Source organism: Pseudonocardia sp. Cha107L01, from assembly GCF_052566575.1.
Genome location: NZ_CP199579.1, coordinates 683874 through 793878 on the forward strand (window position 1 = coordinate 683874; position 110005 = coordinate 793878).

At 68.9% G+C, this 110005-nt stretch carries 114 protein-coding genes, 1 tRNA gene and 2 pseudogenes (2 of these 117 only partly in view); 47 read left to right on the forward strand and 70 right to left on the reverse strand.

Annotation, left to right across the window (positions count from 1 at the left end):
• Positions 1-90: the final stretch of a thiamine phosphate synthase gene (gene thiE, locus ACTXG6_RS03195; protein ID WP_445186261.1), read on the forward strand. It extends 591 nt beyond the left edge of the window; 90 of the gene's 681 nt are visible here — the last part of the coding sequence; its start codon lies beyond the left edge, outside the window; the stop codon is at positions 88-90.
• A gap of 63 nt (positions 91-153) precedes the next feature.
• Here the strand turns inward: thiE and ACTXG6_RS03200 are convergent, their stop codons facing one another.
• Positions 154-2190 carry a hypothetical protein gene (locus ACTXG6_RS03200; protein ID WP_445186262.1) on the reverse strand — a complete coding sequence of 679 codons (2037 nt, stop codon included), beginning with the start codon at positions 2188-2190 and terminating at the stop codon, positions 154-156.
• A gap of 70 nt (positions 2191-2260) precedes the next feature.
• Positions 2261-2959 carry a DUF3159 domain-containing protein gene (locus tag ACTXG6_RS03205; RefSeq protein ID WP_445186263.1) on the reverse strand — a complete coding sequence of 233 codons (699 nt, stop codon included), beginning with the start codon at positions 2957-2959 and terminating at the stop codon, positions 2261-2263.
• 125 nt (positions 2960-3084) lie between these two features.
• Between ACTXG6_RS03205 and ACTXG6_RS03210 the strand changes: the two genes are divergently transcribed.
• Positions 3085-3885: an SGNH/GDSL hydrolase family protein gene (locus ACTXG6_RS03210; protein ID WP_445186264.1), complete on the forward strand. Its 801-nt coding sequence runs from the start codon at positions 3085-3087 to the stop codon at positions 3883-3885.
• 50 nt (positions 3886-3935) lie between these two features.
• Here the strand turns inward: ACTXG6_RS03210 and ACTXG6_RS03215 are convergent, their stop codons facing one another.
• From ACTXG6_RS03215 to ACTXG6_RS03260, 10 genes are all read right to left on the reverse strand, one after another.
• Positions 3936-5111, reverse strand: a complete 1176-nt coding sequence (locus tag ACTXG6_RS03215; RefSeq protein ID WP_445186265.1) for an acyl-CoA dehydrogenase family protein — start codon at positions 5109-5111, stop codon at positions 3936-3938.
• 34 nt (positions 5112-5145) lie between these two features.
• A complete protein-coding gene (locus ACTXG6_RS03220; RefSeq protein ID WP_445186266.1) occupies positions 5146-6093 on the reverse strand; it encodes a VOC family protein in 948 nt (315 codons plus the stop codon).
• 27 nt (positions 6094-6120) lie between these two features.
• Positions 6121-6864: an enoyl-CoA hydratase/isomerase family protein gene (locus tag ACTXG6_RS03225; RefSeq protein ID WP_445186267.1), complete on the reverse strand. Its 744-nt coding sequence runs from the start codon at positions 6862-6864 to the stop codon at positions 6121-6123.
• A gap of 23 nt (positions 6865-6887) precedes the next feature.
• Positions 6888-8150: an acyl-CoA dehydrogenase family protein gene (locus ACTXG6_RS03230; RefSeq protein ID WP_445186268.1), complete on the reverse strand. Its 1263-nt coding sequence runs from the start codon at positions 8148-8150 to the stop codon at positions 6888-6890.
• A complete protein-coding gene (locus ACTXG6_RS03235; RefSeq protein ID WP_445186269.1) occupies positions 8147-9907 on the reverse strand; it encodes an AMP-binding protein in 1761 nt (586 codons plus the stop codon). The genes ACTXG6_RS03230 and ACTXG6_RS03235 overlap by 4 nt, the downstream gene beginning before the upstream one ends.
• A 107-nt stretch (positions 9908-10014) precedes the next feature.
• A complete protein-coding gene (locus ACTXG6_RS03240) occupies positions 10015-10407 on the reverse strand; it encodes an ectoine synthase (RefSeq protein WP_445186270.1) in 393 nt (130 codons plus the stop codon).
• Positions 10404-11693, reverse strand: a complete 1290-nt coding sequence (ectB, locus tag ACTXG6_RS03245; RefSeq protein ID WP_445189893.1) for a diaminobutyrate--2-oxoglutarate transaminase — start codon at positions 11691-11693, stop codon at positions 10404-10406. The genes ACTXG6_RS03240 and ectB overlap by 4 nt, the downstream gene beginning before the upstream one ends.
• A gap of 26 nt (positions 11694-11719) precedes the next feature.
• Positions 11720-12268: a diaminobutyrate acetyltransferase gene (ectA, locus tag ACTXG6_RS03250; protein WP_445186271.1), complete on the reverse strand. Its 549-nt coding sequence runs from the start codon at positions 12266-12268 to the stop codon at positions 11720-11722.
• A gap of 229 nt (positions 12269-12497) precedes the next feature.
• The gene (locus ACTXG6_RS03255) at positions 12498-13001 is read right to left on the reverse strand and encodes a hypothetical protein (protein ID WP_445186272.1); all 504 of its coding nucleotides are present in this window, start codon (positions 12999-13001) and stop codon (positions 12498-12500) included.
• 72 nt (positions 13002-13073) lie between these two features.
• Entirely contained in the window at positions 13074-13388 is a 315-nt protein-coding gene (locus ACTXG6_RS03260; protein WP_445186273.1) for a GrpB family protein, read from the reverse strand.
• Positions 13389-13603: 215 nt separating this feature from the next.
• Here ACTXG6_RS03260 and ACTXG6_RS03265 point away from each other — a divergent pair, with 215 nt between their 5' ends.
• Positions 13604-14017 carry a hypothetical protein gene (locus ACTXG6_RS03265; RefSeq protein ID WP_445186274.1) on the forward strand — a complete coding sequence of 138 codons (414 nt, stop codon included), beginning with the start codon at positions 13604-13606 and terminating at the stop codon, positions 14015-14017.
• A 260-nt stretch (positions 14018-14277) separates the two neighbouring features.
• On the opposite strand, the gene ACTXG6_RS03270 is transcribed toward ACTXG6_RS03265, so the two are convergent.
• Positions 14278-14550, reverse strand: a complete 273-nt coding sequence (locus ACTXG6_RS03270) for a hypothetical protein (protein WP_445186275.1) — start codon at positions 14548-14550, stop codon at positions 14278-14280.
• 52 nt (positions 14551-14602) lie between these two features.
• Complete coding sequence (locus tag ACTXG6_RS03275) at positions 14603-15202, reverse strand: TetR/AcrR family transcriptional regulator (RefSeq protein WP_445186276.1); 600 nt, start codon at positions 15200-15202, stop codon at positions 14603-14605.
• A gap of 716 nt (positions 15203-15918) precedes the next feature.
• Between ACTXG6_RS03275 and ACTXG6_RS03280 the strand changes: the two genes are divergently transcribed.
• The 4 genes from ACTXG6_RS03280 to ligD all read left to right on the forward strand — a co-directional run bounded on the left by ACTXG6_RS03280 (position 15919) and on the right by ligD (position 20918).
• Positions 15919-17640 (forward strand): ABC transporter ATP-binding protein, encoded by a 1722-nt coding sequence (locus tag ACTXG6_RS03280; RefSeq protein WP_445186277.1) that lies wholly within the window; start codon positions 15919-15921, stop codon positions 17638-17640.
• The gene (locus ACTXG6_RS03285; RefSeq protein ID WP_445186278.1) at positions 17637-18947 is read left to right on the forward strand and encodes a CYTH and CHAD domain-containing protein; all 1311 of its coding nucleotides are present in this window, start codon (positions 17637-17639) and stop codon (positions 18945-18947) included. Before ACTXG6_RS03280 ends, ACTXG6_RS03285 begins: the two co-directional genes overlap by 4 nt.
• Positions 18948-19097: 150 nt before the next feature.
• The gene (locus ACTXG6_RS03290) at positions 19098-19871 is read left to right on the forward strand and encodes a class I SAM-dependent methyltransferase (protein WP_445186279.1); all 774 of its coding nucleotides are present in this window, start codon (positions 19098-19100) and stop codon (positions 19869-19871) included.
• Between the two features lie 78 nt (positions 19872-19949).
• Positions 19950-20918 carry a non-homologous end-joining DNA ligase gene (gene ligD / locus ACTXG6_RS03295; protein ID WP_445186280.1) on the forward strand — a complete coding sequence of 323 codons (969 nt, stop codon included), beginning with the start codon at positions 19950-19952 and terminating at the stop codon, positions 20916-20918.
• A 43-nt stretch (positions 20919-20961) separates the two neighbouring features.
• Here ligD and ACTXG6_RS03300 read toward each other — a convergent pair whose 3' ends face one another.
• Complete coding sequence (locus ACTXG6_RS03300) at positions 20962-21504, reverse strand: TetR/AcrR family transcriptional regulator (RefSeq protein WP_445186281.1); 543 nt, start codon at positions 21502-21504, stop codon at positions 20962-20964.
• Positions 21505-21897: 393 nt separating this feature from the next.
• Between ACTXG6_RS03300 and ACTXG6_RS03305 the strand changes: the two genes are divergently transcribed.
• Positions 21898-22869 carry an aldo/keto reductase gene (locus ACTXG6_RS03305; protein WP_445186282.1) on the forward strand — a complete coding sequence of 324 codons (972 nt, stop codon included), beginning with the start codon at positions 21898-21900 and terminating at the stop codon, positions 22867-22869.
• 33 nt (positions 22870-22902) lie between these two features.
• On the opposite strand, the gene ACTXG6_RS03310 is transcribed toward ACTXG6_RS03305, so the two are convergent.
• Complete coding sequence (locus ACTXG6_RS03310; RefSeq protein ID WP_445186283.1) at positions 22903-23574, reverse strand: TetR/AcrR family transcriptional regulator; 672 nt, start codon at positions 23572-23574, stop codon at positions 22903-22905.
• A 133-nt stretch (positions 23575-23707) separates the two neighbouring features.
• Between ACTXG6_RS03310 and ACTXG6_RS03315 the strand changes: the two genes are divergently transcribed.
• Both ACTXG6_RS03315 and ACTXG6_RS03320 read left to right on the forward strand, forming a co-directional pair.
• The gene (locus tag ACTXG6_RS03315) at positions 23708-24223 is read left to right on the forward strand and encodes a DUF4863 family protein (protein WP_445186284.1); all 516 of its coding nucleotides are present in this window, start codon (positions 23708-23710) and stop codon (positions 24221-24223) included.
• Positions 24224-24240: 17 nt separating this feature from the next.
• Positions 24241-24996 carry a nitroreductase gene (locus ACTXG6_RS03320; protein ID WP_445186285.1) on the forward strand — a complete coding sequence of 252 codons (756 nt, stop codon included), beginning with the start codon at positions 24241-24243 and terminating at the stop codon, positions 24994-24996.
• Here ACTXG6_RS03320 and ACTXG6_RS03325 read toward each other — a convergent pair.
• The 3 genes from ACTXG6_RS03325 to ACTXG6_RS03335 are packed head-to-tail and all read right to left on the reverse strand — an operon-like array spanning position 24983 to position 28128.
• Positions 24983-25921 carry a fumarylacetoacetate hydrolase family protein gene (locus ACTXG6_RS03325; protein WP_445186286.1) on the reverse strand — a complete coding sequence of 313 codons (939 nt, stop codon included), beginning with the start codon at positions 25919-25921 and terminating at the stop codon, positions 24983-24985. The two genes, ACTXG6_RS03320 and ACTXG6_RS03325, sit on opposite strands and share 14 nt — an antisense overlap.
• A 21-nt stretch (positions 25922-25942) precedes the next feature.
• Complete coding sequence (locus ACTXG6_RS03330; RefSeq protein WP_445186287.1) at positions 25943-26893, reverse strand: MBL fold metallo-hydrolase; 951 nt, start codon at positions 26891-26893, stop codon at positions 25943-25945.
• The gene (locus ACTXG6_RS03335) at positions 26890-28128 is read right to left on the reverse strand and encodes an MFS transporter (protein WP_445186288.1); all 1239 of its coding nucleotides are present in this window, start codon (positions 28126-28128) and stop codon (positions 26890-26892) included. The genes ACTXG6_RS03330 and ACTXG6_RS03335 overlap by 4 nt, the downstream gene beginning before the upstream one ends.
• Before the next feature lie 78 nt (positions 28129-28206).
• Between ACTXG6_RS03335 and ACTXG6_RS03340 the strand changes: the two genes are divergently transcribed.
• Positions 28207-28815, forward strand: a complete 609-nt coding sequence (locus ACTXG6_RS03340; RefSeq protein WP_445186289.1) for a TetR/AcrR family transcriptional regulator — start codon at positions 28207-28209, stop codon at positions 28813-28815.
• A 109-nt stretch (positions 28816-28924) separates the two neighbouring features.
• On the opposite strand, the gene ACTXG6_RS03345 is transcribed toward ACTXG6_RS03340, so the two are convergent.
• On the reverse strand, positions 28925-29875 hold the full coding sequence (locus ACTXG6_RS03345; RefSeq protein ID WP_445186290.1) for a quinone oxidoreductase family protein: 951 nt from the start codon (positions 29873-29875) through the stop codon (positions 28925-28927).
• 103 nt (positions 29876-29978) lie between these two features.
• Between ACTXG6_RS03345 and ACTXG6_RS03350 the strand changes: the two genes are divergently transcribed.
• Together ACTXG6_RS03350 and ACTXG6_RS03355 are read left to right on the forward strand one after the other, a co-directional pair.
• Positions 29979-31757, forward strand: coding sequence for a sensor histidine kinase (locus tag ACTXG6_RS03350; RefSeq protein WP_445186291.1), 1779 nt, complete (start codon positions 29979-29981; stop codon positions 31755-31757).
• Positions 31758-31813: 56 nt separating this feature from the next.
• Positions 31814-33325, forward strand: coding sequence for a hypothetical protein (locus ACTXG6_RS03355; RefSeq protein ID WP_445186292.1), 1512 nt, complete (start codon positions 31814-31816; stop codon positions 33323-33325).
• Between the two features lie 49 nt (positions 33326-33374).
• On the opposite strand, the gene ACTXG6_RS03360 is transcribed toward ACTXG6_RS03355, so the two are convergent.
• Positions 33375-33614, reverse strand: coding sequence for a tautomerase family protein (locus ACTXG6_RS03360; RefSeq protein WP_445189894.1), 240 nt, complete (start codon positions 33612-33614; stop codon positions 33375-33377).
• Positions 33615-34015: 401 nt separating this feature from the next.
• Here ACTXG6_RS03360 and ACTXG6_RS03365 point away from each other — a divergent pair, with 401 nt between their 5' ends.
• Positions 34016-34705: a hypothetical protein gene (locus ACTXG6_RS03365; protein WP_445186293.1), complete on the forward strand. Its 690-nt coding sequence runs from the start codon at positions 34016-34018 to the stop codon at positions 34703-34705.
• A 36-nt stretch (positions 34706-34741) separates the two neighbouring features.
• Here the strand turns inward: ACTXG6_RS03365 and ACTXG6_RS03370 are convergent, their stop codons facing one another.
• Positions 34742-34906, reverse strand: coding sequence for a DUF1427 family protein (locus ACTXG6_RS03370; protein WP_445186294.1), 165 nt, complete (start codon positions 34904-34906; stop codon positions 34742-34744).
• 83 nt (positions 34907-34989) lie between these two features.
• Entirely contained in the window at positions 34990-35964 is a 975-nt protein-coding gene (locus ACTXG6_RS03375) for a quinone oxidoreductase family protein (RefSeq protein WP_445186295.1), read from the reverse strand.
• A 136-nt stretch (positions 35965-36100) separates the two neighbouring features.
• On the opposite strand from ACTXG6_RS03375, the gene ACTXG6_RS03380 reads away from it, so the two are divergent.
• A complete protein-coding gene (locus ACTXG6_RS03380; RefSeq protein ID WP_445186296.1) occupies positions 36101-36997 on the forward strand; it encodes a LysR family transcriptional regulator in 897 nt (298 codons plus the stop codon).
• Here ACTXG6_RS03380 and ACTXG6_RS03385 read toward each other — a convergent pair.
• Positions 36994-39327, reverse strand: a complete 2334-nt coding sequence (locus ACTXG6_RS03385; protein WP_445186297.1) for a phosphocholine-specific phospholipase C — start codon at positions 39325-39327, stop codon at positions 36994-36996. The genes ACTXG6_RS03380 and ACTXG6_RS03385 overlap by 4 nt on opposite strands.
• Positions 39328-39598: 271 nt before the next feature.
• Entirely contained in the window at positions 39599-39955 is a 357-nt protein-coding gene (locus ACTXG6_RS03390) for a hypothetical protein (protein WP_445186298.1), read from the reverse strand.
• 116 nt (positions 39956-40071) lie between these two features.
• Between ACTXG6_RS03390 and ACTXG6_RS03395 the strand changes: the two genes are divergently transcribed.
• Positions 40072-40353, forward strand: a complete 282-nt coding sequence (locus ACTXG6_RS03395; RefSeq protein WP_445186299.1) for a hypothetical protein — start codon at positions 40072-40074, stop codon at positions 40351-40353.
• A gap of 4 nt (positions 40354-40357) precedes the next feature.
• On the opposite strand, the gene ACTXG6_RS03400 is transcribed toward ACTXG6_RS03395, so the two are convergent.
• Together ACTXG6_RS03400 and ACTXG6_RS03405 are read right to left on the reverse strand one after the other, a co-directional pair.
• Positions 40358-40651: a hypothetical protein gene (locus tag ACTXG6_RS03400; RefSeq protein WP_445186300.1), complete on the reverse strand. Its 294-nt coding sequence runs from the start codon at positions 40649-40651 to the stop codon at positions 40358-40360.
• A gap of 111 nt (positions 40652-40762) precedes the next feature.
• Positions 40763-40891: a hypothetical protein gene (locus ACTXG6_RS03405; RefSeq protein WP_445186301.1), complete on the reverse strand. Its 129-nt coding sequence runs from the start codon at positions 40889-40891 to the stop codon at positions 40763-40765.
• A gap of 269 nt (positions 40892-41160) precedes the next feature.
• Between ACTXG6_RS03405 and ACTXG6_RS03410 the strand changes: the two genes are divergently transcribed.
• From ACTXG6_RS03410 to ACTXG6_RS03425, 4 genes are read left to right on the forward strand one after another with little or no spacing between them, the layout of a single operon-like run.
• Positions 41161-42294, forward strand: coding sequence for an ABC transporter substrate-binding protein (locus ACTXG6_RS03410; RefSeq protein ID WP_445186302.1), 1134 nt, complete (start codon positions 41161-41163; stop codon positions 42292-42294).
• A gap of 5 nt (positions 42295-42299) precedes the next feature.
• A complete protein-coding gene (locus ACTXG6_RS03415) occupies positions 42300-43226 on the forward strand; it encodes an ABC transporter permease (protein WP_445186303.1) in 927 nt (308 codons plus the stop codon).
• Entirely contained in the window at positions 43223-44038 is an 816-nt protein-coding gene (locus ACTXG6_RS03420) for an ABC transporter permease (RefSeq protein WP_445186304.1), read from the forward strand. Before ACTXG6_RS03415 ends, ACTXG6_RS03420 begins: the two co-directional genes overlap by 4 nt.
• Entirely contained in the window at positions 44035-45165 is a 1131-nt protein-coding gene (locus tag ACTXG6_RS03425; protein ID WP_445186305.1) for an ABC transporter ATP-binding protein, read from the forward strand. Before ACTXG6_RS03420 ends, ACTXG6_RS03425 begins: the two co-directional genes overlap by 4 nt.
• Here ACTXG6_RS03425 and pqqE read toward each other — a convergent pair.
• The 9 genes from pqqE to ACTXG6_RS03470 form a co-directional block, all read right to left on the reverse strand.
• Positions 45162-46256, reverse strand: coding sequence for a pyrroloquinoline quinone biosynthesis protein PqqE (gene pqqE / locus ACTXG6_RS03430; RefSeq protein ID WP_445186306.1), 1095 nt, complete (start codon positions 46254-46256; stop codon positions 45162-45164). The genes ACTXG6_RS03425 and pqqE overlap by 4 nt on opposite strands.
• Entirely contained in the window at positions 46249-46539 is a 291-nt protein-coding gene (gene pqqD, locus ACTXG6_RS03435; protein WP_445186307.1) for a pyrroloquinoline quinone biosynthesis peptide chaperone PqqD, read from the reverse strand. The genes pqqE and pqqD overlap by 8 nt, the downstream gene beginning before the upstream one ends.
• The gene (gene pqqC / locus ACTXG6_RS03440) at positions 46529-47218 is read right to left on the reverse strand and encodes a pyrroloquinoline-quinone synthase PqqC (protein ID WP_445186308.1); all 690 of its coding nucleotides are present in this window, start codon (positions 47216-47218) and stop codon (positions 46529-46531) included. The genes pqqD and pqqC overlap by 11 nt, the downstream gene beginning before the upstream one ends.
• Before the next feature lie 7 nt (positions 47219-47225).
• On the reverse strand, positions 47226-48116 hold the full coding sequence (gene pqqB / locus ACTXG6_RS03445; protein WP_445186309.1) for a pyrroloquinoline quinone biosynthesis protein PqqB: 891 nt from the start codon (positions 48114-48116) through the stop codon (positions 47226-47228).
• 77 nt (positions 48117-48193) lie between these two features.
• Entirely contained in the window at positions 48194-48289 is a 96-nt protein-coding gene (pqqA, locus tag ACTXG6_RS03450; protein WP_445186310.1) for a pyrroloquinoline quinone precursor peptide PqqA, read from the reverse strand.
• 43 nt (positions 48290-48332) lie between these two features.
• Positions 48333-50024: a PQQ-dependent dehydrogenase, methanol/ethanol family gene (locus ACTXG6_RS03455; RefSeq protein WP_445186311.1), complete on the reverse strand. Its 1692-nt coding sequence runs from the start codon at positions 50022-50024 to the stop codon at positions 48333-48335.
• 13 nt (positions 50025-50037) lie between these two features.
• Positions 50038-50499, reverse strand: coding sequence for an MSMEG_3727 family PQQ-associated protein (locus ACTXG6_RS03460; RefSeq protein ID WP_445186312.1), 462 nt, complete (start codon positions 50497-50499; stop codon positions 50038-50040).
• A 304-nt stretch (positions 50500-50803) separates the two neighbouring features.
• Positions 50804-53104, reverse strand: a complete 2301-nt coding sequence (gene katG, locus ACTXG6_RS03465) for a catalase/peroxidase HPI (protein ID WP_445186313.1) — start codon at positions 53102-53104, stop codon at positions 50804-50806.
• 37 nt (positions 53105-53141) lie between these two features.
• On the reverse strand, positions 53142-54536 hold the full coding sequence (locus ACTXG6_RS03470) for a LytTR family transcriptional regulator DNA-binding domain-containing protein (RefSeq protein WP_445186314.1): 1395 nt from the start codon (positions 54534-54536) through the stop codon (positions 53142-53144).
• A gap of 310 nt (positions 54537-54846) precedes the next feature.
• On the opposite strand from ACTXG6_RS03470, the gene ACTXG6_RS03475 reads away from it, so the two are divergent.
• On the forward strand, positions 54847-55638 hold the full coding sequence (locus ACTXG6_RS03475; RefSeq protein WP_445186315.1) for a class I SAM-dependent methyltransferase: 792 nt from the start codon (positions 54847-54849) through the stop codon (positions 55636-55638).
• 170 nt (positions 55639-55808) lie between these two features.
• Here ACTXG6_RS03475 and ACTXG6_RS03480 read toward each other — a convergent pair whose 3' ends face one another.
• The 3 genes from ACTXG6_RS03480 to ACTXG6_RS03490 are packed head-to-tail and all read right to left on the reverse strand — an operon-like array spanning position 55809 to position 58207.
• Positions 55809-56690, reverse strand: coding sequence for an alpha/beta fold hydrolase (locus ACTXG6_RS03480; protein WP_445186316.1), 882 nt, complete (start codon positions 56688-56690; stop codon positions 55809-55811).
• A 42-nt stretch (positions 56691-56732) separates the two neighbouring features.
• A complete protein-coding gene (locus ACTXG6_RS03485; RefSeq protein WP_445186317.1) occupies positions 56733-57998 on the reverse strand; it encodes a TMEM143 family protein in 1266 nt (421 codons plus the stop codon).
• Between the two features lie 53 nt (positions 57999-58051).
• Positions 58052-58207: a hypothetical protein gene (locus tag ACTXG6_RS03490; RefSeq protein WP_445186318.1), complete on the reverse strand. Its 156-nt coding sequence runs from the start codon at positions 58205-58207 to the stop codon at positions 58052-58054.
• Between the two features lie 101 nt (positions 58208-58308).
• Here ACTXG6_RS03490 and ACTXG6_RS03495 point away from each other — a divergent pair.
• The 3 genes and pseudogenes from ACTXG6_RS03495 to ACTXG6_RS03505 form a co-directional block, all read left to right on the forward strand.
• Positions 58309-58587: pseudogene (locus ACTXG6_RS03495) on the forward strand (methyltransferase domain-containing protein); the annotation flags it as partial.
• A gap of 562 nt (positions 58588-59149) precedes the next feature.
• On the forward strand, positions 59150-60082 hold the full coding sequence (locus ACTXG6_RS03500) for an LLM class flavin-dependent oxidoreductase (RefSeq protein WP_445186319.1): 933 nt from the start codon (positions 59150-59152) through the stop codon (positions 60080-60082).
• 186 nt (positions 60083-60268) lie between these two features.
• On the forward strand, positions 60269-60709 hold the full coding sequence (locus ACTXG6_RS03505) for a hypothetical protein (protein ID WP_445186320.1): 441 nt from the start codon (positions 60269-60271) through the stop codon (positions 60707-60709).
• 386 nt (positions 60710-61095) lie between these two features.
• Here the strand turns inward: ACTXG6_RS03505 and ACTXG6_RS03510 are convergent.
• The 3 genes and pseudogenes from ACTXG6_RS03510 to ACTXG6_RS03520 form a co-directional block, all read right to left on the reverse strand.
• Positions 61096-61850 (reverse strand): annotated as a pseudogene (locus tag ACTXG6_RS03510) (DUF427 domain-containing protein); the annotation flags it as partial.
• Positions 61747-62379, reverse strand: coding sequence for a TetR/AcrR family transcriptional regulator (locus ACTXG6_RS03515; RefSeq protein WP_445186321.1), 633 nt, complete (start codon positions 62377-62379; stop codon positions 61747-61749). The pseudogene ACTXG6_RS03510 and the gene ACTXG6_RS03515, both read right to left, overlap by 104 nt.
• 519 nt (positions 62380-62898) lie before the next feature.
• Positions 62899-63636 (reverse strand): SDR family NAD(P)-dependent oxidoreductase, encoded by a 738-nt coding sequence (locus ACTXG6_RS03520; RefSeq protein WP_445186322.1) that lies wholly within the window; start codon positions 63634-63636, stop codon positions 62899-62901.
• Positions 63637-64339: 703 nt separating this feature from the next.
• Here ACTXG6_RS03520 and ACTXG6_RS03525 point away from each other — a divergent pair.
• Entirely contained in the window at positions 64340-64591 is a 252-nt protein-coding gene (locus ACTXG6_RS03525; protein ID WP_445186323.1) for a YqaE/Pmp3 family membrane protein, read from the forward strand.
• A gap of 224 nt (positions 64592-64815) precedes the next feature.
• On the forward strand, positions 64816-65508 hold the full coding sequence (locus ACTXG6_RS03530; protein WP_445186324.1) for an ATP-binding protein: 693 nt from the start codon (positions 64816-64818) through the stop codon (positions 65506-65508).
• A 149-nt stretch (positions 65509-65657) separates the two neighbouring features.
• Here the strand turns inward: ACTXG6_RS03530 and ACTXG6_RS03535 are convergent, their stop codons facing one another.
• The 4 genes from ACTXG6_RS03535 to ACTXG6_RS03550 form a co-directional block, all read right to left on the reverse strand.
• Positions 65658-65975: a MerR family transcriptional regulator gene (locus tag ACTXG6_RS03535; protein ID WP_445183159.1), complete on the reverse strand. Its 318-nt coding sequence runs from the start codon at positions 65973-65975 to the stop codon at positions 65658-65660.
• Positions 65976-66106: 131 nt separating this feature from the next.
• Complete coding sequence (locus ACTXG6_RS03540; protein WP_445183158.1) at positions 66107-66556, reverse strand: hypothetical protein; 450 nt, start codon at positions 66554-66556, stop codon at positions 66107-66109.
• A gap of 37 nt (positions 66557-66593) precedes the next feature.
• Positions 66594-67058, reverse strand: a complete 465-nt coding sequence (locus ACTXG6_RS03545) for a DUF6292 family protein (protein ID WP_445183157.1) — start codon at positions 67056-67058, stop codon at positions 66594-66596.
• Positions 67059-67916: 858 nt separating this feature from the next.
• On the reverse strand, positions 67917-68348 hold the full coding sequence (locus ACTXG6_RS03550; protein WP_445183156.1) for an Hsp20/alpha crystallin family protein: 432 nt from the start codon (positions 68346-68348) through the stop codon (positions 67917-67919).
• A 384-nt stretch (positions 68349-68732) separates the two neighbouring features.
• Here ACTXG6_RS03550 and ACTXG6_RS03555 point away from each other — a divergent pair, with 384 nt between their 5' ends.
• Positions 68733-69101 (forward strand): STAS domain-containing protein, encoded by a 369-nt coding sequence (locus ACTXG6_RS03555; RefSeq protein WP_445189895.1) that lies wholly within the window; start codon positions 68733-68735, stop codon positions 69099-69101.
• Here the strand turns inward: ACTXG6_RS03555 and ACTXG6_RS03560 are convergent.
• Together ACTXG6_RS03560 and ACTXG6_RS03565 are read right to left on the reverse strand one after the other, a co-directional pair.
• On the reverse strand, positions 69013-69489 hold the full coding sequence (locus ACTXG6_RS03560) for an ATP-binding protein (RefSeq protein ID WP_445186325.1): 477 nt from the start codon (positions 69487-69489) through the stop codon (positions 69013-69015). The genes ACTXG6_RS03555 and ACTXG6_RS03560 overlap by 89 nt on opposite strands.
• Positions 69490-71381: 1892 nt before the next feature.
• The gene (locus ACTXG6_RS03565) at positions 71382-71867 is read right to left on the reverse strand and encodes a hypothetical protein (RefSeq protein WP_445186326.1); all 486 of its coding nucleotides are present in this window, start codon (positions 71865-71867) and stop codon (positions 71382-71384) included.
• Between the two features lie 294 nt (positions 71868-72161).
• On the opposite strand from ACTXG6_RS03565, the gene ACTXG6_RS03570 reads away from it, so the two are divergent.
• The 7 genes from ACTXG6_RS03570 (at position 72162) to ACTXG6_RS03600 (ending at position 75650) form a co-directional block, all read left to right on the forward strand.
• Positions 72162-72368, forward strand: a complete 207-nt coding sequence (locus ACTXG6_RS03570; protein WP_445186327.1) for a CsbD family protein — start codon at positions 72162-72164, stop codon at positions 72366-72368.
• A gap of 117 nt (positions 72369-72485) precedes the next feature.
• Positions 72486-72755 (forward strand): glycosyltransferase, encoded by a 270-nt coding sequence (locus ACTXG6_RS03575; protein WP_445186328.1) that lies wholly within the window; start codon positions 72486-72488, stop codon positions 72753-72755.
• Between the two features lie 592 nt (positions 72756-73347).
• A complete protein-coding gene (locus tag ACTXG6_RS03580) occupies positions 73348-73512 on the forward strand; it encodes a hypothetical protein (protein WP_445186329.1) in 165 nt (54 codons plus the stop codon).
• A 177-nt stretch (positions 73513-73689) separates the two neighbouring features.
• Entirely contained in the window at positions 73690-73812 is a 123-nt protein-coding gene (locus tag ACTXG6_RS03585; protein ID WP_445186330.1) for a hypothetical protein, read from the forward strand.
• A 329-nt stretch (positions 73813-74141) separates the two neighbouring features.
• A complete protein-coding gene (locus ACTXG6_RS03590) occupies positions 74142-74411 on the forward strand; it encodes a hypothetical protein (RefSeq protein ID WP_445186331.1) in 270 nt (89 codons plus the stop codon).
• A gap of 94 nt (positions 74412-74505) precedes the next feature.
• Positions 74506-74811, forward strand: coding sequence for a hypothetical protein (locus tag ACTXG6_RS03595; protein WP_445186332.1), 306 nt, complete (start codon positions 74506-74508; stop codon positions 74809-74811).
• Positions 74812-74816: 5 nt separating this feature from the next.
• Entirely contained in the window at positions 74817-75650 is an 834-nt protein-coding gene (locus ACTXG6_RS03600; protein WP_445186333.1) for an RNA polymerase sigma factor SigF, read from the forward strand.
• A 170-nt stretch (positions 75651-75820) separates the two neighbouring features.
• On the opposite strand, the gene mihF is transcribed toward ACTXG6_RS03600, so the two are convergent.
• Entirely contained in the window at positions 75821-76078 is a 258-nt protein-coding gene (mihF, locus tag ACTXG6_RS03605; protein WP_445186334.1) for an integration host factor, actinobacterial type, read from the reverse strand.
• 137 nt (positions 76079-76215) lie between these two features.
• Here mihF and ACTXG6_RS03610 point away from each other — a divergent pair, with 137 nt between their 5' ends.
• The gene (locus ACTXG6_RS03610) at positions 76216-76713 is read left to right on the forward strand and encodes a hypothetical protein (RefSeq protein WP_445186335.1); all 498 of its coding nucleotides are present in this window, start codon (positions 76216-76218) and stop codon (positions 76711-76713) included.
• Between the two features lie 176 nt (positions 76714-76889).
• The gene (locus ACTXG6_RS03615; protein WP_445186336.1) at positions 76890-77390 is read left to right on the forward strand and encodes a hemerythrin domain-containing protein; all 501 of its coding nucleotides are present in this window, start codon (positions 76890-76892) and stop codon (positions 77388-77390) included.
• Positions 77391-77570: 180 nt separating this feature from the next.
• Here ACTXG6_RS03615 and ACTXG6_RS03620 read toward each other — a convergent pair whose 3' ends face one another.
• The 14 genes from ACTXG6_RS03620 to ACTXG6_RS03685 all read right to left on the reverse strand — a co-directional run bounded on the left by ACTXG6_RS03620 (position 77571) and on the right by ACTXG6_RS03685 (position 93773).
• A complete protein-coding gene (locus ACTXG6_RS03620) occupies positions 77571-77879 on the reverse strand; it encodes a putative zinc-binding metallopeptidase (protein WP_445189896.1) in 309 nt (102 codons plus the stop codon).
• 940 nt (positions 77880-78819) lie between these two features.
• Positions 78820-79971, reverse strand: coding sequence for a glutathione-independent formaldehyde dehydrogenase (locus ACTXG6_RS03625; protein ID WP_445186337.1), 1152 nt, complete (start codon positions 79969-79971; stop codon positions 78820-78822).
• Between the two features lie 458 nt (positions 79972-80429).
• A complete protein-coding gene (locus tag ACTXG6_RS03630; RefSeq protein WP_445186338.1) occupies positions 80430-80597 on the reverse strand; it encodes a hypothetical protein in 168 nt (55 codons plus the stop codon).
• A gap of 830 nt (positions 80598-81427) precedes the next feature.
• Positions 81428-82183: a dienelactone hydrolase family protein gene (locus ACTXG6_RS03635; RefSeq protein WP_445186339.1), complete on the reverse strand. Its 756-nt coding sequence runs from the start codon at positions 82181-82183 to the stop codon at positions 81428-81430.
• Between the two features lie 583 nt (positions 82184-82766).
• Positions 82767-83609: a bifunctional methylenetetrahydrofolate dehydrogenase/methenyltetrahydrofolate cyclohydrolase FolD gene (folD, locus tag ACTXG6_RS03640; protein WP_445186340.1), complete on the reverse strand. Its 843-nt coding sequence runs from the start codon at positions 83607-83609 to the stop codon at positions 82767-82769.
• Positions 83610-83628: 19 nt separating this feature from the next.
• Positions 83629-84552: a formyltetrahydrofolate deformylase gene (gene purU / locus ACTXG6_RS03645; RefSeq protein ID WP_445186341.1), complete on the reverse strand. Its 924-nt coding sequence runs from the start codon at positions 84550-84552 to the stop codon at positions 83629-83631.
• A gap of 11 nt (positions 84553-84563) precedes the next feature.
• Positions 84564-85145, reverse strand: a complete 582-nt coding sequence (locus tag ACTXG6_RS03650; RefSeq protein WP_445186342.1) for a sarcosine oxidase subunit gamma — start codon at positions 85143-85145, stop codon at positions 84564-84566.
• A gap of 46 nt (positions 85146-85191) precedes the next feature.
• Positions 85192-88062, reverse strand: a complete 2871-nt coding sequence (locus tag ACTXG6_RS03655) for a 2Fe-2S iron-sulfur cluster-binding protein (protein WP_445186343.1) — start codon at positions 88060-88062, stop codon at positions 85192-85194.
• Positions 88059-88316, reverse strand: coding sequence for a sarcosine oxidase subunit delta (locus tag ACTXG6_RS03660; protein WP_445186344.1), 258 nt, complete (start codon positions 88314-88316; stop codon positions 88059-88061). The genes ACTXG6_RS03655 and ACTXG6_RS03660 overlap by 4 nt, the downstream gene beginning before the upstream one ends.
• A gap of 51 nt (positions 88317-88367) precedes the next feature.
• Entirely contained in the window at positions 88368-89519 is a 1152-nt protein-coding gene (locus ACTXG6_RS03665) for an FAD-dependent oxidoreductase (RefSeq protein ID WP_445186345.1), read from the reverse strand.
• A gap of 159 nt (positions 89520-89678) precedes the next feature.
• Complete coding sequence (gene glnT / locus ACTXG6_RS03670) at positions 89679-91034, reverse strand: type III glutamate--ammonia ligase (protein ID WP_445186346.1); 1356 nt, start codon at positions 91032-91034, stop codon at positions 89679-89681.
• Positions 91035-91062: 28 nt separating this feature from the next.
• Entirely contained in the window at positions 91063-92385 is a 1323-nt protein-coding gene (locus ACTXG6_RS03675; RefSeq protein ID WP_445186347.1) for an FMN-binding glutamate synthase family protein, read from the reverse strand.
• A 15-nt stretch (positions 92386-92400) separates the two neighbouring features.
• Complete coding sequence (locus tag ACTXG6_RS03680) at positions 92401-93096, reverse strand: glutamate synthase (protein ID WP_445186348.1); 696 nt, start codon at positions 93094-93096, stop codon at positions 92401-92403.
• A complete protein-coding gene (locus tag ACTXG6_RS03685; RefSeq protein ID WP_445186349.1) occupies positions 93093-93773 on the reverse strand; it encodes a class II glutamine amidotransferase in 681 nt (226 codons plus the stop codon). Before ACTXG6_RS03685 ends, ACTXG6_RS03680 begins: the two co-directional genes overlap by 4 nt.
• A gap of 181 nt (positions 93774-93954) precedes the next feature.
• Between ACTXG6_RS03685 and ACTXG6_RS03690 the strand changes: the two genes are divergently transcribed.
• From ACTXG6_RS03690 to ACTXG6_RS03715, 6 genes are all read left to right on the forward strand, one after another.
• The gene (locus ACTXG6_RS03690) at positions 93955-94683 is read left to right on the forward strand and encodes a FadR/GntR family transcriptional regulator (protein WP_445186350.1); all 729 of its coding nucleotides are present in this window, start codon (positions 93955-93957) and stop codon (positions 94681-94683) included.
• Positions 94684-94828: 145 nt separating this feature from the next.
• Positions 94829-95566, forward strand: coding sequence for a FadR/GntR family transcriptional regulator (locus ACTXG6_RS03695; RefSeq protein WP_445186351.1), 738 nt, complete (start codon positions 94829-94831; stop codon positions 95564-95566).
• A 77-nt stretch (positions 95567-95643) separates the two neighbouring features.
• Entirely contained in the window at positions 95644-95820 is a 177-nt protein-coding gene (locus tag ACTXG6_RS03700) for a hypothetical protein (protein ID WP_445186352.1), read from the forward strand.
• A gap of 105 nt (positions 95821-95925) precedes the next feature.
• Entirely contained in the window at positions 95926-96132 is a 207-nt protein-coding gene (locus ACTXG6_RS03705; protein WP_445189897.1) for an FCD domain-containing protein, read from the forward strand.
• 208 nt (positions 96133-96340) lie between these two features.
• The gene (locus ACTXG6_RS03710; protein ID WP_445186353.1) at positions 96341-97852 is read left to right on the forward strand and encodes an APC family permease; all 1512 of its coding nucleotides are present in this window, start codon (positions 96341-96343) and stop codon (positions 97850-97852) included.
• A 4-nt stretch (positions 97853-97856) separates the two neighbouring features.
• Complete coding sequence (locus ACTXG6_RS03715) at positions 97857-98372, forward strand: universal stress protein (protein WP_445186354.1); 516 nt, start codon at positions 97857-97859, stop codon at positions 98370-98372.
• Between the two features lie 96 nt (positions 98373-98468).
• Here the strand turns inward: ACTXG6_RS03715 and ACTXG6_RS03720 are convergent.
• Positions 98469-98543: transfer RNA gene (locus ACTXG6_RS03720), tRNA-Thr, on the reverse strand.
• 150 nt (positions 98544-98693) lie between these two features.
• On the opposite strand from ACTXG6_RS03720, the gene ACTXG6_RS03725 reads away from it, so the two are divergent.
• Entirely contained in the window at positions 98694-100193 is a 1500-nt protein-coding gene (locus tag ACTXG6_RS03725; protein ID WP_445186355.1) for a threonine/serine ThrE exporter family protein, read from the forward strand.
• A 26-nt stretch (positions 100194-100219) separates the two neighbouring features.
• Complete coding sequence (locus ACTXG6_RS03730) at positions 100220-101635, forward strand: alpha,alpha-trehalose-phosphate synthase (UDP-forming) (protein WP_445189898.1); 1416 nt, start codon at positions 100220-100222, stop codon at positions 101633-101635.
• Between the two features lie 3 nt (positions 101636-101638).
• Here the strand turns inward: ACTXG6_RS03730 and ACTXG6_RS03735 are convergent, their stop codons facing one another.
• The gene (locus ACTXG6_RS03735) at positions 101639-102742 is read right to left on the reverse strand and encodes a LacI family DNA-binding transcriptional regulator (RefSeq protein ID WP_445186356.1); all 1104 of its coding nucleotides are present in this window, start codon (positions 102740-102742) and stop codon (positions 101639-101641) included.
• 163 nt (positions 102743-102905) lie between these two features.
• Here ACTXG6_RS03735 and ACTXG6_RS03740 point away from each other — a divergent pair, with 163 nt between their 5' ends.
• From ACTXG6_RS03740 to ACTXG6_RS03750, 3 genes are all read left to right on the forward strand, one after another.
• On the forward strand, positions 102906-103850 hold the full coding sequence (locus tag ACTXG6_RS03740) for a metal ABC transporter solute-binding protein, Zn/Mn family (RefSeq protein WP_445186357.1): 945 nt from the start codon (positions 102906-102908) through the stop codon (positions 103848-103850).
• 146 nt (positions 103851-103996) lie between these two features.
• Positions 103997-104764: a metal ABC transporter ATP-binding protein gene (locus ACTXG6_RS03745; RefSeq protein ID WP_445189899.1), complete on the forward strand. Its 768-nt coding sequence runs from the start codon at positions 103997-103999 to the stop codon at positions 104762-104764.
• Entirely contained in the window at positions 104761-105624 is an 864-nt protein-coding gene (locus ACTXG6_RS03750; RefSeq protein WP_445186358.1) for a metal ABC transporter permease, read from the forward strand. Before ACTXG6_RS03745 ends, ACTXG6_RS03750 begins: the two co-directional genes overlap by 4 nt.
• Here ACTXG6_RS03750 and ACTXG6_RS03755 read toward each other — a convergent pair.
• The 5 genes from ACTXG6_RS03755 to ispD form a co-directional block, all read right to left on the reverse strand.
• Positions 105621-106094: a MarR family winged helix-turn-helix transcriptional regulator gene (locus ACTXG6_RS03755; RefSeq protein ID WP_445186359.1), complete on the reverse strand. Its 474-nt coding sequence runs from the start codon at positions 106092-106094 to the stop codon at positions 105621-105623. The two genes, ACTXG6_RS03750 and ACTXG6_RS03755, sit on opposite strands and share 4 nt — an antisense overlap.
• Before the next feature lie 175 nt (positions 106095-106269).
• Positions 106270-107262 (reverse strand): 23S rRNA (guanosine(2251)-2'-O)-methyltransferase RlmB, encoded by a 993-nt coding sequence (rlmB, locus tag ACTXG6_RS03760; RefSeq protein ID WP_445186360.1) that lies wholly within the window; start codon positions 107260-107262, stop codon positions 106270-106272.
• A 354-nt stretch (positions 107263-107616) separates the two neighbouring features.
• On the reverse strand, positions 107617-109017 hold the full coding sequence (gene cysS, locus ACTXG6_RS03765) for a cysteine--tRNA ligase (RefSeq protein ID WP_445186361.1): 1401 nt from the start codon (positions 109015-109017) through the stop codon (positions 107617-107619).
• A 166-nt stretch (positions 109018-109183) separates the two neighbouring features.
• The gene (ispF, locus tag ACTXG6_RS03770; RefSeq protein WP_445189900.1) at positions 109184-109660 is read right to left on the reverse strand and encodes a 2-C-methyl-D-erythritol 2,4-cyclodiphosphate synthase; all 477 of its coding nucleotides are present in this window, start codon (positions 109658-109660) and stop codon (positions 109184-109186) included.
• Positions 109661-109890: 230 nt separating this feature from the next.
• Positions 109891-110005: the final stretch of a 2-C-methyl-D-erythritol 4-phosphate cytidylyltransferase gene (gene ispD / locus ACTXG6_RS03775; RefSeq protein WP_445186362.1), read on the reverse strand. Its footprint extends 638 nt past the window's final position; only the last 115 of its 753 coding nucleotides appear in the window; its start codon lies off the right edge, out of view — the gene reads right to left on this strand; its stop codon occupies positions 109891-109893.

Below are 110005 nucleotides of genomic sequence, written 5' to 3' on the forward strand. Positions count from 1 at the left end.
CGAATCGTGGTGGTCCGCGCGATCACCGAGGCCGAGGATCCAGAGGCGGCGGCCAGAGTGCTCGCCGACCGGCTCCGCTCCATCGCCTGACCGCGCGCCGCGCCACCACGGCCACCGCCCGACCGCACGCTTCGAGCAGCGGCCCGGCGCAGGTCACTGGTTGTCGGACCGATGATCCCGCTGCACGTCCTGCTGCTGGGTCGGCTGCGGGAACAGGCCGCCGTTGGAGCTGGAGCTGCCAGCACCCAGCCCTGGCAGGACGCCGCGCTGGCTCGGTGGCACCGAGCTGGGCGGGGTGGAGTTCGAGTCCGAGCTCGGGCTGGAGCTGTTCGAGTCGGACGGCAGCAGGTCGTTGAGGCGCTTCTTCTTGTTCTTCTCCGATTCGTCGAGCGGGTTCTGGGAGTCACTCGAATCGCTGCTCGACTCCGGGCTCGACGAGTCGTCGCTCTGGGAGTCCTGGCTCGGCGGCGGCGGCGTCGGTGTCGAGCGCGGCTCCAGTACCCGCTGGACGCTCGTCCCGGTGCTGCCGCCGGACAGCGGTGAGCCCTTCGCCCACTCCACGCCGGTGACCAGCGCCAAGCCAATGAGGAAGATCATCAAAGTGCCCAGGACCAAGATCTTGACGGAGCGGCCTCCGGACCGGCCCGAAGCCGGCGCCGCCAGCTCGGGATCGAGCTGCACGGTGCGCTGGGTCTCGATCTTCGAAACGGTGGCGCTGTCGTCCCCGCGCCCGGCCACGATCTGCACCTTGGCCTTGACCGAGTCCCGGGTGTGCTCGATCGAGCGCTGGTAGAGCCTGGTCGCCAGGGTGGTGGCAACCGAGCCCACCGCCGCGCCGCCCACCGTGCCGAAGGTGCCGAAGTACGAGCCGAACACCGCGGAGGTCGCCGCCGCCATGCCACCGGCGAGCACCTTGCTCATGCTCAGCTGATCGGACGCCTTCTTGATCGGTCCGACCGGCCTGTCGGCCAAGTCGGTCGTCGCCGGCTGCTGCCCGATGAGCTGGTTCACCATCGGGGTCGACGGCAGCACCACGGGCGGCACACCCGGCGGCTGGATCGGCAACCGGACCGGCGGCTGACCGGCACGCGGCAGCGGGCGGGACGCCGCCGCCCAGCGCCGGGGTGGCCCGATCGGCGGCATCGGCAGCTGGTTCGGGTTCAGGTTCGGCAGCTGGTTCGGGACCGGCCGGCGCGGCGGCGGGAACGACTGGCCCGGTGTCTGACCTGGGCTCGGGCGCCTCGGCGCGGGTGCCGGCCTCGCTGGCTGGCTCTGGTTCGGGACCGGGAAGCGCGGCGGCGCTATCGGGCGGCGGGCATTCTCGCCGCGGAGTCGGGGGATCACGTTGGTGACTTCCTCAGCCGTGGGGTCCGGTGCGGTGGCACCGGACGCCGGCTCGTCGTGTTGCTCGTCGGCTTGCTTGTCTTCGTGCGTGTTGCCGTGGGCGGACCCGGCAGGCGGCGCGCTCTGGGCGTCCGGCTGCTTTGCGTCCGGCTGGACGCTGGAGGGCTGCTCACTGACTTCGTCGGGCGGCTCTTCATCGGCTGGTTGCTCGGCCGCCGGCCGCCCCACCTTGGCGGTGGGTCGCTCACCACTATCTCGCTCGGCACTGTCCGCGCCCGTCGCGGGTTCCGGTTCTGATGCCGGTTGCGTCGCCGCGGCCAGGTCCCGCATCGCCGCCGGGTCCAGCATCACGGTCGGTTCCAGTAGCCGCGCCGCCTCCGATGCCGGTACCGCCGCGAACACCCCGGCCGCTTCCGCTGCCGAGGCCTTCGACGCCGAGGCCGGCTCGGGTGCGTCCGCCGACTTCGACGCCGCCGGGTCCGGTGCCGCGACCGAGGGCCGTTTGGCCCGTGGCGTCGGTCTCGGCCTCGCCGGCGGCTTCGGCCGGGCGGCCCGTTTCGACGCCGCGCCCGACTCCGACCCCGTCTTCGAACCCGTGGTCGGCCCGGAACCCGCGGTCGGCTCCGATCCCGGGGCGGGCCGTGAAGCCGAGGCCGGCACCGCCACCTCGACCGGACCTGGCTCGGGCAGCTTCGGACCGGCCGGACCCGGCGTGACCGGATCCGAGTTGGTCGAATCGCCCGGCGTCGGGGACGCGGCCGGGTCGGGTAGCTGGGCCGGGGAGCTGTTGAGCTGCTCCTCGGCCCGGTTGGCGGGCTGGTCGGCTGGGTCGGGTTCGACGGTCATGGCTCCGAGGTGCGATGGATGTGGGCTTACCAGTGGTCAACAGGTCAGCCGCCCACAACTATCCGGATGATCACTGATCGTGAGTGGCTTCACCCGACCGCGTCCGAGGGTAACGGATCCCGGGGTGCCCGTCCGGCAGGGCGGTACGCATCACCGGCCAGGACAGCGCGACGCAGACGAGCACCGGAACCCAGGTGAGGGCACGGGCGATACCGAGCGCCACGACCTGGTCAGCCCGGTAGAGCGGGACGAACACGGCAAGCCTGACCAGGTACTGCGCCACCCACACCCAACTCGCCCTGGAGTAGCCCCGCAGCAGGTCAGGGTCGGCGCGCCACCTTGTTTTCTGGCCCAGCGCCAGGCCGACGACCACCCCCAGCAGTGGCCAGCGGACCGCGATGGACGCCACCCAGGCCAGCGCGCTCGCCGCGTTGGAGGCGATCTGCAGCAGGAAGAAGTCGGCCGCCCGCCCGGTGTACAACACCACCAGCGCTGCCACGACCACGCCGAGCAGGCCCAATGCCACTCCCGCCGGCCGGCGCCCCCTTGCCAACCGGACCCCGGCCAGCACCACGCCGGCCGCGAATGCCGCGCCGGCGCCCCACAGCACCCCGGCGGTCGAGGAGCCGTCGCCCGATGGCGCAACCACGCCGGCCACCGCCCAGGCTGTGACAAAAGCCACAGCTGGGATACCGGCGTCGAGGGCGCCCGTCCGACCACCCAGTACATCGGTCAGTGACGACCCGGAAACGTCCGGTTCGCGCGTCATGCCTTCACTGTGCCCTATCCGACCGAACGCACATCAAGAACACCTGGCGCACGCGTCCCGGAAGGGGAATCCTGGGAAGCCAGAGGGAGACCGGTCGGTTAACCGGTCCTGAACGAGGGGGAGGCGTGGTGCGGCCTGCCTGGACGAGCTACGTCGCGCTCGGCGACAGCTTCACCGAAGGACTCGACGACCTGCGCGACGACGGCACGCCCCGCGGCTGGGCCGACCGGGTCGCCGAACGATTGGCGCTGGACGTACCGGACTTCCGGTACGCCAACCTCGCGGTGCGCGGCAAGCTGCTGGACCAGGTCGTCACCGACCAGATCCCGGTTGCCGAGCAGCTGCGCCCGGACCTGATCACCTTCAGCGCCGGTGGGAACGACATCATCCGACCCCGCTGCTCCCCCGACTCGGTGGCCGAGCGGTTCGACGAGGCGCTGGGCCGGGTGATGGCCATCGGCGCCGACGTCGTGATCTTCGCCGGCTTCGACACCCGCCAGGTTCCGGTGCTCAGCCGCATCCGGGGCCGCATCGCCACCTTCAACGAGCTGCTGCGCGCCATCGCTGACAAGCACGGCTGCATGTTGGTGGACCTGTGGGCCATGGCTCCGCTGTCCGACCCGCGCTCCTGGGGTCGGGACCGGCTGCACCTGACCCCGGACGGACACCGCCGGGTGGCGCTGCGCACCCTCGAGGTGCTGGGGGTGCCGGTCACCGAGAACTGGCGGGAACCGCTGTCGGCGGCGATCCCGCGCCCGTGGCAGAACCGGCGCCAGGAAGATCTGTCCTGGGCCCGCGACTACCTGGTTCCGTTCCTGAGGGACTGGGCCAGGGGCCGCCAGACCGGCGACGGCTACGCACCGAAGCGCCCCGAGCTGCTCCCGTACGTGGAGGCCCTGCCCGGTACGAGCCCCCGCACGGGCTGACCCGCCGACCGCCCGGCCGGCTCAGTTGGCCCAGCTCACCCCGGCCCAGCTCACCCGGCGCCGTCCGGCAGGCCGATCGCGCTGGCCACCCGGTCGGTGTGGAAGTCCCCGTCGCCGAAGCGCAGCGCGGTGCTCGTGGCGTGCGCGGAGAACAGGTGCAGGTCGTGCTCGCCGGTGAAGCCGATCGCGCCGTGCACCTGCTGGCCCAGTGCACAGACCCGCTGGTAGGCGTCGGACACCCAGGCCTTCGCGGCGGCGACGGTCAGCGCCACCTCGTGCGGTGTGCCCGCGTCGGCGTTCGAGCCAGGACCGGACGACACCGCCAGCCGCCAGATCGCCTCGTACGCGATGAGCCGGGAGCCGAGCACGTCGATCGCGATGTCGGCGCAGTGGTGCTGCACGGCCTGGAAGCTGCCGATCGGGCGGCCGAACTGTTGGCGCTGGCCGGCGTACTCCACGGTCAGGTCGAGTACCCGCTGCGCACCGCCGACCATCTCCGCGCAGCTGGCGGCGGCGCCGTGCGCGTCCACCGCGGCGACGACCTGCTCGCCGCCGCCCACCTCGCCGAGCACCGCCCCGGCCGGCACGTCGACCCCGTCCAGGTGCACCCGGTACTGCCGGTCCGGGCCGATCACGTCCAGCTGCTCGGCGCTGATGCCCGGGGTGGCCGCGTCCAGCAGGAACACGGTGAGCCCGCCGCCGGTCGGCCCGTCCTCGACGTGCGCCACCACCAGCCATCCCTCGGCGGCGGCCGCCCAGGGTACGAACAGTGCGGTGCCGTCCAGCCGGAAGCCGGAGCCGGCCGGGCGGGCGGAGACCTCGGATCCGGTGGTACCCCAGCCGCCCCGGGGTGCCGCGCGGACGTAGCTGACCGCCCGCCCGGCGGCGATGGCGCCCAGCCACTCGGCGCGCTGGGCGTCGGTGCCGAACCGGGTGATCGCCGGCGCGGCGCAGGCCACCGTGGCCAGGAACGGGCCGGGTACCTGCGCGCCGCCCATCTCCTCGATCAGCAGGCAGACCTCGAGGAACCCCTCGCCCACCCCGCCGTGCGACTCCGGCACGGCGAGCCCGGTCCAGCCCAGCTCGACCATCTCCTTCCAGAGCTGCGTCGAGTGGCCCGCGCCGTCCCGCACCGCGCGCACGCCGGCCGCACCGGTCCAGGACCGCAGCAGGTCCCGCGCGGTCGACTGGATCAGCTGCTGGTCGTCGGTCAGGGTGAGGTCCACGGGGTTCTCCTGCTCGGGGCGCGAAGGCGGCCGGTCAGCGGGTCGATTCGACTGGCGGGATCTTGTCCGAGCGGACCCAGACGCCGGGCCGCTCCTCCCAGAACAGCTGCACCAGCACTCCACCGGCGTGCTTGGGGTGGATGAAGGTGTGCTTCCAGGCGGCGCCGTCCTTGACCCCGTCCTCGTAGTCGAAGGTCGGCACGTCACGCGCCTCGCACGCGGCCAGCGCGGCGTCCCAGTCGGCCACCTCGAAGGTGACGTGGTGCGCGGCGGCCCCGCTGCGGGCCAGGAACTTGTCGACGAACGAGTCCTCGCCGCGCCCGGTGATCACCTCCCAGCAGATGCTGGAGCCGGGGATGTTCAGCACCAGGTCCGCCATGTCCGGGATCTCGTCGTCCGCCGTACGCCAGACCTGTACGAAGCCGGCCAGTTCGGTGTACCAGTCGGCGAGCTCGTCGCGGTCGTGGAACGCCTGGCAGATGTGGTCGATGTTGCGGATGCCCAGCGCCGGTCCGGTCGGCTCCGGCGCGGACACCGGCCGGGCGTCCTCGTCGCCGAGCATGGCCAGGTTGCCCGGTCCGCGCAGCCGCCAGAGCACCCCGGGGCCGTGCTCGGGCGGGGACAGTGAGGCCTCCACCCAGCGGCCGGGCACCGAGTCGGTGATCTTGAGCCCGTGGCCCTCCAGCACCGTGACGGCGGCGTCCAGGTCGGGCACCTCGGCACCGACGTGGTGCAGCCCGGCGCGGCCGCCGTGGTCGTCGAGGTAGGCCTGCAGCGCCGAGTCGGAACCCGACGGGGAGATCACCACCCAGGTGTGCCCGGAGGTGCCCGGCACCTGCAGGCGCACCCCCTTCACGCCCGCCGACGGGTTGTCCCAGGCGTGCGTGCGGCGGAAACCGAACAGGCCCTCCAGCAGTGCGACCTGTTTGTCCAGGTCCGGCGCGACCGCCGCCACGTGGTCGATCCGATAGATGCGCAACATGTCTGTCCTCCTTCGTCGTCGGACGCTCTAGACCGGGTGCGGCTCGATCCAGTCGTAGCCGCCGGTCACCAGCTCCTTGACCAGCCGGAGGTTGTAGCGGTTCATCGCGGCGATCCGCTCGGCCAGCTCGGCCACCTTCGTGTCGAAGTCGTCGGCGGTGAACACGTCGTTGACCAGGCCGATCTTCAGCGCGCGCTGCGCGTCCAGCCGGACCCCGGTGAACAGCATCTCCTTGGCGATCGCCTTGCCGACCCGCGCCGGCAGCCGCTTGACCCCGCCCCAGCCCGGCGCGTTGCCGCCGAACTCGGGCTGGTCCGGGTCGCCGTCCTCGGTCATCTTCGGCCGGTACGGCGGGCGGGCCGACAGGGTGATCTCGACCAGGCCCATCTTGGCGTTCTCGTGGCAGACGATGAAGTCGGCGCCCAGCGCCAGCTCCAGGCCGCCGCCGACCGCGTAGCCGTGCACGGCGGCGAACACCGGGATGGACAGCCGCTCCATCATGGCGAAGGTCTTCTCACCGAGGCGGCCCTGCTCGATGCGGTCCGCCTTGGTCAGCGACTCGGACCACTTCAGGTCCATGCCGGCGCAGAACGCCCGCTCGCCGGCGCCGCGCAGCACGGCCACGCAGACCTCCGGGTCGTCGTCGATCTCGGTGAACACCCGGCGCAGCGCGTGCATCATCTCCGGGGTCAGCGAGTTCAGCTTGTCCGGGCGGTCCAGGGTGATCCAGCAGACCCGGTCCTTGATCGTGACGTCCAGTCCTTCGTACATCTGTGCTCCTCCTCGAGCTAGGTTCAGGAACGGGGCAGGCCGAGGCCCCGGGTGGCAATGACGTTGCGCTGGATCTCCGAGGCGCCACCGAGGAAGGTGGCGGCCACCGAGTCCAGCCGCAGGTGGGTGAAAGCGGCGTCCAGGGGGGCGACCGCGCCGGCGTCGCCTCGCCAGAGCAGGCCGTGCTGGCCGAAGACCTGGGCGCCGGTGCGCGCCAGCCGCTGGTGCAGCTCCGCGCTGAACAGCTGGTTGACCGAGGCCTCGTAGCCGGGGACCGCGCCGGCGGCCTGCTTGGAGACGGTGTAGCGGGCGATGTTGTAGAGCACCCGCACCTCGGTGTAGCGCCGGGCGATCTCACTGCGCGCACTGTTCGTCCAGCCCTCCCGCAGCTGGTCGTAGCCCACGTCCGAGCCGATGTAGTCCACCAGCTGGGCCAGCGCCTGCTCGAACTTGATGGTGGCGCCGATACCGGCCCGTTCGAAGCTCAGCGCGTCCATCGCCACGTACCAGCCGCGGTCCTGCTCGCCGACCCGGTTGGCCACCGGGATGCGCGCGTCGTCGAAGAAGATCTCGGAGAACGGGTCGGCGCCGCGCAGGTCGGTGATCGGGCGCACCGTGACCCCGGGCGTGTCGACGTCGACCAGCAGGAACGTGATACCCCGGTGTCGGGGTGCGTCCGGGTCGGTACCGGTGCGGACCAGCACGAACAACCAGTCCGCGTAGTGCCCGAGCGAGGTCCAGACCTTCTGCCCGTTGACCACGTAGTGATCACCTTGGGAGTCGGTGGAGAGGACCGCGCGGGTGCGCAGGCCGGCCAGGTCGGAGCCGGCGCCGGGCTCGGAGAAACCCTGTGCCCAGGTGCGCTCACCCCGGGCGATCGCGGGCAGGTGCTGGGCCTTCTGCTCGTCGGTGCCGTGCGCCAGCAGGGTAGGGCCGAGCAGGAACGCGCCGATCCCGTTCACCGTGGGCACCCTGGCCCGCATCATCTCCTCGTGCAGGATGAACTCCTCCATCGAGGAGAGCCCCGCGCCGCCGTACTCGGCCGGCCAGTGCGGGGTGATCCAGCGCCGCTCGGCGAGTGCCGCCGCCCAGGCCCGGGCACCCTCGCGGCGCTCCGGGTCGGCGCTGACCCGGTCGACCGGCCAGTTGTAGCCGCGTACGTCCTCCGGCTCCAGGCTCTGCTCGGCGTCCGGGTCCGGCCGGTAACCGGCCGGGAACTTCTCCCCGATGAACCGCCGCACCTCGGCCCGGAACGCGGCTTGCTCCGGGGTGTCCGCCCAGTTCATGCTGTCTCCCCGGTGATCTGGTTCCCTGTCCGGATGCCGGTCTGGCTCACGATCGCCTGGCTGACTTCGCGCCCGTTCGACAGGGGCGGCGGCGCCGCGCGGGGCGGTGGTGTCTCGCTGAGCCGGGCGTACTCCTGGCGCTGGCGGTCCCAGGTTGTCGCCGTGAAGCCTCGGGTGCCGACCGCCCGCAGCTCGTGCTTGGCCACCTTGTCGGTCGGTGTCCTCGGCAGCGCCTCGATGAACTCCAGGTACCGGGGCACCATGAAGCTGGGCAGCTTCTCCTGGCAGTAGGCGACGAGGCCGCGGTGGGTGAGCGTGGCGCCGGGGCGCAGCACGACGGCGAGCTTCACCTCTTCCTCCTCCAGCTCCGAGGGCACCCCGATGGCGGCGCACTCGAGCACCGCGGGGTGGGTGTTCACCTCGGACTCGATGTCGAAAGCGGAGATGTTCTCGCCCCGGCGGCGGATCGCGTCGGCCATCCGGTCCACGAAGTAGAAGTAGCCGTCGTCGTCGCACCAGACCCGGTCACCGGTGTGGAACCACATGTTGCGGAACGCGCTCGCGGTCGCCTCGAAGCGGCCGTAGTAGCCGGCGGTGATCACCGAGGGTTGTCTGGGGCGCAGCACCAGCTCGCCCGGCTCACCGGGCGGCAACAGCCGGTCCCAGTCGTCGACAACGCCCACCTCGAAGCGCTCCGCGTTGGCCTGCCCGCAGGAGCCGTGCCGCCACTGACCGAACGGGCTGGCCATCGGGATGCCGGCCTCGGTGCTCGTGTACGTCTCCACGGCGTGGACCCCGAACCGCTCGTAGAGCGCGGCGTCCAGCGTCGACTTACCCATGTAGAAGATCTCCAGCGGGTGGTCCTTGTCCCTCGGCGTCGGCGGCTGGTTGAGCAGGATCGGGATCATCGAGAAGACGCTCATCGCGACCTTGGCCTCGAACTGGCGCACGTCGTCCCAGAACCTCGAGGCGCTGAACCGATCGACCACAGCGACCGCGCCGCCGCACAGCAGGGCGGCCATCACCCCGTCCCACAACCCGGCGGCGTGGAACAGCGGCAGCGGGCAATAGATCTTCTTGCCCCACCGGTCCAGGAACTTCAGCGAGTCCAGCGCGCAGGTCAGCGCGAGCGCGTGCGGCACCAGAGCACCCTTGGACGGCCCGGTCGTGCCGGACGTGTACATGATCGCCAGCAGGTCGGCGAAGCTCGCCTGGTGCTCCGGCCGGTCCGCGCCGTGCACCAGCAGAGCGGCCAGGTCGACGGCGGGTTTACCCAGTTGGCCCAGCGGAGTCTCCCCGGCGGGCCCCGCGGTGCTCGCCAGCACGCTGTCGGTCCGCACGATCACCCGCAACAGGTCCGGCAGGTCGGGGGCGGCCGCCGGCAACCGGTCCGCGTACTGCCTGTCGATGATCAACGTCGAGCAGTTGGCGCTGGCCAGCACGTGACGCAGCAGCTCACCCCGGTACGCCGTGTTGACCGGTACCGCGACCGCGCCGAGCCGGGCCAACGCGAAGATCACGAATACCATCTCGGGGCAGTTCGGCAACATCACCGCGACGTGGTGGCCAGGGCGCACACCGGCCGCGATCAGTCCCTGTGCCGTCCGGTTCGACATCTCGTCCACCTCGCCGTAGGTGAACTCGCCGTCCCGGAACTGCAGGAACATCTCCGCCCGGTGCGTCTCGCCGCGTTGGTCGAGTATCTCGCCGAGCACCAGGTCTTCCAGCCGTCCGTTGTTCTCCAGGCCGTTGCGCATGACTCCTCCGCGGCGGCTCGTGGGCGGCACACCTGATCCGGTGACCGGCGGCACCCCGCCGGTCACCGGATCATCGACAGCAGCGGGCTCGCGCCCCAGAGGCAGCCCTACTCGCCCTCACGGATGAGTGGGTAGACGCCGTTCTCGTCGTGCACCTCACGGCCGGTCACCGGCGGGTTGAACACGCACACTGTGCGCATCTGCGTGGTGGGGCGCAACTGGTGCTTCTCGTTGCCGCTGAGCACGTAGATCGAACCCGGGCCGAGCTTGTAGGTCTTGTCGTTGTCCTTGTCGTACAGCTCGCCCTCACCCTCGGTGATGAACACCGCCTCGATGTGGTTCGCGTACCAGAAGTCGTTGATCGAGCCGGCGTCCAGCACCGTCTCGTGGACCGAGAAGCCGACGCCGTCGCCGGCGAGCACGATCCGCTTGCTCCGCCAGTTCGGCGTGACGATGTCCCGCTCGGTGTCGGTGATCTCGTCCAGTGTGCGCACGATCATCGTGCAACGCTCCTCACTGCGTCGGCGAAGATTTCCAGGCCCTCGTCCAGTTCGCCATCGGTGATGGTGAGAGCCGGCATGATCTTCGCGACCTCGCTCTCCGGGCCGGCGGTCTCCAAGAGCAGGCCGCGCTCGAACGCCGCGGCGGCCGTCTTGTCGGCCAGGGTGTGGTCGCCGAAGCTCAGTCCACGGGCCAGCCCGCGCCCCTTGGCGGCGAGCTCCAGCGCGGGCAGCGTCTCCACCAACCCGCGCAGGGTGGCGTCCACCGTCTCCCCCTTGGCCAGGGTGGACCGCTCCAGCCGGTCGTCGCTCCAGTACTCGCGCAGCGCGGCGGTGGCGGTGACGAAGGCGGGGTTGTTGCCGCGGAAGGTCCCGTTGTGCTCGCCGGGGCCCCACACGTCCAACTCCGGCTTGATCAACGTCAGCGCCATCGGCAGCCCGTAGCCGCTGATCGACTTGGAGATGCACACGATGTCCGGCTGGATACCGGCGATCTCGAAGCTGAAGAACGGTCCGGTCCGCCCGCAGCCCATCTGCACGTCGTCGACGATGAGCAGGATCTTGTGCCGGTTGCACAGGTCGGCCAGTCCGCGCAGCCACTCGGCGCGCGCCGGGTTGATGCCGCCCTCACCCTGCACCGTCTCCACGATCACCGCGGCCGGCTCGTTCAGGCTGCTGCCGGCGTCCTCGAGGACCCGCTCGAACCAGAGGAAGTCCGGCACCGTGCCGTCGAAGTAGTTGTCGTAGGGCATCGGGGTGGCGTGCACCAGCGGGATCCCGGCGCCACCGCGCTTCATCGAGTTCCCGGTCACCGACAGCGAACCCAGCGTCATACCGTGGAACGCGTTGGTGAAGTTGATCATTGCCTCTTTGCCGGTCACCTTGCGGGCCAGCTTGAGTGCGGACTCGACGGCGTTGGTGCCGGTCGGGCCGGGGAACTGCACCTTGTAGTCGAGCCCGCGTGGCGCAAGCACCACGTCGGTGAAAGTCCGCAGGAACTCGGCCTTCGCGGCGGTGTGCATGTCCAGCCCGTGCACCACCCCGTCGCGGGCCAGGTAGTCCAGCAGCGGGGCCTTCAGCGCCGGGTTGTTGTGCCCGTAGTTGAGCGCGCCGGCGCCGGCGAAGAAGTCCAGGTAGCTCTTGCCGTCGATGTCGGTCATCCGGCTGCCGACGGCGGTGTCGAACGCGACCGGCCAGCTACGGCAGTAGCTCCGGACCTGCGATTCTCGCTCGCTGAAGATGCTGAGCGGGTCGTGGGTCTCAGCCGGCTCGGCCAGCTTCGGCATCTGGGTCGTCGTCACGAAGGCGCTCCTCAAGATTGCCGGGCGGTATCCGGGATCGGGCCGATGCGGTATTTGTTCTCCGGCTCGTGGTCGTCGTGCTCACCCGGGGCGAGCAGCTCGCCACTGAACAGCTCATCCACCTTCACCGGCGCACCCCGGCGCTTGGCGAACTTGGTGAACAGCGCGATCGAGGCGTCGTTGTCCGGCGTGATGGTGGTCTCCAGGTGGTCCACCTCGGGCACCCGGTCGAACAGGCTGTTGAGCATCCGACCGGCCAGGCCCTGACCGCGAGCGGCGGCGTCCACCGCGACCTGCCAGACCAGCAGCGTGTTCGGCTCTTCGGGCCGGCGGTATCCGGTGACGAACCCGAGCACCCGGCGGCCGGCTCTGGCCACCACCGTCGTCTCCGCGAAGTCCCGGCACCACAGCAGGTAGGCGTACCGGGAGTTGACGTCGAGCACCTTGGAGTCGCGGGCGATGCGCCAAACCTCGACCCCGTCATCGACTGTCGGCGCCTCGATCCGGACCGGAGGCGCTTCGGATATTCGGCGTGGGGGACTTAGTTCGCTAACCTTCATGATCGCATTAGGTTAATCGGCAATCGGCCGACATGCACCCCACGTGAGCTCTCGACCAGGGAAAACAGCCCTGTTCTGTGAACAGTGCAATAAATACGTTTGGCCCCGGGGCGCTTTGGGTACCCTGTGCTCGGCGAGTTCTACGACGGCCCGCCAGCTAATGGTGCGTAATCACATTCTTACTTATTGTGAATCACCGCGAGGCAGGCGGGTCCGCCGGCGGCGTCCGTCAGGAGGCCCACTCGGTCTGCCGCGCGCCCGCGAAGTCGGTGGAGAACGCGATGTCCCTGCCCGCCTCGAGCTCCCCGATCCGACCGGTCAGCGCCGCGTGCATGGATTGGTAGGCGTCGCTGCCGAGGGTGAGCCGACGGGGTGCCGGCGAGACGTCGACCGAGGCGAGGATGGCGTCGGCGACCTTGTCCGGGTCGCCGGGCCCGCCGGCGGTGACCCCCTCAGGGGCTTCGACGTACCTGCGCAGCTGCCCGACCGGGGTGTCCGCGTAGGCGGCGAGCGCCGGGGCGACGTCCAGCGCATGCCCGAACCCGGTCCGGGCGACGCCGGGCTCGACCAGCGTGATCCCGATGCCGAACGCGGCAACCTCCAGCATGACGGACTCGAAGAATCCTTCGACGTCCAGAGCGGCCGTCCACAGTAGGTCGCCGTGCTTCTCGGCGAGGTCGGCCAGCCGTTCCGGCCGCCGGGCACCAGTGCCGCCGCCCGGCACGCTGCTCACCGAGCCGCTGTCATCGCCGCGGCCACCGCCGTGACGGACGCGTTGACCCAGGCTTGACGGTGTTCCGGCTCCCTACGGAGCGGCTCCGAGTCCCGCCAGGCGAACGCGGCGGCGGTCAGCTCGGCAACCAGATCGCGGCAGATCGGCCACGCCGACCGCGATGTCGATGACCGGTTTGGCGGCGAGGCCCGGCACGGACGTACTTCCCACGTGGTGGATGCCGCCGGTGATCCAGGGGCCGATCGCCGAGGTGATCGCCACGGCCTCCCGCTCGAACATTGCCGGCCATCGTTGGTCGTAGGCGACGAGCCGGACCGGTTCGTCGTGGCCCCCGACCGGCGGTCTCATCACCGTGCATCCCGCGGCACCTCCATCGGATCCGCCCATCGGATTTTCCCGTTCCGTTGCGGAAGGCTCTCCGTTGGCCTTATTGTCAGCACCGCTCGGTCGGCATGCTTCGGTGTGTAGTTGTCCACCTAGGTCGCCGACCAGCAGGTAGGTCTTGGTGTGACGTTGCCACGGAGACCAGGTTCATCAGCCATGTCCCTGGTCGTGCCCGCATGCGCCGCGGGCCCGTGCCCCGTACGTCTGGATTTCTTCCGATGACCTCCCCGAACACCACGAACCACCCTGCCCAGTCCGCCACCCTGATCCGATTCGTCACCGACGGCCTGATCGCCACCATCGACTCCTACCGCGCCACCCAACTCCCCCTGCACCGCCTCGCCTGGGAACTGGACAGCCGCATCGACACGCTCGCGGAACTACACCCCGCCACCCGCATCCTCACCCGGCTGCGCTGGCTGCACCGCGACATCGACAACCTGCACACCACCCTGGCCACGACCGGCCGGACACACCTGACCACCGGCGAACAGAACTCCCTCACCGTCACCCTGGTCAGCCTCCGCACCGTCCTGGCCGCCCTCGGCCCCGACGCACCACTCGACCCGGCCGGCACCGCCCACCCGAGCACCCACGCGATCGCCGTGCCGAACTACCGGCGCACCGCCTGATCGGGATGTGTATCGCTCGCCAGCCGAAGGCCACGAACTCACCGGCCGATCGACAGACCGTCTGCTTCGTCCGCCTGCTCGTCAGCGAGGCCGAGCAGGAGGGCCGCGGTCGAGCAATCATTGGCGCGGGATCGCATCGATCATCACGCCGACGGACAGACAGGGCTCCTCGGCACGATTACTCCAGCGGTGGTTCGTGCCCTGGACGCCTCGGACCGACCACGATGATGACGTCGAGGGTGTCGGCCCGCGGTCACTGATCAGCCGGGGTCCGTCTCAATGGGCGGCGGCAGTGGCTCGACGAACTCGTCGAACTCGTTGCCAGCGTTCACGCCTTCGCGGTGCCCCTCGACCCACGCCCGGTGCGCGACGAACCGCAGCGCCGTCTCGACGTCGATGTTCCCAGACTCAAGGTCATCAAGGGCCAGCCCGACGAGCATAGTGATCACATGATCTTGCCGCTGGAAGTTCCGCGACGATGCCGAATCCGACATGACGCGGAACCTATCAAGATCCTCATTAGTGGACTCCACGCCCCCTCGTCGGCGCGCCGCGGTGACCGTGGGGTACGCATCGAACAGCGCGTCAACTACCTACCAACTGGCCGACTCGGTTGAGACCCGGCGTTTCGGCTCCGACCGCATCTCTGCGGCCGATGCCGCTGAGCAGGGTGTCGACGGCGATGTCCGCGGCGCGGGCGGGATCGTGGCCGTCGAACTGCTTCGCAAGCATGGTGATGATCTGGTGCAGGAGGGCCTGGGCCATCCCGTCGGGTAGATCGGACCGGATGAGTCCCTCGTCCATGGCCCGCCGCAGGAATGCGCCGATCTGGGCACGCTGCTCGAGCATCCGGGCGTAGGACTCGGTGTCACAAGGCATCTGGTGCTGGTCGATCGGGTAACGACGAACCACCGCGATGATGCCTTCCACGAACCGGTGCAGAGCCACCGCGATCGGGGCGCTGTCCAACCGTGCGTCGATGAGCACCGCATCGACCGCGTCGAGCTTGGTCTCGAACACGGCGTCAAGAAGGGCTTCCCGGCACGCGAAGCGGCGGTAGACCGTGCGCCGGTCCACCCCGGCCTCGGCCGCGATGGTGGCGATGCTCGTGCCGGGGTCCTCGGCCAGGAGCCGAGCCCCTGTGCGGAGTACCGCGTCAAGATTCCGTTCAGCATCTGCTCGCATAGTGTTCAGACTACGCCACTGGGGCACTTATATCGATTTGAGTCACATCACAGATCCTTCTGTGGGACAAACAGACACAGGACTGTGGTATTTCCTGAGTGAAAACGTCACGATCTGGACCTTCGGGCTTCCGTGGCTGACCAGCCGCTGCTCACGGAGCTGGCCCGAGAGTATTCCCCTGTGATGGTTTTGGCGGCTTGAGTCACACTTTCGAGTCCGCTGAGATTCTAAGAGCTACAGTCCTGTGATGGTTACCGGTCGAGTTGTCACGGCGCTGGAGCGAACGGCTCCCACCGCCACCACCGGCAATGTGACCCCCTCGATCTTCGGGCTGTCCCCACGTAGGCCCGTTACCGCTTCGAACGTGAACGGACTCCCGGCCCCGGCGCGGGTGTCCGTTGTGGCTGAGCAGGCCGCCTGAAATGCAGGAGAAGAAGATGCACATCCACCGGCCCGGCAGGCGTGGCAGGCGTGGCACCGCCGCTTCGAGGACAACAACTCCGGAGACCCCCGCTTCGGAGTCGCCTGCATCGGCGACCGCCGCAGTGGGGACTCTCGGTTCAGGGACTCTCGGTTCAGGGACTCTCGGTTCAGGGACGCCCGCGTCGAAGACGGCGGATGGTCTGCCTCGGCGGGATATCGGGACGTTGCGGGAGTTGTGGCGGTTCCGGGGGTACGCCCGGCCGGAGCGGCGGCCGTTGTTGTTGGGTGTGTTGATGCGTGGTCTGGAGCTGGCCGCGGATCTGGCGACGCCGTGGCCGTTGGCCCTGGTCATTGATGACCTGCTCAAGGGTGACAGGAAGAAGGGTGGTGTGTTGCACGACGTGGCCGGTTGGTTCGGCGGGTCGGCGGTGGCGATGTTGACCATTGCCGCGGTGTCGGTGCTGCTGATCACCGCCGCGTCCGGGTTGTTCGACTATCTGGGCGACAAGTTCATGAACGGCGCGGGGGAGCGGATGACCTCCCAGATCCGTTCCGACGTGTTCGGCTATGTCGAGCGGTTGCCGATGGCCTATCACGACAAGCAGACCATCGGGGAGCTGACCAGCCGGGTCGTGTCCGACACCTCCCGGATCGAGAGCAGCCTGCTGGATCTGTTCACCGACCTCATCCCCGCCGTGCTCACCCTGGTCGGGACCGCCGCGGTGTTGTTGTCGGTCAGCTGGGAACTCGGCCTGATCGGACTGTGTGTGGCGCCGCTGGTGTATGTCACCGCGCTGCACTTCGCCCGGCTGACCCGGCGCAACGCCCGCCGCAAGCGCGCCGCCTCGGGCGCCCTGACCGGGTTCGTCACCGAGTCCCTGCAAGGCATCCGCACCACCCACGCCTTCGGTAACCAGCAGCGCCAGGACGAGCTGTTCGGCACCACCAACGACAAGTTGCTGCGCCTGGGCCTGGTCTCGGTGGATTTGTCCGCCCGGTTCAGCCCGGTCCTGCAAACCGTCGGCGCGGTCGGCACCGCCGGGGTGTTGTTCGTCGGCGGCTACGGGGCACTGCACGGCTGGTGGGCGGTCGGGATCCTGGTCGTGGTGACCAGCTACCTGAAGAACATGCTGTCCCCGATGAAGACGCTGGCCAAGCTGGCCCCCAGCTTCACCCAGGGTGCCGCCTCCGCCGAGCGGATCGCCGCCATCCTCGATCAACCCACCGAGCACGCCGGCACCGGGGAAACCCTGCCCGAGCGGGTCAGCGGGCAGATCGAGCTGCGTGACGTCGGCCTGGACTACGGCCGCGGCCCGGTGTTGGACGGACAGAACCTCACCATCAACGCCGGTGAACGGATCGCGCTGCTCGGCGACAACGGCGCCGGCAAATCCACCACCCTCTCCCTCATCGGCGGGCTCTACCGCCCCACCGCCGGACAGGTCCTGCTCGACGGCTACTCCGTGCCCGACGTCCCCGAGCACTGGCTGCACCAACAGGTCGCCATGGTCCTGCAGGACACCTTCCTGTTCTCCGGCACCCTGGCCGACAACCTGCGCTACGGCCGCCCCGACGCCACCGACGAAGAAGTCGCCCGAGTCGCCGAAGCCGCACTCGTCACCGAGTTCACCGACCGCCTACCCGACGGCCTCAACACCACCGTCGCCGCCGGCGGCATCGGCCTCTCCGGCGGCCAACGCCAACGCGTCGGCATCGCCCGAGCCCTCCTCGTCGACGCCCCCGTCGTACTGCTCGACGAACCCACCGCCGGACTCGACATCCACGCCGAACAACTCGTCGTCCAAGCACTGACCCGCCTCGTCGACGGCCGCACCGTCATCATGACCACCCACCAACCCGCCCTCACCCAACTCGCCACCCGCACCGTGCACCTACGCCGCGGCGGCACCCTCGACACCACACCCGACGCCGAGACCACCACCACCACGGACACCGGCACAGCCACCGGCACGGACACCGCCCAGGTCGAGGCCACCGCGGGAGCACTGCGATGACAACCAGCATCGAGCAACGCGGCACACATCAGGGCAGCACCACCTACTACGACACCGCGCAGCTGCGCCTGCTCGTCGCCGGGGTCACCCTGCGCCGCAGCACCGGCGACGACGAAGGCTGGCACCTGACACTGCCCACCGACACCGACATCCCGAAGGAGATCCGGCTACCACTGGGCGCCTCCAGCGACGACCCGCCGGACGAGCTGCGCGTGCTGCTGCGGGCCTACTCCCACGACGCCGAACTCACCCCGGTCGCCGAAGCCACCCACACGGAACTGGCCCGCCGACTCACCAAGAACCGCCTGCCCCGCCCCCGTCGCCCCGAAAGCCCCGCAACGGCCGGTGACGTGGTGGTCGCGGCGCTGCGCGCACAGATCCGCCAACTGCGCGCCCAGGACCCCGGGGTCCGCCAGGAACTACCCGAAGCGGTCACCCGGATGCGGGTAGCCACCCGACAACTGCGCTCGGTCCTGCACGGCTTCTCCCGGATCCTGGACACCGAACAAACCCAACCCGTCGCCGACGAGCTGAAATGGCTCGGCGCGCAACTGGCCGCCCAACACGACACCGAAGTCATGATCGAACGGTTCACCCAGGTCATCCGCGCCCTACCCGCGCACCTGATCATGGGCCCGCTGGCCAGCGACCTCGAACACTCACTGGGACAACTGGCCGAACAAGGCGAGCAGACCATCATGGCCGCCCTGAACAGCGACCGCTACCTGGCCCTGCAACACACCCTCGACGCACTGCTCGAGCACCCACCCCTGACCCGCAAAGCTGACCGGCCAGCGCAAACCGAGCTACCCAAGGCCGTGGCCAAGGCATTCCGCAAACTCGACCAACAACTCGACGCGTTCACCGCCCTACCCGCCGGCCCGGACCGCGACAACGCGCTGCACGAAGCACGCAAAATCGGCAAACGAGTCCGCTACATGACCGAGGTCGCCACCCCCATCATCGGCTCACCAGCCCGACGCCTCCGCAAACACACCAAAAAACTCCAGGACCTGCTCGGCGACTACCAGGACGCCGTCGTCGCCCGCCCAGTCCTGCGCCAACTCGCCGCCGAGGCCCACGACGAAGGACACAACGCCTTCACCTACGGCGTGCTCTACGCCCTCGAACACGCCCGGATGGAACACGTCCTGCGCGAGCTGCCCGCCCGACTCGACCGGCTGCGCGACGACCGGACCATCGCCTGGCTACACCTCAACCCCACCGGGCAACCGGACCCGACCCCTGTCACCCCACCCCGCCTGACCCTGGCACGGCAGTCACCGGAGACCTCACTCGCCGGGTGATCTCCGACGTCGTGCCGATTTCCGCGCCACGCGGCCGAACGGTGTGGGACCCTGCTCCGCATGCCGCGGCAGATGTGGCGAATGCCACTCATCGCACTCCGGGAGAGCCGTCACGCTCCGGGACGCCAGCGCGTCCCGGAGCCCATGGTCATGAACGACCCGGAGGCGGTGGCGCAGTTCCATGCCGGCGGAGTGTCGAGCACCGCCATGCTGATGGTCTACGACTTCAATGCCCGCGCGCTCGACGCGCTGCTCCCGGAGGGCGCCCGCCTGCTCGACCTCGGGGTCGGGTCCGGCCGTGCGCTCGCCCACCTCGCCCGCCACCGCCCCGACCTGCACATCACCGGAGTGGACCTGGCGCCGAACATGCTCGCCACGGCGCGCGGTCTGTTCGAGTCCGAAGCCCTCGACACCCGCGTCGCGCTCGTCGAAGCGGACTTCACGGCGCTGCCCGAATCGATCACCGAGCAGCACTGGGACGGCATCTCGTGCATGTGGACGCTGCACCAGCTACCGGACTTCGAGGTCCTGCGTGCGGCACTGCGGCAGATCGCCGCGCTGCGTGACCACACCGGCGCGGCGGTGTGGCTCTTCGACTTCGCCCGCCTGCAGGGCCCCGGCACCCTTGACTCCATGATGGCCGTCGCGGACCCGGCACTCCCGCCGGTACTGCGCCACGACGGGTTGGCCAGCGAGGCGGCCGCATTCACCCATGACGAGCTCACCGCCGAGCTGCGGGCCGCCGGGCTGGGAGAGCTGAGCTCCGGCCACGCCCGACCGATCCCGTGGCTGCAGGCGTTCTGGGCGCCGCGCGCGGACGGGCGACCGGGCGGCAGCCCGCGGTTTCGGCCCGACCGGCTGCCGGCTTCGGCACGCGGCGACTCCGCCCTGTTGCGCGCGGGCTTCACCGCGAAGCCGTTCTGAGCGAGAACGCGCTTCGGGGTGAACCGCCAGCAGCCCCGGTAGCGGACGCGGTAGCCGAGTAATCAGTACCGTTGACGGGTGCGCGACGAGTGGCCACCGGCGATAGCCCCGATGCTGGCCACCGCCCGCACGCTGCCCACCTCGGGACGCGGCTTCGGGTGGGAATGGAAGTACGACGGCGGCCGCGCGATAGCCCGCATCCGCGCCGACGGGCAGGTCCGCCTGGACTCCCGCAACGCCAAGGACTTCACCCCCGTCTTCCCCGAGGTCGCCGACGCTCTCGCCGAGGCGCTGCCGGGGCGCCGGCTGACCTTGGACGGCGAACTGATCGCCGCCAACCCGACCACCGGGGCGCCGGACTTCGCACAGCTGCAACAACGCTTCGGCACCCGCCCCTCAGCCGAGCTCCTCGCCCAGGTACCGGTCAGCTATGTCGTGTTCGACCTGCTGCACCTCGACGGCGAACCGACCGTCGACCTGCCCTACGTCGAACGCCGACGGCTGCTGACCGAGGTCGAGATCACCCATCCCCGGCTGCTCGTGCCGGCTCACCAGGTCGACGTCGACCCACATACCCTGCTGGACGTGGCCCGCGCCCACGACATCGAAGGCGTCGTCGGCAAACGCCTCGACTCCCCCTACCGACCCGGCAGGTCACCAGCCTGGCTGAAGCATGCGCTGCGCAGCCGCATCGAGGTCGTCGTCGGCGGCTGGACGCCCGGCCAGGGCAACCGCACCAACAGCCTCGGCGCGCTCCTGCTTGCTCGCCCGGCAACCGACGATCCCGCTGCGCTCGAGTTCGTCGGAGCCGTCGGCACCGGCTGGACGGCCGCCACCGCGGCGCGGCTCCTGCAGCGGCTCAAGGGGCTGGCCAGCGAGTCGAGCCCGTTCAGCGCGCCGCTGCCACGCGAGTACGCCCGCAACGCCCGCTACGTCCGGCCCGAGCTGATCGGCGACGTCGAATACCGCTCGCTAACTGGGGAGGGCTACCTACGCCACCCCAGCTGGAAGGGCCTGAGGGTGGACAAGACGCTCGCCGACCTCTGACCGCTCGCCCGGCCGGTGGCTCAGCTGGCTCCCACGACGCCGGTCAGCTCCGGCCCATTCCCTTGAGCAAGGTGTCGACGGCGATGTCCGCGGCCTGACCGGGATCGTCGTCGGGGAACCGGTGCGCGAGCAGGGCGATGATCTGGTGGAGCAGGGCCTGGGGCAACCCGTCGGGCAGGTCGGAACGGATGAGTCCCTCGTCCATGGCCCGCTGCATGAATGCGCCGACCTGGGCACGCTGGTCGAGCATCCGGGCGTACGACTCGGCGTCGTCACGCATCTGCTCCGGATCGATCGGGTAGCGACGAACCACCGCGATGATGCCCTCCACGAACCGGTGCAGAGCCACCGCGACCGGTGCGCTGTCCAACCGGGCGTCGCAGAGTACCTCGTCGACCGCCTCGAGTTTGGTGTGGACCACGGCGTCGTGCAGAGCTTCTCGACTCGCGAAACGGCGGTGGACCAGGCGCCGGCTGACTCCGGCCTCAGCCGCGATCGCGGCGATGCTCGTGCTGGGGTCCTCGGCCAGGAGCCGGGCACCCGTCTCGAGTATCGCGTCAAGATTTCGTGCCGCATCCACGCGCATAAGCTGAAAGCTACCCTCGTGTGACACTTCGGGGGATTTTGGCCACAACTGTTCGTCCCCAGAGTACCGAAGAGTAACAGTTCTGTGATGCTTCCTAGCCCAGATGGCGCAGCGACTCACCACCACCGTGGGCGACGGCGAGGACGCCCGGGGGGCCCGCGAACTCGCCGCCAGCCACTGGTACGGCGTGTACCGGCGCCCGGCGGAGCCCGACGGAGCACCCCGAGCTGACCTACGCGCACACGCCCGCCGAGTTCAACCACAGCCGGGTTCTTCTCATGATCAAACCCTGCTGAGGTTGCGTTGATCTTCAGCAGTCCACGCCCGCGCCTGCCCGACCGCTCGCACCCCCCGGCTTGACCTGGAGTGCGCTCCAAGAGGGAAGCTGGGTCCATGGAGAAACGGGTACTGGGACGGCAGGGCCTCGCGGTGTCGGAGCTCGGCCTGGGTTGCATGGGCATGAGCTTCGCGTACGGCGAGCCGAACGACGTGGAGTCGGTGGCGACCGTGCACCGCGCACTGGAGCTGGGCTGCGACTTCTTCGACACCGCCGAGGTGTACGGACCGTGGACGAACGAGGAACTGCTCGGCCGGGCGCTGGCCGACCGCCGGGAGCAGGCGGTGATCGCCACCAAGTTCGGCCACGACCTGGACGAGAACGGGCAGCGACACGGGTTGAACAGCCGCCCGGAGCACATCCGTGCGGTGACCGAGAAGTCGCTGCGCCGGCTGGGCACCGACTATGTGGACCTGCTCTACCAGCACCGGGTGGACCCCGCGGTGCCGATCGAGGACGTCGCCGGGGCGGTCGGCGAGCTGATCGAGGCCGGCAAGGTGCGCTACTTCGGGCTGTCCGAGGCCGCCGCGGCCACCATTCGGCGGGCGCACATCACCTTCCCGGTCTCCGCGGTGCAGTCCGAGTATTCGCTCTGGGAGCGGGGCCTCGACGACGAGGTGCTCCCGGCGCTCCGCGAGCTGGGCATCGGGTTGGTGGCCTATTCGCCGCTCGGCCGGGGTTTCCTGACCGGTACCGCGGTGCGCGCGGAGGAGTACCCGGCCCACGACTACCGCCGCAACGACCCCCGGTTCCAGGGCGAGCACTTCGACCAGAACGCCAAGGCCGCCGACGCGGTCCGCGAGCTGGCCGCCGCCAAGGGGGTGACCGCCGCCCAGTTGGCCCTGGCGTGGCTGCTGCAGCAGGGCCAGGACATCGTGCCGATCCCCGGTACCAAGCGGCGCACCACGCTTGAGGAGAACCTGGCGGCGGCGGACATCCAGCTCACCGAGGCCGAGCTGGACCAGCTCAAGCTGCCGGTGGCCGGCGCCCGTTACGCCGACGCGATGCTGCGCGCGGTCAACCTCTGAGCCGGGGCGGCGGGCCCACCGGCCCGTTCCCGGTCAGCCCCCGTCCGCGGCCGGGGAGGGCCGGGCGGGGGACGCGGCGATGCCCGGCCACAGTACGTTGACCACCCGCTCGGCGAGGTGTCCGCGATCCTCCTCGGCACGCAGGAATGCGGCGTAGTAGCTGCCGAAGCACATGGTGGCGATCGTGTGGACGTCGATGTCGGCGCGCACCTCGCCGCGTTCCCGCAGGTCCGCCAGCACGCGTTCGACCAACTTCACCCTGGGTTCGACCGCGTGCTCGACCACGACCGCGAGCAGTTCCGGGGTGCGGATGGTCTCGGCCATGAAGTTGCCCATCAGCACCATGGCATCCGGGTTGAAGTAGCACGGATCGACCCGGCGGACAGCTTCGGTGAACGCCTCGAGGGGCGACAGCTCCTCGAGGCGCGGGTTCGGGTAGGTGTCGCCCTGGGCTCGGAACCCGTAGTCGAGTGCATCGATGGTCAGCTCGAGCTTGCCTGCCCAACGCCGGTAGATCGTAGGCCGGGAGACCCCGGCGTCGGTGGCGATGTCGGCGATGGTCATGGCCGAGTAGCCGTCCAGGACGAGTCGGCGGCGGGTGGCACGAATGATCACCTCGTCGAGCGCGGGGTCGCGGGGGCGACCGCCGCGAGAGGCCGCCGGCGTTTCGTCCACGTGCCCGGTGCTGCGCCCTACGTCCGTCATAGCTGCATTCTCGAGCACGAGAGATCTCGCTCGCAGTTAAGTTACGTTTATTGACTGTAACGTAACCCTCGACCTACTGTCAGTTCGCCTGGGTTCTCGCTCAGGCGACGACCCCCGCCCGAGGAGGCACACCGTGGGAGCCACCGCCGAGGATCTGATCGAACGCAGCATCCCGTTCCTCAACGAGATCAAGAACCGCACCGCGGGTGCGGAGCTCGAGCTCTGGCTCAACGAGAACCACGGTCCCGGCACGGACCTGTGGGACGACCTTGCGCGCCTCGTCACCGAGGGAGTGGCCGAGGGCTGGGCCGCGAACGTCGAGGTGGACGGACCCGGGTATCGCCGCGGCCGTATCGCCGAGCCGCGCGAGGAGCTGAGCTACTTCAGCATCACGGCGGTCTACATGAACAGCGTGCCGCGCTACCGCGGCCAGTACCACCAGCATCCGTACGGCGAGCTCAACCTGGTCGTGCCGTTGGATCCCGAGGCGGTCCTGGCCGGCCCCCGTGGCTGGCAGGCCGCCGGTTGGACAGCCCCCGGCCCAGGCAGCCACCACTATCCCGAGGTCAAGGGCGGGGCCGTCATCGCGCTGTTCTACCTGCCGGCCGGGCGCATCTCCTACGACATCAAGCCGTCCGAGACGCACTGACGAACGCAGGTCAGCTGATGAACGACATGACGCCGTCGAGCGATCCGCCGCCGGTGGCCGCCTCGACCGTGGCCGAGGCCCTGCTCACCCGGCGCAGCGTGCGTGCGTTCCTGCCCACACCCGTACCGAGAGACCTGATCGAGCGCCTGCTCGCTCTTGCCGCCCGGTCGGCCAGCAACTCCAACTGCCAGCCCTGGCACGTCCACGTGCTGAGCGGTGGAGCGAAGCGCCGGTTGACCGAAGACCTCTGGCGGGCGTTGGACGCCAACGGTGGTGCCACCGTGCGCGAGTACCCCTACCAGCCGTCACCGGAGTCCTGGCGGGAGCCGTTCCGGTCGCGGCGGCATTGCTTCGGCGTCGGTCTCTACCGCGACACGCTCGGGATCGACGCGGCGAACACCGAGGGGCGCCTTGCCCACCACCGGCGCAACTACGACTTCTTCGGCGCACCGGTCGGGATGATCCTGACGGTCAGCGAGCACCCGCTGGCCAGCGGCCTGGTCGACGCCGGGCTGTTCCTGCAGGCACTCATGCTGGCCGCGCGCCAGGCCGGCCTGGATACCTGTCCGCAGGCGTCGTTCATCGACTTCTACCCAGTCCTGCGCCGACACCTGAAAATCCCTGATGACCAGATCACCGTCTGCGGGCTCGCTCTGGGTTACGCCGACCAGCACCACCGCCTGAACCACTACCGCACCACCCGCGAACCGGTTCGGGAGTTCACCACCTTCCACGGCGATGAGCCGGCCGGGAGCCAGGTCAGCCCGGCTTGAGCGGCACGGGCTCCGCACCCTCGGTGATGTGCCCGGTGACGGTGCCGAGCTCCTCCACCTCGATGCGGACGGTGTCGCCGGGGCGCAACCATGGGTAACGCTCGTTCCCGTGCAGCCCGGAGAGCTCCAGGATGCACCCCGTCCCCACGGTGCCGCTGCCGATCACGTCGCCGGGCCGCAGCTGGGTGCCTCGGGAGGCGTAGGCGAGCATCTGACCGAAGGACCAGTAGATGTCCGACCAGTTGCCGCCGCCGTAGTGCTGCCCGTTGACCGAACCCGACATGGCGAGCTTGTACCCGGCGCCGCGGCGGTACGACTCCAGCTCGTCGGGAGTCACCAGCACCGGGCCGAGGCTCGTCGCGCTGTCCTTGCCCTTCACCGGGCCGAGCCCGATCGTCTGCTCGCGCGCCTGCAGGTCTCGCGCCGACCAGTCGCACAGCACCGTGTAACCGGCGATGTGTGCCTCGGCCTCGTCCGGCGAGAGGTTGGCGCCGCCGGTGCCGATCACCGCGGCGACCTCCACCTCGTAGTCGAAGGACGCCGACCCCGGCGAGATCGCGATGTCCTCGTCCGGTCCGCAGATGGCGGCGGGGTTGGTGAAGTAGAAGACCGGCTGCTCGAACCAGGCCTGCGGCAGATCTACCCGGCCCAGCGCCTTCACCGCGTTGCGCAGGTGCTCCTCGAAGGCGAGGAAGTCGCGCACCGCCGGCGGTCGGGGGATCGGTGCGAGCAGCCGCAGCCCGGCCGCGTCCACCACCTCGGCGGGTGCGCGTTCGGCCCGCTCGGCCGCGGCGGCCAGACCGCCGTCGGCCTCGATCAGGTCGAGCAGCGACGCCGTCGCATCCGCCGCGCGCACTTCACCGTCGCGCAGCAGACCGGCCCGTTCGCGCCCGTCGGCGGGGGAGAGATAGGTAACCCAGCGCATGTGCGTCCCTTCAGTTGTCGGTCAGGCGAAGCAGCCGATCGGGCCGCCGTTGAGGGTCACCATGTCGGCCCATACCGTGTCCAGCGGGATACGGGCGTCGATCGGATTGCCGTCGAGCTCGGAGTAGGCGCGGTACAGGTTCCCGACCAGCCGCTCACCCTCCTGCCACCCCGTGAACCGGTTGTCCCGCGCGGCGATCGCCGCCTCCAGCGGGGTCTGCGCCGCAGCGCGGCCCGCACGGCCGACCTCGGCGACGAACGCGGCGTACTCGGTGAGGTCGTCCAGCACCCGACCGACCTCGGCGCCGTGGGCGACCGGCCCGTGGCCAGGCACCAGGATCTCCGGCTCCAGGGCACGGATCGCGTCGAGCCCCTTCGGGTATCCCGCGACGCTGCCCTCCACCAGGAACGGCTGCCCGCCGGCGAACACGACATCGCCCGCGAACAGCACGCGCTCCTCCGGGAGCCACACCACCACGTCGCTGCGGGTGTGCGCGGGGCCCACGTGGTGCAGCTCGACGAGTCGGCTGCCGAGGTGCAGGTTCATGCTGCCGGTGAACGTGACGTCCGGCGGCCGCAGCTCGAGGTGGCCGTAGTCGGGGCCCTGGAGCACCTGCGCGGCCACCAGCCCCGCGGCGAGCACGTCCTCGCGGCAGGTGACGTGGGCGATGATCGGCGTCCGCTGCGGCATCAGCCAGTTGCCGAACGTGTGGTCACCGTGGTGATGGGTGTTGACCAGTCCTCGCGGTGGCTCCTCGTGGAGGTCCTTGGCGGTGATCTTCTCCACCGCCGCGAGCAGGGCGCGGTTGCGGGCCTCCGTCGAGGTGGTGTCGACCAGCAGGTACGACCCGTCGTCGCCGGTGATCACGCCGGTGTTGTTCAGCATCCAACTGCCGTCGTGCTGGATGTAGCCGAACACGCCGGGTGTGACCTCGACGAGTTCCGGATCCAGCAACGTGTGGCCGGTGCTCATGGACGTATCCTTTCCCGGGTGCGGGTGTCGAGGCTCGGCGCCGTGACCGTCTCGGTTCCGGTGCGCGGCAGCAGGAACATCACCAGTCCAGCGGCCACGAAGAATCCCGCGCAGATCAGGAGCCCCCCGCTGAGCCCGATGACGGCGGTGAGCGCACCGAGCGCCAGTGGTGCGAACGCCGACACGCCGCGACCGACGTTGAAGCAGAACCCGGCGCCGGTCGTGCGCACCCTGGTCGGGAACAGCTCCCCGATGTAGGAGCCGAACAGACCGGTGAACGCGGCGAAGAACGCGAACAGCGGGCCGAACCACATCAGCGCGGTCACGTTGCTGGTCAGTGCGTAGAGCGGGAGCGTGACGCTCACGCCCAGCAGCGAGATGATGATCGCCGGACGGCGGCCGATGCGGTCCGCGATCACTCCGAACACGTTGTAGCCCACGAACATGCCGAGGTTCAGCACGGTCATGTAGAGGGCGACGGTGGCCGGCGCGATCCCGCGCTCGACGGTGAGATAGGTCGGCAGCCAGGTGGAACCGCCCCACCAGCCGGTCAGTGCCAGCGCGGCGACGATCGTGGCGAGGATCGTGGTCCGCCGGATCGGGGCGGTGAAGATGTGTGCGACCGAGACCGGCCGGTCCGCACCCGCGGTGGCGCGCTCCGCCTTCTCCCGCGACCACTCGCCCGACTCGTCGAAGAACAGCGCCACGATGAGCACCGGCACCAGGACGGCAAGGCCGGCGACCAGGAACATGAGGCGCCAGTCGGGCAGGAAGAGCCCGGAGGCCACCGCGGCCACGGCGCCGCCGATCGGGAACGAGCTCAGCACGAATGCCGCCGCGCGTCCGCGCTTGTCGGCCGGCCAGGTCTCGACGACGTAGGCCGACACGACGCTCCAGACGCCGCCGAGGCCGAAGCCCGCGACGAACCGGAACAGCAGGAAGACCTCGTAGTTCGGCACCACGGAGAGCAACGAGGTGAACAGGCCGAACGTGAGGAGCGAGGCGATGAGCGCCTTCTTGCGGCCGAAGTTGTCGGCGAGGTACCCGGCCAACACGCTGGACAGGCCGATGCCCAGCAGTGTCGCGGTGGCCAGCAGGCCGCCCTGGGCCGCCGTGAGGTGCATGTTCTGCCGGATCGCCGGCAGCGCCAGCGAGAGCAGGATGATTTCCATTGCGTCAAACATGTAAGCGACAAAGCCGCCACCGAGCACTACCCAGCGTGTCCGAGCTGCCATCGTGCGCTCCCCATCGAATGCCGACACGCAAACTGTACGGACGTCCAGTCAGGGCGGTCAAGGGGGTAATGTGTCCTCGTGGCCACCGCCCCCGCGCCCGGTCCCGACCGGCGCAACCGCATCCTCGACGCTGCCGAGCGCGTCTTCGCCGAGGAGGGCTACCACGGCACCACGCTGCGGGAGATCGCCAAGGTCGCCGACGTCAAGCTCTCCCTGATCGGCTATCACTTCGAGTCGAAGCTGGCCCTCTACACCGCGGTCTTCGTGCGCCGCCAACACGTCAACGAGGAGCGGTTGCGCCGGCTGGAGGCGATCGAGAACCTCGACGCCCCGGACGCGCTGGAGCAGATCGTGAGCGCCTTCATGGACCCGGTGGTGAGCCTGCGGGAGGACGCCTCCTGGTACCGGAAGCTCGTGTTCCGCGAGGCCGCCGACCCCTCCTGCCCGGAACGGGGGGTGATGGGGGCGCTGTTCGACCCGATGGCCCGCAAGTTCATCGAGGCGCTGAAATGTGCGCTCCCGGGCAAGCCGCCCGGCTTCTACGAGTGGTGCTACCTCTTCGCGGTCGGCGCGCTCACCCAGAGCGCCTTCGACGACCGCATCGCCTCGCTCGGCGGTGTGCCCGGCGCGGCCGAGAAGAACGACCTCCTGCGCTCGTTCATCACCGCCGCCCTGCGTTACGGCTGAGCCGCGATGGCGGTCCGCGCGGGATCGACTCACCGACATCGACAGGAGGGCTTTCCTCTCCATGATCGAATGACCGCCACGTCGATCTCGACGCCAGGACCTCACTTCCTCACTGTGCTGGCAGCAGCGCGAGCTTGCCGTTGGGGTGGCCCTGGGCGAGCAGCGTGTGCGCCTTGGCGGCTTCGGCGAGGGGGTAGGTCCTGGCCGGGAGCAGGGTCAGCTTGCCGGTGGCGGCCAGCGGGAGAAGTTGGCGCCAGGCGTTCGCGCGGATCTCGGTACCGGGGTCGGCCCCTGGGCCTCGCCCGATCAACTTGATGCCGGTGTCGGCGCGGTGGAAGGCGGCGATCGAGACGATTCTGCTTTGCTCGGCCACCAGGGCCAGCGACACATCGATTGCCTCGTCGGTTCCGACCGCGTCGATCGCGGCGTCGACCCCGGCGGGCGCTGCCTGGTTGACCCGGTCGAGCAGGCCGGGCCCATAGGTCACCGCGACGGCGCCGACCTCACGCAGCAGGGCCTGGTTCCGTTCGCTGGCGGTGGCCACCACCGTCGCTCCGGCGGCGAGTGACAGCTGGACGGCAAGTAGGCCTACCGCGCCGGAGCCGCCGTGGACCAGCACGGTGTCGCCCGAGCTGACCTGGACCACCGACACGGCGTGCACGGCGGTCCCCCCGACGAGCAACAGGCCCGATGCCTGCTCCCAGGACAGTTCGGTGGGCTTGGGCACAACCGCCTTCGCCGGCACCGTGACGGCGGTGGCGTAGCCGCCCGGTACGGGATAGGCGACGACCTCATCACCGACCGACAGCGGACCGGCCGGGCCGGCCGCACCCGGCCCCACCTCGGTGACCACTCCGGCCACCTCGAGCCCCAGGCGCACCGGCAGATTGTCCGGGGAGGACCCGAAGGCCCCGCTGTAGAGCTTGTAGTCGATCGGGTTGACCCCGGCCGCGCGCACCTCGATCGTCACCTCGCCCGGCCCGGGCGGGGGCACCTCGGCTTCGACCACGGACAGCACCTCGGGTCCGCCGTAAGCGGCGGCGACAACAGCGGTAGCCATGTCGTTGCCAACTCTGGACAGCGACGGAAGTATTCCGCCGCCGCCCCAGCCCTCGACGAGCGCAGCGTTGTCGGCCCCTGAGCACCGGGCTACCGTCAGTCCTATGAGCGCGCCTGACACCGGCGCCGAGGTGGGGCAAACCGCCGACGCGGGGGCGACCGATGGTCCGCCCGACCAGTCACGGTTGCGTCAGCTCGCGGAGGAGCAGGCCGCGCTGCGGCGCGTGGCCACGCTGGTCGCCGGCGGGGCGCGGCCGGCAGAGGTGTTCACCGCGGTTGCCGATGAGCTCGGACGCCTGATCGGTGCCGAGGCGACATTCGTCGCCAGTGTTGACCTTTCGAGCACCGACCGGCCGGGGTCACCCTCGGCTGACCCGCCGGGCGAGAGCGGAGAGCCTGAGGGGCATATCCGCGTCCTTGGCTCGTACGGCCGGGTAAGTGGTGAAGTACCAGTCGGCTTCCGGATGAGGCTGCAGCCGGGGATGGTCACCACGGCCGCGCTCCGGACCGGGCGCCCGGCCCGGGTCAACGGCGACAAACTGGCGAAGGGCCCGTTCGGTGCCATAGTCGGCAGGCTGGGCCTGCGAGCCGCGGTCGCCACACCCATTGTGGTCGGGGGACGCCACTGGGGCGTGACGGTGGCCGCGACCTCGCGGGAGGACTTCCCGGCCGGCACCGAGTCGCGCATGGCGGACTTCATGGAGCTCGCCGCGATGGCAATCGCCAACGCCAAGGCCGAGCAGGAGCTGCGCGATCTCGTGGACACCCAGGCGGCGCTGCGGCGCCTGGCCATGCTGGTCGCGCAGGGCGACACGCCCGAGGCGGTGTTCGCGGCCGCGACCAGGGAGGCTCTCCGGCATTTCGGCGGCGGCACCGCCAGGATGATCCGCTACGAGCTCGACGGAACGGCGACGCTGCTGGCCAACGAAGGCACGACCGGCCCCCACGTGCTGGTCGGGAAACGCTGGGAGGGATACCCGCCGACCGGGCTGACCGCCACGGTCCTGCGCACCGGCCGGTCCGCCCGGGTCGATGACTACCGCGACATTCCGGGCGGGGAGCCCTATCTCCGCGAGGGGCTCCGGTCCGCGGTCGCCGCGCCGATCCACGTCAACGGCCGACTGTGGGGAGCGATCGCCGTCGGGTCCGGGCAGGGGCCACTGGCGCCCGACGCCGAGCAGCGGATGACGCAGTTCACCGACCTGGTAGCCACCGCGGTCGCGAACGCACAGAACCGGGCCGAGCTCATAGCCTCCCGCGCGCGGATCGTCGCGGCATCGGATGAGGCCCGCCGACGTTTCGAGCGGGACCTGCACGACGGCGCACAGCAACACCTGCTCGCGCTGGCATTCAGGCTGCGGTTTGCGGTGGCACCTCACGAGAGCGACGACATCCATACCGAGGTCACCGACGTGGCCGCTGAGCTCGCGGACGTGATCGACGAGCTGCGGGAGATCTCCCGCGGCATCCATCCGGCGATCCTGTCCGAGGCGGGGCTGAGGGCGGCGCTGCGGGCGCTCGCCCGGCGCTCCGCGATCCCCGTGGAGATGGACGTGCGGATCGATGGCCGGCTCCCCGAGCCGGTCGAGGTCGGCGCCTACTACGTGGTCTCGGAGATGGTCACCAACGCGGCCAAGTACGCACGCGCCTCGGTTGTCCGGGTGGACGCGGAAGCCTCCGGCGACACGCTGCGGGTGTGCGTGCGTGACGACGGCCTCGGCGGCGCCGACCCGGTACAGGGCTCAGGTCTGGTCGGGCTGAAAGACCGTATCGAGGCACTGGGCGGCACCTTTTCCCTGCACAGCCCGCCGGGCGGCGGCACTACGGTGTCCTGCGAGCTTCCGGTCACCGGCGCCGGTCCGGCGGCCTCATCGCATGATTGACGTTGCCGTAGCAGCCTGCCGAGAGGGAGCGCCGAGCTCTCACGAAGGGAACAGGAATGCCACAGCTGCCGCCGGAGTACCTGGACAGCGCGACGCCCTCGGACGTCGAGGTCACCGACCGGGTTCGAGTCCGGTACCCGGACCCGACGTTGGGGCTGGCGGTGCCCGACGCGCCCGAGGCCGCCGAGGGCCACCCCCTGGTGACGGTGGGCGACTCCCTGACGCACGGGATGTCCAGCGGTGCGGTATTCGACACCCGCCTGTCCTGGCCGGCGATCGTCGCGCGTTCCCTGCGGGTCAATCTGTCCATGCCGGACTACGCCGGCCCCCTCGGCGGGATCCCGTTCAACATCGAGGGGCTGCTGCGCGGCCTGCAGGACGAGTTCGGCGACCGGCTCAGCGGGTTGGAGCTGCTGAAGTTGCCGCTGACGCTGCAGAGACTTGCCGACTCCAACGAGGACTACTGGGAGCGCGGTGCCGGCAGCCTGCCGCCACCCGCCGTCCGCCACGCGAATCTCGGTATCTACGGCTGGGACGTTCGCGACTGCCTTTCCTACACAGCGGGTCTCGCCGCGACCCGGTTGGCCGGGTCGCCCGCGCACGACGACCTCCTCGGCGCGATCCCGTCGAATGACAGCGACATCGCCGCACGTTCGGTACTCACCGGATGCGAGCCGTCGGCCGCACAGATCGACGCCGCGGCGTGGTTGGGCGACAACGGCGGCATCGGCACGCTGATCGTGGCGCACGGCTCCAACAACGCGCTACGGGCAGTCGTCGACAAGCAGCTGAACTGGTCGGGCTCCGGCTACGACACTCTCGACGAAAAGGGCAGCTACAACGTCTGGCGGCCGAGCCACTTTGCGCTCGAGTACGGCACGCTGGTCGACCGCATCCGGGCGATCAGCGCGCAGCGGGTCGTGCTGGCCACCGTCCCGCACGTCACCGTCGCCCCGATCGCGAACGGCGTGAATCCAGACCGTCCGGGCCAGAAGTGGCGCGAGGGCTCGCGTTACTTCCCGTACTACACCGACCCGTGGATCGCTGAGGCCGACTTCCGCCCCGACAAACATCGACACCTCACGCACCAACAGGCGCGGGCCGTCGACTCCGCGATCGACCAGTACAACGCCACCATCGCCGAGGCCGTGCGCCACGCCAGGTCAGAGGGCCGCCACTGGTTCGTGCTCGACCTGAGCGGCGTGCTCGACGGACTCGCCCAGCGACGCTACGTCGACGACGACGCGGCCGCGCTCCGCAACGGATGGCAACCCCACCCGGTGCCCGCCGAGCTGGCTGACCTGGACACCCGGTTCTTCCGGTCCGACCGCACCGGGCGCCTCTCGGGTGGGCTCTTCGGCCTCGACGGGGTGCACCCGACGACCAGCGGCTACGCGATCCTCGCCGGCGCGCTGCTGGACGTACTCAAGGTTGCCGGCCTGAAACCGGACGCGGTCGACTACGCCGACCTGCGCGGCAGGGACACGCTCAACACGGACCCGCCCGCGCTCATGACGGCGGCCCTGGGCCTGGTCACGCCATTCCTCACCCGCCTGGTGTCCAGATAAGGCCGGCACTGGTGTCGTGAGTCGCCTCCGAAGCCCGCTCCGCGCCGGGTCATCGGTGGCGGACAGGTGCCTGGGCGGCCGCCAGGTCGCATCCGGCGGCCACCGCTGCCCGGGCGTTCTCGATCGACCCGACCTGCCAGCCGTCACGGTCGAGTTCCTCCATGAGCACCAGGACCACCTCGCGGAAGGCGTCCGAACCTTCGAAGGCGACCATCACATCGGTGAGCTTGGCGGCCATCTCGTACTTCTGCCTCTCGGTGAAGACTTCCTCGACGAGCTTGACGTTCATGAACGGCACGACGTACTCCTCTGATGGGTGATCTCCCACTACCCCCGGCCCGGCCCCACGGCGCCATCGCCGCGACGGCCCCCACCACCCGCCGATGCCCTTCGAGCGTCGCGGTCGCAAGGGGCCTGTGTCATCACTGCCAGCAGTCATTCGGTGTCGCCGGCTGCCTGGCGTCGCGGTTTACCCACTAGCCGGAAACCGGTAGGGCTCCCCTGCCGAGCGGGGTCACCACATCGACCGCCCACGCTCCTTCTTCCAGGTGGCGGGGATGCCGCGGCGGGTGCTCACAGGTGGCACAGATGCGTGCTGACTTCAAGGACAAGGGTCAGCGCGGTCAGCACACTGGCACCCGGGCCCCAACACCCACCATCGACCGATTCAACTGGAAAGGAGGCGGAGCGATGGATGTCACGCTCGCCACAACGACGTTCGCACCGGTCGTTCTCGGGTTCTTCGGGCTCGGCACCGGCTACCTCATCTACGGGCCGCAGGAACTCTTCGGCATCCCCCGCCGGGACGCGTCGGTCGACCGCGCGAGCGGGATCTGGGGAATCTGGATGCCGGGCTTCTGCCAGTTCGTCACCGGCGTCTACCTGTTCGTGGCCCTGACCTGGCTGGAGACCTTGAAGGACCCCGTCCTCTACACCGCGGCGCTGGCGTTCTCCGCCTACGGCATCCACTGGTTCGCGATCGGCTGGAACCGCTATCAGGGCAACGACGGACGTCCGATCGGACTCATGTCGATCCCGTTCACGATCATCTCGGTACTCGGCGGGGTGGTGTTCTTCTCGGCCGGGGCCTGGCCCGTCGGCGTCTTGTTCGTCGGGCTCACCGCGGTGTACATCTGCGAGTTCTTCGCCAGCTTCCACATCGGCGGTAGGACATCTCCGCCCTCTGCACTGAACAGGGTGGCGGCTGGCGAGCACCGCGGTACCCCGGTCGGTGTCGGTGCCGCCGCCGCGCCCATCCAGACCAACCCCGCGGAGCGCGCGCTCGGATTCGTCCGTATCGCTACCGGCCTGTGGCTGATGTACCTGACCTTCGCCACGACGCTCGACATATCCCTGCACTACACGCTGCCCGGCGCCTGACCTTCGACGCCGACCGAGCTGAGCGGGCCGGGTTGGCTACCAGTTCAGCCAGCTCATGAGCTGTTGGCCCACGAGCATCCCGAGCAGCCCGACCAGGGCAACCGGGGGCGGCGCCGGAGAGCGCACCTTGAGCAACCCGTAGGCGATGCCGACCAGTACTCCGATTCCGAGGGATATCGCGAACTGCCAAACCGTACTCATGGTCTTTTCCTTGTCCTGCCCACTGGGGCGCGGGTCGTTGTTGGTCGGCACGCTGAGGTAGCGCCGGCACGGGGCACCCCGGGTCACGGCCGGATGACGATGCGGCCCGGCGTGCCCTCGGCCACCGCCCGATATGCGTGTTCGCCATCGGCGAGGTCGAAGTGCCGGGCTACCGGGAGCGGACGGAACTCGCCGGTCTCGAACTGAGGGGTGAGCAGCGCGAGCCGGGCGGCCGATGCGCTCGCGTCCACCTTGCCGCTGTCCACACCGAGAAGCCGGAGCTCCCGGTGGTAGAAGTCCCTCAGGTCGATCTCGACGGTCCGGGTGCCCACCGCGCTGATCACGACCAGCCTGCCCCGCAGGGCCAGGGAGTCCAGCGCGGCCGGGGTGGTTACCCCGCCCACCGCGTCGTAGACCACCTCTGCCCCTTTGCCGCCGGTCAGCCGCCTGACCTCGGTTCCGACCGCCGGTGCCGCCGGATCGATGCGGATGAACTCCTCGATGACCGCCGCCGCCGGGGTAGCGGCCGCGGGTGCCACCAGGTCGACCCCGAGCACCCGTGCCCCGAGGGAGTGGGCGATCTGGGCCACCGCGCCGCCCACACCACCGGACACCCCGAACACCACGATGGTCTCGCCCTTCTCCAACTTGCCGGTCTCGACCGCGCCGAGCCAACCGGTCACGAAGTTGACGCCTACCGCTGAGGCCTCATCGAAGCTGAGCGACTCCGGTTTGCGGGCCAGCGCACTGACCGGCACTCGGATCAGCTCGGCATGCGAGCCGTCCAGGGTGAACCCGACGTCACCGCCGGTTCCCCAGACCTCGACGCCGACCCACTCCGGTGGACCCGCCACCACAACGCCGGCGAAGTCCCGACCGGGCACCCTGGGCAGGATCGTCCAGTGCATGGCACCGGCGACGTTCTTCACATCGGACGGATTGACCGAAGCGGCCTTCACGGCGATCACCGCCCAGCCATCCGCCGCCACCGGATCGGGGACGTCCGCGACGTCGAGCACGTCGACGTCGCCGAACCGGTCGAAACGCAATGCGCGCATCGTTGCCTCCTTGGAGTGTTTGCTGTCGAGTGTTTGCTGTCGATCGGGTCGAACACCGTCGATGCTGCCCCCGCCAGGTGATCTCGGCCAACGAATCTTTATGATGATCAATATCTCGATCTGAGATAGTGGTGAAATGGAGCTTCGCCAGCTGGAGTACTTCGCCGCGGTCGCCGACGAGCTGAGCTTTTCCCGGGGAGCGCGCCGTGTCCACGTGGTGCAGTCGGCGGTGTCCACCGCGGTGGCCAAGCTGGAGCGCGAGCTCAACATCCTGCTGCTGGACCGCTCGAAGCCCCGCGTCCGCCTGACCCCGGCCGGCGCGGCCTTCCTGGTCGACGCCCGGGCCACGCTGAACGCGGCGCGCCGAGCCAAGGAGTCGGTCGTCGGGTTTCACGGCCAGCTCAGCGGCAGCGTCGACGTGGGAACCATGATGTCCCTGGGCCCGATCGACCTGCCCGAGGCGCTCGGACGGTTCCACCGGGCCCATCCGCTCGTGACCGTGCGGCTGAAGCAGAACGTGTCCGGTTCGGCGGGGCATCTCGCGGCGATTGCCGACGGCTCACTGGATATCGCGGTGGTCGCGGTGCCGGGCGGCCCACCGGCGAGTGTCAAGCTGCGCCTGCTGGCCGAGGAGCCGCTGGTGTTCCTGTGCTGGCCGGACCACCACCTGGCCGGTCGGGAGTCGGTGGTGCTGACGGAGCTGGCCGGCGAGGTCTTCGTCCGGTTCGCCTCGGGCTGGGGGATCCGGCACCGGGTGGACGTCGCGCTGGCCGCCGCGGGCATCGCTCCGGTCTCACCGTACGAAGTCGCCGACTACGCCACCGTGGCCGGGCTCATCCACCATCGGTTGGGCACCACACTGATGCCGAGGACGGCGGCGGCCCACTTCCCCGAGTTGCGGACCGTCCCGGTCACCCCGGCGCTGAACTGGCAGGTCTCCCTCGCCACCGCCGCCGGGGCGCTCTCCCCTGCCGCGGCAGCACTGGCGGACACCCTGACCGGCCAGATCCCCGCCGACCAGGAGGTCGACTAGTGGTCGAGCCGGTCCGGCCCGGTCCGGCTGTTCTCGCCGTTTTCCAGGTGGCCGGCGAAGCGGCGGCTGAACGCCGAATCCCGGTCGACGGTGACCCGCAGGTCGTACCAGCCGTTCGAGTCCCGCCCCGTGTCGATCTCCTCGGTGTGCGTGCGGCCCGGGTCGACCCGCACGCCCTTCGACGACCCGTCATCGGTCAGGTCAGTGATCATCGCCCGCACCGGGACCTTGCCGGTGTTGGCCACGACCAGCCGCAGCACCGGGTCGTCCCTGTCTCCACCCAGGCCGATGGTGACGTCCGCGGTCGGGGTGCGGCCGCCGGCGAACTCGCGCACGAACCCGTTCGGCCCGTGGATCGCTATCTGGTAGGCCGCACTCACGCCCACCGCGCCGCCGGCGTTGACCCACGCCGGAACTCCGATACCGGCGACCGGCCCCACCCCGGCAACCCCGCCGCGGCGGCTCAGGAGTCCGGCGCCGCCCGGCCCGGCGACCGCCGCGGCCGGCGACGGAGCGGTCAGCCCCGCCGGTGCCGGCAGCGCGCCGGCCGCCGCCGGTAGCGGCACGGCGGTCGCCACTCCGGCTCCCACACCGTTCACCGAGGCGGCCAGGTTGGCCGTCGCCGCCGTCACGGGTGTCGACAGGCTCTCCCGTTCACCGACATCCACCAGGTGCTGACTCGGCGGCAGCCCCTGGCGGAAGACCGAGAGCGCGGCCGACTTGCGGCCGTGGTTCTCCAGGGTCACGGTGACCGTCCCGGCCACCACCGCGGCATTGGCGATCAGCTGGTAGGGCAGCGGGCGCGCCGGCCGGGTACCTCGCTCCTGCTCCGGCATGGTCTGGCTGCCCGGCGCCGGGATCACCGGAGGCGGCAAGGACGGCTGCAGCTTGTCCACCGCCCGGCGCATCGCACCGGTGTCCGGCAGCATCGGGATCCGGGTGTCGTGGTCACGGAAGTCGAACGCGCTGGTCAGATCGCCGCACACGGCACGGCGCCAGGGCGAGATGTTCGGCTCGTGCACCCCGGTCCAGCGCTCCAGGAAGCGGATGACCGAGGTGTGGTCGGCCACCTCGGAGTTCACCCAGCCGCCGTTGCTCCACGGGGAGACCACGGTCATGGGCACCCGGGGGCCGAGCCCGATCGGCAGGCCCTGGACGAACTCCAGCGGCGTGTTCGGTGGCGGGATCGGCGGCAGCACGTGGTCGAAGAATCCGTCGTTCTCGTCGAAGTTCAGGAAGATGGCGGTGGACTTCCACAGGTCGTCGTTGTCGAAGATCGCCTGCAGCACGGTCTGCACGTAGTTGGCGCCGTCCACCGGGCGGGCCTGTGGGTGCTCGCAGTAGGCGTACGGCGCGACCACCCAGGACACCTTCGGCAGGTCGCCCGACTCGCAGTCGTCGAGGAACTCCGACAGCACGTGCTTGACGTCGTGCCCCTTGCCGGAGTTGGGCAGCCACCCGTTGTGCACGCTGGCCCGTTCGGCCAGCTCGCGGCGGGACGGGTCGGACGAGGCCAGCGCGTCGTGGTAGGCGTGGAACAACCACAGCGGGTTGTCGCCGTAGTCGCCGACGTAGCCGTCCTCGCCGCCGCCGTCGCCGACCTCCTTGTTCGCGTACACCCGCCAGGACACCCCGGCCGCCTGCAGCCGCTCCGGGTAGGTGGTCCAGCTGTAGACCGGGTTGTAGTCCGGCGGGTTCGCGATGGCCGGCCCGCCGGCCCGTCCCCTCGGGTCGATCATGCCCGTGAACTGGTACAGCCGGTTCGGCGTGGTCGGCCCCTGGATCGAGCAGAAGTAGTTGTCGCAGATGGTGAAGTTGTCGGCCAACGCACGGTGGAACCGGATGTCGCTCTGGTCGAAGTAGGCCATGGTGAGTTCGCTCTTGGCGGCGATCCAGTCGTTGTACTCGCCGTTCGCCCAGGCTGTGTGGGTACCGGGCCAACTGTGGTCCAGGTCCGCGAGCTGTTGGCCGTCGACCTTCATCGTGTCGACGTGGAACGGCAGCAGGACGCCACCCTTGGGATCGGGCTGGCGGAACACACCCGCGAGCGCGGCGGTGTCGCCGTACCCGCGCACGCCACGCATGGTGCCGTAGTAGTGGTCGAACGAGCGGTTCTCCTGCATCAGGATCACCACGTGCTCGACGTCGTCGAGGCTGCCCCGCCGGCTCGATCCACCGCCCAGTCCGCCGCCGTGCGCCGCGTCGGCCACCGCCGACGACGAGGTCCCGGACACGCCGCCCGCCGCCGCGACGGCACCCGCGGTGACCGCCGCGGCGCCGGCGGCACCCATCAGCAGGCGGCGACGATTGAACGCACCCGGTCGGGTCATCAGAACAGTCCTTCCACCCTCCGGCACAGCCTGAGCCAACGGCTTGATGGATCGTCGGCCGAACTCGGCGAACGAGGCGCGGGGAGCGATCGCCAGCATCGTCGGTTGAACGTTCGTGGCCCCTCACAGAGGTCCAACGCTCACCCAAACCGTTGGGTACACAACGTCAGGAACCAGGAGCGTGAACATTCGGTGACCGAGCGGCGCGCCACCTCCGATCAGCGGCGGCGGGCACGTACGGACCTGGGTCGCCGGGCGCGCGATGCTGACGCTAGGAGGCGCGGGCCTGGCCCGGGGTGGCAAGCGGGGCCCAGCGCGGGTCGAGGCGCAGCGCCACCAAGGTGCTGCGGCGGCAGACCGCCAGCCGGGGCGACTGGTGGACGCCGTCGCGGTGGCAGTCCGCGATGCTTGCGATCAGCCGGCGCAGGACGACGGTGGTGACACCGGGGCCGAGCGCGTCCACGGTGGCGGTGGCGTGCTCGATGGCCCGCCGCACCGGAGCGGATCCGCTGTCCTTGCGCAACGCCGCGAGCGCCGCGGTGACAGCCTCGACTGCCGCGGTCAGCTCGGTTGTCGCCGTTGCCGCGGTGGTGTCGTGCGGTGTGCGGTGGATCGTGTCCACGGACATGAGCGGGTCCTCCTCTCCCCTGCGGGTCAACCCAACGTTGACTGCCGAAGTCAACGTACCATTGACATCAGTCAATGCGTCGTTGACCCCCCGTGGGGCCACGTTAATCTTCATCGGTGTCTGGACGCCCGACCGCCAAGCAGGTACGGCACGCACTCGAGGCCTTCGACTCCACCGAGGACCCCCTGGAGTCACTGGCCGCCGCCCGGAGACTGCGCGAGGCCGCCGAGACGCTCGAGTTGGCCGTGGTGGCCGAGCTGCGCCACCGCGGCGCGACCTGGGCTCGGATCGGAGCCGTGTACGGCACCACCAAACAGGGCGCCCAACAGCGATTCCGCGCAGCCCTCGCGGCCAGGTCGCGCGGCGACGAGGCACCGAATCCCACCTCGGGCACCTGACGGACTAGCCGGCGTTCGGAAGCCTTCTCGGGGGGCGGGCCGCCGCGCCGTCGCGCTCCAACCGGGCGATCAGACCGCGACGAACCGCTTCTGAGGTGTCCGCGTTCTCCACCAGGTGCTCCAAGAGAACCTCGATGACGTCGGAGCGGGCAACACCCGACACGTCCAACGCGCGGGCGGTCTGGCGACACCATTCGGCGAGACGCCGATGAACGCCAGGACTGAGTTCGACCGGAAGCTGCACGCGGGGGCGCGGCAGCATTACTTGCGCCCCGTCCACATCATCCGTCGCGTCCATTGTTAGAGATTACCGAGCCGCGACATTTCCGCGTCGCCGACCCGACCTAATCCGGAAGTCTTGATGTTAAGTCTTGTTTACCGGGCCGGCGCGCCCCTCAGCGCGCGAAAATCAAGTGCGCACTGACTCCTCGACAGGACACGCACCGAGCTCCGCGAGCGCAGCGGCCGGCAGCTCGAGCGCGGCGCCGGCGACGTTCTCGCGCAGGTGCGCCACCGTCGACCTGCCGGGGTCCGTCATGCCCAAATCCTGCCCTCCAGCCTGGCGGTTATCCGGCGGGATCGCCTCAACTTTCACGCAGGCAACACGGACAGCGGGGATGGACACCTCTGTCGTCGTCAACCCCGCCTGTTGGTCCAGCGATCACCTCGTGGACAGGCACTGGTCCGTCCCGGTTTCCAATCGGCATTGACGCTGCGTCGAGTCAGGCGTCCGCCCGGGTCGGGCCTCTCCCAACGGTGGGCAGCGGCACGCGGGGTGGCGCTGCAGCCGCACGGTCTGGAGAACGAATGCGCACGATAATCACCAGCGTCACGCTTGCTCTCACGGCGGCCGTGGCGCTGACGGCCTGTGGTTCCTCCGGCGGGAGCTCCGGTTCCGCCGCACCGTCCAAACTCGCCGCGGCGACATCGCTGCAGGAGGCGGGCGGCATGGACGCGCTCGTCGCGGCGGCCAAGCAGGAGGGCCAGCTCAACACGATCACGCTGCCAGCGAACTGGGCGAACTACGGCAACATCATCAAGAGCTTCCAGGCCAAGTACGGCATCACCGTCAACAACGCCAATCCCGACGGCTCCAGCCAGGACGAGATCAACGCGGTCAAGCAGCTCAAGGGTCAGAACCGCGCCCCGGACGTGCTCGACCTCGGCCAGTCCTTCGCCGTGTCGGCGGCCAAGGCGGGTCTGCTCGCCAAGTACAAGGTCGCCAGCTGGGCGAACATCCCAGCCGCCGCCAAGGACGCCGACGGGGCCTGGTTCAGCGACTACGGCGGCTACGTCGCGATCGGCTACGACCCCGCGCGGGTGAAGACGCCGCCCACGTCGCTGGCCGACCTGCTCAAGCCCGAGTACAAGAACCAGGTCGCGATCAACGGCAACCCGACCCAGGCAGGGGCGGCGTTCGCCGCGGTGTACGCGGCCGCGCTGGCCAACGGCGGCTCGTTCGACAACATCCAGCCCGGCCTGGACTACTTCAAGAAGCTGCGCGAGGTCGGCAACTTCGTCCCGGTGACCGGGTCGGCGGCCACCGTGCAGAGCGGCCAGACCCCGATCCTGATCTGGTGGGACTACCTGCAGGAGTCCTCGGTGGCCAGCCAGCTGCCGACCTGGAAGGTGGTCATCCCGTCCGACGCCAGCTACGCCGCCTACTACAGCCAGGCGATCAACGCCACCGCGCCGCACCCGGCAGCGGCGAGACTGTGGGAGGAGTACCTGTACTCGGTGGAGGGCCAGAACCTCTGGCTCAACGGCTCCGCCCGGCCGATCCTGCTCGACACCATGGTCAAGGACGGCACGGTCGACAAGGCCGCCTACGCCAAGCTCCCGGCCGTCCCCGCCGGCGACGTGAGCTATCCGACCGACGCCCAGCAGGACAAGGCCAAGGCCCTCGTCTCGCAGGGCTGGACCACCGCAACCAGCGGCTGACACCCATGGCTCCCGACACCAGAACCGCGCTGCCGCCCGACCCGACCGACACCGCGGCCAGCGGCAAGCGGGCCTTGGCGCGGCTGCCACGCGCCGCGGGCGCCCTGATCGGCCTGCTGCCCTTCGCCGTCTACGCCGGGCTGTTCCTGGCCGTGCCGACCATCGCCATCGTCATCGGGGCGTTCCAGGACCCGGACGACGGTGGGTTCACCCTGAACAACCTCGAGATCGCGTTCCAGGGCATCTACCTGCACGGGTTCATCACCAGCATCGAGCTGTCGGTGATCACATCTGTGGTGCCCGGCGTCCTGGGGCTGGTCATCGCCTATGCGGTGCAGACCAGCCGCAGCGGTGCGCTGAAGCGGGCGGTCTCGACCGCGTCCGGGGTGTTCGCCAACTTCGGTGGGGTACCGCTGGCGTTCCTGTTCATCGCCACCATCGGCAGCAGCGGCCTGGCCGTCGACTGGCTCAAGGGGCTCGGGTTCAACCCCTACGACCACGGGTTCAGCCTCTATACGTTCAGCGGTATCGCCCTGGTGTACCTGTACTTCCAGATCCCGCTGATGGTGCTGGTCATCACTCCGGCCTTGGAGGGACTGCGCCCGGCCTGGCGGGAGGCCGCCGACAATCTCGGTGCGTCGGGCTGGCAGTACTGGCGGCTGGTCGGCGGCCCGGTGCTGCTCCCGGCGTTCCTCGGTTCGGTGCTGCTGCTGTTCGGCGGCGCGTTCTCCGCCTACGCCACCACGCAGGCGCTGACCAGCGGCAGCCTGGCGATCACGCCGATCCAGATCGGCACGTTCCTCAACGGCAACGTGCTGGCCGGGCAGGAGAACGTCGGCAAGGCGCTCGGGTTCGGCATGGTCGTGATCATCGCCGTGGTCATGGTGATCTATTCAGTGCTGCAGCGGAGGGCCTCCAAATGGTTGCGGTGACGGATACCGGGACAGCCCGGACGGGAGTGCTCGCCGCGCCGGCAAGACGGTCCTGGGGCCGTTGGGTGGTGTTGCTGGCGGCCGGGGTGTACTTCCTGGTGCCGCTCTACGCGGCGCTGCGGTTCGCCGTGCAGACCCCCACCGGGGGCGTCTCGCTGGGTGTCTTCGGCGGAATCCCGGCCCAGCAGGGGTTCGCCGACGCGTTCGGCCTGTCCATCAACCTCGCCCTGGTCACCACCCTGATCACCCTGGCGCTCATGGTGCCCACCGCGATCTACGTGCACCTACGCCTGCCTCAGGTGCAGCGCCTGTTCGAAGGCATCACCATCCTGCCCATCGTGATCCCGCCCGTGGTTCTCATCGTCGGCGTGCTGCAGGTGGCGCCGGCAGCGCTCAAGGGCACGCCGTACCTGCTGGCACTGGAGTACGCGGTGCTGGCCATGCCCTTCGCCTACCGGTCGCTGGCGTCCGGTCTGCAGGCGATGAACCTCAAGACCCTCGTCGAAGCGTCCCGCTCACTCGGTGGCGGATGGTTCACCACGGCGTTCCGCGTGCTGCTCCCGAACCTGCGCTCCGCGCTGCTCGCCGCCACGATCCTGACCGTCGCGCTGGTACTCGGCGAGTACACCATGGCCAGCCTCGACCAGTACGAGACCTTCCCGGTCTGGGTCGTCGTCTTCGACCAGGAAAACGCGCACGTCTCGGTCGCGGTGTCACTGCTGGCACTCATCGGCACCTGGCTGCTGCTCATCCTCATCTCACTCATCGACACGCGCCGCGGCCACCGCGCCTCGACACCGGGAGAGTCATGACCATTCCCGCGACCTCACGCGACACCACCACCCCGACCACCGACATCGCGGCCGCGCGGGGCGCCGGGGGTGCCCTGGTCGAGTTCCGCGACCTGCGGCGTTCCTTTGGCACAACCCGCGCGCTGGACGGGCTCACGCTCACCCTCCAACCCGGTGAGATGGTCGCGCTGCTCGGGCCGTCCGGCTGCGGCAAGACCACCGCGCTGCGGGTCCTCGCTGGCATGGAGACGGTCGACTCCGGCCAGGTGCTGGTGGACGGCGGCGACCTGCGCGGCGTGCCGACCCGCCGCCGGGACATGGGCATGGTGTTCCAGAACTACAGCCTGTTCCCCAACATGACCGCGCTCGACAACGTCGCGTTCGGCCTGCGGGTCCGCGGCCGGAACAACGCCGCCCGGCGCGCGCGGGCCGGCGAGCTGCTCGACATGGTCGGGCTCGCCGAACGGGCCACCCGTTACCCCCACCAGCTCTCCGGTGGCCAGCAACAGCGCGTCGCCCTCGCCCGCGCACTGGCCATCGAACCGCGGGTGCTTCTCCTCGACGAACCGCTGTCCGCCCTGGACGCCAAGGTCCGTCTGCAACTGCGCGAACAGATCCGCACCCTGCAGACCCGGCTCGGCACCACCACCCTGTTCGTCACCCACGACCAGGAGGAAGCCCTGTCCATGGCCGACCGCGTCGGAGTCATGCGCGGCGGGCGCCTAGAGCAGATCGCCACGCCCGGCGAGCTCTACGCCCGACCCTCCACGGCGTTCGTCGCCGAGTTCGTCGGCACTATGAACCGACTACCCGCCGAAGTGGTCCCCGGCGGCATCCGTGTCCTCGGCCAGGTCATCACCCCGGTCGACGTCGCCGGCCGGTCCGTCGGTGCGACCGTCGACGCGCTCATCAGACCTGAGGGCCTCACCGCGGAGCCGGTCGAGCACGGCAGCGGAATCGTCGCGCACAAGACCTTCCTCGGTGGCACGACCCGACTCAGCGTCCTGCTCAGCGAGGAACTCACCGTCCAGGTCGACAGCCCCAGCGTCCATGCCGCGCGGCTGACCATCGGTGAGTCAGTCGACATCACCGCACGGGACACCCAGGTCCTCGTCGCCGACCCGACAGGTCCCAGCACACTCCGCTAGGCGTGCGGGCGGGGTACCAGCTCGGACGGCATGCCCCTGCCGTGCGGGCCGGGCCCAGTGTGGTTGGCCGCGCGCACCGCCTGCTCCACCAGCTCGTGGTCGGGGGACAGATGACATACCGGATCGGTCCGGGCGGCGTCGCCGGTGAGCTGGAACGCCTGGCATCGGCACCCACCGAAGTCGATCTCGCGGCGGTCGCAGCTCCGGCACGGGTCCGGCATCCAGTCCGTCCCCCGGAAGCTCTGGAACAGCGGCGACTCCGCCCAGATCCAGGACAGGGAGTCCTCCCGGACGCTGGCCCGGGGAAGGGGCAGCGCCTGCGCGGCGGGGCAGGGCAGGGCGTCGCCGTTGGGTGCCACGGTCAGCTGTCGGGCGGCCCAGCCGCCCATGCAGGGCTTCGGGTACCGGCTGTAGTAGTCGGGCAGGACGTAGAGGACGTCCATCCGGCCCGCCAGTCGCTCGCGCGCGGCCCGGACCACCGTCTCCGCCCGCTCCAGCTGCGCCCGGCTGGGCAGCAGCGCGGCGCGGTTGAGCAGGCCCCAGCCGTAGTACTGGGTGTTGGCCAGCTCGACGCGGCCGGCGCCCAACTCCTCGGCCAGCTGAAGAATGGCGGCGACCCGGTCGATGTTCTGCCGGTGGAGCACGACGTTCACCGTGAGCGGCCACCCCATCTCCTTGACCGTGCGGGCGGCCTCGATCTTGCGCTGGAAGGACGGGGTGTTGGCGATCCGGTCGGAGAGGGCGGGTTCGTCGGCCTGGATGCTGACCTGGACGTGATCGAGGCCGGCGGCCCTGAGCTCCTCCGCCCGACGCCGGGACAGGCCGATCGCACTGGTGACCAGGTTCGTGTACATACCCAGCTCGCTGGCGGTCGCGACGATCCGCGCCAGGTCCCGGCGCAGGAGCGGTTCACCGCCCGAGAGGTGGCACTGCAGAACACCCAGCTCCTGTGCCTCGGTCAGCACCCGTTGCCACTCCTCGGTGCTCAGTTCGTCCGTGTACTCGGCGAGGTTGAGCGGGTTGGAGCAGTACGCACAGGACAACGGACAGCGGTAGGTGAGCTCGGCGAGCAGTCCGAAGGGTTTATCCATCGCTGACCTCCACGCATCGCTTGGCGACCAGGCGCGCGAGGAACCGCTGCACCTCGCCGTCGGCCACCCGGTCGTACCGCCCGTGCAGCTCCGCCACGATCTCGGCGACCGTCCGCCGGCCGTCACACAGGCCGAGGATGGCCGCGCCCGTCCCGTTCAGCACAACGACCTCTTCCGGGCCCAGCAGCACGTGGTTCGACCGCGACCGGTCGAACCTCAACCGGACGTGCGGCGCGAGCGCGGGACGGCTCGTCGCTTCGACGACGGCGCGGTCAGTCCGCATAAGCTCGGTCGATTGCATCCATCACGCTCCAGAGCACGTCGCACTTGAACGACAGGGCGGCCACCGCCCGCGCCTGGTCGTCGGCCGAGCGGCAGTGCCGGGTCACCACCTCGAGGGCATGTTCGGAGTCGCGCGGGGCCTGCTGCAGGCGGGCCCGGAAGTAGGCCAGGCCACCGGGGTCGATCCAGGTGTAGTGGCGCTCGAACGCGGCCAGGCGCTCGGCCATCAGGTCGGGCGCGAAGAGCTCGGTCAACGACGACGCCACCGCCTCGACCCACGGCTTGGTGCGGGCGAAGGTGACATAGGCGTCGACGGCGAACCGGACACCGGGGACCAGATGCCTCCCGTCGGCCACCTCCTCGCGGGTCAGCCCGACGGCCTCGCCCAGCCGCAGCCAGGCTTCGATGCCGCCCTCACCGCTCGCGGTGCCGTCGTGGTCGATGATCCGGCGGATCCAGCGCCGACGCACCTCGAGGTCGGGGCAGTTGGCGAGGATCGCGGCGTCCTTGCGCGGAATGTTCTCCTGGTAGTAGTAGCGGTTCGCCACCCACCCCTGGATCTGGCGACGGCTGAGCCGGCCAGCGTTCATCCTGACGTGGAAGGGGTGTTGGTCGTGGTAGCTCCGCGCCTGGGAGCGCAGCGCCTCGACCAGGCCGTCGGTCTCTGTTGTCGTCGTCATCAGCGCACTAGACCTCTACCTCGAGCCCGTCCATGGCCACTTCCATCCCACGGTCCGCCACGGCACGCCGCTCCGGCGTGTCCTCCAGCAGGATCGGATTGGTGTTGTTCATGTGGGTGTAGATCTTTCGCTCGATCGGCAGCGACGAGATCTGTTCGAGGCTGCCGCCGGGGCCTTCGATCGGCTGGTGCCCCATCTCGTGCGACGTCTTGCCGGCCAGCCCGAGCCGGATCAACTCGTCGTCGTGCCAGCACGTCCCGTCGACGAGCAGGCATGCGCAGCCGTCAAGTTGGTCGCGCACCGGGGCGAGATCCTGCACGCCAGGCAGGTACACCGTCACCCGCCCGGTGCGCTCGTCGGTGAGTCGGTACCCCACGACCCGCCCCGGCTCGTCACCGCGCCCGAAGCGCGCGCGCTTGGTCGTGGGGACGTCGAACGCCCGGTAGGACAGCCCGCCGGTGAGGGGTACGTCCGTTCCGGGTACGACCGGCCGCCACTCCACCGGGCAGTAGCGTTCGAGTGTCCTGAGCACCCCTGACCCTCCGCACAGCGTCTCGCGCACGGACGCGGTGGCGTGCAGCACGACGGATCGCCCCTCGCGCAGCAGCAGCAGACCGAGGGTGTGGTCGAGCTCGGCGTCGGTGAGCAGCACCGCCTCCAGCGGGGTCCCCCGGTCGGCGCGCGGATGCAGGGCCGGGAAGGCCTCGATCTGGGTACGGATGTCGGGCGAGGCGTTGAGCAGGAACCATCGGCGGTAGTCGGCGCTCACCGCGACCGACGACTGCGACCGGGGGCGGCAGGGCCGGGACCCGTCGCGGACCGCCCGGCAGGACGGACAGCCGCAGTTCCACTGCGGGAACCCGCCTCCCGCCGCCGAACCCAGCACCCGCAACCACATCCTGACCCTCCCTTTCCGACCCCGAGGCCAGACGTTCGAAAGGACGCCGGACACGGATGCCCGGCGCCCTTCGATCGCTAGTCCTCCAACTGAGCCACGTACATGGTCACCTCAGGCGCGACTGCGATCTCGTCGAACTCGGGCGTCTCCCACACGGCGAGCTGAGACTCCATTGATCCACCTCCTCTCTGCCAGATTCCGGCAGGTTCCGCGGTACTACGGCGTTTCCGGGAGGGCGAAGACGATCAGGGCGCTGCCGTGGCCGGCCCCGAGCATGCCGGGCAGGAACCCCTCGGCCCACCCGCCCCAGCCGACCGGCACGGCGATGTACTGCCGGCCGTCGACGCTGTACGACATCGGGCTGCTGTGGTGGCCGCTGCCGCACTGGAACCGCCACAGCTGCTCCCCGGTGCGGGCATCGAGGGCGTTGAACTCCCCTGAGGGCTCTCCCGCGAACACCAGGTCGCCACCCGTGGCCAGCGTCGACGCGCACATCGGGAGCTTGGCGCGCCAGCGCCACTTCTCCTCGCCTCCGGCGTCGAACGCGCTGACGGACCCGGTCATGTCCTCGAGGTCCACGTTGACGCCAGCGCCCCAGTACGGGATGGACTCCTTGAACTCCCGGCGCCGGCGGGTTGCCGTGGCCCCTACGTCCTGGACCGGGACGTAGAACAGCTCGGTCTTCGGGCTGTAGGACGCGTGGGTCCATTCCTTCGCGCCGGCCGGACCCGGGTAGAAGTGGACCGGCACGCCTTCCTCGTCGGGGTACACCTTGGCGGTCACCTGGCCGTCCCGCGTGATCGCGCCCCAGGTGATGCGGTCCACGAAGGGGGTGATCTGGACCAACTCACCGTTCGTGCGGTCCACGACGAAGAAGTAGCCGTTCTTGTCGAAGTGCCCGAGCAGTTTGCGCCCGTCCGACTCGAACAGGATGCACTCCGAAATGCTGTCGTAATCCCACACGTCGTGCGGGGTGCACTGGTAGTGCCAGCGAATCTGCCCGCTGTCGACGTCCACCGCGACGATGCTGTCGGTGAACAGGTTGTCGCCCTCGCGCACGGCTCCGTCGAAGTCGGGCGCCGGGTTGCCGGTGCCGATGTACAGCAGGTTGGTCTCCGGGTCGAAGGTCCCGGTGAGCCACGGGTTCGCGCCACCCCGTGCCCAGGCCTCGCCGTCGGCGGGCCAGGTCTCGGAGCCGGGCTCCCCGGGCTTCGGCACCATGTAGCTGCGCCACTGGTGCTCACCGCTGTCGATGTCGAACGCGTCCAGGTGGCCGCGCACGCCGAACTCTCCACCGGAGCTTCCGACGATCACCATGTTCTTGACGACCAGCGGGGCGACCGTGGCGCTCTCCCCGGCCCGCACGTCACCGTAGGTCTTGTCCCAGAGCTTCTTGCCGGTGGTGGCGTCGAGCGCGAGCAGGTGGGCGTTGCCGGTGACCATGAAGACCTTGCCCTTGGCCACGGCGACGCCGCGGTTCACGTTCCCGCAGCACAGCGACACGTCGAAGGGCACCGCGTGCTTGTACCGCCAGATTTCCCCACCCGTCGTCGCGTTGAGGGCCCAGAGCCACCCGTCCCAACCGGAGACGAACATGACCCCGCCCACGACGATCGGGGTGGCCTCGAACGCGTAGGTCGACGCGCCCGCGATCATGCCGCTCGTGCCGGCCTGGAACATCCAGACGGGTCCGATGCGCTTGACGTTCTCCGTGTTGATCTGGTCCAGCGGGCTGTACCGCTGGCCGTTGTAGGCACCGTAGTAGGTGAGCCAGTTCTCGGGCTCCGAGCGGGCGTCGAGAATGCGCTCGTAGGTGACGTCGGCGACCACCGGCGGCGCGGTCCCGTGCTTGCCGCTCAGCGTCCCCTGGTCGATGGCCTCGCCCGCGTCTACGTATTCGACGGTCATGTCCTGCTCCTCTCTACGGCCGTGGCTGGTCGGGGCGGTCGAGGCGGGCCTCGGGCGGAACGTCCCCCAGCACGACGATGGCGCCGGTCAGGCCGCGGCCTTCGTCGTTTCCGGTGGGCGAGCTGAACCAGTAATAGCCAGGGCCGTCGAGGTTGAGGGTCGCCCTTCCTCGCGAATGGTTCACCAACCAGATGAATTTCCTGTCGCCATTGCTCGGCAAGAGAGCGCAGTGCGTGTTCAGGTCATCATTGATGAGCTCGAGCTCGATATCACCCCCGTGGGGCACGACGAGAATTGAAGGATCCCAGCTCAACTCATCTGGCCGGATCCGGATTGTCGCCTCCATTCGACCATCGGATCTCTCCGTGGCCTGCCCAATCCTTCCGGTCCCCAGCACCTGACCAATCGATGCCTTATTCTGCGCGTCCAACCCGATCTTACCTAGCAGGTCAGCTCGCTCCTGCGCAGTTGTCATCGGGCCTCACCTCCTCATCCCGAATCCCTGTACGATCTTTATCGAATCGGTCGCGATCGCGGTGGCCCATCGCGGCTGGCTGAACACCAGGGGTGATTACGTCATCATATTTACATGAGACAACATCGCATCGAACTAATTGCATTGTCCGACGCCTGATCGCAAATCTACAATCAAGCAGGACCCTACGCCGGCGAAATCACGCCGACAAGGGTGCGGACTAGCGATGCCGTTCGTACGCCACCAGCTACCGTTCGTACCCGGTACGCCACCAGCTGAGCGCCGGGCACAAGATCAGGCAGGGTCAGGTCAAGTCGTACCGGTCGAGGTTCATGACCTTGTCCCATGCGGCGACGAAGTCACGCACGAACTTCTCTTTCGCGTCGTCGCTCGCGTAGACCTCCGCGAGCGCCCGCAGCTCGGAGTTCGAGCCGAAGACGAGGTCGACGCGGCTGCCGGTCCACCTGATCTCGCCGGTGGCGCGGTCGCGGCCCTCGAAGGTCGCCGGGATCGACCCCGACCCGGCCCGCGCCGACCACTGCGTGCCCATGTCGAGCAGGTTGACGAAGAAGTCGTTGGTCAGCGATCCGGGCGTCGAGGTGAGGACGCCCAGTGGGGACCGTGCGGTGTTGGCGCCCAGTACGCGCAGGCCGCCGACGAGGACGGTCATCTCGGGTGCGCTGAGGGTGAGCAGGTTCGCGCGGTCGATGAGCAGGTACTCCGACGGGAGTCGGTTGCCCTTGCCCCGGTAGTTGCGGAACCCGTCCGCGGTCGGCTCGAGTGCGACGAAGGACTCGATGTCGGTCTGCTCCTGCGAGGCGTCGGTACGCCCCGGGGTGAATGGGACAGCCACGTCGTGGCCGGCGTTCTTGGCGGCCTGCTCGACCGCGGCGCACCCGCCGAGCACGATGAGGTCGGCGAGGGAGATCTGCTTGCCGCCGGTCTGGGAGGCGTTGAAGGACTGCTGGATGCCTTCCAGGGTGCGCAGCACCTGCGCCAGCGTGTCGGGGTCGTTGACCTCCCAGTTCCGCTGCGGCTCGAGGCGGATCCGGGCCCCGTTCGCGCCGCCACGCTTGTCGCTGCCGCGGAACGTCGAGGCCGACGCCCACGCGGTGGAAACGAGCTGCGCGACCGACAGCCCGGAGGCGAGGACCTGGGCCTTGAGACCGGCGATCTCCTCGGCGCCGACCAGTTCGTGGTCGAGCACCGGGACCGGGTCCTGCCAGATCAGCGCCTCCGACGGGACCAGCGGCCCTAGATAGCGCTGGATCGGGCCCATGTCGAGATGCGTCAGCTTGAACCAGGCCCGGGCGAACGCGTCCGCCAGTTGGTCCGGGTTCTCCAGGAAGCGCCGCGAGATCGGCTCGTAGATCGGGTCGAACCGCAGCGCGAGGTCCGTCGTCAGAATCGTCGGGGCGTGTGTCTTCGACGGGTCGTGGGCGTCCGGCACGGTGCCGGCCCCGGCACCGTCCCTCGGAATCCACTGCCACAGTCCGGCGGGGCTCAGTTCCAGGTCCCACTCGTAGCCGAAGAGGGTCTCGAAGAAGCTGTTGTCCCACGTGGTCGGGGTGGGGGTCCACATTCCCTCGAGCCCGCTGGAGATGGTGTCCGTGCCCTTCCCGGTGCCGTAACTGTTCCTCCAGCCCAGTCCCTGCTCCTGGAGGGTGGCGCCCTCGGGTTCGGGGCCGAGGTGCTTTTCCGGGTCGGCCGCGCCGTGGGTCTTGCCGAACGTGTGCCCGCCCGCGATCAGCGCGACGGTCTCCTCGTCGTTCATCGCCATGCGCCGGAACGTCTCGCGGATGTCGCGGGCCGAGGTGAACGGGTCCGGGACGGTGTTCGGGCCCTCCGGGTTGACGTAGATGAGGCCCATCTGGTCAGCGGCCAGGGGGTTCTCCAGGTCCCGGACGCCGCGGTGGCGCTCGTCGCCGAGCCAGGCGCGCTCGGGACCCCAGTAGACGTCCTCGTCGGACTCCCAGACGTCCGCCCGGCCACCGGCGAAGCCGAAGGTCGTGAAGCCCATCGACTCCAGGGCGCGGTTACCCGCGAAGATCATCAGATCGGCCCACGAAATTTTTCGGCCGTGCTTCTCCTTCACCGGCCAGAGCAGCCGCCGCGCCTTGTCGAGGTTGCGGTTGTCCGGCCAGCTGTTCAGCGGCGCGAAGCGCTGCATGCCGGCGCCGGCGCCGCCACGGCCGTCGTGGATGCGGTACGTGCCGGCGCAGTGCCACACCATCCGAATCACGAGCGGCCCGTAGTGACCGAAGTCGGCCGGCCACCACTCCCTCGACGTCGTGAGCACCTCGTCGACGTCCCTGGCCAGCGCGTCGAGGTCGACGGTGTTGAACGCGGCGGCGTAGTCGAAGTCCTCACCCATCGGGTCGGCCACAGCGGAGTGCTTCCGGAGCACCTTCAGGTTGAGCTGGTTGGGCCACCAGTCACGGTTGCCCGCGCCCCCGGTCGGGTGGCCGCGGTGGGCGGCCGGGCTCCCAGCGGCGGCGGCCCGGAGGATCTCGCTGTACGGGGCGGTGTGCGGCCGGACGCCGAGCGCACCCGCACCCGGGTCTCGGTTGTTCTTCTGAGCAGCGGCGTCAGGGCTGTCAGACACGGAACTCCTTCCGGGGGACGAGGTTGTACTCAGGAACTCAGATGTCCAGCGCCCGGCGCACGGCTGGCGCGTTCCGCCGGGAAACCGGCACCATCTTGTTCGTCTGGTCATCCATGACCAGGAACAGCTCGCCCTTGAGCCCGCGCTCGATCTCCCGGATGCGGCTGAGATTGACCACATACTGGCGGTGCACCCGCAGGAAACCGGCATCCGCCAGCTCGCTGTCGAGCTTGTCCAGGCCCTGAGAAGCGGCTCGCAATCGCCCCTGATCGGTGGACAGCCAGGCGTCGTTGCCCTCCGATTCAGCGTAGGAAACCTCCGACAGCCGCAGCAGCACCATCCGGTTGTCGCGCATCGCGACCAGTCGGCGCGGCTGCGCCCGAGGGTGCGCGGACGCCTCCGCGTGGGGCAACTGCTCCCCATCGGAGGTACCGAACGAGACCAGGTTCCCGATCAGGTGTCCGGACAGGAAGACGGGTCGGATGGTGATCGGCGTCGGCTCGTCGGCGAGGTGGGTGAAGATCTGCGTCGAGCCGACCCAGTCAGGATGGTGGGCTGCCTGCTTACTGGCATACCGGGCGGCTCCGATCAGTTCCGGCAGCCCGGGGTTCCAGCGCAGCGTGGGGTCGACCGCCGGGGTCGAGGCAGGGACGCCCATGAGCACGCTTGCCGTGTCGTCGGCGATCACCACCTTGCCCGCGGTGTCCACGGCGGCCAGTGCCGCGCTGGAGTGAGCTCTGGCCTGGGTGTATGCGGCGACCAACTCGGCGCCGCTGTCCCGGGCGCGCCTTCTCAGCGTGCACTGGGTCTTGGTGACCGCATTCGCCAGCCAGCTTCCCGCGGACGCGGGAAGCTCGCTGCGCCAGCACGAGATGTTCAGCACCGCGATCGGCTCCCTGGTCACCACATCACGTACCGCGACGCCGGCGCAGACCCAGTTGTGGAACGCCTGGCACCAGTGCTCCGCGCCCCTGATCAGCACCGGACCGTGTGCCTCGAGCGCCGTGCCCATGCCGTTCGTGCCGGTCGCGCACTCGGACCAGCAGAACCAGGGCGCCAGATTGGCGGCGGTGGCTATGGCAAGTGTGGCCGGGTCGCCCCACTCGCCCAGGATCCGCCCAGTGGCATCGGTGACGGTGACTATGCCACTGAGGCTGCCAACCTCATGTGCGATGGAGGCGGCCCGAAAACCCAGCTCAGCGAATACGACATCGTGTTCGGGCGTGTGGTCGACCTCCACGACGGCCACCGGCGCCTCGGTGAGGTGCGGGTCGACCCGGTACTGCTCCCGGCAGCGGTGCCAGGAGATCGCCACTTCGGGCCGCACCCCCCGGACGTGATCCTCGCCTTGTACGAACCGTTCCCATGCCGCGTGCACCGTGCCCTTGGCTGGGCCCCCGGAAGTCGGCTCGAGTCGGTGTACATCCCTCATGGTGGAGACCGCCTTTGGTCTGTCACCCACGCCGGACGGCAGCGCCCGGTCCGCGCTGGTGACCACTCGCCACGGCCAGCCCTACAGCGGACCGGAGCCGCGTCGCACGCATTGCTTCCTCACCTTAGGCACGCCCCGTGGTCCAAGCCCAGGCTATGTTGCCGTGCGGTTACCCGTTTTCGGGTGAATCTGAAACCTTGATCTTGCGATTGCGCGCAGCACGTGGGGCGCCCGAGGCAGGCGTTGCGGCCGTGGCTCGCGCAGAGCGATCCCCTTGCGAGGGCTGATGGGTGATGGAGACGATCATCGGGTGGCACCTGGGGAGGAGTACCTGCTCGACAACCGGCAGGCGCAGACGGGTCAGCGGTTCGATGCGCTGGCGGAGCTGTTCAACCCGTCGACATTCCGCCATCTGGAGGCACTCGGGCTCGGCTCGGGCTGGCGGGTATGGGAGGTGGGTGCCGGCGGATCGTCCGTGCCGTCCTGGCTGGCCGGGCGGGTGGGACCGGACGGTCGAGTGCTCGCCACCGACATCGACACTGCCTGGCTGGAGTCCGCCCCGGGCTACGAGGTCAGACGTCACGACGTCGGGGTCGACCCGCCGCCGGAGGGACCGTTCGATCTTGTGCACGCCCGCTTGCTGCTGGTGCACGTCCCGCACCGCGATCGGGCGCTGGCGGCGATGGCCTCGGCGTTGGGTGCCGGTGGTTGGCTGGTGGTGGAGGAGGCAGACCCCGCGCTACAACCGCTGGTCTGCCCGGACGAGACCGGCCCCGCTCAGCAACTCGCGAACCGGCTGAAGGACGGATTTCGTCAGTTGTTGGCGCAGCGCGAGGTCGACCTGGGCTACGGACGGACGCTGCCGCGGCGCTTGCGGGCCGAGGGGCTGGTCGACGTCATGGCGGACGCGTACTTCCCGATGACCGGAAGCGCCGGCAATGAACTGGAGCGGGCAACCGTCGAGCAGATCCGAGACCGGCTCGTCGGCGGCGGCATCGCAACGGTGCGCGAAATCGACGAGCACCTGGCCAACGTCCGCGCCGGGAAACTCGACCTCGCCACCTCCCCGATGATCACCGCCTGGGGCCGCAGACCGCGTTGAACGCGCAGTACGTCAATCTAGCTTGCCGAGCGCAACTCCACCGGTATGGCGACCGTGGGGTTGCGGCGCGTAGCCATCGGCCCTCCTGTGCGTCGGCACCATCCCGGGCAGAATCGAACACTAGGTTCGCGGCGGCGGGCGTGAGCAATGTGGTGTTGCCGGCACCCGGGTTACACCCGGTGTAACAGCAGCACTGCCTCGATGAATGCGGTGGGGTTCTCCTGTGGAAGATCGTGACCGGCGTCGACGAGACGATGGGCGACCAGCCGCGTGAAGTGGTCCTCGTGCTCGCCGGGCGCGGGCGGCGGCCCGAGCCCGTCGTGCGCGGAGTCGAGCACGACCGTGGGCACGGCGATGACCGGCTGCTGGGCGATGCGTTCCTCGGTCGCTTCGTAGGCCGGATCGCCGGCCACCAGCGCGTAGCGATGGCGGTAGCTGTGCACGACGACGTCGACGAAGTCGGGGTTGTCGAACGACGCCGCGGTGGCCGTGAACTGCTCGTCGGTGAACGACCAGCGCGGTGACCACTGCCGCCACAGCAACCGGGTGAACTCGGCGCGGTACTGCCGCAGGCCCCGGAGTCCTCGCTCGCCGTGCAGGTAGTACTGGTACCAGTAGGCGCTCTCGCGTTCCGGCGGTGCCGGGGTGCTCGCGTGCGGGATGTCCTGGACGTTGTAGCCGTCGACCGTCACCAGCCCGGACACCGAGTCCGGCCACAGTGCCGCCACGAGGCAGGCTGCTCGCCCGCCCCAGTCGAAGCCGCCGACGACCGGCCGGTGCAGCCCCAGTGCGTCGATCAACTCGTGCAGGTCGTGCGCGAGCGCTGCCTGCTGACCGGACCGCATCGTCTCGGCGTCGGCGAAGCGCGTCGGGCCGTAGCCGCGCAAGTACGGCACCACCACGTCCGCGCCGGCCTCGGCGAGCGGTCCCGCCACCTCGTCATAACACCGAGGGTCGTAGGGAAAGCCGTGCAGCAGCACGACCGGCCAACCTTGCGGGTCGCCGTACCGTTCGTAGGCGACGTCGAGAACCCCAGCGCGCACCACGGCCACGAGCCCAGTCTCGCAAGCGCCCTCCACCGTCGCGGCAGTGCCTCAGGCCTTGGCCGCCCTCGGCTGCGCGTTGTAGGTGAACAGGTTGTCCCAGGTCTCGTCCAGGCGGCGCTTGGCCTCATCCAGCGTCACCGCGCTCAGCCGCCCCTGCTCGTCCTCTTCGACCAGTTCCAGTCGGCGCAACTTGCCCACGCCGTCGTCGACCTCGAAGTCGAAGGTGGCATCCCACTTGTCGGCGAACCAGCCCTCTATCCGCCCGTCCAGCTCCTCGGCGGTCAGCGGCCGCTCGGCGTTGCGCAGGAAGTGGTAGGCCAGTATGGCCTCTTTGACTTCCTCCTCCTCGGCGGCATCCAGCAGGTGGTGGAACACGCCCGCGTCGTTGTCGAGGTTGCGGAAGTAGAGGTTCTCGGACAGCGATTTCATGAACTGGATCTTGCGGTTCTTGAACGTGCTGAACTGACGCACCAGGTAGCCGCCGAATGCCGCCAGGCCGGCCACGATCGCGAGCAGCTTGCCGTGATCGAGCTGGACGGGCTCCCGGTGTACCCCGAGCCAGAACCCCAGCAGCAACAACAGCGGGAGCAGCGCCGCGATGAGCTTGGTGACCACGATGATGATCCCGGAGATGACCGCGGGAACGCCGATCAGGAGCTTGTCGATGCCGCGCATCCGTACCCGGGCATTGGGGAACAGCATCTCGAGGTCGGCGCGCGGCACGTCCTGGAACAGCTTGATGATCGTCGATGCCGGCTTGAACAGCAGGTCGTCGACCTTCTTGCCGTTTGCTTCGAAGTGGGCCGCGTCCTTGAACTTCACGTAGACGAGGACCTTCGCGTAGTTGGTGAACTCGATCGTCCGCCGCCGCAGCCCGAAGAGGTGTTTCACCTCTTCCTGGCTGGTGTGCTCACCGCGACGGTAGAACAGGACCTGCTCGAAGTCGTCGAAGTCGGCTTCGAGGCGAACCTTCACCAACGATTCCTCGTCGAACGCGCGGTTGAGGTCGTCGGTGCTGATGCGTTCGAAGTTCGCGGCCTCGGCCAGCTCGGAGAGCTCGTCGACCAGTCGCTGCTGCGCCTGGTGGCGCTCGTCCGCGCTCAGCTCGCCGATCGTGCGCGTGTCGGCGTCCGGGTTGAACGGGTAGTAGGAGTCCTTGAGGGCTTCGAGCCTGCCGCGGAACTCATGGTGCAACAGGCTGGCCAGCAACTCGGCGAAGCCTTCGAACGACTCCCTCTCCTCGGCGGGTACCTCGTCCGCGCACATCGTGACGATGTTCGTCTTGCGGAACGGGATGAATCGCTCACCGGTCACTGCGGGCCTTTCTGCACAGCGCGTACGCACGCCGGAGCCGATGCGGGTTGCGATTACAGCAGGTGCCGGGCGGGTTCGCCGGACGGGGCACCTTCTAGTGGCTCGCTCGGGCGTTGCGCGGTTTCCGGGACGGTCACCACGAGCAGGGCCAGTGCGAGCACGGCGATGCCGGTCAGGGTGAGCATCGCGGTGTGGTAGCCGCCGACCACGATGATCGCGCCGGCGAGGGTGGTGGAGAGTGCCCGTCGACGACGTCCGCCCGGTGCTGGACGCGATCGCCCACTGCCTGACCCCTGCCGGCCGGTTCGTGATGACCGTGGTGCACCCGGTCATCACCGCCCACGACAACAGGCCCGACGGCCCCCGCACCAGCTGGACAGTCGATCACTACTTCGACCCTGGACCAGCGGCCAGAGCCCGACACAACCTTGCTGACTACCGCGGCGTGACGATCATCGAGGAGCCCTTCGAGACCTGGCAGCCAGACAGCGATCATCACTTCGAGCTGGTCTTCGCCGCGACGGCCTGGCACTGGATCGACCCGACAGTGCGCTACCAACGAGCCTGGCGGGCGTTGCGGCCAGGTGGGCATCTGGCGTTCTGGAAGGCCGACCACGTCTTCCCTGCTGGCGGTGATCCCTTCTTCGTTGACATCCACAATGTGGGAGATCAGCTACACCGCCCAGCAGTATCTGTGGCTGCTCGACACCTTCCCCGGTCACATCGCCATGCCGATCGCCAAACGCGACCATCTGTACTCAGAGATCACTCGGCGGCTCGCGCAACGATGCGACGGCCGCCTCCACCGAGGCTGGGGCGCCGTTCTCCATCTCGCCCGGAGAACTTGACCGGATGTCGCCTGTTGCGATCCGGTGACCAGTCGCACGCCGGTTGCCGACCTGGGCAGCAGGCTGTGGCCCCCGGCCGGGCCGCTCAGCGGAATGCGAGTAGTGGTTCCTGGCCATCGCGCGGGGCGCGGCCGGGTGCCGCCACGGCCTGGCGGGCGGCTTCGGCGCGTCGTGCGGTGGCCATCGTAGCGGGCGCCGGGCTCCTCCATGCGGCCGAACCGGCCGGCGCAATCGCACGTTCCGCCGATATTCGCTGGTCAGGACCGCGCGTACGGTGGCACGCCCGGAAGCGATCGGAGCACCATGATCAGCAGCGAGCGGTTGGGCCTGTCCGTGATCCCCGGTGCGGGGTGGAGCGCCGAGGACATCCGGTCGGTGGCCCGGGAAGCCGAGGAGGCGGGCTTCGACGCCATCCTCACCGCGGAGGTCAACAACGACGCGATGGCCACCGCGCAGTTGATGGGCTCGGCGACCGAGCGGATCCAGGTGGGCACCTGGATCGCCAACGTCTACCTGCGGCACTCCTACACCTGCGCCCAGGGGGCCGCGCTGATCGGCGAAGCCACCGGGGGGCGGTTCCTGCTCGGGCTCGGAGTGAGCCATCAGCCGGTCAACACCGCGCTCGGGATCACCATGGAGCGGCCGCTAGGGGTGCTGCGCCGGTACGTGGGCGAGGTGCGGAACTGGCTGGACGGCCAGGGACCGGCCACACACCTGCCGCAGCGTCCGGCGGCCCGGTCGGTACCTATCTACGTCGCCGCGGTGGGGAAGGCGGCGATGGAGCAGGCAGCCGAGATCGCCGACGGCGCGATGCCGATCTTCTGGTCGCCTGCCCGGGTCGCGCAGAGCAAGGAGTGGATCTCCGACGGGCGGGCTCGGTCGACTGGGCTCAGCCCCTTGGACCTCACCCTGGGCCTGCCCACGTTCCTCGGCGACGACCTTCACCAGTGCCGCGACATGGCGCGGCAGAACCTGGCGCTGTACACCGGGTTCCCCTTCTTCCAGCGCATGTGGCGGGAGAGCGGGTTCGTGACGGAAGCCGACCGGATGGCGGCCGGGGCCGGCCCGGTCTCGTTCAGCGACGCGATGCTGGACGCGTTCTGTCTGCTCGGACCGGTGGAGCGCTGCCGTGAGCGACTCGCCGAGTACCGGTCGGTCGGCGTGGACCTGCCGATCCTCGGACCGCCGGTTGGCCCTGACCCAGCCCGCGCGCTGATCAAGGCGTTCGCGGCCTGACCCGGGCATCCTGGGCCGGCTGGACCTCGATGAGCCGGAGGCTGGGGTCGGCGCGGGTTCACCCACCTGGGCACCGCGACAGGAAGTCGCCGGTCAGGTGGAGCCGGCGCACCGACACCAGCATCGTCACCGCCAAACTGCAGGTGCGATGCGCGGGGCGGCGGCCGGGCAGGCTAGCTTGCTCGTGTGAGTCTCCTCGATGATGTGGTCGAGCGCGACCGCGGGCGGTGCTGGGTGTGCGACGAACCGGTCGACCCCGACATGTCGGTCAACGACCCGCGGGGGCCCAGCGTCGACAGCCGGACCGCCGACCGGAAGGCCAAGGTTGCCGAGCGGCTCGCGCACCGCGGGTGCAACACGCGCAAGGGCGCGGTCAAGGTGGTCATCGCCTGGCCGGACCACCTGTACGTGGTCGAACCCGCGCCGCTGATCACCGTTGCCGGGAGGCTGGAGCGCAAGGGGGGCCGCGAGATGGTGGCCCGTTGTCCGACCAAGCAGGACGCCCAAGAGGCGGCGGATTGGCTGGTCGACCGGTTCTCCCGACTGGTACCAGGGCTGCCGGTGACCGCCGACATCGAGGCGGGCGGCGGCCAGTTCCTCGTCATCCTGGCCACCGGCCGCCGCTGACGGCGGATCACCAGGCGCACACGTCCTTCGCCCGGATCAGCCGGCGCCATAGCCCGGTTGTCCGCTGTCTGGGCCGGCTGAAATGTTGCCCGGGATGAGCATGAGGACTGCTGTAGATGCCTCGCTACGGCCCGGTGTGGCTGGAGATCGCGGCCGAGCAGTACGCCCAACTGCCCTAGGCGGTGCGCGCTGGTCGATGTGGACTGGAGCAGATGCTGGAGAACCCGAACCAGCAACCAGTCTCGGCGTACGACGAGCGCACTGACCAATGGACCACCGTCTATGGCGGTTAGGATTGAACGTTTACGCGGTCGTCGGCGAGCCTGGTCAACCTGCTGTCCGAAAACGATCGGATACGGCACATCCCGGGATGGGCCGACCTCGCGCAGCGGGTAGTCGTAGGCCCAGGCGATGTCCGCATGCACAGCATCGCCGATTCTGGCGCTCCAGTACCCCGATGTGACCCCCTTGTACGGGCAGACACTCTCGGCTTTACTCGGCTCCAGGTGCGAAAGTCGACATCGGTGCGGTCTATGTAGTAGCGGGTGGGCAGGCCTGTTTCGAACAGCATGATTGAGCTGTGCGTATCGGCCAACACAACGCCATCAAGCTCGACCTTGACATGGCGATGAGAGCGCAGCGTGTCAACACGCACGTATGGGTTGCGCGGATGAAGGATAATCGGTTCATCTTCCTCGAACCAGTCGAGCGCGTCCCATTCGAACCGCATGTAATTCGTGACCGGACCTGCATCGTAAAGGCGGCCAACGGACTTCAATGTGCGTTTAGACGACTTCAACGAGCAAAGGCGAGAGGAACCAAACTGCAACTTCTGGACGTGATCCTCGTCCTCCAGGAACTTCATGCGAACGTCGGACACTGGAATATAATAATGCGGATAGTATTGGATCTCCCAGACGTAGCGGGCTCCGATCGTGTCGATCGCAAGGGTGAGCCGCGAACCGGGCGGAGCTGGGCACAGCCGGTTCGAATTGCTGATGGTTACCGCCTGCGTCGGACTCGCCTTGGTTTGCTGGTCAGGGCTTGATGGCGGCGTCGAGTAGTGCTTCGGCAGCGGCGCGGGCGGCGATGACGATCGAGGGGTCGTGGTCCATACGGCCGCTGAGCGCGACGGCGTCATAGACCAGGTGTAGTTGTTGGCCGAGCTGGGTGGGGTTCTTCGCGCCGGCTTGCTGGGCGAGGTCGGTGAACATGGTGCGGACCCAGACGCGGAATTCGTCGGCGGCTTGGTCGATGAGGCTGCCATGGGCTTCGGTCGTGGCGTTGACGATGGCACAGCCGTTGAAGTCCGGTTCGGCGACAAGTTGAGCCTGGGAATCGAAGACGGCCAGGAGGCGCTCTCGCGGGTCGTCGTGCTGGTTGATCGCGTCGGTGAGTCGTTCGCTGGTGCCGTCGTGCCGTGATCGCAGATAAGCCTGGACGAGGTCTTCCTTGCTTCTGAAAGAGTTGTAGAGGGAGGCTTTGGCCACCCCGGCACGCTCGATGATCCGGTCGATCCCGACGGTTTGCACACCTTCGGCGTAGAACAACTCGTTGGCCGCGGCCAGCAGGCGCTCACGGGCGGTGCGGCGTCCATGCGGTGGGCTTTGCTGCTCGCCGCCTTCGCGGGTGGCGTCCAGTACGGACTTGTGCGTGGTTTCGGTGGCCATCAGCTCAACCTCTTTCGTACAGACCTGTCTACCTTACCGCGCCTTCCACCCCGATGCCGCTAAGGGCCAGCGCCGAGCATGTCCTGTCACTGAGTCCCGTGAGATCGTCCCTCGCTTTCCGAGGTGCGGGTAGATCCTGGACAAGTTCGCGGGAATCTCGATTCCGGACAACCCAGCACCTGCCCCAGAAGCTAGCGAGCGTTGCCACGTCGCGTGCGATGTCCGTCAGTCCGGTAGCGCATCCACGCGCGCGCGATCAGGCGGGCGATGACCAGCGTTGGATCGGTCGCGAGGACGGCTCCGTGCATCACGGGGATCGGGGGCAGCGGGCCAAGATCAGGCGTGAGCGCGGCGATCGGCTCCTGGCCCGGGTGGACGTCCCGCCGCCGCCCGCGACGTCGAGCCGACGTGGCTGCCCGGCCGTTGCCCGTCGTAGTCATGATCTACTCCCCTTCAGCTCAGAGTCGTCCTTGGTCGCCGGGGTGCGTGGCGGCGCAGAGATCCTCATGCGGACTCTGGTCAGATGGCGGTGCGGCCGCCGTCGACCGGGATGACCGCGCCGGTGATGTAGCTGGCCTTGGGCGAGGCCAGGAACGCGATCACCTCGCCGATTTCCTCGGCCCGCGCGGCGCGGCCCAGCAGCGTGGTGTCGCCCAGCTGCTTGATCAGTTCGGGGTCCGCGCCGGTGTAGACCGGGCCGGGAGCAACCGTGTTCACCAGTACCCCGGCCGGGCTGTACTCGGCCGCCCACGCACGGCTCATCGCGGTGAGCGCGGCCTTGGTCGCCCCGTACGCGGCGCCGCCGGCCAGCCCGACCCGTCCGGCCATGCTGTCCAGACTGATGATGCTGCCCCTACCGCGTTTGACCATGCCCGGCGCGAGCGCAGCCACCAGCTGGTAGGCGGCGCGCACGTTGCTGGCGAACAAGGCGTCGAACGTCGCCGTGTCCAGCTCCGCGCTCGGACCGAACCAGGAGAACCCTGCGTTGTTCACCAGCACGTCCACCTCACCAGCCGCGCTGGCCAGGCGAGCGACATCCTCAGGATCACTCACATCCGCGCCCAGGAATCGGGCACGACCACCGGCCGCCTCGATCTCGCGCACCGTCGCCGCGCCCCGTGTCGCGTCACGCCCGTGCACCAGCACCAGGAACCCCTCGCCGGCCAGCGCGAGTGCGGCCGCCTTCCCGATCCCCGACGTCGCACCGGTCACCAGCGCGACCCGCGGGTGGATGCCCAGGTCTGCACCTTCACTCATGGCCACTCCTCAAGTTGGCTGAGTAGACTTGTCTACTCAGTTGAATGAAGAATAGCCAGACAGACCTGTTCAGTCAAGCTCCTTTGGGGTGGGTCGGAGACCTCGGTCGGCCCCGCCGGCCTGATGGCGCGAACGATGCCAGCGCGGAGGGCTCGCCCTGACGTGCCTCGAGCTCGGTTCGCACCCTTGGTCGGACGCCCTGCCATCAGGCGGTACTAGCGAACTCGCGTCACATGGGACGTCACATCAGAGAGAATGACGATCACAGTTCCGGCGACATCGATGCTCAGAGTTGGAGCCGGTGGTCGGGGTCGAACCGACGACCTATCGCTTACAAGGCGGTTCGTCCATGTAGACCAAGGCCACTACCAGCAACGACAGTCTCGGTGTTGACCTCTGAAGACGACCAGAACCCTCCGCGCCACCACGTGTCCAAGACGCGAGCACAACGGGCGGAAGTTCGTCCACCGCCACGATCCCAGCCAGGGAACCAGTCGGCGCGTGACCAACTCGAGCGCATGACCGAGGACCACTGACCTGGCCTTCCTGTGGAGCCGCCTCGGGGAGTCGAACCCCGGACCTACGCATCACGAGGGGCACGTGCCACCACGACCACGGGCAACATGGAAGCGGATTCCACGCTGGATTCCATGCCGCGACCAGCACGCTGATCTCCCGCAGGGGACGAAACGGTGCAGCACGGATGATCTCCCGCAAGCCCCAGGGACACCCCGCGCGTTGCGGCTATCCGGTCGGCTGCGCCAGAGTGACCGTCGTGAAGCTAGTTGAGATCATCATCGCGTTCCTCCTGCCTCCCTTGGCTGTCGGCCTCAAGAAGGGGTTGAACCGTCAGGTGCTCATCGCCCTGCTGCTGTGGCTTCTTGGCCACATCCCCGGGGTCATATACGCGCTGTGGGTGATCAGCCAACCCGACGAGCAGCCGGTCATTCGCTAAGTAGGTCGACCGAACCGACAGTTCCTCGGGAGAGTGTTTCGGCGTGGCTGGTCAAGGAAACAAAACCGCCGGTCGATGAGCCCCAGTTGCGGCGCGTACATCGAAGCCCACGGGGGTACGGCTGCGCAGGGAGCACGTGTCTGGTGGTTGAGTCTGGGGGGATCGTTGTGATCGGGGATGCTTACGGCCTTACCCACCACGTCCATGAGGGGCATGGGGGTGTCGTGCTGCAGCCGCGCGGCGAGCTTGACCAGGACGGCGCCGCGCGGCTCGGTCGGGCGCTGTACGCACTGTTGATGGACCGGGGCCGGGTCGTGCTCGACGTGTCGGGCCTGACAACGAGTCAGGTAGCCACCCTTGCGACGCTACCGAGCGTGCTGGCCCGGGCCGGCGGTTGGCCGCTGGCCCGGCTGGTTCTGCTGGGCGCGGATCCCACGCTGACCGAGGCTTTGCGACTGGCCGGAATCGACCGGGCCCTGTCTCTGGCGTCCGACTGGGACGCGGCCACGGTTCTGCTCCGATCACGGCCGCAACGCCTCGCCCGCGAGAACCCGATGCCCGCCGCCCTGGAGGCCCACACTTTGGCGAGAGCGGCCATCCGCGAGGTCTGCCGAGAGTGGGACCTCGATGCTGTGTCGGTAGAAGCCGACATGATCGCCATGGAGCTCGTGGCCAATGCTGTCGACCATGCGGCCACCGAAAGTATCCTCACCTGCACCCTCGCCGACGGCGAACTCCGGATTGCGGTACGCGATCGAGCCCCGGCCAGCGACACAGGACTTCAACGGATCACCGGTCCAGCCGGCGATCGACGAGGCCTGCACCTGGTCGCCAGTGTCGCCCACTCCTGGGGCTGCATTCGACATCACAACGGCAAAACGGTGTGGGCAGTCCTCAAGAGCCCACCGCAGACCTAAACAGCCCAGTCTGTTTTACCGTCTCGTTCGGCTGACGTGGCCCAACGCGATCACTGACTCAAGCTGACCGGCGGTAAAGGTGCGACCGCTAACTGCTCATCTCAATCGGAACGCTGCGGGGGGCAGCACCGACTTAGGGATGAGTGTGATTAGCGTCTGCGTGCGTCACCAGCTGCGGTTTCCAGTTCGGTGATGCGTCTGCGTGCGTCGGCGAGTTCGTCTTCGAGTTGGGCGATGCGGTGGGCGGCGTCGAGGGTGAGGCCTTCGTCGAATAGGGCCCGCATGCGGGCGGCGAGTTCGAGTTGGCGGCGGGAGTAGCGTCGGTGACCGCCGCTCGAGCGTGCGGGGGTGATGACGTTGCCGACGTCGAGGCTGCGTAGGAATGCGGGTTGGACGTCGAGTAGTTCGGCGGCCTGGCCCATGGTGACCGCCGGGTAGTCCTCGTCGTCGAGCCGGTTCAGACCCATCGGCGCCCACCTCCGCTCCCCGTCGCCTTTATTCTATAGCAGGTACTCCAGTTTCTTTGATCTGTGCAGTGCATACCTGGGCTGGTCGTTGGCTGTCCGGCAGGGCGCCTGCCCGGGGGTGGTCGGGCCGGTTAGAGGTAGTCGGGGTCGTAGTGGTGTCCGGGGTCGGTGCCGCGGAACGGGGTGAATTGGAACCGCACTGTGGTACTGGCAACGGTGTTCGGCGCAGCTCGTGCAGGTTCGGTCTTGGCCGCGGCGCTGGGCGGGGGTTCGAGGTCGCTGAGGGTGGTGGTGATCGTGCCGGCGGCGTTGACGGCGTCGAGTTGGGCCAGGAGCCGGGTGAGGTGTTCGGGGGCGTCGAGGGGTTCGTGGCTGGTTTGGATCAGGGTGCGGTGTAGCGGGCTGGTGACCCAGGTGTCGGGCTGTCCACTGCCGCTGCTCAACGGTAGGACGACGTTGAGCAGCCAGTGGGAGGGTTTGCCGGTGATGGCGGGGGTGCGGCGGGCGTGCACGCCGACGATCTGATCGGCGCGGATCAATCCGTCACCCAGGGTCTGTAGCCAGACGCTGTTCAAGCCCATGACCGCCGGTGGCCTTTCTCCCTCGGTGCGGCTTGTCTCAGGCAACCGCGTGGGTGGTTGAGAGCGCGGGCGCCGAGGGTCGGGGGCGGTCAGGGTGGGTGGTGTGGTGGGCCAGGGCGTCCAGGACCGGGCGCAGCGGTTGGCTGCGCAACCGGAACGAGGCTGGGTAGGGCATGCCGGCGTTGTCTTCGTCCAACAGCACGGCGGCCAGGAACTGGGCCACCGCATCGGGGGACGGGGCAAGGTCGAGATGCAAATAGCGTGTCAGGCCGGGCACGGTGTCCCATCCGGGATATGTGACTGACCACCCGGTGTCTTCCGCCCAGGCCAGCTCGACCTGATCGGGCACCTGGGACGCGCCGCCCTCGAGAGCGGGGTCGGGCCCGCGACCCACGCCCAGGCGCATCTCGAGGTCAGGGCCGGGGGCGCGTTGGATGGCGCGCACGGCGAAGCCCAGGGCGCGTACCGCGACCGACACCGCGTCGGCATAGTCGCTCAGCAACCGCGCGACGGTTTCGCAACGCTCTCGGCGGCGGTGACCGGGCCGCGGCGGGTAGTGGCGGCCCTGAGGCGACCGGGTCAACTCACCCATCACCATGACCTTTCGATCTCACGCGTCGTGACGCGACCGTGCTGAACACCCTCGATAGCGACGAGGGGCGGCGGGAATGACCCGGCCGGGCAGGCCAGCTGTCGGCGGCCGGCCCGGCCGGGATCGTGCAGACACACGCTGATTGTGTTGTTCGGGCTGGTTAACTCCTGGTGGCCGTGCCCTGGGTTCAGATCGCTCAGTCAGGGAGCGTGAGGACCTGGGCCGGTCCCGCCGTAGCTACGCCACAGCGGCGCGGTGCGCGGTGCCTCACACCGAGCGGCATCGGCGTGTGGGGTTCGCGCGGGGAACATTCACAGGTGCGGGACGAGCTGCCAGGGCTGCCGGCCGGTTTCGTCATACCTATCCCATCACCATCCTTTCGTCCTGTGCACCATCACCGCCCGCGCGCGAGCGCGCGCAAGCCAGGCTTGTGCCTCGTGCCCGGAGGGGATCGCTCCCGACGCGGCGGGTCCGCCGGATCAGCCCAGACCAGGTCCCGCCCTCGCGGTGGGCGGGGGCGAGGCAGGAGGGGCTGTGCCCGCCGGTGCCGCCGCTGGGTCAGCGTCGCGGTCCGGGGCCGGCGGCGGTATGGCCGGGGTTGCTCCCGCTCGGGCCAGTTGGCCGCCACGATCGCGGCGAACTGCTGCTCGACCCAGTCCGGGTCGAGAAACTCGTCCTGGGATTCCGGTCGCGGGTTGTGTGCTGTTGTCGAGTACACCGTGATCACCTCACCGGCACAGACGACGAACGCGGAACTGAGGCGGGGAGTTAGGCGTCGATGGCGGTGGCTCCGGAGCCACCCCCGATTTCGATCTTGCGGGGCTTGGCCTTCTCCATCACCGGGACGCGCAACGTCAACACCCCGGCGTCGTAAGAGGCCTCGATGCGATCGGTGTCGAGGGTGTCGCCGAGGAACAACTGGCGGCTGAACACCCCGCGCGGGCGCTCGGCGACCTGGTAGTCCACACCCTCGCCGATCGGGGGTTTGCGCTCGGCGTGCACCGTGAGCACGTTGCGCTCCACATCCAGATCAATGCTCGAGGGGTCCACCCCGGGGATGTCGAAGTGCACCACATACCGCTCGCCGTCGCGGTAGGCGTCCATCGGCATCACCGCCGGACGCGTCGAGGTGCCGTTCGTGCCGAAGAACTGCTGAGACAACCGATCCAGCTCACGGAACGGGTCAGTACGCATCAGCATCGCTACTTCTCCTCCTCATCACTGGCTCTGCGACGCCTTCGGTGTCCGCGCCTCGCGGACACCACAAAGTATCCACACCTGGACACACAGCGGCAAGATAGCTGCAGTTGCTACAGCAGATATTCACCGTGACGGAGTATCCTAAGCACACAGTGACTGCTGCCGTTATAACCTGGTTGCCGCGCGCGTCGCGCTCCGCGATACGAGGTTGAAGGTTGTGGTGGGCATGGGCTGGCAGAACGCGCTGGTGCGCGAGTCGGCAGGTCAGCACCGACCTGGTCACCGCCCACCTGGTCAGTACCAGCGATGTGGAGGGTGGTCGTGAGCGCGGCGGCCGCCGAGGCTGGGCCGGCTGAGTTTTCCGTGGCCCACCCGGCCTGGGAAATGTGTGTGATCAGGGTGCGGTGTGAGCTGGATATGTTGACTGTGCCCACCTTGTCACAGCTGCTGTCCCAGGAGCTGGCGGTGAGCTACCGGGCCCTGGTGGTCGATTCGACCGACTGCGAGTTCGCCGGGTCCTTGGCGCTGGCGGCGCTGACTCAGGCGCATCAGCACGCCACGAGCGGGGCGAAGACGAGGTTCGCGCTTGCGGGCACCAGCCGAATCGTCGCAAGAGCGCTCGAAACGTCCGGTCTTGGGACGTTGTTTGAGACCTACCCGACGGTCAGCGAGGCGGTGGCGACTCTAGGCCAGGAGCAGGCGGGCGAGGCTCGGGCAACGGGGTCGATGATCTGGCCGGGACCGGATAGCTGATCAAGACGACGTGGGTACCAGTGTCGGTGGCATGGAACTGCACGGACTCACACACCGCCCGCATCACAAACATCCCCCGCCCACGGAAGCCTGAGCTGGCCGGTGGTGGTTGCCACCGGCCGCCATCGACCACAGTGATCACGACCTGGCTGGTTTCATCCATCCGGATCGCCACGTCGGCATCGAAACGGATCGCCACCCTCGAGGAGCCGTCGGGGTAGTGGTGTTGCACCGCGTCCGACACCGCCTCATTCGCCGCCAACACCAGATCGTCGATGCCCTCGACAGGCCAGCGCAGCGCGGCCAGCCACTCACGCAACAATCGTCGAGCCGCCGACGGGGCAGAAGTGTTGACCGCCAACCGCTGGCGCAATGCCGATCCGATCATCCACCCACCTCCGGTTGTCCGTGTCAGGCTCGTGCTGACCCGGCCCAACAACTCGTCCCTCCTAGGCCATCGGGTTCCCGGAGGCTTCACGAGCTAACCCCGTGTCGCGGGTGGCGCCCCAGGCCGCCTTCTCGGCCAACAACTCGCACACCCTGACGGCCTACTGCCCCTCGATCGCGCCGGTGAGCCGCGGCGGTTACCCACTTCACCGGTTCCGCTCTTCAACGCGGGCGATAACGCGCACCGCGGGCTCGAACACGACCCGACCTCGGACGGTAGCGCGGCCCGGGCGGCAACGCTGCTGGCCGACTGAGCGGCCGGGTCGGCCTCGCGCCTGCCCTGCATGTGGTTGAGTTGCCGTCGGTCATGGGCCGAGGCCAGCGGGCGCTACGCGTGCCGCTGGTCGCTGGTCGCTGGTCGCTGGGGATCGGACCACGCGGACGCGGTAGCCGGGCCCGGTAGTCGTCTCGGGGAACGACTCGTCCTGTTCTAGTGGCTGGCGCGTACCGCTGCAATCGGGGGACCCGATTGGGGCGCCCAGCGGACGACCACCGCCGAGCTATTGCCTAGATAAAGAAAGGGGCCGGCCCAGCGTAATCGCCGGGCCGGCCCACGAGAGGGAGGACATCAAACTATTCTTGACTTCGATCCTGAATCCGATGTACACCGATACGTCGCGGTGACCACCTCCATCTAGACCGTTGCTCAACCTCTTGTGATCCCTTGCGAACCTAAGCTTTGCGCCCTGGTGGTGCTGGCGCTTCCGCGTTGCCCGCTTGCTTACGGGTGGAATTTCTAACAGCCCCGATCGTAGGTGTCAACCGAGCCGTGATGCCCGTCACATTCGCTCTTGGGATCATGTGAAGTCCCGGCGTGAAGCTGCCACCTATCCGAACAAATCGCCAGGTCAACGGGGTCACTCTAGCTGCGCCGTCACCGGTGTTGGTCGCTACCCAAGGCGAAGGCGAGATGCCGACTTCGCGTAGTGCGCGCAACATTCCGGCGCCCTATTAGACGTGGACATGGAAAGGGGGCCGGCCCAGCGAAATGGCCGGGCCGGCCCACTCAGAGGGACGAACTGTCCTGAGTCTGGCGTGCGGCGCGGAACCGCCGGCGACCGCCTCCGTTCGGACCGTTCCTCAACCTCCCACAATCCGTTGTGCACCACTGCTGCCGCGTCGCCTCGCGCGACGCTCTTCTGACGGGTCACTGTCTCTGACGGCGCACTTCCTAACACCTGCATCCGCCACCGTCAAGCCCCAGATTTGCGGGGATACCCCGTCACGAGACGAGCGCACGGAAGGCTGCGACAGACGGTCGCGGCGCTGCAGCGACACCACCTCCATCGAGGGGCAACCGCCCGGCGACGCACAAGGTGCCCCACAACGTGACGCCGCTAGTCACGGATGCCGAAGCGCTGCGGCCTGGGGGCCCGGGGGGCTACTCGTGGGCGATGGCGGTCTGGCCACAGGCGTTGCGGTTGGTTCGAGGAAGATGTGGTTTCCGCGTTTCACTTTGCGCTGTTGGGTCGTCAGCGTGTCCGGCTCCGGGCGGCGAGAATGTCGGACAGGTCCCGAACGAGGTCCCTGACCTCGTCGAACCCTGTGGCCCGGTCGAGTGGGGCGACGACGTGGTAGCCGATTCCGCCTGTCGCCATCAAGAAGGGGAAGGTTCGTAGCTCCGGATGCCCGGAACGGTGAGCTCGACACCCCTTCCTGAGACTGGGATCAGCAACATCAACACGGTTCCCCGAGGGCGGAGTGCAGCCTGGCGATCGCGCTGGCCGAGTTCGGGTTGCCAGCCAGGAGCTGAGCAGTATCAGGCTCAACCCAGCGGCGGATCGTGCTGTGAACTCTTCGCCGGGCGAGTGGCGCCACTGCCCGTCGTTACTGTTAGCCGGCGACGTGGTGGTCCGCCCGAGTCAGCGGACGGTCATCCGACCAGCTATAGGCCGGACTCCGATCGTGCGGAAGATAGCTACGCAACCGGCCCAACACGGTGGCCCACTGATCTGTCGACACCGGACCTACCTCGGCGTGATCGGTACCGACCAGGCGCTGGTTACTCACCTCGTGCAGCCACCGCGCGACCGCACTCGGCGCTGGAACCAATTGATCCACAATGTCATCGGCGATTCGGTACAACGTGGGCCCGACCGCCGGTGGCTCACCCACGCGAGGCTGACGCACGAGATACCAGCCGTGATCGATGCGCCACCCCACCGCCCACCCCGGGGCCGCGGCCAGGTGCAGGCCGATCTGAACCAGCCCGAGATCATGATCGACCGTGACACCGAGGTCGGCGGCCGCGGCCACGACGGCGTCGCGGTACCCCCACACCGCGGGCCCGGCGTGGAGGCCCAACTCCTCGATGAGCAAACCCGATGTCAACCCGCCACCCGCTTGCATGTCTCGCTCCTACCAGCCGATACAACTCTCAATGCCTGCATAGCCCCCTTTCATTCGGGTCAAACAAAGCTCAGATAACCCGGCACGACGGTCGGTCCTGTCTGGCCGGGCTTGTTGCCACGCTACGGACACGCCCGTCACGGGAGGAGTCCACCCGAAATACCGCGGCCCTCGTGGACGGGCGGGGCTTAAGGCGCCCGAGGTTGGGTATGCACTCCGCGTTGGATCATCGGAGATCATGACAAGACCGAAGGAGGGCTCCCTGTGGGTGCACTGGAGGAAGCAAAAGGCAAGGCCAAGGAAGCGGCCGGGAGCGTCACCGGCAGCGATGACCTTCGCACCGAGGGACAGGCCCAACAGCGCAAGGCTGACGAGCAGGACAAGGCCGAGAGCGCTCGTCTCGAGGCGGAGAAGCATGAGAAAAAGGCCGAAGGCCATGAGGGTGTCGAGGCCAAGCACCAGGGCAGCTGACCGATTTCTCTGATCGTCACGCCGGTGGCGAGTGAGGAACACAGGGTTTCATCGACGCCGATGTGACCTGCGACCGTGGGTGTATCGAGAGGTGCTAGTGATCAATCGGTCGGTGTGGTGGTCCCCGCTCACAATGAGCAAGCCCGAATTGGCGGGTGCCTGCGCAGCGTCCGCGCGGCCCTCGCTCTCCTGCCGGCGGAAATCCATGTCGAGGTGATCGTGGTGTTGGATCGCTGCCGCGATCGGACGCCACAATTGGTTGCCACAGACCTGCGGACCTGGCCGGGCGCTCGAGCTTTGACGATCTCGTGTCGCCCGGCCGGGACCGGGGTGGGATTTGTGCGTGACCTGGGCGTGAGTGAGCTGTTGCGCGGACTGCGCGCATGAGCTGAGCGGGTGTGGTTGCTCAGCACCGATGCCGACACCGTGGTGCCCCCGCACTAGGCCGCGGCGGAGCTGCGCTACGCCGCCGCCGGCGCACACGGGGTTGCGGGCTTGGCTGATCTGGCCGACGAATCCGGGCTGGACGAGTACACACGGCGGCGCTACCGCGCGATCGTGGCCGCCGGTATGCGCGGAGCCGCGCACGAGCACCTCTACGCTGCGAACCTCGGCGTCCGCGCGGATGCCTACCTGCGCTGCGGCGGCTTCCCCACACACGGCCACGGCGAGGAGCGACAACTGTGGACGGCCATGTCCGCTTCCGGCTGCCGGTTACGCCAACCCAGCGATCTGCGGGTGCGTACCAGCGCCAGAACCCATGGCCGGGCACAGGGCGGCGTCGCCGACCTACTCCGATCGTTGCAAACCGAGAACGCACCGGGAACGACCTCGGCGAACGTGGCTAACACCGGCCCACCGCCAACCGTTCTGGGCTCATGGATTGTCGGTGTGGGTGTTCGTAGGTGTGAAACCGTGGCGCCGCGGGAATCCGCCGCTGTGGCCCCACCTGGGGTCTCCCGGTCAGAGGCGGTGCATCATGGGTTTGATCATCGGTTTGTTGGTGCTGTGGGTCGTTTTGGCCGTGGTCGGCTTCGCGGTCAAGTCGATGCTGTGGCTCGCCATCGTCGGCGTCGTACTGTTCGTTGCCACCGGCATCTTCGGTGGCGTCCGTGGACGCGGTCGTGGAGGCGTGCCCCGCTGAGTGGGCCGCCGCTCGCAACCGGCCTCGCTACTGACTAGTCTCCGCGCCCGGCCGTGCCGACCCGGGCTGCCCGGCACGGTCGGGGCGCACGGCGTCCAGTTTGTCGGTTTCGCCGTGGGGGGTAGGAACTTTATGGCCCAGGAACCCCGCGAATCTGAAGAACAGTCAGCTTCGGGCATGGCACTTCGGTCGGGCCTGGCGATGAGCGAGCTGAGCCCGCGGCGGCTCTGGCACGACTACCTCGCCCTTGGCGGGAGCCGGTTCCGCCACCATCGGCTTACCCACGACGAGAACTGGTAGCCGTCACACCACTGCTCTCGGTTGTTGCCGAGGTGGGCGGGCACAGTCCGAGGGTGTGGAGCACACTGGTGGTACGACGGATCAACACAGTGGGCCGGCGGGACTCGGCTGGTTGAGCGGGGCCCGGCAGGTAGACCTGTGCGTTGGGCCGTCCAGCATGTTCTGGCGGCTTCGGATCACCGCCAGAGGTAGGTCCCGCTGGTTGAGCGCACAGCCGGTGAGGCCGTTCTCCACTACGTGGCGGACGAGCCCCACACGGCACCGCGCCGTGGGGTCGACATCGGACTGGTCAACAGTTGAGCACTGACTACCCTGACGCCCCCGCCCGGTTGGACGTCATCACCGATGCCCTGGCGGGCTTGCGCGACATCGTCGCCGCGGAGATTCCCCTGGCAACAACCCGGCGGCGGATCGCGGCCAACGCGGTCGCACTCATCCCCGACGCGGACGCCGTCACGATTACCGTGCTCGCCGGCCACGACGGACCGGAGACGGTGGCGTGGACCGATGCGCGGTGCTTAGACATCGACAAACAGCAATACACCGCCGACCGCGGCCCATGTCTGGACGCCGCGGGATCACCCCGACCTCGAGGCTGACAGATCGGAAAGACACCGCGGGCAGCCGCGACCCGAACGATCGACCCAGGGCCGATTACTCAGCGCAGACACACAGTTGAGAGAGGAGTCTCAGGTGCCGACCGACGCCGCGGCCGCACCGGGCAGCAGTGCACCGCACCAGCTGACATCACGTCGGATCAGTGTGTGCGGTCCCGCCCAAGCCTGGTTTGTGCCCACGATACGGGTCATGGCGGCGGATCTCGCCGGGCGAGCAGACTTCACCCTGGATGGCATCGACGACCTACGCATGGCCGTGGACGAAGCCTGCGGCTGCCTGCTTCGCCTGGCCGATCAGGAGCAGCCATCGCACTGCTCGTTCCAGGCGAGCCCAGCCAAGATCGAAGTGCGGCAGATCCGTGCAACTAAGACAGCACCCTGACCGCGATGACGACCGCCGAAGGCCGCGACCGGGACACGCCAGTCACCCGAGTAACGCACGTCGGCGCAGCTAACCACGATGATGACGAGTACGAATACCTGGCTCCGGTGCTGACCCAGTACCTGCGTTTGCCCACCAACGAGCCGGCCCGGATTCGGCTGCGGGAACAGCTGGTCAACGGTTATCTTCCCGTCGCCCACCATCTGGCTCGCCGCTACTCCCATCGCGGCGTACCCCTCGAGGACCTCACCCAGATCGCGGCCCTGGGCTTGCTGCAGGCCATCGACCGGTTCGACCCCGACTACGGCTCCTCGTTCCTGGCCTACGCCATCGTGACGATGCAGGGTGAGATCCGCCGCTACTTCCGCGACCGTACCTGGTCGATGCGAGTGCCGCGCAGGCTCAAAGACCTGCACCTGTCGATCAACCGCGCCAGCACAACCTTGGCCTCGCAGCTGGGCCGAGCCCCCCGACCCAGCGAGCTCGCCAAGTACCTGGAAATCTCCACCGAGGAAGTCCTCGAAGGACTGGAAGCCGGCCAGGCCTACGCCACCGCGTCGTTGGACCAAAGCCTTGAGGGTTCCGACAACGACGCCGACACAACCATCGATCAACTCGGCGAGGACGACCCGGACCTGGCCCGGGTTGAGATCCACGAGACCCTCGGGCCGTTGCTGGCCAAACTGCCCGCACGGGAACGCACCATCCTGGTGATGCGCTTCTACGCCAACATGACCCAATCACAGATCGCGGACAGGCTCGGGCTGTCCCAGATGCATGTCTCCCGGATCCTGGCCCGAACTCTGACCGAACTGCGCACACGGGTGGAGCAGGGCTGACCGACCTAGGCCGGGGTCATCTGCGGCTGGCTAGTCGTCGTGATGCGCCAGTGTGCCCACGGTGTCGTCCTTGGGGTCTTGTTGGGCTCCGTGCGGTATCTCCTCGGGGTCCATCGCCATGCCGCGATCGGATAGCCGCAACTTCTCCTCAGCTTCCCGGGCGTCCTGACTCAGTTCGTCGGCGCGATACCCACCTTGTTCAGCACCGCGGAGGCCCTGGCCGGCCCATATCCCGGCACCGCTCGAATCAATGCCTCGACCTTCGTCTTGGCCACGATGGGGTCGACAGCGGAGCGGGCGAAGACGGAGGCAACACTGGCCCTGCCACCTCGGACTTCGTCCAGCAGCGCACACCGGGCGGTACGAGCGGCCGCTGCCTTCTCCAACGCCTCAGCGCGTTGTTCGGGAGTCAACGTCGGAAGTGCCATGTCGAGATCCAGGCAATTCACCCGGCGGGGCCACGTTGCCAATGTCGTGGCCCCGCCGGCCAGCTCGTGCCCAGGCGCATCGGTTTCGTTCGATGTTTGGGCGGGTACGCCCGGAGCCCGCCGACAAGGAGGTCGAGATGGCAAACTCCGGGGACGAACCGCAAGCCCAGCGCCAGCAGATGAGCCAGGGGCAACCCGGTGGCAGGTCCAGTCGTGGCCCAGAACCCGACCCCGGGGGCACCGCGGAACCGCAAGGACTAACACCTCCCTACAACCGCGACGATTCGCCAGAGGCCCAGGCGGCGGCGGCCGACGGTGTGGGCAAGGCGTTCCGTGCCGACGAATACGGTGGGGAGCCCGGCCCACCCACTCCGGTGTCGAAAGAGGAACGCGAAGGTGTGCCGCCGACCGACACCACCGCGGCGACGCCGCTGGGAGTCGGCGAATCCACCAGCACCGGAGGTGAAGAACTCGCCGCCAAGGAGGGTAAGGAGGCAGGCCGGGAAGACACCGGAACGAAAGGCCCGGCGCAGCGCCCGACCGGCACGTCAACCGGCGAGGACTCGACCGGGATCAACCCGCAGGACTCCACGGAAGACAGCCCGAACGTGACCGCGGGCGACCAAGGAGGCTGACCGAGTCCGAGGGCAGCCGCGCCCACTTGCGCGCTTCGAGACGGCGTGGCCAAGCTGGCTCAGCCGGGCAAGCTCAAAGCGGTACTCGACGCTCTGCCGGCAACCGGCACCCCGTAATCTGCCGCGTTCAAACGACCATCTTTGCATCCGTTCTCAACCAAACCATGGGAGTTATTTTGTCGACTGACGCCATCGTCATCCTCAAGGACGACCACAAGCACATCCGCAAGCTGTTCAGCGACTTCCAGGAAGCAGGACCGAACGCGAAAAAAACCAAGGCCAAGATCGTCACCAAGATTATCGAAGCGCTCACGATCCACACATACATCGAAAATGAGTGCATGTATCCCGACGTTCGAAACTTGCTTCCGGCCGTCGAAGACGATGTGCTCGAGTCCTACGAGGAGCACCATGTCGCTGACGTGCTGTGCATGGAGTTGGCCGCGATGGGCCCGGACGACGAACGGTTCGACGCCAAGACCACCGTGCTGATCGAGAACGTCACGCACCACATCGAAGAAGAGGAACAGGAGTGGTTCCCGAAGGTACGGGAAAGTTTGAGCCGCGCACAACTGCAGGAAATCGGCGAGCGTCTTTTGGCCACAAAGAAAAAGGCGCCCAGGTCTCCGGCGCAGCCCGGAGCCGTCAAGAAGGTGGCTGACGCCCTACTCAGCTGACCGCCCCACCGCCGCTACATCGACGCCCGGACACGCCGATAATGCTCCGACGGCAGCTCCATGCCAGGCGGATCGACGTTGGCCATGACCGCGCCCGAACACTCCGGTGACCACCCCCGGTTGCCCCGGCGCCCCGGTGGCCGCCGAGCACCCCGTGCTGGCGTTCTGGCCGGCTGGTGGTCAGTGTGGGCCGCCGCTGCGGTGGTGGGTTGTCGTTTCGGCTGTGGCGATGGTCGTGCGGTGTACCCAGGTGAGCTTCTCGACGACGGTGGGGCTCAGGACGAAGTCATCGCGGCCCATGCTGCGGTTGACCGCGTTGAGGGCGTAGGTCAACGGCAACCAGTCGGCCAAGATCACCTGGAACTTCTCGTGATCAGTGTCCATGCTCGGGTGGGTAGAGAGGGCGTCCTCGGGCCGGTCGATGCGCATCCCGTAGGCGGCGGCGGTTTGCAGGTGTCGCGGATGTGGAGGTAGTGGGCGAACAACGATGTCACCCGCCCCGGTGACGGCACCGCTGGCGCCGAGTCGCGGAGCCGGTGAGCGATGCCGCGGACCTCAGGGCCCTCGGAATGCGAGTTGCCGGTCGGTGCGTTGGTAGTTCCGCAGTTCACATTGTTGGTTGCGGTGAGCACGCTGGTACTGGCCACCGTGCAAGGGCCGGAGTGGGGTTGGGCGGACCCACACTCTCGCCCTGTTCGTCACGGCGCCGGTCGCCGCGGCGGCGTCGGTGCAGCGGACTCAAGTGGCCGCCGGCTAGATCGACCTTCCGCTGGGGCTGGTGTTGCTAATCTCGTTGGCGCACCCAGAACACCTCGTTCGTTACGTCGTGCCCGTAGCGTCGGCCCCAACGTCCAGAAGCGGCACGCCGCCGGGTAGCGGGCACGCGCGGTCGGCGCTGCGGTTCAACGGAAAGATCGTCGCCTTGCTGAGAGGCGGCCGTCTCCGACCAAGCGCACGCCCTTCAAGGAATGGCTCAGCCTCGATCCAGGGTCCGAGCTTGCTTGGTCTGCGCTGGCGCGCGAAGCCCTTGAGTTCGCCCGCAGTTGACGAGCAGGGCTCCCGTATCTACGGCCAGCCCCAACCGGACGCACGAGGGTGAACTGGATCCTGCTGCCAGCTCAGACTCCTCGGTGTGGTCTGGCCCGGCGATGGCCGCGTCTGAGCATCGCCGCTTCCCGCTAGTGCGTCGGCAACTCCCGAATGCGCTGGTAGCTGCTGGCCCGAGCCGACTGGCGGCTGGCCGCGCGTTCGGGAGTCCCGGGCCTCCACGACAGCACGTAGCGCACGGCCTCGAGCCGAGCGCGCTTCTTGTCGTTGCCCTTGATCAAGGTCCAGGGCGCGTCCGCGGTGTCGGAGAAGGCCCTCCGGCCGCGGAGAGGCGGCGCGGAGGGCTTGGCTTCGTCGTGCGGCCCTTCGTCGTGCGGTGGGGTCAGCTCGCCGACATCTGCGGCTTGAGCACGACCTTCGTCCAGCCGTTCTCGCGAGCGTCGAAGGCCTTGTACGCTTCCGGGGCGCGTTCGAGTGGCAACTCGTGGGACACGATCCAGGACGGCGTGCACTTGTTCTCCTGGATGAGGCTGAGCAGGTTGCGGTTGTACCGCTTCACCGGGCACTGGCCGGTCCCCTGCGACTGGCCCTTGAACCAGTGCAGCCCGAAGTCGAACGGGACCTTGCCCTGCTTCTCGAACTCGTCCGGGGCCTTCGGGTCCTGCGGGACGTAGACGCCGACCGTGCCGATCCGGCCGGTGAACTTCACCGAGCGGACGAGCTTGTCGAGCGTGTCGTTGTTGTGCTCTTGACCCTTTGGATCGTGCGCTTGGTATCCGACGCATTCGCACCCGCAATCGGCTCCCCATCCGTTCGTCTGGTCCAGCACGAACTGGACGGGGTCGAGCTTGGAGTCGTCGATCGGGATGGCGCCGATCTCCTCGGCGAGCCGGAGCCGGTCGGGATGCCGGTCCACGATCCACACCCGCGACGCGCTCTTCAGGATGGCCGAGAGCGCGGCCATCAGCCCGACGGGGCCGGCGCCGTAGATCACCACAGTGGCGCCGGGGTAGAGCCCGGCCATCTCGGTCGAGTGCCAGCCGGTCGGGAAGATGTCGGACAGCATCACGTAGTCGTTCTGCCGGTCGCGGGCGTCCTCGGGAAGCCGCAGGGCATCGAAGTCGGCCCACGGCACGCGCAGGTACTCGGCCTGTCCGCCCTGCCAGGGGCCCATGTCGGCGAACCCGTACGCGGCCCCGGCGATGCCGGGCTTGTTGGCGGTCAGGCAGTAGTTGGTCAGCTGGCGCTCGCAGTTGCCGCAGTGTCCGCAGCTCACGTTGAAGGGCGCGGAGACCATGTCGCCGACCTTGATCCTCTCCACGGCGTTGCCGACCTCGACGACCTCGCCGAGGTTCTCGTGGCCGAACACCCGCCCCGGTTCGAAGCTGGTCCGGCCCTCGTACATGTGCAGGTCCGAACCGCAGATGTTCGTGCTCGTGATGCGCACGATCGCGTCGGTCGGTTTCTCGATCCTGGGGTCCGGCACCTGCTCCACTCGGACGTCTCGGGGGCCGTGGTACACGACTGCCTTCATGCGGGATTTTCCGTCCTTCCGGGTCACGTCACGGCGTGATGGGCTACATCGCGGTTAAGGCGATCGTGCGCTTTACGGAAGGGTTGGCGTATCGGCCCGAGAGGACGAAGCCCGGGACCGCAACCTGCCCGCGTGGGCGGGCGACGCGCTGCGGCTGATCAGCGAATTCGCCATCAGGACCGCAGCAGACGTGCGGGACCGGACGGTGCTCGCGCCGCCCGCCGGTCGATCCGCCAGTGCTGCGTCAGGCCACGTTTGCCCTCTGGACGATCTTGCGTAGTCGTGGGTTGTGCGCACGCCGCCGGCCTCCCCGTGAGTGCGGCTAAGCGGGCGCAACCTGGTGCGCGGGCGGACGGTGGTGGGGACCAACGCACGCAGACCCAACGCACGGCACACACACGCCACGTCCTCCGCGAGCGCGAGCACTCGGCTCTTGCCTGGGAACTGCCGCGGGGCGGTCAGAGCCGGCCAATCCGGGCACCCCCACCCACGCCGGCTAGGAATAGCGCCAAGAAGAGCAGCCCGGCGGTCAGCAGTACAGTCGCGGTGACCACGCTCAGTGTGATGCCGGCAAGCTCGAAGATCAGGGCGATAAGGAACAAAACCGCGGCGACGATGGCGAGCATCGGATCCTCCAGGCAACCGTAGGGATCAAAACCCAGGCTTAGCTGAGTACCCAGGCCGGACCGGAATACACCGCCGTAGTCGATTTACGTCGTCCTGGATAAGGCCCGGGGACATCTGGTGATCCCACCGGCTCCGTGTCAGCCTGGTCATGCATCGCGAGGTTCGATGGGTTTGCGCTGATCAGGAACCAACCCCGAATCTGAGCTGGGCGACCGGTGGAGTTCGCCGCGTCGGAAGCCATGGGCAGACATGGCGGCGGGGACCGCGTGCGTAGGGTCGTCCGGGTGCGCCAGACCGAGGCGTTGCCCGAGCAGCGCCAGCCATGCGAAACCGAGGCCAATGGGCCCGTCCATGATCCTCAGTGTCACCCACGGTCAGTGTCGGGCTATGACCGCCCCCGGGTGCTCGCCGAGTCGGCGGTCGGTCCGAGGGGAACCAGCTCGGGCGATCAGCACGCCGGACGCGCCGCCAGTGGATGTTCTTGGGCCGACCGGCGGACTGTGATCGTCTCACCGCGGGCGATCGCCATCCTCACAATCGCTGCCACAAGTCGACGAGCCGCACACGCTGCGAGAGTGATTACCCCTGCAGAGCATCAGCCCGTCGCTCAGACAGCTCAACCCGACGAGTCCGTGGCACGCGCAGTCTGTGCCCGGCGACGAGCGCTGTGACGAGACCCGCCGACCGATAGCCGACAGCAGGTCGGGTCGGGCCAGCACGTTGAATCCGGAAGCGCAGGTCCCGACTGTCGTCGGCGTCCTGCGGCATTGAAGGAAGCGACGGGACCGGAGCACGCCAGAAATGTGCCGTAGTGACCGGTAAGCACTGGTCAGCGGGTGGCCGAGCTTGGACTGACCAGATCCTCCGTCACGGGCAGGCAATCGGAGAGCAGGTCGACGACGTCGCGCCAGGCTCGCTGCGCGTGCCGTGGGTGGTAGCCGACGCCGGGGACCATGGGGTGGTCGACCGGCGGGTGGTGGAAGGCGTGCAAGGCGCCGCCGTAGACCACGAGGCGCCAGTCGACGCCCGCGGCCTGCATCTCGGCGGTGAACGCACCCCGTTGCGCGGGCGGCATGATCGGGTCTTCCGACCCGACCCCGGCCCACACCGGGCAGCGAATGCGCACCGCCTCGCCCGGTCGGCCCGTGGTCAGCGCGTTGACTGTCCCGATCGCGCGCAGGTTGACGCCGTCGCGCCCGAGTTCCAGCCCGACGGCGCCCCCGGTGCCGTAGCCGATGGCGGCGATCCGGTCGGGGTCGGTCCGCGGTTCGGCGCGCAACACGTCGAGCGCCGCATGACCGATGCCCCGCATCCGGTCGGGGTTGGCGAGCAGCGGCATGCAACGGGCCAGCATCTCCTCGGGGTCACCCAAATAGCGCCCGCCGTGAAGGTCGAAGGCCAGCGCTACGTATCCCAGCTCGGCGAGAGCATCGGCCCGGCGGCGCTCGACGTCGCTGAGCCCCATGCCCTCTGGCCCGAGCAGCACCGCTGGCCGGCGGTCGACCCCGGCCGGGAGTGCGAGGTGCCCGATCATCGTCAGACCATCGGCCGGGTACTCGACCGTGCGCGTTGTAATCGTCGTCATGAGACTGGACTTTAGTGATCGTCGAGCCCGGTCGGGCCGGGGTTCACCGCTGGCAGAACAGCGCGGATGTCCCTCTGAAATGCGGCGATGGCTCACAAGAACCGTCAAAATCCCCGTTCCCACGGCAGCGCTATCGGATCACCTGCCCAGGCCACGGCGTTGGAGGCTGACCCTAGCGGCAGGATTCTGGCGTATACCGGCCCGGCCCCCTGAAAGGGCGTCACCAGCTAGGCACCCCGCACCTACCTGCAACACATTCAAGATCTGGAGTGGGTAGTGCCGGAGTCGGCCTTGTTGCGAGACTCGGCCACAATGATGAACCACTTCGCCAGCCCCGTATGAGATGACCTGCAGCCTCCCGACTTGGCGTCGTCGCCGTGGAGGCAGACCGGCTTTCGCGGTCACTTTCGTGGAGACCTGAACGTCGAGCAGGTACTTCGCCAGCTTAGGAAGGTCCGGGCGCTCGCTCCTGCCTCCACGACCGGTCTTGTGCGGTAATTGGTCGGTAGACGCATTCGTGTCATCCATTCCTATCCTGAAGCCGTGGTCAATTTGGGGCTGACGGCGTTGCGGCGAAAACCGGTCAGGCGGCTGTTCTGAGGCGAGCTGCCTCGACCGTGTTCCACAGCAACATGGCGATGGTCATTGGTCCCACACCGCCGGGAACGGGGGTGATCGCCCCGGCAACGTCCAGAACCGCCGCGGTGTCGACATCGCCGCACAGACCGGTCTCGGTGCGGTGAATACCGACATCGATCACTGTGGCGCCGGGCTTGATCGCGTCGCGCCCGATGAGGTGGCGTACGCCGGCGGCCGCGATCAGCACGTCGGCCCGACGGCAGATCACCGGCAGGTCCCTGGTGTAGCGGTGACATATCGTGACTGTGGCGTCTCGCTGCAACAACAGCTGGGCTTGCGGCCGGCCGACCAGGTTGGACCTGCCGACCACGACCGCATTTGCGCCGGCCAGCGGCACACCTGCTCTGTCGAGCAAGCGCATCACCCCGGCCGGCGTGCACGGCCGTAGTCCGGTCACCCCCGACGCGAGCCGCCCAGCGCTGGTCTCGGTGAGCCCGTCGACGTCCTTGTCCGGGTCAATCCGGGCGAGCAGGTCCACCGCGTCCAGATGTTTCGGCAGCGGCAGCTGCAGCAGAATTCCGGTCACCGCCGGATCGGCGTTCAGCTCGTCGATGATCTCGGCCAGCTCCACCTGCGAGATCTCCGCCGGCAGATGCCGATGCAGATCCCGCATGCCCGCCTTGACGCACAGCCGACGTTTGTTCCGTACGTAAATCTCCGATGCCGGATCATCTCCGACCAGCAGAGTGGCAAGCCCCGGCGCTTCCTCGAGCAGAGCGACCTCCCGAGTGACCTCCTCCCGCAGTTCGGCGGCGGCGGCCTTACCGTCGATAATCAGCGCGGACATGCTCAAACTCCTCGGTTCCTCAGAAGACGATCGTCGTGAGACCGTTGACCAGTACCCGGTCTTCGCTGTGCCAGGTCACCGCGCGGGCGAGAACGCTCCGTTCGATGTCGGCGCCGAGTCGGACCAGGTCGGCAGAGCTGTGCCGGTGCGACACCCGGATGACGTCCTGCTCGATGATCGGGCCTTCGTCCAGGTCCTCGGTGGCGTAGTGCGCGGTCGCGCCGATCAACTTCACGCCGCGTTCCTTGGCCCGCTCATAGGGCCCGGCACCGGCGAACGCGGGGAGGAACGAGTGGTGGATGTTGATCACCGGTACGCCGATTCGTTCCAGGAGGTCGCCGGAGAGGATCTGCATGTAGCGGGCCATCACGACCAGGTCGACCCGCCCGGCGAGCAGGTCGAGTTGACGCTGCTCGGCATCCGCTTTTGTCGCCCTGGTCACCGGGATGTGCTCGTAGGGCACCCCGAACCCGGCGACCTCGACCTCCAGGTCCGGGTGGTTGGACACCACCTGGACGATGTCGATCGGCAACTCACCGCGCCGCCACCGCCACAGCAGGTCGAGCAGACAGTGGTCGTAGCGGGACACGAACACCGCGACCCTCGGCGGCACTGACACGTCGCGCAACCGGAACGTCATGTCGAACCGGCCTGCGATCTCCTCGGCGAATGTCCGCTCCAGCTCGGGCAACGCCTCGGTGAGCCCCGGTAGGTGGAAGACCAGCCGCTGGAAGAATCGGCCGCCGCTGGCGTTGGTGGTTTCCTGGTCGTATTGCACGATGTTGGCGCCTCGCGCGTGCAGGAACGCGGTCACCGCCGCGACGATCCCTGGCCGGTCCTGGCAGGACGCGGTCAGCCTGCCGAGGTCTTCCGGCAGGCCCGGGGTCAAGGAGGCCTTGCGGTCCGGGTTGGCACTGCGCTGGACCGTCGATTGCACGGTCATGATCACTCCTGTCAGATACCGGGCGAGGTGAACGCGTCTATGTCGATGTCGAACTCGGCGCCCGCGTCCAGCAGGCACTCGGCCAGGTATTGGCCCGAGGAGCGCTCGCAGTGCAGTAGATAGGACCGCACGCCCGCGTCGTCGTCGCGGACCACGTCGGTCGTGATTCTGGCGACCGAGGACCGGAACGCGGCACCGTTCGGGGTCACCGTGTCGGCGAGGTCGACGGCGCACAGCTTGGCCAGCAGCGCAGCCGAGTCGGCACCGCGCAACCGGACCAGTGCCCGACCGTGGGTCAGCTCGACCACCGACGCGAACTCACCGGACTCGTGAGCGATCCGGTTCAGCTCGTCGCGCAGCCGAGAACCCGAGTCGGGTGGGCCGAGGACGAGCCACTCCCCCGGACCCGAACCGACGACCAGGCCGAGCGACGGATGCCGCCCGGTACGGCCGAACGGTGTGCCCAGGGCACGCCGTACCGCGCCGCCCTCCGGTGCGCGGACCGAGACCTTCGCCAATGGGGTGACGTCGGTGAGGGTGAGCTCGCCCGTTGCGCGTCGGGTACCGACCTCCCACCCGTCGCTGCTGCGCACTGGACCCGCCACTGCGATCGGCCCTCTGGCCAATGGGGTAGGAGAATCAGACACGTTGGCGCTTGCCTTCCGGGTCGAAGTGGGCGTGCTCGGCGGTCACCTCGGCGTCGATGTCCCGCCCGTCGTGCAGGCGCACGGTGACCCGGGTGCCCGGCTCGGCCAGGTGTGGGTCGAGCTGACCGAGGCAGATCGAGCGGTTCAGCGTCGGCGACATCCGGCTGGAGGTGATCCGGCCGACGATGTGGCCACCGTCGCTGATGATCTGGCTGGCTTCCTGGGGCACGATGTTCGGGTCCAGCGGCTGCAGCCCGACGAGCCTCGGGTAGTTCGCCCGGTCGGCCTGCCAACGCAGCTCCGTCTTCCCGACGAAGTCCTCCTTGTCCAGCTTGATCGCCCAGTCCAGGCCGGCGGTGTAGGCCTGGGTGAGTCCGTCGGTGTCCTGGCCGACGATGAAGTGGCCCTTCTCCAGCCGCAGGATGCGCTGCGCCTCGACACCGAACGGGCGGATGCCGAGGTCCGCGCCGGTGGCCAGCAGCCGCTCCCAGACATGTAGCCCGTAGCTCGCCGGTACGTGCAGCTCGTAGGAGAGCTCGCCGGTGAACCCGATCCGCCACAGCACGCAGTCGGCGACGCCGGCGACGGTGCCCGTGCGCACGTTCATGTAGTCGAACGCCTCAGGTCTCAGGTCAACACCCTCGACGAGGCGCTCGAGCAGCTCCCTGCAGTGCGGCCCGGCGACGTTGATGCTGGCGTACGCGGTGGTCACCGGCGTGACGTGCACCTGCCAGTCCGGGTGTTCGGTCTGCAGCCAGTTCTCCACCCACTCCCACACCGATGCGGCGCCGGAGGAGGTGGTGGACATCAGGTAGTGGTCCTCGCCGAGCCTGCCGGTGACACCGTCGTCCATGACCACGCCGTCCTCGGCGCACATCACGCCGTAGCGAACCCGGCCGACGCCGAGCTTGGACCACTTGTTGACGTAGAGCAGGTTCAGCAGCTTGGGCACGTCCGGACCGCGCAGGTCGAGCTTGCCGATCGGCGTCACGTCGATGATGCCGACGTTCTCCCGGACGTTGCGCACCTCGCCGACCGGGTCGCCGTAGTGCTCCGGGCGAATCCACTGCCCGGCGACGAGTGGCACCGCGCCGTGCTGGGCGTGCCACGATTGCATCGGTGAGTAGCGCACCGGCTCGAACTTGCGTCCGGCCAGCGCGCCGAGGGTGGGCGGGGTGTACATCGGCCGCCAGGTGGTCACCCCGGTCTCGGCGATGCTGCGACCGGTTGCCGCCGCGACCAACGCCACAGTGTTGACCGACTCCAGCTTGCCCTGCGCCGGACCCATCGTCGCCGTGGTGTAGCGCTTGACCAGCTCGGACGAGTCGTAGCCTTCCTTGACAGCGGTGAAGATGTCCTTTGCCGAGACGTCCTCGGAGAAGTCAACGAAGCCGCCACCGGGGGTGAAGAACAGCTCGGGGTGTGGCAGCAGCGCCAACGTCGGGATGGCTACCGGATCGCTGGGCTGAACCGACCCGCTCGCGGCGTCCGGGTCCAAGGTGGCCCGGCCGGCGTTCCACCGGTTGGCCAGTCCCAGAGCCCGCCGGGCGGCTTCTCGTCCGACAGCATCGCCGTGCGTGCGCAGCTCCGCCAGGGTGCCGTCGCCCGTGAGGCCGCCGGTGGCCAGCACCGTGTCAGGCATCCGGGTCGTATCCGGTACGAAGCGCGCGGCCTCCGGCCGGTAGACCGGTGTCACGCCGGACATGTTCAGCAGCGAGGTGGGCGCGGTCCAGCCCACGGCGGTGACCAGCAGGTCGCAGTCGATCCGCCGGCCGCCGGCCAGCTCCACACCGGTCAACTGATTCGTGCCGAGCGCCTTCAGCCCGCCCTGATGAGTCCGCGCATCGACCTCGACGACCTCGACACCGGCCGCCCGCAGGTCCGTCGCCGCCGCGTCACCCTCCGGGTTGGCGGAGAACACAACGGCGCGCTTACCGGGCCGCACCGCATACAGGTTGATGAGCCGGCGTACCGCCGTGGACAGCATCACTCCCGGCAGGTCGTTGCCGGCGAACACGTAGGGCCGCTCGATCAGCCCTGCCGCCACCACCAGCGTCTTGACCCGGGCCTTGATCAGCCGCTCCGCCACGTTCGGCAGGTTGCGTTGGAAGACGGCCACCCAGTTGTCGTCGTAGCGGGCCGCGGCCACGGAGTCGGTGAGCACCTCGATGCCCGGCTCCGCGCGCACCGCCGCCTCCAGCTCGGCGAGTGCGGTCAGCTCCTCGGCGCTACCCCAGCGCAGGTGGCCACCGAGCTGGTGCTCCTGCTCCACCAGCATGACCGAGGCGCCGCCTCGGGCGGCGGCGAGCGCGGCGCTCAGCCCCGCCGGCCCCGCGCCGACGACCAGCACGTCCGGGTGGGCGTAGCGCTTGTCGAAATAGTCGGACGGGGTGTTCGGCGGGACCTCGCCGGCGTGCACGAACTTGCGCAACACCTTCTCGTATGTGGGCCACAGCCGTTCCGGCTTGATGAACGTCTTGTAGTAGAAGCCGGTGGCGAGGAACCGGCCGGCGAGCCGGTTGACCGCCTTGATGTCGTACTTCAGCGACGGCCAGGTGTTCTGTGACCGCACATCGAGGCCCGGCGCGGCCAACCGGTGCGCGGCGCGCACGTTGGGTTCGTCGCCGACCTGGACCTGGCAACCCGGATCGAAGATGTCGGCGGTGAGCAGCCCGCGCGGTCGGTGGTATTTGTAGCTGCGTGAGAAGACCCGGACACCGGCGGCGGCCAGCGCCGAGGCGATCGTGTCACCGGGATGGCCTGCGTACCGGACGCCGTTCCAGCTGAACACGAAGGTATTCGACCGGTCGATGACCTCGCCGGGCTGCTCGGGCAGCCGGGAGGATGGTTTCGCGGTACTCATGACCGACCTCCCGCGCCGACGCGACGTACCTGGTTGCTGCCGGTATGGCGCTCCAGGGAGAAGTAACGCCGGCAGCCGGTGCCGTGGTACCAGGTCTCCCTGGCCCAGCCGAGCGGATTCTGGTGGAAGTACAGATAGCGGCGCCATTGGGCCGGAGTGGCCTTGTCCGGCTCGGGCCGCGATTTCGCCTCGCCGACATAACGGAACTCGCTCACATTGCGATTTCCACACGACGGGCACGGCAATAACATCATGACTGATCTCCGTGTCAAATCTAGGGGGTAATCTGGCCCGTGGGATGGTTTCTAGTGACCCACAGCGGCGGCACCCTTTTCGCCCACCAGGTGACCAGCCTCGAACCGGTCCAGCCCGAATGCGGAAATAATCTCCGGCGGACGTTCGTTGGCGATACAGCTGGCCATTGCCTCACCCGATACCGGTCCGGCTTTGAAACCGTAGGTGCCCCAGCCGACGTCGACATAGAACCCGCCGACCGGGGTCGGGCCCATGATCGGTGAGTAGTCCGGCGTCATGTCGCACAGCCCGGCCCACTGCCGCAGCAGCCGCATCTTGGACACAGCGGGCATCAGCTCCAGCACGTGCCCGGCGAGTCCTTCGACGAACTCGAGCGAACCGCGTGTCGAGTAGGAGGCGAACGGGTCGACGCTGGCGCCGAACACAAGCTCGCCCCTGTCGGTCTGGCTGACGTAGGTGTGCAGCGTCCCGGACACCACCACGGTGTCGAGGAACGGCTTCACCGGCTCGGTGACCGCCGCCTGCAGCGGGAACGTCTGCACCGGCATGGACACCCCGGCAAGGTCCGAGATCAGCGTCGACCAACCGGCCGTGCAGTTGACCACCACTTGGGTGTTGATGCGGTTGCCGTCAGCGGTGCGCACCCCGACAACCCGATCGGCCTCGACGTCGATGCCCACCAGCTCGGTGTTCTGGTGGATGTGCACGCCCAGCGCGTCCGCCGCCCTGGCGTAGCCCCAGACCACGGCGTCGTGGCGGATGATCCCGCCCGGAGGGTGGTACAGCGCCCCGAGGATCGGATACCTGGTCTGCGCCGAGGTGTCCAGGTAGGGCACCAACTTCTTGATCTCCTCCGGCCCGATGACGCTGGAGTCGACGCCCTGCAGCTTGTTCACCTCGGCCCGCCACGCCATGGTGCGCAGCGAGCTGTCGTTGTGCGCCAAGGTGAGGTGCCCGCGCTGGGAGAACATCACGTTGAAGTTCAGGTCGGCAGCCAGGTGCTCGTACAACTTCACTGAGCGGTCGTAGAACCGGATGCCCTCCGGTGTCAGGTAGTTGGACCGCAGGATCGCGGTGTTGCGGCCCGAACCACCCGACCCGATGTAGGACTTCTCCAACACCGCGACGTTCGTGATTCCGTGATTGTGTGCCAGATAGTAAGCGGTGGCCAGACCGTGCACACCGCCACCGATGATGACCACGTCGTAACTACTTTTGACCGGATGGTGTCGAAATGTGCGCGGCCAATCACCGCCGGTTAACCCGTGCTTCAGCAGACTCCACGCGGAATACTTAAGAGCACGCCGACCACTGCTACTAGTTCCGTTCCCGGCCATTAGTAAATCTCCTGTTCCCCGTTGTTAGGCGAGGGTGAGGTATCGGTCGATTTCCCACTGCGAGACGGTCGAGTGGTATGCATCGAACTCGGCCTGCTTGACCCGGGCGAAGTAGTCGATGAAGTCGCTGCCGTCCGGCAGGCTCCCGAGCCCGGCACGCAGCACCGGGTCCTTCACCAGTTCCTCCACGGCCCGGTCCAGTGTCTTCGGCAGGTGGGTGATTCCGCGCTCCGCCACCTCGGCGAGGGACAGCGCGAACAAGTTGTCGGTGACCGGCTCACCGGGGTCGAGCCCTCGATCGACACCGTCCAGGCCGCCCGAGAGCAGGGCGGCGGACGCCAGGTACGGGTTCGCGGAGCCGTCCGGGCCCCGGTGCTCGACCCGTCCGCCGGCGGGCACCCGCAGCAGCAGGCTGCGGTTGTTGCCGCCGTACGCCACGTAGGCCGGCGCCCAGGTCGCCCCGGAGTCGGGCGCGCCGACACCGATGCGCTTGTAGGAGTTCACCGTTGGACAAATCACGCCGGCGGATGCCGGTCCGTGCTCCATCAAGCCAGCGATGAACTGGTAGGCCAGCTTGGACAAGCCCAACGCGTCGTCGTCGGCGGCGAACAGCGGTCGGTCGTTCGTATCCCACAGGCTCAGGTGGGTGTGCAGGCCGTTGCCGGTGACGTTGGTGAACGGCTTGGGCATGAACGATGCCGTCATCCCGGCATCGTGGGCCAGCATGTGCACCATGTAGCGGAAGAAGATCGTCCGGTCTGCCGTGGTGACCGCGTCGGAGTAGTCGAAGTTGCTCTCGAACTGCCCGTTGCCGTCCTCGTGGTCGTTGGCGTAGTTGCCCCAGCCCAGCTGGTTCATGTGGCGGGACAGCGTGGACAGGAAGTCCCACATCCGGGTCAGGCCCTTGACCTCGTAACAGGGCTTGCTCGAGGTGTCCAACCCGTCGGCGACCACCAGCCCGCCGTTATCGGTGCGCCGCAGCAACGAGTATTCCGCCTCGACGCCGGTCTTGAGCACCCAGCCGCGCTGCTCGGCCAGTTCCTTCAGTAGCCGCTTGAGGATCACCCGAGGCGCATACGGCCACGGGTCGTCACCCACGTACGGATCGCAGTGCAGCACCGCGATCCCGTCCTTCCACGGCACCTTGGTGTAGGAGGCGGGATCGGGCAGCACCGTGATGTCCGGGTCAGCGGGCCCCTGGCCGAGGTCTCCGGCGGCGAAGCCGGCGAACCCGGCGCCGCCATCCATCAAGAGGTTCAGGCTGGATCTCGGTACCGCCTTGGCGCACGGCTTGCCGTGCAGATCCACGAACATGGCGAGGAAGAACTCGACCCCGTCCTCGTCCGCGCGCGCGGCCAGCTCGTCCCGTCCGTCACCCATGCCAACTCCTTCGTAGTGGTGGGTAGTTCTAGAGACCCTGTCCCGGGATCCAGGAGGTGCCCGCGAGCGGTACCCGTGCCATAGCGGCGGCTTCGATGGTCAGTGCGACCAGGTCTTCCGGTTCCAGGTGGCGCAGGTGGGCCTTGCCGCAGGCCCGGGCCAGAGTCTGCGCTTCCAGGGTCAGCACCCGCAGGTAGTTGGCCACCCGCCGGCCGCCCTCGACCGGGTCGAGCCGGGCGGCCAGTTCCGGGTCCTGGGTGGTGATCCCGGCTGGGTCGCGGCCGTCCTGGTAGTCGTCGTAGTAGCCCGGTGCCGAGCCGAGCGCCGCGTACTCGTCGGCGTAGCGGGGGTGGTTGTCGCCGAGCGCGATCAGCGCGGCCGTGCCGATGGCTACCGCGTCGGCACCGAGCGCCATCGCCTTGGCCACGTCGGCGCCGGTGCGGATACCGCCGGAGATGATCAGTTGGACCTTGCGGTGCAGACCCAGCTCGGCCAGCGCCTGCACGGCCTGCGGGATCGCGGCCAACGTGGGGATGCCGACGTGCTCGATGAACACGTCCTGGGTGGCGGCGGTGCCCCCCTGCATGCCGTCCACCACTACCACGTCAGCGCCGGCGGCGACCGCGAGCTTCACGTCGTAGTACGTGCGGGTGGCGCCGACCTTGACATAGATCGGCTTCTGCCAGTCGGTGATCTCTCGCAGTTCCAGAATCTTGATGGTCAGATCGTCCGGTCCGGTCCAGTCCGGGTGCCGGCAGGCGCTGCGCTGGTCGATGCCGGCCGGCAGGGTGCGCATCTCGGCGACCCGGTCGCTGATCTTCTGTCCGAGCAGCATGCCACCACCACCGGGCTTCGCACCCTGACCGAGCACGATCTCGATTGCGTCAGCGGCACGCAGGTCGTCCGGATTCATCCCGTAACGGGACGGCAGGTACTGGTAGACGAGCTGCTTGGAGTGGCCGCGCTCCTCCGGCGTCATGCCGCCGTCACCGGTGGTGGTCGAGGTACCCACCTCGCTGGCTCCGCGCCCCAGTGCCTCTTTCGCCTGCGCGGACAACGCGCCGAAGCTCATCCCCGCAATGGTGACCGGGATGTCCAAGTGCAGCGGCCGGTTCGCATGCCGGTCACCGAGCACGACGTCGGTGTCGCAGCGTTCCCGGTAGCCCTCCAGCGGGTAGCGCGACATGCTCGCACCCAGGAAAAGCAGGTCATCGAAATGCGGCAGCGCCCGCTTGGCGCCCCAGCCTCGGATGTCGTAGATACCGGTCTCAGCGGCCTTCTGGATGCCGGCGATCGTGGCGCGGTCGAACGTGGCGGACTCGCGCAACCCACGCAGAGCGGGATCGGTCATCGTGGCCCCCTGGACTTAGTAAGCGGCGGAGTTGTGCGCGGCAAAGTGGTAGAGCCGCCGGGCAGAACCGAACCGGCGGAACTCGGCGGGATTGTGCGTCAGCCCGGCGGCCACGAGCAGCTGGGAGAGCTCGGCGACGTGCTCGTCACGCATCGGCTTCTCGATGCAGTCCGCGCCGAGTGAACCGACCCGGCCTCGGACGTACAGCCGCGCCTCGTAGATCGAGTCGCCCAGCCCGTCGCCGGCATCACCGCAGACGACCAGCCGGCCGGCCTGCGCCATGAACGCACTCATCGGGCCGATGTCCCCCCCGACCACGATGTCGATGCCCTTCATCGAGATACCGCAGCGCATCGACGCGCTGCCCTCGATGACCAGCAGGCCGCCGTGCCCGGTCGCCCCGGCCGACTGCGACGCGTTGCCCCGCACCCGCACCGATCCGGACATCATGTTCTCCGCGACCCCGGTGCCCACACTGCCGTGCACCGTGACGTCGGCGAACATGTTCATCCCGGCGCAGTAGTAGCCGGCCGGACCGTGGACCTCCACCTCGATCGCATGCCGCAGCCCGACCGCGATCGCCTCCGCACCGCGCGGGTTGTGCACCTCGTAACGCCGGGCGGTCGGCTTGTGCAGCTCCGCGTTCAGCTCGCGTACCGAGGTCGTGGTGAGGTCGACCTTCATCAACTCCTGAACCGGCTCACCACTCATCGGGACCACGCGTAGACCGTCTCCGGCTCAGGCTCGAAAATGCGCGCGGTGCTGATGCCCGGCAGCTCGGCCAGCGCGTGAAATTCCGAGGCCATCGCCACGTAGCCGTCCGTCTCGGCGATCACAGCGGGTTTGCAGGCGAACGAGTCGCGCAGCACCGCGAACTGGTTTGCCGTGGTGACCAGCAGGGTGAAGAAGCCGTCGAACTCCTTGAGTACCATCCGCATCGCGTCCGCCAGGTCGGCTCCGTTGCTCAGCTCCCGTCCGATGAACCGGGCGGCCACCTCGGAGTCGTTCTCCGTGGTGCACTCGATGCCGTCATAGGCCAACTGCCGGCGCACCGAGGCGTGGTTAGAGAACGAGCCGTTGTGCACCAGCGCAAGATCCGGCAGCGGGGTGAACGGGTGCGCACCCTCGGTGGTGACTGCCGACTCGGTGGCCATCCGGGTGTGACCGGCGGCCTGGTAGCCGGCCCGCAGCGCGACACCGTTGCGCTCGCAGATCTCCCTCGGACGTCCGACGTCCTTGATCACCGTCATACCGGCGTCGTCGTACAGCGCGACACCGGCGCTGTCCGGCCCGCGCGACGTCATCGCCTCCAGCATCGGCACCAAGAGCTCACCGAGCCGCGGCTGCAGCTCGGGACTCTTCAGATGCAGCCCGACAATCCCGCACATGCGCCGACGCTCCCCTCCATCGTGGCGAAGGACGCACCAGATCCGCCATCCGCCGATTGGTATTAGGTCCCAACTTAAGACCTTTAATAGGTCACCATCTGACTCGAGACTTGTCAAGGCCACCGAGCGGAGGCGCCACCCGACGTTGGGTGGGCCCGTATAACCTCACCAGGTGGCCCACGTGACAGCGCAGTCCGTGTCGCAGGTCGTCGCCGACCATCTCCGTCGATTGATCCACCGGGGAGACATCGGCCCGGGCGACCGCCTGCCAGCCGAACGAGACCTAGCCGAACAGCTCGGCGTGGCGCGGATCAGTCTGCGAGACGCGATCAAGAGCTTGCAGAACGACGGCTACGTCGAGGTTCGCCGGGGGGCGCGCGGAGGCACCTACGTGATCGAACTCGACGAGCCGGTTGCCCGCTGGCGAGCCAGGATGCGCACCGAGTCCGGCGAGTTCGACGACATCGTCGACTACCGCATCGCCTTGGAGACCGAGGCAGCCCGGTTGGCAGCGGTCAGGCGGAATCAGGCACATCTCGTCACGTTGCGCACAGCGATCAGCAAGCTCGAACAGGCCGGCAACCGCGCGGCGTTCCGGCTCGCCGACTCCCAGTTCCACGCCGGGCTGGCGCACGCGGCCGGCAATACCCGACTGGAGAGCGCGATCGAGGCAGCGCGCGCCGACCTGTTCGCCACCCACGACCTGATCCCGTACATCAACCCGATCGCCGAGTCTGTCCACGATCACCAGAGGATCTACCAGGCGGTACGCGACCGCGACCCGGACTCGTCGGCCGCCGCGGTGCGCGAGCACATCGAGAACGCACGAACCCAGCTCTGGGACATCGTTTTCGGTTCAGCTCCGGCAGTCACTCCTGGTGAGGATTCGTCCACGATCCCCGCCGGTTAACAACTCATCCTGTGAGTTCGGGCCGAGCTCGACGCTACCTCCAGCGGGTCCGAGTCCCGACCCGGACCATCGACGACGTGTCCTGTCAACCCCTCGGGTGAGATGGCGCCGACCAGGGTCATCCGGCGCGTATAACCTCAGAGTCATGGCCAACGAGGTGACCTCCCAGACGCTGTCGCAAGCCGTCGCCGAGCACCTCCGCCGCCTGATCCACCTGGGAGAGCTCAGCCCGGGCGATCGCCTGCCGGCCGAGCGGGACCTCGCCAAGCAGCTGGGCGTCGCCCGGATCAGCCTGCGAGAAGCGATCAAGTCTCTGCAGAACGACGGTTACGTCCAAGTACGCCGGGGTGCTCTGGGAGGCACCTACATCATCGAGTTGGACGAACCGGTCGCCCGCTGGCGGGCCCGGATGCGGACTGAATCCGGAGCGTTCGACGACATCGTCGACTTCCGCATCGGATTGGAGACTGAGGCGGCGCGACTGGCCGCGTGCCGGCGAAGCCACACCGACCTGGGCGCACTGTTGGAGTCGATCAACGATCTGGAGCGGGCGGAGGGGCGTGCGGCGTTCCGCCTCGCCGACTCGCAGTTCCACGCTGCCCTGGCCCAAGCATCGGGCAATGCCCGATTGCGGGAAGCGATCGAGTCGGCGCGCGCCGAGCTGTTCGGAACCCACGACCTGCTCACCTACACCAACCCGATCGCGGAGTCGGTCCGCGATCACAGGGCCATCTACCAAGCAATATGCGACAGTGACCCGGACGCGGCAGTCTCCGCCACCCGCGAGCACATCGAGAACGCCCGGGCCCAGCTGCGCCAGATCGTCTTCGACTCCGATGCGCCGGCCTCAGCCGGCACGGCCCCGCGGGGTTCAGCCGGCTAGGCAATGCCCGCCATTCCGCCGCACTCCCGCACGTCGACCGCATCATCACGGACCAGCAGCAGGAGGGATACGTACAGGTGCGACGGGGTGCTCTCGGCGGCACCTACGTCACCGAGCTGATCGAGCCACTGGAGAAGTGGCGGATGCGCATGCGAAGCCAGACCGGCGAGTTCGACGACCTCATCGACCTCCGCAATGCCCTGGAGACCCAGACCGCCCGTCTGGCCGCGATTCGCCGCGACCGTCCGACCTGACAAGGCTGCGCACCTCGATAAAGAGCCTCGGCCGGGTCAGCAGCGGCCACTCCGCGTTCCGGCTCAGCGACGCCCAGTTCCACGCCTGGCTCGCCCGGGCAGCCGATCGAAGGGTCTCGCCGAGACCACCAGCAGATCTACGAGGCCGTGCGGGACGGCAACCCCGGCACCGCCGCGAGCGCGATGCGTGAGCACATCGAGCGCACCCGTCACCAACTCCGGCAGATCGTTTTCGGCTCGGGCAACGGTTCCATTCAGCCAACCCCCTGGCCGGCGCCACGCCGCTGGCCAGCACAGCAAGACGCTCAGTGAGCCTTGACACTGCCTTGACACGATGGTCTGATGAGTGCGGTTCGAGGTCCGGACCTCGAACCACTGGCCTCTCGTGTGTGCACATTCTGTGACAGGCAGGCGGACCGTCGCCTCGGCAACGTGGGCCAACGCCCACCCCATACCAGTTCTCGTGTGAAGGCGCCTCCCCGCTGTGCCAGGAGCGTGCCGTGATACGGAGGCGCCCAGCATGGACTCGGCCAACAGCAATGACGCTCTCGGCACCGGCCTGCGGCAACAGACGAACTGGTGGGGCGCGTTCGTCATCGGACTCGCCGGCACCATCCTGGTCACCGGGATCGCGCCGCTGGCGGTGGCCGGCATGGGCGCCTCAGCGGTGTTCTACATGGGCATCAACACCGTCTTCGGTCTCATCCTTTGCCTGTGTCTGGCCGAGATGGCAGCAATGTGGCCGGACCGAGCGGGTGGAGTGCCCTCATACGCCGCCGAGTCGTTTCGTCCGCTGGTCGGCGACCGGGCCGCCCGACATATCGGCGGCTTCTCCGGATGGTCGTACTGGCTGGGCTGGTTTCCGGTCGCCCCAATTAACATGATCCTTACTGCCTCCTACGTGACCTCCTTGCTCGAACTTCCTCAGGGGAAAAGCATCGATCCGTTCGGCTCAGTGGGAGCACCAGTCACCTACACGGTGCTGACGATCTCCCTCGTAGGTTTGGCTCTGCTTTACATTCCCTGTCATTTCGGCATCCGCCTCGGTGCCGGGTTTGCGACGGTGCTCGGTGTGCTGTCTATGCTCCCGCTCACCGCATTGGTGTTCCTCCCCTTCTTCAAGGCCGGCAGCTTCGACATTCACAACCTGATCGGTCTCCACCTTCCCGCCGGAGTCACGGGGAGCCCGGCATTCTACTTCGGCTGGATGTTCCCCATCACCTGGAACGTGATCGCGATGGAGGCGGCCGCGTGCTACATCGGGGAGTGCCGCCAGCCCGCACGGGACGCCAAGATCGCCATGACCGCGGAAGGTATATACGGGGTGTTCATCTACGTGATGACACCCATTGTGTTCGTCGGTGTGCTGGGCGCGGCATTGTCGACAGCGGACCCGCTGACCTTGTACACAGATTTCGCCCGCCACCTGTTCGGCGCGACAAGCTGGGTCAAATGGTTCATCGGGATTCCCCTCATCTTGGCGTTGCTGCTGTCGGTGCTCAACGCGATCATGGGTGTGGGCCGGTCGATTTACCAGGCCTCCGAGGACGGCATGCTGCCACGCTGGTTCCAACGAACGAACCGCCACGGGGTGCCCGGCCGGGCAATGGCGTTCAACGTCGTCTGTTCGATGATCGTTGTGCTCTTCGGCTCGCCCGCCCGGATCTATATCTTCTCTAACGCCGGCTATCTTTTCGCCTGCGCTCTGGCACTTGCCGGATATTTCGTGCACCGGCAGCTCCGACCAGATGTCGAGCGTCCATACCGACTCCCAGGATTCGTCCGCTGGATCGCACTCGCCATATTTGCGTTCTGGATGGTGGTGTACTGGTACGGAGGTTTCAACGCCCCCCACATCGTCGTGGGACCCAACGAATCCCCATTCCTCTTCTTGCTCGGTCTGGCAATAATGTGCGCCTACTTCCCCTTGTACTGGTGGCGGGCAGCCTCCGACCGGCGGAACCCCGGCCGCGCCACCTCCACTTCCACGCCCCAGACGGTAGGAGTCGCGACAAAGGGGCCGGAGGAATGAACCGATGACCGCACTCTGGACGCTTCTCCGGAACCGACGACGAAGCGACCTTGGCCGCGCCGCCCCGGTCGCCGTGGTGCTCGCTTCGAGTGGCTCACCGATCAGTGAAACCGCGATCGACAGGGCTTCGTCGCTGGCTGACGGCGGCGCAACGGCGGTGGTAAGCATCGCTCGGGTGCACGGATCCGCGTTCGGGCTCCCGAACCCCGGGCTTCTGCCGACCCGCCGCGAACGGGAGGAACAACGCGCCATCGTCGCGGCCGCGATCGAGGGACTCGCCCACCGTCACCTCGAAGCGGACGGCCACGTTATCGTCACACGCAACGCCGGCCTTGCGATCGCCCGGTTGGCCCGGGCCCGCGGCGCCAGCCATGTGGTACTCCAGGCATCTCCACAGGGGCGCTTTCGCCGACTGTTGGAAGGTGACCCAGCCCGCGCGCTGCGGCGCGGCCTCGGCCCACATGTGGCACTGGTCCTCGTCACCCCCCAGACCGAGTCGGTGCACCCGAACCTGGCCTGACAGACGCCTCGCCAACACCGTTGTTGCCTACAGTTCAGGCCCGGGGCCGAACATACATGATCACACAACGCCGATCAGACAGATAATCGCGTGAGCTGGAGCCGGTGGTCGGGGTCGAACCGACGACCTATCGCTTACAAGGCGATTGCTCTACCACTGAGCTACACCGGCGCGCGCGACGTCACTGCCGCGACGGGATAATCATGGCATCCCCGCCCCTACCCTGGACACCATGACACCGTCGATCACCGAGTGGGCGCTACCGCTCGCCGAAACCGAGCGGGGACGGGCGCGGACCTCGGCGGGCGGTGACCTGGCGCGGTGACCAGATTCGGCCAGCGGGCTCGGCTGGCACTGCGCCGACGGACGCCGGCCCGCCGCCCGCCCGAGGCCCAGCCCGAAAGCCAGCCCGCGCCCAATGGGCATCGGGGCGGCTGGCTGCACGACCTGAACGGCCGCTGGCACCTTCGGCACAGCGACAACGGGGTGACCACGGAGGCGGTCATGATCCCGGGGGCGGCGCCCGAGGCCGGCCCCAGCGTGCCCGACGACAGCCAGGTACTGCAGGTGCTGGACCTGGCCATGCGGATCGGCGAGGTACTGCTGTCCAGCGGCGAGGGCGTCGCCGAGACCACCGCGACCATGCTGCGGCTGGCCGATGCCGGCGGTCTGCCGACCTGTGAGGTGGACATCACCTTCACCTCCATCACCATGAGCTGCCACCGGGGCATGGTGGCGCCGCCGGTGACCACCATGCGGTTGGTTCGCTACCGGTCGATGGACCTGACCCGGCTCACCGACCTGGCGCGGCTGGTGGGCCGCGTCGAGCGCGAGGTGCTCGGCTTCACCGAGGCCTCCACCGAGCTGGACGCCATCACCCGCGCCCGCCACCCCTACCCGCGCTGGCTGACCACGCTGGCCTGGTCCGGGATGGCCGCCTCGGTGGCCGTGCTGCTCGGCGGTGGGGCGGTCGCCTCGGTGGTGGCCTTCTTCGCCACCGGCGTGATCGACCGGATCGGCCGGCTGCTCAACAGGTACCAGCTGCCGATGTTCTTCCAGCAGATGACCGGTGCACTGCTGGCCACCGGGATCACCGCGACGCTGCTCTACTTCTCGCTGCTGCCGGCCGGTGTACAACCTTCCCTGGTGGTGGCCGCCGCGCTGACGGTGCTGCTGTCCGGGCTGTCCGTGGTCGGCGCGGTGCGCGATGCCATCGACGGGTTCTTCCTCACCGCGGCCGGCCGGGCCGGCGAGATCACCATGTTCTCGGCGGGTCTGCTCGGCGGCGTGGTGCTGGTACTGAAGGCCGCGCTGGTGTTCGGCGTCGAGCTCTCGGTGGTCGGCCCACTGCCCAGCAGCAACCTGTCCCTCGCGGTGCGGGCGTTCGCCGCCGGGATGACCTCCGGGCTGTTCGCGCTGGCCAGCTACTCCCCGGTGCGCTACCTGCCGTCGGCGGCCGGCACCGGCGCGGCCGCCTGGGTGATCTACACCCTGCTGACCCAGGCCCAGTTCGGCCCGGTGGTGGCCACCGGCATCGCGGCGATCGGGCTGGGCATCGTCTCCGGACTGCTGCACCGGCTGACCGGCGTGCCCCGGCTGGTCATCACCCTCGGCGCGATCACCCCGCTGCTCCCCGGTCTCACCGCCTACCAGGGCTTCTACCAGCTCGCGGTGAGCGGAGTGACGGACGGACTGGTCACCGTGATGCTGGCGCTGGCCATCGGACTGGCGCTGGCCGGCGGGGTGGCGCTCGGCGAGTGGATGACCAGCACACTGAAGCCACCCGTGCCGGTCACCGCGCCGGGCGCCGGGGCGAAGTAGGGTCGGTGGTCGTGAACCAAAGTGGCATGTCCGACTTCATCGTGGTGGCCAACCGGCTGCCCGTCGACCTCGTCGTCGGCGAGGACGGCAGCCAATCATGGAAGCGCAGCCCCGGTGGCCTGGTGACAGCGCTGGAGCCGATGCTGCACGGCCGCGACGGCGCCTGGGTCGGCTGGGCCGGGATGTCCGACGTGGACGTCGAGCCCGAGGTGCAGGACGGGCTGCTGCTGTACCCGGTGCCGCTGTCCGAGCACGAGGTCAACGAGTACTACGAGGGCTTCTCCAACGCCACGCTGTGGCCGCTCTATCACGACGTGGTCGCGCCGCCGGTGTTCCATCGGTCCTGGTGGCACACCTACGTGCAGATCAACCAGCGGTTCGCCGAGGCCGCCGCGAAGGTCGCCGCGCCGGGCGCCACCGTGTGGATCCAGGACTACCAGCTGCAGCTCGTCCCCGGCCAGCTGCGCGAACTGCGCCCCGACCTGCGGATCGGCTTCTTCCTGCACATCCCGTTCCCGCCCACCGAGCTGTTCATGCAGCTGCCCTGGCGGACCCAGATCGTGCAGGGACTGCTCGGCGCCGACCTGGTCGGCTTCCACACCCCCGGCGGGGTCCGCAACTTCCGCTGGCTGGCCGCCCACCTGGCCGGCAGCCGGCTCTCCGGCAGCACCACCGGCACCGGCGGCCGGCCCGGTGAGATCGCCTACGACGGGCGCACCGTGAAGGTGGGCGCGTTCCCGATCTCGATCGACTCGACGGCGCTGGACAAACTGGCCAAGACACCGGCGGTGCGGGCCAGAGCCGCGCAGATCCGCGACGACCTCGGCAACCCGAAGCGGGTCGTGCTCGGGGTTGACCGGCTGGACTACACCAAGGGCATCAACCTGCGGCTGCACGCGTTCCACGAGCTGCTGATGGACGGCCGGATCGATGCCTCGGACACGGTCATGGTGCAGCTGGCCACGCCGAGCCGGGAACGCGTCGAGCACTACCAGCAGATGCGCGACGACATCGAGCTCACCGTGGGGCGGATGAACGGCGAGTTCGCCAGGGTCGGCCACCCGGCGGTGCACTACCTGCACCAGTCGCTGCCGCGCGACGAGCTGGCCGCCTTCTTCGTTGCCGCTGACGTCATGCTGGTGACCCCGCTGCGTGACGGCATGAACCTGGTCGCGAAGGAGTACGTGGCCTGCAAGTTCGACCTGTCCGGCGCACTGGTGCTCTCCGAGTTCGCCGGCGCGGCCATCGAGCTGAAGGACGCGTACCTGGTCAACCCGCACGACCTGGACGGGGTGAAGAACACCCTCTACGAGGCGCTGACCATGCTCCCCGAGGACGGCCGGCGCCGGATGCGGGCGATGCGCCGCCAGGTGCTCATCCACGACGTGGACCGCTGGGCGAGGTCGTTCCTGCACGCGCTCGGCCTGCCCGGCCAGCGGTAACCGCTACAGGCCGGAAAACCAGCGGTCGGCGGCGGGCGGTGGGCCGCTGGTGGCGCCGGGGATGAGCTCGGTGGGCAGGATGACCGAGCGGGGGTCGGTGCGGTCGCCCCGGTTCAGCAGCAGCTGGCCGGCCATCCGGCCCTTCTCCTTGACCGGCTGGCGGATCGTGGTCAGTCCGGCCCGGATCGCCTCCGGCACGCCGTCGAAGCCGGTCACGCTGAGGGACTCCGGCACCCCCCAGTTGCGCTCCTCGGCCAGGCGCAGTGCGCCGAGGGCCAGCACGTCGGAGGTGCAGACCAGCGCGGTGATCCCGAGATGGGCGTCCATCAGCTCGGCGGCCGCCGAAGCACCGGCCTCGCGGGAGTGCTCGAAGCGCTCCACCACCGGCACCTCACCCCAGTCCACGCCGGCCTCGGCGAAGCCCTCGCGCAGCCCGCGCAGCCGTTCGCGTTGTACCGGGAAGGTGGCCCGGCGCTGGCGGGCCAGGTCGGCGTAGCCGTCGGAGCGGGTGTTGCTCAGCCGCATGCAGATCACCCCGATCCGCCGGTGGCCGAGGTCGGCCAGGTGCCTGGCCATCGCCAGCATGCCGCCCCGGTCGTCCACGCCGACCCGGTCGACGCCCTCGACATCCATCGGCTGGTCGGCCACCACGGTGGGCAGCGGCCGCTCCAGCACCGCCATCAGGTGCGGGTCGCGCTCGGGCACCGAGTAGACGACGAAGCCGTCCACGCTGGCCTGGTGCACCGCGCTGACGTCGGTGTCGCCCCGGCTGGCCGGCATCAGCAGCAGGCCCTGGCCAGCGTCCTCGCAGGCGCTGGCCAGACCCTCCAGGAAGCCGAGCGCGGCCGGGTCGCGGAACGCGAAGGACAGCTCCTCGGTGAGCAGCAGACCGACGGCGCGCGCCTGCCGGGTGCGCAAGGATCGGGCCACCGGGTCGGGGCCCGGATAACCCAGCCGCCGGGCCGTCTCCAGCACCCGGGTGCGCAGCTGAACGGAGAGCTGATCGGGCCGGTTGTAGGCGTTCGAAACGGTGGTTCGGGACACCCCGAGCTCGGCGGCCAGGGACGCCAGAGTGGCGGGCCGCCGGACGCGCGGGCTGCGAGTCATCCCGCAACCGTAACGGTTCAGAAGATTGCCGGGTAGTGAGCCGCCTCAGGGTCAACGCCGTCCTCAGCCACGTCGGCGGCGACGCGTTCCGGTGGCGGAACGGCGACATCGACCAGACCGGATCAAACGACAACGATTACCACTTTCGGGTATGGTTCCAGCTATGACCTCCCGACCCCGCGCCACCCTGCTCGCCGCCCTGGCCGTGGCCGCCGCACTCGCACTGGCCGGCTGCGGGGAGGGCGGCTCCGCGCCGGCCGCCCCGTCGCAGACCGCTCCGCCGGGGGCCGGTGGCACCGTCGGCGTCGTGGCCACCACGGACGTCTACGGGTCCATCGCCAGCGCGATCGGCGGCAACCACGTCAAGGTCACCTCGATCATCCACTCGCCGGATGCCGACCCGCACGAGTACGAGAGCACACCGGCCGACGCGGCGGCGGTGAGCGAGGCGAAGCTGTTGATCCAGAACGGCGGCGGCTACGACGACTTCGGCGGCAAGCTGGTGACCGCCTCCGGCGGCAAGCCGACCGTGATCGATGTCTCCCAGCTGTCCGGTCTGGACAGCGGTCCCGACTTCAACGAGCACGTCTTCTACAGCCTGCCCACCATGGCCAAGCTGGCCGACACCCTCAGCACCGACCTGAGCAAGACCGACCCGGCGAACGAGGCCGAGTACCGGGCCAACGCGACCGCGTTCAAGACCAAGTTGGACGGGCTGAACGGCAGGATCGCCGCGATCAAGACCGCGCACCCCGGCGCCCGGATCGCGATCACCGAGCCGGTCCCGCTCTACCTCACCGAGCAGGCCGGGCTCGTCAACGCCACCCCGGAGGCCTTCTCGCACGCGATCGAGGACGGCAACGACCCGCCGGCCGCCGTGCTGCAGCAGACCCTGGCGCTGTTCAACGGTCCGGCCAAGGTGTCCGCGCTGCTGCTCAACGGCCAGACTGAGAGCTCGTCCACCAGTCAGGTGGAACAGGCCGCGAACTCGGCCGGCGTACCGGTCGTCAAAGTGACGGAGACACTCCCCGCGGGCACCATGGACTACGTGACCTGGATTGGCGGGGAGATCGACCAGTTGGCGACCGCGCTGGGCGACCATCGATGACGACGCTCGGCGCCTCGCTGCGCCAGAACGATCCCGGCCCCGGCCCGGACCGGCCGCCCTCGGGCGCACCCGGCCAGGAGCGGCCCCCGGCGCCCCGTTCCGAGCCGCCGGCCGGCGTCCCGGCGGTCGAGCTGCGCGGGGCGCGGATGGCGCTGGGTGAGCGCGTGCTCTGGGACGGGCTTGACCTGCGGATCGAGGCCGGCGAGTTCGTCGCGGTACTCGGCCCCAACGGCTCCGGCAAGACCACCCTGCTCAAGGTCCTGCTCGGCCATCGCGAGCTGACCGGTGGCACGGTGCGGGTCAACGGCCGGGCCCCCGGCGGCGCCGGCACCCGGGTCGGCTACATCCCGCAGCAGCAGGCGATGGACGTCGACGTCCCGCTGCGGGCCCGTGACCTGGTCGGCCTCGGGCTGGACGGGCACCGCCTCGGCCTCCGGATCGGACGCCGGGCGCGGCGGGAGCGGATCGACCGGGTCGACGCCGCGCTGGCCGCCGTCGGTGCCACCGGATACGCGAACTCGGCCGCCGGGCGGCTGTCCGGCGGCGAGCAGCAGCGGCTGCGGGTGGCGCAGGCGCTGGTCGGGGACCCGTCGGTGCTGCTCTGCGACGAGCCGCTGCTGTCCCTGGACCTGGCCAACCAGCGGGTGGTCAGCGAGCTGATCGACCAGCGGCGGACCGAGGCGGCCACCGCGGTGCTGTTCGTCACGCACGAGATCAACCCGGTGCTGCCGCTGGTGGACCGGGTGCTCTACCTGGTCAACGGGCAGTTCCGGGTGGGCACACCCGACGAGGTGATGACGACCGAGGTGCTGTCCGAGCTGTACCGCACCCAGGTCGACGTACTGCGGGTGCGGGACCGGTTGGTGGTGGTCGGCGCCGAGGATCCCGGCTGCCACCGGGAGCACACCGCATGATCGACATCCTGGGTCGGCTGTTCGACTTCACCGGCACCGGAGCGGCGCTGCGGCTGCCGTTCGTGCAGACCGCGCTGATGGCCGCCGCGGTGCTCGGCCTCATCGCCGGGCTGCTCGCCCCGCTGATCGTGACCAGGGGCATGGCGTTCGCCGTGCACGGCACGTCCGAGCTGGGCTTCGCCGGCGGCGCGGCCGCGCTGGTGGCCGGGGTCAACGTCGGGCTCGGCGCGGTGGCCGGCGCACTGGTCGCGGCGGTGGTGTTCGGCTTCCTGGGCCTGCGCCAGCGCGAGCGGGACTCGGTGATCGGCGTCGTGCTCGCCTTCGGGCTGGGCGTCGGCGTGCTGCTGCTCGCCGTCTACCCGGGGCGCTCGCAGAACAAGTTCGGGCTGCTCACCGGCTCGATCGTGTCGGTGGACTCGACCAACCTGTGGCTGCTCGTCGGCTGCGCGGTGGTCGTGATCGGCACGCTCGCGGTGTACTACCGGCCGTTGCTGTTCGCCAGCGCCGACCCCGAGGTGGCCGCCGCGCGCGGCGTACCGGTTCGGCTGCTGTCCATCGTGTTCGCGGTGCTGATCGGGCTGAGTACCGCGCTGGCGGTACCGGCGGTCGGCGCGATCCTGGTGCTGGCGGTCATGGTGACCCCCGGCGCCGCGGCCGCCCGGGTGTCCGCCAACCCGGTGGTGGTGACCGTGCTCGCGGTCGTGTTCGCCGAGGTCTCGCTGATCGGCGGGGTGCTGCTGTCGCTCGGCCCCGGCGTACCGATCTCCGGCTACGTGGCGACGTTGATCTTCCTCTGTTACCTGGGCTGCCGCCTGTTCGCCCGCCTCCGCCGCCCCGCCGCTCTCCTGGCGAGGAGCTAGTCGTCCTGGGCGGTGCGCTGGGCGCTGATCCGCGCGGCGACATCGATGATGACCTGCAGCTCCTCGTCCGTCGCAACGGACAGGAAGTACCGCCGCACGGCCTCGTCGTGCAGGGCGGTGGCCACCCGCATGGTCTGCTCGGCGAGCGGGGTCGCGGTCATGGTGAGCTGGCCGGTGCCTTCCTCGTACACCCGCTCGACCAGGCCGCGGGAGCCCATCCGCTTGAGCTGGTGCGAGAGTCGGCTCGCCGACCAGTTCAGCTTGGCCGCCAGCGCCTTGAGGCCGGACAACCGATTCTCCGGCGCGTCACTCAGCCTGTTCAGCACCAGGTAGTCGGCAGAGCTCAACCCGGTGGCCGGCGCGACCGCACCGGACACCAGGCCGCGCAACGTATCGGCCAACACCAGCACGGCCCGCCACGCCTCCCGCTCCCGCCCGGACAGTGGCTCGCTGGTCACGGAGCTGCTCACCGCCGAACGGTACCTCTCCTGCCGGACAATCGGGCCTCAGCGTCCCGGAGAGCGCCCGGTCCGGCGCAGGCAGGTTCTTCCCCCGAAGCCCGGCGCCCCGAGCTCAGCGTCGGGCTCAGCGTCGGGCTCAGCGTCGGGCTCAGCGTCGGGCTCAGCGTCGGGCTCAGCGTCGGGCTCAGTGCCCCCGGGAGTGCCGGCGCCGCCGGGCGACCTCGGCCAGTAGCACGCCGGCCGCCACCGAGGCGTTCAGCGACTCCGCCGGCCCGGTCATCGGGATGGACACCGTCACGTCGCAGGTCTCGCGCACCAACCGGGATAGCCCCCGGCCCTCCGAGCCCACCACGACGACCAGCGGGTCGGCGGCCAGGGTGAACTCGTCCACGTTGACCTGGCCGTCGGCATCCAGGCCGGCCAGCATCAGCCCGGCGGTGGCGTACTCGCGCAGGGTGCGGGTCAGGTTGGTGGCCCTGGCCACCGGGATGCGCGCCGCCGTGCCCGCCGAGGTACGCCAGGCAACCGCCGTCACACCGGCCGAGCGGCGCTGCGGCAACAGCACGCCGTGCGCGCCGAACGCGGTCGCCGAGCGGATCACCGCGCCGAGGTTGCGGGGGTCGGTCACCCCGTCGAGCGCCACTATCAGCGGCGGCCGGTCGGACTCCTGCGCCGTCTCCAGCAGCTCGTCGGGGTGGGCGTACTCGTAGGGCGGCACGGTCAGCGCCAACCCCTGGTGCAGTGCGCCGCTGGCCATCCGGTCCAGCTCGGACTTGGGCACCTCGAGGATCGCGATGCCGGCGTCGGCCGCCAGTCGGACCGCCTCGGCGACCCGCTCGTCGGCGTTGGTGGCCTGCGCCACGTGCAGCGCGGTGGCCGGAACCCCGGCGCGCAGGCACTCCACCACCGGGTTGCGTCCGAACACCGTCTCGGCGGTGTCCACGTCGCCGCTGCGCTTGCGCGCCCGGCCGGCCACGTTCGCGGCGGGCTTGCCGCCGCCCTTCCTGGCGGCGGCCGCCGCGCGCTTGTGCGCGACGTGCCCGGGCCGCGCCTCGGCGGGCGGCGTGGGCCCCTTGCCCTCCAGGGCACGTCGACGCTGACCGCCTGAGCCAACCACCGCGCCCTTCTTGGTCCCAGCTTTGCGGATCGCGCCGTGTCGGCGTGAGTTGCCGGCCATCAGGGCTTGTCTCCTAGTGTCGTGGTAACGAGGTTCCTTGCCCGGATCCGGTGATCCAGGTGGATGAATCGCAAGGCGGAGGTGCGGGCCGATACCGCTGTTGTATCGGCCCGTGCCGACAACGCCGCGAGGCGTCCGCCTGGGCGCCGGAGACGGGTAAGACGACCTCGTTTCCGCGACACCAGGTTCATGTCGTGTGATCGGTGGTGCGGGTGCCCGGATGCGTCGCACCGGGTCAGGGGAAGGGGGCCGCCGGTACGGCTCTCGTACCGGGGGCGAACGGCGACGCCGTGGGGCGGGAACAGCACAGCGCGGCACAGCCGGCCGGATGACTTAGGCGTCATGCCCTGCTCTTCAACCGTCCTTCAGCGTCCAGGTGGCGCCGTCGCGGGTGTCTTCGACGATGACGCCGGCGGCGAGTAGCCGGTCCCGGATGGCGTCCGACGTGGTGAAGTCTCGTTGGGCACGGGCCTCGGCCCGCTGCACGAGCAGGTCCTCGACCAGCGAGGACAGCGCCACCCCGGCCGCGCCCTCGGCGGCGCCCTGTTGGTGGCGCCACTGCTCGCCGAGCGGGTCCAGCCCCAGTACGTCGGTCATCGCGCGCACCGAGGCGGCGGCGGCAGCGGCGACCGCCCGGTCCCCCGAGTCGAGGGCCGCGTTGCCCTCCCGCACCACGGTGTGGATCGCGGCGACCGCGCCCGGTGTGCCCAGGTCGTTGTCCAGCGCGTCGACGAACTCCGCCGGCAGTACACCGTCGGACAGCGTCGGCACCCCGATCCGCTCCCGCACCCGGTGCAGGAACGCCTCTATCCGACGGTACGCGGCGACCGCCTCGGACAGCGCCGCGTCGGAGTACTCGATCATCGAGCGGTAGTGCGGTGCCACCAGGTAGTAGCGCAGCTCGGCACCCCGGACCCGCTGCAGCAGCACGTCGATGGACAGCGTGTTGCCCAGCGACTTGGACATCTTGTCCCCGCCCAGGGTGACCCAGGCGTTGTGCGTCCAGTACCGGGCGAAGCCGTCGCCGACCGCGCGGGACTGCGCGCGCTCGTTCTCGTGGTGCGGGAAGACCAGGTCGAGGCCGCCGCCGTGGATGTCGAACTCCGGCCCGAGGTACATGCTGGCCATCGCCGAGCACTCCAGGTGCCAGCCCGGCCGGCCGGGGCCCCACGGGGTCGGCCAGGCCGGCTCCCCCGGCTTCGCCGCCTTCCACAGGGTGAAGTCGTTCGCGGCGCGCTTGCTGCCGCAGGCGGACTCGCCCTGCTGCATCTCGTCGGGGCGCTGGCCGGACAGCGCGCCGTAGTCGGGATAGGACCGCACGTCGAAGTACACGTCGCCACCGGCGGCGTAGGCGTGCCCGCTGGAGATCAGCCGGTCCATCAGCTCGATCATCTGCGGCACGTGGCCGGTGGCCCGGGGACCGATGGACGGCGGCAGGCAGCCCAGCGCCAGGTACGCGGCGTCGAACGCCCGCTCGTGCGTGGCCGCCCACTCCCACCAGGGCCGGCCCGCTTCGGCCGCCTTGTTGAGGATCTTGTCGTCGATGTCGGTGACGTTGCGGACCAGCGTCACGTCCAACCCGCCCCGGCCCAGCCAGCGGCGCATGACGTCGTAGTTGAGACCGCTGCGCACGTGGCCGATGTGCGGCATGCCCTGCACGGTCGCGCCACAGACGTAAATCGACGCTGCCCCGGCCCGCAGCGGGGCGAACTCCCGCTCACTTCTGGTGGCAGTGTCATAGAGGCGCAGACTCACACGACCAAATGATACGGGGTCGCCGGTGCGGAGATTGCAGCACCGTGAACCGCGGCGGCGAGGGCCCCGGATCGGCGGCGCGCGGTGATGTCCGGCCGACTCCGATTTCCGGTGCGATGATCGTCACAGCCGCTGTCACCCGTCCGGCTGTCGTGTCCTGCTCGGACTAGTCGGGCGGAGCTGGTACGAGCAGCGCGGTGGCCACCGCGGCGATGCCCTCGCCCCGCCCGGTCAGCCCCAGCCCGTCGGTGGTGGTGCCGGACACCGACACCGGACCGCCGACCGCCTCGGACAGTGCCAGCTGCGCCTCGTCCCGGCGGGTACCGATCCGCGGCGCGTTGCCGATCACCTGCACCGCGGCGTTGCCGACCACCCAGCCGGCCACCGACAGCAGCCGCCGCACCTCGGTGAGCAGCGCGACGCCGTGCGCACCCGCCCAGCGCGGGTCGCTGGTGCCGAACACCGCGCCGAGGTCGCCGAGACCGGCCGCCGACAGCAGCGCGTCGCACAGCGCGTGCGCGGCCACGTCGCCGTCCGAGTGACCCGCACAGCCGGGCACCCCGGCCCAGTACAGCCCGGCGAGCCAGCAGTCCCGCCCCGGCGTCACCGGGTGGACGTCGGTGCCCAAGCCGACCCTCGGGATCGCCGGGAGCGGCGGGAGCGGCGGCGTCGGCGGCGTCGGCGGGAGCGGCGGCGTCGGCGGCGTCGGCGGGGTCGGCGGCGTCGGCGGCGTCGGCGGGAGCGGCGGCGTCGGCGGCGTCGGCGGGGTCGGCGGCGTCGGCGGCGTCGGCGGGGTCGGCGGGGTCGGCGGCGGCGTCGGCGGCGTCGGCGGTGGCGGGGTCGGCGTCGCCGGGAGCGGCGGGGTCGCTGCCGTCACCCGGACACCAGCAGCTCGGCGATCCGCAGGTCCCACGCGGTGGTGATCTTGAAGGCGAGCGGGTCGCCGGGCACCGTGTGCACCGGCACGCCGAGGCGCTCGACCAGCCCG

Excerpts from the sequence above, each read along its gene's own strand:
- ACTXG6_RS03200 (WP_445186262.1), bottom strand. The coding sequence starts at position 2,190 with ATGACCGTCGAACCCGACCCAGCCGACCAGCCCGCCAACCGGGCCGAG.
- ACTXG6_RS03205 (WP_445186263.1), bottom strand. The coding sequence starts at position 2,959 with ATGACGCGCGAACCGGACGTTTCCGGGTCGTCACTGACCGATGTACTG.
- ACTXG6_RS03220 (WP_445186266.1), bottom strand. The coding sequence starts at position 6,093 with ATGTTGCGCATCTATCGGATCGACCACGTGGCGGCGGTCGCGCCGGAC.
- ACTXG6_RS03225 (WP_445186267.1), bottom strand. The coding sequence starts at position 6,864 with ATGTACGAAGGACTGGACGTCACGATCAAGGACCGGGTCTGCTGGATC.
- ACTXG6_RS03230 (WP_445186268.1), bottom strand. The coding sequence starts at position 8,150 with ATGAACTGGGCGGACACCCCGGAGCAAGCCGCGTTCCGGGCCGAGGTG.
- ACTXG6_RS03235 (WP_445186269.1), bottom strand. The coding sequence starts at position 9,907 with ATGCGCAACGGCCTGGAGAACAACGGACGGCTGGAAGACCTGGTGCTC.
- ACTXG6_RS03240 (WP_445186270.1), bottom strand. The coding sequence starts at position 10,407 with ATGATCGTGCGCACACTGGACGAGATCACCGACACCGAGCGGGACATC.
- ectB (WP_445189893.1), bottom strand. The coding sequence starts at position 11,693 with ATGCCGAAGCTGGCCGAGCCGGCTGAGACCCACGACCCGCTCAGCATC.
- ectA (WP_445186271.1), bottom strand. The coding sequence starts at position 12,268 with ATGAAGGTTAGCGAACTAAGTCCCCCACGCCGAATATCCGAAGCGCCT.
- ACTXG6_RS03260 (WP_445186273.1), bottom strand. The coding sequence starts at position 13,388 with ATGGGCGGATCCGATGGAGGTGCCGCGGGATGCACGGTGATGAGACCG.
- ACTXG6_RS03265 (WP_445186274.1), top strand. The coding sequence starts at position 13,604 with ATGACCTCCCCGAACACCACGAACCACCCTGCCCAGTCCGCCACCCTG.
- ACTXG6_RS03275 (WP_445186276.1), bottom strand. The coding sequence starts at position 15,202 with ATGCGAGCAGATGCTGAACGGAATCTTGACGCGGTACTCCGCACAGGG.
- ACTXG6_RS03280 (WP_445186277.1), top strand. The coding sequence starts at position 15,919 with ATGCGTGGTCTGGAGCTGGCCGCGGATCTGGCGACGCCGTGGCCGTTG.
- ACTXG6_RS03285 (WP_445186278.1), top strand. The coding sequence starts at position 17,637 with ATGACAACCAGCATCGAGCAACGCGGCACACATCAGGGCAGCACCACC.
- ACTXG6_RS03290 (WP_445186279.1), top strand. The coding sequence starts at position 19,098 with ATGAACGACCCGGAGGCGGTGGCGCAGTTCCATGCCGGCGGAGTGTCG.
- ACTXG6_RS03300 (WP_445186281.1), bottom strand. The coding sequence starts at position 21,504 with ATGCGCGTGGATGCGGCACGAAATCTTGACGCGATACTCGAGACGGGT.
- ACTXG6_RS03305 (WP_445186282.1), top strand. The coding sequence starts at position 21,898 with ATGGAGAAACGGGTACTGGGACGGCAGGGCCTCGCGGTGTCGGAGCTC.
- ACTXG6_RS03310 (WP_445186283.1), bottom strand. The coding sequence starts at position 23,574 with ATGACGGACGTAGGGCGCAGCACCGGGCACGTGGACGAAACGCCGGCG.
- ACTXG6_RS03320 (WP_445186285.1), top strand. The coding sequence starts at position 24,241 with ATGAACGACATGACGCCGTCGAGCGATCCGCCGCCGGTGGCCGCCTCG.
- ACTXG6_RS03325 (WP_445186286.1), bottom strand. The coding sequence starts at position 25,921 with ATGCGCTGGGTTACCTATCTCTCCCCCGCCGACGGGCGCGAACGGGCC.
- ACTXG6_RS03330 (WP_445186287.1), bottom strand. The coding sequence starts at position 26,893 with ATGAGCACCGGCCACACGTTGCTGGATCCGGAACTCGTCGAGGTCACA.
- ACTXG6_RS03335 (WP_445186288.1), bottom strand. The coding sequence starts at position 28,128 with ATGGCAGCTCGGACACGCTGGGTAGTGCTCGGTGGCGGCTTTGTCGCT.
- ACTXG6_RS03345 (WP_445186290.1), bottom strand. The coding sequence starts at position 29,875 with ATGGCTACCGCTGTTGTCGCCGCCGCTTACGGCGGACCCGAGGTGCTG.
- ACTXG6_RS03350 (WP_445186291.1), top strand. The coding sequence starts at position 29,979 with ATGAGCGCGCCTGACACCGGCGCCGAGGTGGGGCAAACCGCCGACGCG.
- ACTXG6_RS03355 (WP_445186292.1), top strand. The coding sequence starts at position 31,814 with ATGCCACAGCTGCCGCCGGAGTACCTGGACAGCGCGACGCCCTCGGAC.
- ACTXG6_RS03360 (WP_445189894.1), bottom strand. The coding sequence starts at position 33,614 with ATGAACGTCAAGCTCGTCGAGGAAGTCTTCACCGAGAGGCAGAAGTAC.
- ACTXG6_RS03365 (WP_445186293.1), top strand. The coding sequence starts at position 34,016 with ATGGATGTCACGCTCGCCACAACGACGTTCGCACCGGTCGTTCTCGGG.
- ACTXG6_RS03370 (WP_445186294.1), bottom strand. The coding sequence starts at position 34,906 with ATGAGTACGGTTTGGCAGTTCGCGATATCCCTCGGAATCGGAGTACTG.
- ACTXG6_RS03375 (WP_445186295.1), bottom strand. The coding sequence starts at position 35,964 with ATGCGCGCATTGCGTTTCGACCGGTTCGGCGACGTCGACGTGCTCGAC.
- ACTXG6_RS03380 (WP_445186296.1), top strand. The coding sequence starts at position 36,101 with ATGGAGCTTCGCCAGCTGGAGTACTTCGCCGCGGTCGCCGACGAGCTG.
- ACTXG6_RS03385 (WP_445186297.1), bottom strand. The coding sequence starts at position 39,327 with ATGACCCGACCGGGTGCGTTCAATCGTCGCCGCCTGCTGATGGGTGCC.
- ACTXG6_RS03390 (WP_445186298.1), bottom strand. The coding sequence starts at position 39,955 with ATGTCCGTGGACACGATCCACCGCACACCGCACGACACCACCGCGGCA.
- ACTXG6_RS03400 (WP_445186300.1), bottom strand. The coding sequence starts at position 40,651 with ATGGACGCGACGGATGATGTGGACGGGGCGCAAGTAATGCTGCCGCGC.
- ACTXG6_RS03405 (WP_445186301.1), bottom strand. The coding sequence starts at position 40,891 with ATGACGGACCCCGGCAGGTCGACGGTGGCGCACCTGCGCGAGAACGTC.
- ACTXG6_RS03410 (WP_445186302.1), top strand. The coding sequence starts at position 41,161 with ATGCGCACGATAATCACCAGCGTCACGCTTGCTCTCACGGCGGCCGTG.
- ACTXG6_RS03415 (WP_445186303.1), top strand. The coding sequence starts at position 42,300 with ATGGCTCCCGACACCAGAACCGCGCTGCCGCCCGACCCGACCGACACC.
- ACTXG6_RS03425 (WP_445186305.1), top strand. The coding sequence starts at position 44,035 with ATGACCATTCCCGCGACCTCACGCGACACCACCACCCCGACCACCGAC.
- pqqE (WP_445186306.1), bottom strand. The coding sequence starts at position 46,256 with ATGGATAAACCCTTCGGACTGCTCGCCGAGCTCACCTACCGCTGTCCG.
- pqqD (WP_445186307.1), bottom strand. The coding sequence starts at position 46,539 with ATGCGGACTGACCGCGCCGTCGTCGAAGCGACGAGCCGTCCCGCGCTC.
- pqqC (WP_445186308.1), bottom strand. The coding sequence starts at position 47,218 with ATGACGACGACAACAGAGACCGACGGCCTGGTCGAGGCGCTGCGCTCC.
- pqqB (WP_445186309.1), bottom strand. The coding sequence starts at position 48,116 with ATGTGGTTGCGGGTGCTGGGTTCGGCGGCGGGAGGCGGGTTCCCGCAG.
- pqqA (WP_445186310.1), bottom strand. The coding sequence starts at position 48,289 with ATGGAGTCTCAGCTCGCCGTGTGGGAGACGCCCGAGTTCGACGAGATC.
- ACTXG6_RS03455 (WP_445186311.1), bottom strand. The coding sequence starts at position 50,024 with ATGACCGTCGAATACGTAGACGCGGGCGAGGCCATCGACCAGGGGACG.
- ACTXG6_RS03460 (WP_445186312.1), bottom strand. The coding sequence starts at position 50,499 with ATGACAACTGCGCAGGAGCGAGCTGACCTGCTAGGTAAGATCGGGTTG.
- ACTXG6_RS03470 (WP_445186314.1), bottom strand. The coding sequence starts at position 54,536 with ATGAGGGATGTACACCGACTCGAGCCGACTTCCGGGGGCCCAGCCAAG.
- ACTXG6_RS03500 (WP_445186319.1), top strand. The coding sequence starts at position 59,150 with ATGATCAGCAGCGAGCGGTTGGGCCTGTCCGTGATCCCCGGTGCGGGG.
- ACTXG6_RS03515 (WP_445186321.1), bottom strand. The coding sequence starts at position 62,379 with ATGGCCACCGAAACCACGCACAAGTCCGTACTGGACGCCACCCGCGAA.
- ACTXG6_RS03520 (WP_445186322.1), bottom strand. The coding sequence starts at position 63,636 with ATGAGTGAAGGTGCAGACCTGGGCATCCACCCGCGGGTCGCGCTGGTG.
- ACTXG6_RS03525 (WP_445186323.1), top strand. The coding sequence starts at position 64,340 with ATGATCTCCCGCAAGCCCCAGGGACACCCCGCGCGTTGCGGCTATCCG.
- ACTXG6_RS03535 (WP_445183159.1), bottom strand. The coding sequence starts at position 65,975 with ATGGGTCTGAACCGGCTCGACGACGAGGACTACCCGGCGGTCACCATG.
- ACTXG6_RS03540 (WP_445183158.1), bottom strand. The coding sequence starts at position 66,556 with ATGGGCTTGAACAGCGTCTGGCTACAGACCCTGGGTGACGGATTGATC.
- ACTXG6_RS03550 (WP_445183156.1), bottom strand. The coding sequence starts at position 68,348 with ATGCTGATGCGTACTGACCCGTTCCGTGAGCTGGATCGGTTGTCTCAG.
- ACTXG6_RS03555 (WP_445189895.1), top strand. The coding sequence starts at position 68,733 with ATGTGTGTGATCAGGGTGCGGTGTGAGCTGGATATGTTGACTGTGCCC.
- ACTXG6_RS03560 (WP_445186325.1), bottom strand. The coding sequence starts at position 69,489 with ATGATCGGATCGGCATTGCGCCAGCGGTTGGCGGTCAACACTTCTGCC.
- ACTXG6_RS03580 (WP_445186329.1), top strand. The coding sequence starts at position 73,348 with ATGGGTTTGATCATCGGTTTGTTGGTGCTGTGGGTCGTTTTGGCCGTG.
- ACTXG6_RS03585 (WP_445186330.1), top strand. The coding sequence starts at position 73,690 with ATGGCACTTCGGTCGGGCCTGGCGATGAGCGAGCTGAGCCCGCGGCGG.
- ACTXG6_RS03600 (WP_445186333.1), top strand. The coding sequence starts at position 74,817 with ATGACGACCGCCGAAGGCCGCGACCGGGACACGCCAGTCACCCGAGTA.
- mihF (WP_445186334.1), bottom strand. The coding sequence starts at position 76,078 with ATGGCACTTCCGACGTTGACTCCCGAACAACGCGCTGAGGCGTTGGAG.
- ACTXG6_RS03610 (WP_445186335.1), top strand. The coding sequence starts at position 76,216 with ATGGCAAACTCCGGGGACGAACCGCAAGCCCAGCGCCAGCAGATGAGC.
- ACTXG6_RS03625 (WP_445186337.1), bottom strand. The coding sequence starts at position 79,971 with ATGAAGGCAGTCGTGTACCACGGCCCCCGAGACGTCCGAGTGGAGCAG.
- ACTXG6_RS03630 (WP_445186338.1), bottom strand. The coding sequence starts at position 80,597 with ATGCTCGCCATCGTCGCCGCGGTTTTGTTCCTTATCGCCCTGATCTTC.
- ACTXG6_RS03635 (WP_445186339.1), bottom strand. The coding sequence starts at position 82,183 with ATGACGACGATTACAACGCGCACGGTCGAGTACCCGGCCGATGGTCTG.
- folD (WP_445186340.1), bottom strand. The coding sequence starts at position 83,609 with ATGTCCGCGCTGATTATCGACGGTAAGGCCGCCGCCGCCGAACTGCGG.
- purU (WP_445186341.1), bottom strand. The coding sequence starts at position 84,552 with ATGACCGTGCAATCGACGGTCCAGCGCAGTGCCAACCCGGACCGCAAG.
- ACTXG6_RS03655 (WP_445186343.1), bottom strand. The coding sequence starts at position 88,062 with ATGAGTACCGCGAAACCATCCTCCCGGCTGCCCGAGCAGCCCGGCGAG.
- ACTXG6_RS03660 (WP_445186344.1), bottom strand. The coding sequence starts at position 88,316 with ATGATGTTATTGCCGTGCCCGTCGTGTGGAAATCGCAATGTGAGCGAG.
- glnT (WP_445186346.1), bottom strand. The coding sequence starts at position 91,034 with ATGGGTGACGGACGGGACGAGCTGGCCGCGCGCGCGGACGAGGACGGG.
- ACTXG6_RS03675 (WP_445186347.1), bottom strand. The coding sequence starts at position 92,385 with ATGACCGATCCCGCTCTGCGTGGGTTGCGCGAGTCCGCCACGTTCGAC.
- ACTXG6_RS03680 (WP_445186348.1), bottom strand. The coding sequence starts at position 93,096 with ATGAGTGGTGAGCCGGTTCAGGAGTTGATGAAGGTCGACCTCACCACG.
- ACTXG6_RS03685 (WP_445186349.1), bottom strand. The coding sequence starts at position 93,773 with ATGTGCGGGATTGTCGGGCTGCATCTGAAGAGTCCCGAGCTGCAGCCG.
- ACTXG6_RS03695 (WP_445186351.1), top strand. The coding sequence starts at position 94,829 with ATGGCCAACGAGGTGACCTCCCAGACGCTGTCGCAAGCCGTCGCCGAG.
- ACTXG6_RS03710 (WP_445186353.1), top strand. The coding sequence starts at position 96,341 with ATGGACTCGGCCAACAGCAATGACGCTCTCGGCACCGGCCTGCGGCAA.
- ACTXG6_RS03715 (WP_445186354.1), top strand. The coding sequence starts at position 97,857 with ATGACCGCACTCTGGACGCTTCTCCGGAACCGACGACGAAGCGACCTT.
- ACTXG6_RS03730 (WP_445189898.1), top strand. The coding sequence starts at position 100,220 with ATGTCCGACTTCATCGTGGTGGCCAACCGGCTGCCCGTCGACCTCGTC.
- ACTXG6_RS03735 (WP_445186356.1), bottom strand. The coding sequence starts at position 102,742 with ATGACTCGCAGCCCGCGCGTCCGGCGGCCCGCCACTCTGGCGTCCCTG.
- ACTXG6_RS03740 (WP_445186357.1), top strand. The coding sequence starts at position 102,906 with ATGACCTCCCGACCCCGCGCCACCCTGCTCGCCGCCCTGGCCGTGGCC.
- ACTXG6_RS03745 (WP_445189899.1), top strand. The coding sequence starts at position 103,997 with ATGGCGCTGGGTGAGCGCGTGCTCTGGGACGGGCTTGACCTGCGGATC.
- ACTXG6_RS03750 (WP_445186358.1), top strand. The coding sequence starts at position 104,761 with ATGATCGACATCCTGGGTCGGCTGTTCGACTTCACCGGCACCGGAGCG.
- rlmB (WP_445186360.1), bottom strand. The coding sequence starts at position 107,262 with ATGGCCGGCAACTCACGCCGACACGGCGCGATCCGCAAAGCTGGGACC.